The 115,343-nt window shown below is 61.2% G+C and carries 105 protein-coding genes (2 of these 105 cut by a window edge); 22 read left to right on the forward strand and 83 right to left on the reverse strand.

From position 1 onward, the window contains the following. From HMPREF2656_RS08055 to dxr, 4 genes are all read right to left on the reverse strand, one after another. Window positions 1-945, reverse strand: the 5' portion of a protein-coding gene (locus HMPREF2656_RS08055; protein WP_070816296.1) for a penicillin-binding transpeptidase domain-containing protein. The gene continues 861 nt to the left of window position 1, outside the view; the window shows 945 of its 1,806 coding nt (coding positions 1-945); the start codon lies at window positions 943-945; its stop codon lies beyond the left edge, outside the window. Between the two features lies 1 nt (window position 946). Beyond that, window positions 947-2,110, reverse strand: a complete 1,164-nt coding sequence (ispG, locus tag HMPREF2656_RS08060) for a flavodoxin-dependent (E)-4-hydroxy-3-methylbut-2-enyl-diphosphate synthase (protein ID WP_070422393.1) — start codon at window positions 2,108-2,110, stop codon at window positions 947-949. A gap of 20 nt (window positions 2,111-2,130) precedes the next feature. Continuing rightward, window positions 2,131-3,339, reverse strand: coding sequence for a M50 family metallopeptidase (locus tag HMPREF2656_RS08065; RefSeq protein WP_070483891.1), 1,209 nt, complete (start codon window positions 3,337-3,339; stop codon window positions 2,131-2,133). A gap of 63 nt (window positions 3,340-3,402) precedes the next feature. Further along, window positions 3,403-4,563: a 1-deoxy-D-xylulose-5-phosphate reductoisomerase gene (dxr, locus tag HMPREF2656_RS08070; RefSeq protein WP_070483892.1), complete on the reverse strand. Its 1,161-nt coding sequence runs from the start codon at window positions 4,561-4,563 to the stop codon at window positions 3,403-3,405. 196 nt (window positions 4,564-4,759) lie between these two features. Here dxr and HMPREF2656_RS08075 point away from each other — a divergent pair, with 196 nt between their 5' ends. After that, window positions 4,760-5,248: a DUF2631 domain-containing protein gene (locus HMPREF2656_RS08075; protein ID WP_083292009.1), complete on the forward strand. Its 489-nt coding sequence runs from the start codon at window positions 4,760-4,762 to the stop codon at window positions 5,246-5,248. 75 nt (window positions 5,249-5,323) lie between these two features. Here the strand turns inward: HMPREF2656_RS08075 and rlmN are convergent, their stop codons facing one another. The 3 genes from rlmN to frr are packed head-to-tail and all read right to left on the reverse strand — an operon-like array spanning window position 5,324 to window position 7,950. Beyond that, entirely contained in the window at window positions 5,324-6,427 is a 1,104-nt protein-coding gene (rlmN, locus tag HMPREF2656_RS08080; protein ID WP_070816297.1) for a dual-specificity RNA methyltransferase RlmN, read from the reverse strand. A gap of 55 nt (window positions 6,428-6,482) precedes the next feature. Next, the gene (locus HMPREF2656_RS08085) at window positions 6,483-7,391 is read right to left on the reverse strand and encodes a phosphatidate cytidylyltransferase (protein WP_070422267.1); all 909 of its coding nucleotides are present in this window, start codon (window positions 7,389-7,391) and stop codon (window positions 6,483-6,485) included. Between the two features lies 1 nt (window position 7,392). Beyond that, complete coding sequence (gene frr, locus HMPREF2656_RS08090; protein ID WP_070422266.1) at window positions 7,393-7,950, reverse strand: ribosome recycling factor; 558 nt, start codon at window positions 7,948-7,950, stop codon at window positions 7,393-7,395. A 74-nt stretch (window positions 7,951-8,024) separates the two neighbouring features. Between frr and HMPREF2656_RS08095 the strand changes: the two genes are divergently transcribed. Then, the gene (locus HMPREF2656_RS08095; RefSeq protein WP_141743378.1) at window positions 8,025-9,104 is read left to right on the forward strand and encodes an amidase family protein; all 1,080 of its coding nucleotides are present in this window, start codon (window positions 8,025-8,027) and stop codon (window positions 9,102-9,104) included. Here the strand turns inward: HMPREF2656_RS08095 and pyrH are convergent. The 3 genes from pyrH to rpsB form a co-directional block, all read right to left on the reverse strand. Next, window positions 9,093-9,776 (reverse strand): UMP kinase, encoded by a 684-nt coding sequence (gene pyrH / locus HMPREF2656_RS08100; RefSeq protein WP_070422390.1) that lies wholly within the window; start codon window positions 9,774-9,776, stop codon window positions 9,093-9,095. The two genes, HMPREF2656_RS08095 and pyrH, sit on opposite strands and share 12 nt — an antisense overlap. 225 nt (window positions 9,777-10,001) lie before the next feature. Further along, complete coding sequence (tsf, locus tag HMPREF2656_RS08105) at window positions 10,002-10,820, reverse strand: translation elongation factor Ts (RefSeq protein WP_070422265.1); 819 nt, start codon at window positions 10,818-10,820, stop codon at window positions 10,002-10,004. 231 nt (window positions 10,821-11,051) lie between these two features. Beyond that, window positions 11,052-11,969 carry a 30S ribosomal protein S2 gene (gene rpsB, locus HMPREF2656_RS08110; protein ID WP_070422264.1) on the reverse strand — a complete coding sequence of 306 codons (918 nt, stop codon included), beginning with the start codon at window positions 11,967-11,969 and terminating at the stop codon, window positions 11,052-11,054. A gap of 330 nt (window positions 11,970-12,299) precedes the next feature. Here rpsB and HMPREF2656_RS08115 point away from each other — a divergent pair, with 330 nt between their 5' ends. Then, window positions 12,300-12,830 (forward strand): M23 family metallopeptidase, encoded by a 531-nt coding sequence (locus HMPREF2656_RS08115; protein ID WP_083319485.1) that lies wholly within the window; start codon window positions 12,300-12,302, stop codon window positions 12,828-12,830. On the opposite strand, the gene HMPREF2656_RS08120 is transcribed toward HMPREF2656_RS08115, so the two are convergent. From HMPREF2656_RS08120 to rpsP, 14 genes are all read right to left on the reverse strand, one after another. Beyond that, window positions 12,793-13,692, reverse strand: a complete 900-nt coding sequence (locus tag HMPREF2656_RS08120) for a tyrosine recombinase XerC (RefSeq protein WP_070483897.1) — start codon at window positions 13,690-13,692, stop codon at window positions 12,793-12,795. The two genes, HMPREF2656_RS08115 and HMPREF2656_RS08120, sit on opposite strands and share 38 nt — an antisense overlap. Before the next feature lie 41 nt (window positions 13,693-13,733). After that, the gene (gene dprA, locus HMPREF2656_RS08125) at window positions 13,734-14,909 is read right to left on the reverse strand and encodes a DNA-processing protein DprA (protein WP_070483899.1); all 1,176 of its coding nucleotides are present in this window, start codon (window positions 14,907-14,909) and stop codon (window positions 13,734-13,736) included. Further along, complete coding sequence (locus HMPREF2656_RS08130) at window positions 14,906-16,429, reverse strand: YifB family Mg chelatase-like AAA ATPase (RefSeq protein WP_070816298.1); 1,524 nt, start codon at window positions 16,427-16,429, stop codon at window positions 14,906-14,908. The genes dprA and HMPREF2656_RS08130 overlap by 4 nt, the downstream gene beginning before the upstream one ends. Beyond that, window positions 16,416-16,796 carry a YraN family protein gene (locus tag HMPREF2656_RS08135; RefSeq protein WP_070422259.1) on the reverse strand — a complete coding sequence of 127 codons (381 nt, stop codon included), beginning with the start codon at window positions 16,794-16,796 and terminating at the stop codon, window positions 16,416-16,418. Before HMPREF2656_RS08135 ends, HMPREF2656_RS08130 begins: the two co-directional genes overlap by 14 nt. A 74-nt stretch (window positions 16,797-16,870) precedes the next feature. After that, window positions 16,871-17,176, reverse strand: coding sequence for a DUF2469 domain-containing protein (locus HMPREF2656_RS08140; RefSeq protein ID WP_070422258.1), 306 nt, complete (start codon window positions 17,174-17,176; stop codon window positions 16,871-16,873). Then, complete coding sequence (locus tag HMPREF2656_RS08145; RefSeq protein WP_070450984.1) at window positions 17,173-17,823, reverse strand: ribonuclease HII; 651 nt, start codon at window positions 17,821-17,823, stop codon at window positions 17,173-17,175. Before HMPREF2656_RS08145 ends, HMPREF2656_RS08140 begins: the two co-directional genes overlap by 4 nt. A gap of 4 nt (window positions 17,824-17,827) precedes the next feature. Next, window positions 17,828-18,658 carry a signal peptidase I gene (gene lepB / locus HMPREF2656_RS08150; protein WP_371326413.1) on the reverse strand — a complete coding sequence of 277 codons (831 nt, stop codon included), beginning with the start codon at window positions 18,656-18,658 and terminating at the stop codon, window positions 17,828-17,830. Between the two features lie 105 nt (window positions 18,659-18,763). Beyond that, complete coding sequence (gene rplS, locus HMPREF2656_RS08155; protein ID WP_070422256.1) at window positions 18,764-19,111, reverse strand: 50S ribosomal protein L19; 348 nt, start codon at window positions 19,109-19,111, stop codon at window positions 18,764-18,766. Between the two features lie 114 nt (window positions 19,112-19,225). Next, window positions 19,226-21,544 carry a Tex family protein gene (locus tag HMPREF2656_RS08160; RefSeq protein ID WP_070816299.1) on the reverse strand — a complete coding sequence of 773 codons (2,319 nt, stop codon included), beginning with the start codon at window positions 21,542-21,544 and terminating at the stop codon, window positions 19,226-19,228. 36 nt (window positions 21,545-21,580) lie between these two features. Continuing rightward, a complete protein-coding gene (locus HMPREF2656_RS08165; protein ID WP_070816300.1) occupies window positions 21,581-22,966 on the reverse strand; it encodes an anaerobic C4-dicarboxylate transporter in 1,386 nt (461 codons plus the stop codon). 104 nt (window positions 22,967-23,070) lie between these two features. Further along, window positions 23,071-24,150, reverse strand: coding sequence for a tRNA (guanosine(37)-N1)-methyltransferase TrmD (gene trmD, locus HMPREF2656_RS08170; protein ID WP_070483908.1), 1,080 nt, complete (start codon window positions 24,148-24,150; stop codon window positions 23,071-23,073). Next, window positions 24,143-24,643 (reverse strand): ribosome maturation factor RimM, encoded by a 501-nt coding sequence (gene rimM, locus HMPREF2656_RS08175; protein WP_070614563.1) that lies wholly within the window; start codon window positions 24,641-24,643, stop codon window positions 24,143-24,145. Before rimM ends, trmD begins: the two co-directional genes overlap by 8 nt. A 41-nt stretch (window positions 24,644-24,684) precedes the next feature. Next, window positions 24,685-25,464, reverse strand: coding sequence for an SDR family NAD(P)-dependent oxidoreductase (locus HMPREF2656_RS08180; RefSeq protein WP_070450976.1), 780 nt, complete (start codon window positions 25,462-25,464; stop codon window positions 24,685-24,687). Window positions 25,465-25,596: 132 nt separating this feature from the next. Then, window positions 25,597-26,106, reverse strand: a complete 510-nt coding sequence (gene rpsP, locus HMPREF2656_RS08185) for a 30S ribosomal protein S16 (protein ID WP_070816301.1) — start codon at window positions 26,104-26,106, stop codon at window positions 25,597-25,599. A gap of 390 nt (window positions 26,107-26,496) precedes the next feature. On the opposite strand from rpsP, the gene HMPREF2656_RS08190 reads away from it, so the two are divergent. After that, the gene (locus tag HMPREF2656_RS08190; protein ID WP_070816302.1) at window positions 26,497-28,692 is read left to right on the forward strand and encodes an acyltransferase family protein; all 2,196 of its coding nucleotides are present in this window, start codon (window positions 26,497-26,499) and stop codon (window positions 28,690-28,692) included. A 58-nt stretch (window positions 28,693-28,750) separates the two neighbouring features. Here the strand turns inward: HMPREF2656_RS08190 and ffh are convergent, their stop codons facing one another. Further along, complete coding sequence (gene ffh / locus HMPREF2656_RS08195) at window positions 28,751-30,379, reverse strand: signal recognition particle protein (RefSeq protein ID WP_070422388.1); 1,629 nt, start codon at window positions 30,377-30,379, stop codon at window positions 28,751-28,753. A 111-nt stretch (window positions 30,380-30,490) separates the two neighbouring features. Further along, a complete protein-coding gene (gene ftsY / locus HMPREF2656_RS08200; protein ID WP_246818859.1) occupies window positions 30,491-32,128 on the reverse strand; it encodes a signal recognition particle-docking protein FtsY in 1,638 nt (545 codons plus the stop codon). Between the two features lie 190 nt (window positions 32,129-32,318). On the opposite strand from ftsY, the gene HMPREF2656_RS08205 reads away from it, so the two are divergent. Next, on the forward strand, window positions 32,319-33,809 hold the full coding sequence (locus HMPREF2656_RS08205) for an HNH endonuclease signature motif containing protein (RefSeq protein WP_070816303.1): 1,491 nt from the start codon (window positions 32,319-32,321) through the stop codon (window positions 33,807-33,809). Between the two features lie 29 nt (window positions 33,810-33,838). On the opposite strand, the gene smc is transcribed toward HMPREF2656_RS08205, so the two are convergent. From smc to gdhA, 9 genes are read right to left on the reverse strand one after another with little or no spacing between them, the layout of a single operon-like run. After that, a complete protein-coding gene (gene smc / locus HMPREF2656_RS08210) occupies window positions 33,839-37,297 on the reverse strand; it encodes a chromosome segregation protein SMC (RefSeq protein ID WP_070816304.1) in 3,459 nt (1,152 codons plus the stop codon). A gap of 31 nt (window positions 37,298-37,328) precedes the next feature. Then, on the reverse strand, window positions 37,329-37,613 hold the full coding sequence (locus HMPREF2656_RS08215) for an acylphosphatase (RefSeq protein WP_070422246.1): 285 nt from the start codon (window positions 37,611-37,613) through the stop codon (window positions 37,329-37,331). Between the two features lie 18 nt (window positions 37,614-37,631). Beyond that, window positions 37,632-39,113, reverse strand: coding sequence for an alanine/glycine:cation symporter family protein (locus HMPREF2656_RS08220; protein WP_070422245.1), 1,482 nt, complete (start codon window positions 39,111-39,113; stop codon window positions 37,632-37,634). Window positions 39,114-39,165: 52 nt separating this feature from the next. Next, window positions 39,166-39,672 carry a flavin reductase family protein gene (locus HMPREF2656_RS08225; RefSeq protein ID WP_070422244.1) on the reverse strand — a complete coding sequence of 169 codons (507 nt, stop codon included), beginning with the start codon at window positions 39,670-39,672 and terminating at the stop codon, window positions 39,166-39,168. A gap of 10 nt (window positions 39,673-39,682) precedes the next feature. Continuing rightward, window positions 39,683-40,504, reverse strand: coding sequence for a bifunctional DNA-formamidopyrimidine glycosylase/DNA-(apurinic or apyrimidinic site) lyase (gene mutM / locus HMPREF2656_RS08230; RefSeq protein ID WP_070816305.1), 822 nt, complete (start codon window positions 40,502-40,504; stop codon window positions 39,683-39,685). Beyond that, a complete protein-coding gene (gene rnc / locus HMPREF2656_RS08235; protein WP_070450962.1) occupies window positions 40,497-41,264 on the reverse strand; it encodes a ribonuclease III in 768 nt (255 codons plus the stop codon). The genes mutM and rnc overlap by 8 nt, the downstream gene beginning before the upstream one ends. Next, on the reverse strand, window positions 41,261-41,797 hold the full coding sequence (locus tag HMPREF2656_RS08240; RefSeq protein ID WP_070816306.1) for a YceD family protein: 537 nt from the start codon (window positions 41,795-41,797) through the stop codon (window positions 41,261-41,263). Before HMPREF2656_RS08240 ends, rnc begins: the two co-directional genes overlap by 4 nt. A gap of 34 nt (window positions 41,798-41,831) precedes the next feature. Beyond that, a complete protein-coding gene (locus HMPREF2656_RS08245; protein WP_070422240.1) occupies window positions 41,832-42,566 on the reverse strand; it encodes a DivIVA domain-containing protein in 735 nt (244 codons plus the stop codon). Window positions 42,567-42,592: 26 nt separating this feature from the next. After that, window positions 42,593-43,939, reverse strand: a complete 1,347-nt coding sequence (gene gdhA / locus HMPREF2656_RS08250; RefSeq protein WP_070816307.1) for an NADP-specific glutamate dehydrogenase — start codon at window positions 43,937-43,939, stop codon at window positions 42,593-42,595. A 111-nt stretch (window positions 43,940-44,050) separates the two neighbouring features. Between gdhA and HMPREF2656_RS08255 the strand changes: the two genes are divergently transcribed. After that, window positions 44,051-45,178, forward strand: a complete 1,128-nt coding sequence (locus HMPREF2656_RS08255; RefSeq protein WP_070816308.1) for a glycerate kinase — start codon at window positions 44,051-44,053, stop codon at window positions 45,176-45,178. Here HMPREF2656_RS08255 and HMPREF2656_RS08260 read toward each other — a convergent pair. Next, entirely contained in the window at window positions 45,148-45,537 is a 390-nt protein-coding gene (locus HMPREF2656_RS08260; RefSeq protein ID WP_070422386.1) for a hypothetical protein, read from the reverse strand. The two genes, HMPREF2656_RS08255 and HMPREF2656_RS08260, sit on opposite strands and share 31 nt — an antisense overlap. Window positions 45,538-45,577: 40 nt before the next feature. Between HMPREF2656_RS08260 and HMPREF2656_RS08265 the strand changes: the two genes are divergently transcribed. From HMPREF2656_RS08265 to HMPREF2656_RS08275, 3 genes are read left to right on the forward strand one after another with little or no spacing between them, the layout of a single operon-like run. Beyond that, window positions 45,578-46,930: a DUF4921 family protein gene (locus tag HMPREF2656_RS08265; protein WP_224213725.1), complete on the forward strand. Its 1,353-nt coding sequence runs from the start codon at window positions 45,578-45,580 to the stop codon at window positions 46,928-46,930. Between the two features lie 7 nt (window positions 46,931-46,937). After that, window positions 46,938-48,191: an amidohydrolase gene (locus HMPREF2656_RS08270; protein WP_070422237.1), complete on the forward strand. Its 1,254-nt coding sequence runs from the start codon at window positions 46,938-46,940 to the stop codon at window positions 48,189-48,191. A 21-nt stretch (window positions 48,192-48,212) separates the two neighbouring features. After that, window positions 48,213-50,603, forward strand: coding sequence for a glycogen/starch/alpha-glucan phosphorylase (locus HMPREF2656_RS08275; RefSeq protein WP_070816309.1), 2,391 nt, complete (start codon window positions 48,213-48,215; stop codon window positions 50,601-50,603). Here the strand turns inward: HMPREF2656_RS08275 and HMPREF2656_RS08280 are convergent. Then, window positions 50,600-51,058 (reverse strand): GNAT family N-acetyltransferase, encoded by a 459-nt coding sequence (locus HMPREF2656_RS08280; RefSeq protein ID WP_070450949.1) that lies wholly within the window; start codon window positions 51,056-51,058, stop codon window positions 50,600-50,602. The two genes, HMPREF2656_RS08275 and HMPREF2656_RS08280, sit on opposite strands and share 4 nt — an antisense overlap. Window positions 51,059-51,087: 29 nt before the next feature. Between HMPREF2656_RS08280 and HMPREF2656_RS08285 the strand changes: the two genes are divergently transcribed. After that, window positions 51,088-52,932 (forward strand): chorismate-binding protein, encoded by a 1,845-nt coding sequence (locus tag HMPREF2656_RS08285; RefSeq protein WP_070450947.1) that lies wholly within the window; start codon window positions 51,088-51,090, stop codon window positions 52,930-52,932. Continuing rightward, a complete protein-coding gene (locus HMPREF2656_RS08290) occupies window positions 52,925-53,668 on the forward strand; it encodes an aminotransferase class IV (protein WP_070816310.1) in 744 nt (247 codons plus the stop codon). The genes HMPREF2656_RS08285 and HMPREF2656_RS08290 overlap by 8 nt, the downstream gene beginning before the upstream one ends. A gap of 118 nt (window positions 53,669-53,786) precedes the next feature. Here HMPREF2656_RS08290 and HMPREF2656_RS08295 read toward each other — a convergent pair whose 3' ends face one another. From HMPREF2656_RS08295 to HMPREF2656_RS08345, 11 genes are all read right to left on the reverse strand, one after another. Continuing rightward, on the reverse strand, window positions 53,787-56,204 hold the full coding sequence (locus HMPREF2656_RS08295; RefSeq protein WP_070816403.1) for an excinuclease ABC subunit UvrA: 2,418 nt from the start codon (window positions 56,202-56,204) through the stop codon (window positions 53,787-53,789). 18 nt (window positions 56,205-56,222) lie between these two features. Then, window positions 56,223-57,647 (reverse strand): pyruvate kinase, encoded by a 1,425-nt coding sequence (gene pyk, locus HMPREF2656_RS08300; protein ID WP_070483934.1) that lies wholly within the window; start codon window positions 57,645-57,647, stop codon window positions 56,223-56,225. Further along, complete coding sequence (gene lgt, locus HMPREF2656_RS08305) at window positions 57,640-58,599, reverse strand: prolipoprotein diacylglyceryl transferase (RefSeq protein WP_070816405.1); 960 nt, start codon at window positions 58,597-58,599, stop codon at window positions 57,640-57,642. Before lgt ends, pyk begins: the two co-directional genes overlap by 8 nt. A gap of 18 nt (window positions 58,600-58,617) precedes the next feature. Next, entirely contained in the window at window positions 58,618-59,436 is an 819-nt protein-coding gene (locus HMPREF2656_RS08310) for an indole-3-glycerol phosphate synthase TrpC (RefSeq protein ID WP_070422231.1), read from the reverse strand. 39 nt (window positions 59,437-59,475) lie between these two features. Then, on the reverse strand, window positions 59,476-60,141 hold the full coding sequence (locus HMPREF2656_RS08315; RefSeq protein WP_070450939.1) for a TIGR02234 family membrane protein: 666 nt from the start codon (window positions 60,139-60,141) through the stop codon (window positions 59,476-59,478). A 16-nt stretch (window positions 60,142-60,157) separates the two neighbouring features. Then, window positions 60,158-60,946 (reverse strand): inositol monophosphatase family protein, encoded by a 789-nt coding sequence (locus HMPREF2656_RS08320; protein ID WP_070816311.1) that lies wholly within the window; start codon window positions 60,944-60,946, stop codon window positions 60,158-60,160. Continuing rightward, entirely contained in the window at window positions 60,939-61,595 is a 657-nt protein-coding gene (locus HMPREF2656_RS08325; RefSeq protein WP_070816312.1) for a type 1 glutamine amidotransferase family protein, read from the reverse strand. The genes HMPREF2656_RS08320 and HMPREF2656_RS08325 overlap by 8 nt, the downstream gene beginning before the upstream one ends. Window positions 61,596-61,622: 27 nt before the next feature. Beyond that, window positions 61,623-62,936 carry an MFS transporter gene (locus HMPREF2656_RS08330; protein ID WP_070816313.1) on the reverse strand — a complete coding sequence of 438 codons (1,314 nt, stop codon included), beginning with the start codon at window positions 62,934-62,936 and terminating at the stop codon, window positions 61,623-61,625. A 1-nt stretch (window position 62,937) separates the two neighbouring features. After that, window positions 62,938-63,117 carry a hypothetical protein gene (locus HMPREF2656_RS08335; protein ID WP_070483940.1) on the reverse strand — a complete coding sequence of 60 codons (180 nt, stop codon included), beginning with the start codon at window positions 63,115-63,117 and terminating at the stop codon, window positions 62,938-62,940. An 86-nt stretch (window positions 63,118-63,203) separates the two neighbouring features. Continuing rightward, window positions 63,204-63,749, reverse strand: coding sequence for a hypothetical protein (locus HMPREF2656_RS08340; protein ID WP_141761043.1), 546 nt, complete (start codon window positions 63,747-63,749; stop codon window positions 63,204-63,206). Then, complete coding sequence (locus HMPREF2656_RS08345; RefSeq protein ID WP_070422224.1) at window positions 63,749-64,459, reverse strand: hypothetical protein; 711 nt, start codon at window positions 64,457-64,459, stop codon at window positions 63,749-63,751. The genes HMPREF2656_RS08340 and HMPREF2656_RS08345 overlap by 1 nt, the downstream gene beginning before the upstream one ends. A gap of 210 nt (window positions 64,460-64,669) precedes the next feature. Here HMPREF2656_RS08345 and HMPREF2656_RS08350 point away from each other — a divergent pair, with 210 nt between their 5' ends. The 5 genes from HMPREF2656_RS08350 (at window position 64,670) to HMPREF2656_RS08370 (ending at window position 70,519) form a co-directional block, all read left to right on the forward strand. Next, window positions 64,670-65,227, forward strand: coding sequence for a TetR/AcrR family transcriptional regulator (locus HMPREF2656_RS08350; RefSeq protein WP_070816315.1), 558 nt, complete (start codon window positions 64,670-64,672; stop codon window positions 65,225-65,227). Between the two features lie 39 nt (window positions 65,228-65,266). Next, window positions 65,267-67,456, forward strand: a complete 2,190-nt coding sequence (glgX, locus tag HMPREF2656_RS08355; RefSeq protein WP_070422222.1) for a glycogen debranching protein GlgX — start codon at window positions 65,267-65,269, stop codon at window positions 67,454-67,456. Next, complete coding sequence (locus HMPREF2656_RS08360) at window positions 67,457-68,818, forward strand: exonuclease domain-containing protein (RefSeq protein ID WP_070816316.1); 1,362 nt, start codon at window positions 67,457-67,459, stop codon at window positions 68,816-68,818. It abuts the gene before it with no gap. Window positions 68,819-68,921: 103 nt separating this feature from the next. Further along, the gene (locus HMPREF2656_RS08365) at window positions 68,922-69,473 is read left to right on the forward strand and encodes a hypothetical protein (RefSeq protein ID WP_141761044.1); all 552 of its coding nucleotides are present in this window, start codon (window positions 68,922-68,924) and stop codon (window positions 69,471-69,473) included. A 14-nt stretch (window positions 69,474-69,487) separates the two neighbouring features. Further along, complete coding sequence (locus HMPREF2656_RS08370; protein ID WP_070771478.1) at window positions 69,488-70,519, forward strand: GTP pyrophosphokinase; 1,032 nt, start codon at window positions 69,488-69,490, stop codon at window positions 70,517-70,519. A 6-nt stretch (window positions 70,520-70,525) separates the two neighbouring features. On the opposite strand, the gene HMPREF2656_RS08375 is transcribed toward HMPREF2656_RS08370, so the two are convergent. The 4 genes from HMPREF2656_RS08375 to ilvA are packed head-to-tail and all read right to left on the reverse strand — an operon-like array spanning window position 70,526 to window position 73,093. Continuing rightward, window positions 70,526-70,909 carry an RNA-binding S4 domain-containing protein gene (locus HMPREF2656_RS08375; protein ID WP_070570058.1) on the reverse strand — a complete coding sequence of 128 codons (384 nt, stop codon included), beginning with the start codon at window positions 70,907-70,909 and terminating at the stop codon, window positions 70,526-70,528. A gap of 4 nt (window positions 70,910-70,913) precedes the next feature. Then, window positions 70,914-71,147 (reverse strand): hypothetical protein, encoded by a 234-nt coding sequence (locus tag HMPREF2656_RS08380; protein WP_070816318.1) that lies wholly within the window; start codon window positions 71,145-71,147, stop codon window positions 70,914-70,916. 11 nt (window positions 71,148-71,158) lie between these two features. Further along, window positions 71,159-71,809, reverse strand: coding sequence for a YigZ family protein (locus HMPREF2656_RS08385; protein ID WP_070450919.1), 651 nt, complete (start codon window positions 71,807-71,809; stop codon window positions 71,159-71,161). Next, window positions 71,810-73,093: a threonine ammonia-lyase IlvA gene (gene ilvA / locus HMPREF2656_RS08390; protein WP_070816319.1), complete on the reverse strand. Its 1,284-nt coding sequence runs from the start codon at window positions 73,091-73,093 to the stop codon at window positions 71,810-71,812. It lies immediately after the preceding gene. A 277-nt stretch (window positions 73,094-73,370) separates the two neighbouring features. Here ilvA and HMPREF2656_RS08395 point away from each other — a divergent pair, with 277 nt between their 5' ends. Continuing rightward, window positions 73,371-73,832: a hypothetical protein gene (locus HMPREF2656_RS08395; RefSeq protein WP_070816320.1), complete on the forward strand. Its 462-nt coding sequence runs from the start codon at window positions 73,371-73,373 to the stop codon at window positions 73,830-73,832. Window positions 73,833-73,861: 29 nt separating this feature from the next. Further along, window positions 73,862-74,356: a hypothetical protein gene (locus HMPREF2656_RS08400; protein WP_070450913.1), complete on the forward strand. Its 495-nt coding sequence runs from the start codon at window positions 73,862-73,864 to the stop codon at window positions 74,354-74,356. Between the two features lie 233 nt (window positions 74,357-74,589). On the opposite strand, the gene dnaE is transcribed toward HMPREF2656_RS08400, so the two are convergent. The 7 genes from dnaE to lspA form a co-directional block, all read right to left on the reverse strand. Further along, window positions 74,590-78,150 (reverse strand): DNA polymerase III subunit alpha, encoded by a 3,561-nt coding sequence (dnaE, locus tag HMPREF2656_RS08405; protein WP_070422212.1) that lies wholly within the window; start codon window positions 78,148-78,150, stop codon window positions 74,590-74,592. Between the two features lie 33 nt (window positions 78,151-78,183). Then, a complete protein-coding gene (locus HMPREF2656_RS08410; protein WP_070450908.1) occupies window positions 78,184-79,452 on the reverse strand; it encodes an ABC transporter permease in 1,269 nt (422 codons plus the stop codon). Further along, window positions 79,453-80,163 carry an ABC transporter ATP-binding protein gene (locus tag HMPREF2656_RS08415; RefSeq protein WP_070422382.1) on the reverse strand — a complete coding sequence of 237 codons (711 nt, stop codon included), beginning with the start codon at window positions 80,161-80,163 and terminating at the stop codon, window positions 79,453-79,455. It abuts the gene before it with no gap. 162 nt (window positions 80,164-80,325) lie between these two features. After that, window positions 80,326-81,915 carry an efflux RND transporter periplasmic adaptor subunit gene (locus HMPREF2656_RS08420; RefSeq protein ID WP_070816321.1) on the reverse strand — a complete coding sequence of 530 codons (1,590 nt, stop codon included), beginning with the start codon at window positions 81,913-81,915 and terminating at the stop codon, window positions 80,326-80,328. A gap of 38 nt (window positions 81,916-81,953) precedes the next feature. Further along, a complete protein-coding gene (locus tag HMPREF2656_RS08425) occupies window positions 81,954-82,472 on the reverse strand; it encodes a hypothetical protein (protein WP_070816407.1) in 519 nt (172 codons plus the stop codon). Next, a complete protein-coding gene (locus HMPREF2656_RS08430; RefSeq protein ID WP_070422209.1) occupies window positions 82,453-83,379 on the reverse strand; it encodes an RluA family pseudouridine synthase in 927 nt (308 codons plus the stop codon). The genes HMPREF2656_RS08425 and HMPREF2656_RS08430 overlap by 20 nt, the downstream gene beginning before the upstream one ends. Then, the gene (lspA, locus tag HMPREF2656_RS08435; RefSeq protein ID WP_070422208.1) at window positions 83,372-83,878 is read right to left on the reverse strand and encodes a signal peptidase II; all 507 of its coding nucleotides are present in this window, start codon (window positions 83,876-83,878) and stop codon (window positions 83,372-83,374) included. Before lspA ends, HMPREF2656_RS08430 begins: the two co-directional genes overlap by 8 nt. Window positions 83,879-83,941: 63 nt before the next feature. Between lspA and HMPREF2656_RS08440 the strand changes: the two genes are divergently transcribed. Then, window positions 83,942-84,862: an oxidoreductase gene (locus HMPREF2656_RS08440; RefSeq protein ID WP_141761046.1), complete on the forward strand. Its 921-nt coding sequence runs from the start codon at window positions 83,942-83,944 to the stop codon at window positions 84,860-84,862. Window position 84,863: 1 nt separating this feature from the next. On the opposite strand, the gene HMPREF2656_RS08445 is transcribed toward HMPREF2656_RS08440, so the two are convergent. Further along, on the reverse strand, window positions 84,864-85,460 hold the full coding sequence (locus HMPREF2656_RS08445) for a WKL family lipoprotein (RefSeq protein ID WP_070570073.1): 597 nt from the start codon (window positions 85,458-85,460) through the stop codon (window positions 84,864-84,866). 75 nt (window positions 85,461-85,535) lie between these two features. Here HMPREF2656_RS08445 and HMPREF2656_RS08450 point away from each other — a divergent pair, with 75 nt between their 5' ends. Next, window positions 85,536-86,429 carry an asparaginase gene (locus HMPREF2656_RS08450; RefSeq protein ID WP_070816410.1) on the forward strand — a complete coding sequence of 298 codons (894 nt, stop codon included), beginning with the start codon at window positions 85,536-85,538 and terminating at the stop codon, window positions 86,427-86,429. Here the strand turns inward: HMPREF2656_RS08450 and HMPREF2656_RS08455 are convergent. After that, window positions 86,418-87,800 carry a DNA polymerase IV gene (locus HMPREF2656_RS08455; protein WP_070816322.1) on the reverse strand — a complete coding sequence of 461 codons (1,383 nt, stop codon included), beginning with the start codon at window positions 87,798-87,800 and terminating at the stop codon, window positions 86,418-86,420. The genes HMPREF2656_RS08450 and HMPREF2656_RS08455 overlap by 12 nt on opposite strands. A 42-nt stretch (window positions 87,801-87,842) precedes the next feature. Beyond that, window positions 87,843-89,141, reverse strand: coding sequence for an HNH endonuclease signature motif containing protein (locus tag HMPREF2656_RS08460; protein ID WP_070816323.1), 1,299 nt, complete (start codon window positions 89,139-89,141; stop codon window positions 87,843-87,845). Window positions 89,142-89,358: 217 nt separating this feature from the next. Here HMPREF2656_RS08460 and HMPREF2656_RS08465 point away from each other — a divergent pair, with 217 nt between their 5' ends. After that, entirely contained in the window at window positions 89,359-90,522 is a 1,164-nt protein-coding gene (locus HMPREF2656_RS08465) for a S1 family peptidase (RefSeq protein ID WP_070816324.1), read from the forward strand. 74 nt (window positions 90,523-90,596) lie between these two features. On the opposite strand, the gene ileS is transcribed toward HMPREF2656_RS08465, so the two are convergent. The 21 genes from ileS to HMPREF2656_RS08570 form a co-directional block, all read right to left on the reverse strand. Next, window positions 90,597-93,761: an isoleucine--tRNA ligase gene (ileS, locus tag HMPREF2656_RS08470; RefSeq protein WP_070816325.1), complete on the reverse strand. Its 3,165-nt coding sequence runs from the start codon at window positions 93,759-93,761 to the stop codon at window positions 90,597-90,599. Window positions 93,762-93,979: 218 nt separating this feature from the next. Next, window positions 93,980-94,939, reverse strand: a complete 960-nt coding sequence (locus HMPREF2656_RS08475) for a DivIVA domain-containing protein (protein ID WP_070570081.1) — start codon at window positions 94,937-94,939, stop codon at window positions 93,980-93,982. A gap of 131 nt (window positions 94,940-95,070) precedes the next feature. After that, on the reverse strand, window positions 95,071-95,379 hold the full coding sequence (locus tag HMPREF2656_RS08480) for a YggT family protein (protein WP_070422201.1): 309 nt from the start codon (window positions 95,377-95,379) through the stop codon (window positions 95,071-95,073). A gap of 22 nt (window positions 95,380-95,401) precedes the next feature. Continuing rightward, window positions 95,402-95,884, reverse strand: a complete 483-nt coding sequence (locus tag HMPREF2656_RS08485) for a cell division protein SepF (RefSeq protein WP_070422200.1) — start codon at window positions 95,882-95,884, stop codon at window positions 95,402-95,404. 35 nt (window positions 95,885-95,919) lie between these two features. Beyond that, window positions 95,920-96,606: a YggS family pyridoxal phosphate-dependent enzyme gene (locus tag HMPREF2656_RS08490; RefSeq protein ID WP_070614584.1), complete on the reverse strand. Its 687-nt coding sequence runs from the start codon at window positions 96,604-96,606 to the stop codon at window positions 95,920-95,922. Next, a complete protein-coding gene (gene pgeF / locus HMPREF2656_RS08495; protein WP_070614585.1) occupies window positions 96,599-97,324 on the reverse strand; it encodes a peptidoglycan editing factor PgeF in 726 nt (241 codons plus the stop codon). Before pgeF ends, HMPREF2656_RS08490 begins: the two co-directional genes overlap by 8 nt. A 14-nt stretch (window positions 97,325-97,338) precedes the next feature. Beyond that, entirely contained in the window at window positions 97,339-98,553 is a 1,215-nt protein-coding gene (gene ftsZ, locus HMPREF2656_RS08500; protein WP_070570089.1) for a cell division protein FtsZ, read from the reverse strand. 132 nt (window positions 98,554-98,685) lie between these two features. Continuing rightward, complete coding sequence (locus tag HMPREF2656_RS08505; RefSeq protein ID WP_070422196.1) at window positions 98,686-99,363, reverse strand: cell division protein FtsQ/DivIB; 678 nt, start codon at window positions 99,361-99,363, stop codon at window positions 98,686-98,688. Between the two features lie 17 nt (window positions 99,364-99,380). Next, window positions 99,381-100,802 (reverse strand): UDP-N-acetylmuramate--L-alanine ligase, encoded by a 1,422-nt coding sequence (gene murC, locus HMPREF2656_RS08510; RefSeq protein WP_070614586.1) that lies wholly within the window; start codon window positions 100,800-100,802, stop codon window positions 99,381-99,383. Further along, window positions 100,802-101,878, reverse strand: coding sequence for a UDP-N-acetylglucosamine--N-acetylmuramyl-(pentapeptide) pyrophosphoryl-undecaprenol N-acetylglucosamine transferase (locus HMPREF2656_RS08515; RefSeq protein ID WP_070816326.1), 1,077 nt, complete (start codon window positions 101,876-101,878; stop codon window positions 100,802-100,804). Before HMPREF2656_RS08515 ends, murC begins: the two co-directional genes overlap by 1 nt. Window positions 101,879-101,890: 12 nt before the next feature. Next, on the reverse strand, window positions 101,891-103,285 hold the full coding sequence (locus tag HMPREF2656_RS08520; RefSeq protein WP_070422193.1) for an FtsW/RodA/SpoVE family cell cycle protein: 1,395 nt from the start codon (window positions 103,283-103,285) through the stop codon (window positions 101,891-101,893). Window positions 103,286-103,328: 43 nt separating this feature from the next. Next, complete coding sequence (gene murD / locus HMPREF2656_RS08525) at window positions 103,329-104,723, reverse strand: UDP-N-acetylmuramoyl-L-alanine--D-glutamate ligase (RefSeq protein WP_246825138.1); 1,395 nt, start codon at window positions 104,721-104,723, stop codon at window positions 103,329-103,331. After that, window positions 104,720-105,826 (reverse strand): phospho-N-acetylmuramoyl-pentapeptide-transferase, encoded by a 1,107-nt coding sequence (gene mraY / locus HMPREF2656_RS08530; RefSeq protein ID WP_070816328.1) that lies wholly within the window; start codon window positions 105,824-105,826, stop codon window positions 104,720-104,722. The genes murD and mraY overlap by 4 nt, the downstream gene beginning before the upstream one ends. A 39-nt stretch (window positions 105,827-105,865) precedes the next feature. Further along, on the reverse strand, window positions 105,866-107,386 hold the full coding sequence (gene murF, locus HMPREF2656_RS08535) for a UDP-N-acetylmuramoyl-tripeptide--D-alanyl-D-alanine ligase (protein WP_070816329.1): 1,521 nt from the start codon (window positions 107,384-107,386) through the stop codon (window positions 105,866-105,868). Next, window positions 107,383-108,888 (reverse strand): UDP-N-acetylmuramoyl-L-alanyl-D-glutamate--2,6-diaminopimelate ligase, encoded by a 1,506-nt coding sequence (locus HMPREF2656_RS08540; protein ID WP_070816330.1) that lies wholly within the window; start codon window positions 108,886-108,888, stop codon window positions 107,383-107,385. The genes murF and HMPREF2656_RS08540 overlap by 4 nt, the downstream gene beginning before the upstream one ends. Before the next feature lie 24 nt (window positions 108,889-108,912). Further along, a complete protein-coding gene (locus HMPREF2656_RS08545; RefSeq protein ID WP_083279395.1) occupies window positions 108,913-110,865 on the reverse strand; it encodes a peptidoglycan D,D-transpeptidase FtsI family protein in 1,953 nt (650 codons plus the stop codon). Window positions 110,866-110,974: 109 nt separating this feature from the next. After that, a complete protein-coding gene (locus HMPREF2656_RS08550) occupies window positions 110,975-111,682 on the reverse strand; it encodes a cell division protein FtsL (protein WP_141761047.1) in 708 nt (235 codons plus the stop codon). 47 nt (window positions 111,683-111,729) lie between these two features. After that, window positions 111,730-112,743 carry a 16S rRNA (cytosine(1402)-N(4))-methyltransferase RsmH gene (rsmH, locus tag HMPREF2656_RS08555; protein WP_070483991.1) on the reverse strand — a complete coding sequence of 338 codons (1,014 nt, stop codon included), beginning with the start codon at window positions 112,741-112,743 and terminating at the stop codon, window positions 111,730-111,732. A 175-nt stretch (window positions 112,744-112,918) separates the two neighbouring features. Next, window positions 112,919-113,353 carry a division/cell wall cluster transcriptional repressor MraZ gene (gene mraZ / locus HMPREF2656_RS08560; RefSeq protein WP_070422186.1) on the reverse strand — a complete coding sequence of 145 codons (435 nt, stop codon included), beginning with the start codon at window positions 113,351-113,353 and terminating at the stop codon, window positions 112,919-112,921. Window positions 113,354-113,780: 427 nt separating this feature from the next. Beyond that, window positions 113,781-114,173: a DUF3040 domain-containing protein gene (locus HMPREF2656_RS08565; protein ID WP_070422185.1), complete on the reverse strand. Its 393-nt coding sequence runs from the start codon at window positions 114,171-114,173 to the stop codon at window positions 113,781-113,783. An 81-nt stretch (window positions 114,174-114,254) separates the two neighbouring features. Then, complete coding sequence (locus HMPREF2656_RS08570) at window positions 114,255-114,689, reverse strand: SAV_6107 family HEPN domain-containing protein (RefSeq protein WP_070816332.1); 435 nt, start codon at window positions 114,687-114,689, stop codon at window positions 114,255-114,257. 167 nt (window positions 114,690-114,856) lie between these two features. Between HMPREF2656_RS08570 and HMPREF2656_RS08575 the strand changes: the two genes are divergently transcribed. Next, window positions 114,857-115,343, forward strand: partial view of a GNAT family N-acetyltransferase gene (locus HMPREF2656_RS08575; protein WP_092102753.1) — the 5' portion only. 101 nt of this gene lie beyond the right edge of the window; only the first 487 of its 588 coding nucleotides appear in the window; the start codon lies at window positions 114,857-114,859; its stop codon lies beyond the right edge, outside the window.

The raw sequence follows: 115,343 nt of genomic DNA on the forward strand, positions 1-115,343 counted from the left end.
GAGCGCACGCTCAGCGGCTTCCTGGACGCGGTGATCCAAGCTGATGTGCACCGCCGGCGCCGGTGCGGGATCCTGACGGGTGATCTCCTCGTACGACGCACCATTTTCGTTGACAATGTCGACGCTCCAGCCGGAATCACCAACCAGATCATCGCGCACCAACTCGCCCACGCGCGCCATGATGTCGGGCGCGAAACCCGGCTTTGCGTTGACCATGGCGGCTTCTTCGTTGAGCCGGACACCGGGTTCGTCGCTAAGCGCTGCTTCAACAGCATCTCGCGCTGCTGCCGGCACCACCGCCACCGAATACACACCGGAGGCGCGCTCGAGCTCGCCCTTCAACGTGTCTGCATCGCGCAGTGGCACGCCACGGTCCTGCTCGTGCGCCCGGGCGAGAGCGCCGCTGATCGCAGACGCCGCAGCACCGGCCGTGCGCATCTCGTTGGTATCCACCAACACCCGATACGCGATGCCGGGCTTTAACAACTCCACCCCATCAGAGGACACGACACTCGCCTGTGCGGGAGCGATCGCGCGCAGCTCCAAATGCTGGTGTGCCCCCAGACGCGGGTGCAACACCGACGGCTGCCAGCGCACAGTCCACTTCTCGCCAGACTGTGTCAGCGTCATCTGCGCGTCGTACTTCAACTCGCGATCGCGCGGCAATTGCCACGCCAACTCGTACGTCGCGGTGGCCAGGTTCTCCTCCTGGCGCACATCTTTCAGCGTCGCCGTGACGTCTTCTGCCTGCAAACCATCCCAGGTAGCGTTCGTGGAATCAGCCGCGGACGTCGGATTGTCAATCGCAGACGACCCGACGTCGCGACGCTCCAGCGCCTCCAAAAACGCACTCGCTGCTGGCTCAGCATCGTTGGGGCGCGGGGTGCATGCGCTTATCGACGACGCAAGCGCCACCCCGGCAACAACTGCGACGACGCGACGCATACTAGCGGGTGACCTTGACCTCAGCCTTGGCGCCAGCGACCTCCTCGAGGCCCTGCTCCTCAGCAATACGCAGCGCGTGAGCAATCAGCGTTTCCACAATCTTCGACTCCGGCACGGTCTCCACAACCTCGCCCTTGACAAAGATCTGGCCCTTACCGTTACCGGAAGCTACACCAAGGTCAGCGTCGCGCGCCTCGCCCGGACCGTTGACAACACAGCCCATGACGGCCACACGCAGCGGGAACTCCATACCATCCAGGCCAGCGGTGACCTCTTCGGCCAACTTGTACACGTCCACCTGGGCGCGACCACAGGACGGGCAGGAAACGATCTCTAACTTGCGCGGACGCAAGTTCATCGACTGCAGAATCTGGTCACCGACCTTGATCTCTTCCACCGGATCAGCGGAAAGAGACACACGAATCGTGTCGCCGATACCCTGCGACAACAGGGCACCGAAGGCGACGGACGACTTAATCGTGCCCATGAACTTCGGACCAGCTTCCGTCACACCGAGGTGCAACGGGTAATCCGTCTTCTCTGCCAACTGGCGGTACGCCTCGACCATCAGCACCGGGTCCGAGTGCTTTACGGAAATCGCAATATCGCCGTAGCCGTACTCTTCGAACAAGCCAGCCTCGTAGATCGCGGACTCCACCAGCGCTTCTGGCGTGGCCTTGCCGTACTTCTCCAGCAGGCGCTTATCCAGCGAGCCACCGTTGACGCCGATACGGATCGGGATGCCTGCGTCACCGGCTGCCTTTGCAACCTCCTTGACGCGGCCGTCGAACTCCTTGATGTTGCCCGGGTTCACACGCACAGCTGCGCAACCGGCGTCGATCGCAGCGAAGATGTACTTCGGCTGGAAGTGAATATCGGCGATCACCGGGATCGGCGACTTTGCAGCAATTGCTGGCAACGCTTCCGCATCGACCGTCTTCGGGCACGCGACACGCACAATGTCGCAGCCAGCCGTGGTCAACTGCGCAATCTGCTGCAAGGTGGCGTTGATGTCGTGCGTCTTCGTCGTGGTCATCGACTGCACCGTGATCGGGTGATCGGAGCCAACACCGACACCTCCAACCATCAGTTGGCGGGTCTTACGACGTGGGGCCAGGGTGGGTGCCGGACCTTCAGGGATGCCTAATCCGATGGGGGTACTCATGGTGGATAACTCTAGCACCGTCACCCAAAAAGATTGACGGGGTTGACCACGTCTGCCGCCATCACCAACACACCGACAACAAGCAGCAGCGCCGCCATGAAATAGGTCAGTGGCATCAGCTTCTCGTAGTTTGCCGGGCCGACTGGTGGCAGGCCACGGAGTCGTCGCAGAGCATTGCGAATCTTCTCGTAAATAACCACCGCAATATGGCCACCATCAAGCGGTGGAAGCGGCACGAGATTAAACAACGCCAGGAAGAAGTTCAGGCTGGCCAGCATCATCCAAAACGCCGGCCACTGGTCGCGTTCCACCAGCTCGCCGCCGGTGCGCGAGGCCCCAATCACACTGATGGGGCCCTCAATGTCGCGCTCCCCGCCGAAGATCGATGCGACAACCCCCGGGATCTTGCCCGGAAACGCCATCAACCCGTCAACGGACGCACGAAGCATCTGACCGGTAAACTTGGCCGTCGCCGGCACCGCCTCGACAGGCCCGAATTGCTTCACCGCATCCTTGACCGGAGCTGCGGCGATGCCCACCGCGCCGACGTCGATACGCTCGCCCGTCGAAGGATCGATGCGCTCGACCCGCGCCACGGGGACATCAATGCTTTGCGACGACCCACCGCGCTCCACCTCAAGCGCGACCATCTCCCCCGGACGCTGCGCAACATAAGTACGCAGATCCGCGAATGTCTCGATTGGTTCGTCGTCGACCGCAACCAACGTGTCGCCCACCTGTACACCCGCTTGGCCCGCAGGACCAGGTCCGCTGCACTCCGCCAGAGTTTTCTCATCCACCTGGTCGGCAACACAGACGACCTGGCCCACCTTCGGGGTGAAATCCGCGTACGGGTTCCGGATACCTGATGAGACAGCAACCCCAAAAATGATCACGACGCCGATCAAGATGTTCATCACGATCCCGCCGGAGAGCACCGCAATACGCTGCCACGCAGGCTTTTTCACCATCGCGTGCGGCGCTTCCTCCTCGGTGACCGGATCCATCGCCGTCATCCCCGCAATGTCACAGAACCCACCGAACGGCAGCGCAGCAATCCCATACTCTGTTCCGCCCCGTTTCACCGACCACAACGTTGGCCCGAAACCGACAAAAAACCGGCGCACTCGCATGCCAAACGCACGCGCAGTGAACATGTGGCCTGCTTCGTGCAGCGCAATCGAAGCAGTGATTGCAAGCGCGAAAAGCACAATCCCCAACACACTCATCGCGCTTCACCCCACAGCACACACAGCGAAGAGGTGCGGGCACACCGCCCGCACCTCAAGGGTCTAACGCTCAATGCGCGCAATCGCCGCGGCGACTCGCTCACGCGTACGGGACTCAACCCGCATCACATCAAACACATCGCTCGGGACTGCGGCGAACTCGTCGGCCTCGTCCAGGACCTCCCCGATAATGTCCACGATCTCCGGGAACTTAATGCGACCCGCGAAGAACGCCTCTACCGCTGCTTCGTTAGCAGCGTTGTAAATAGCCGGGTACGGATCACCCTTCTTGGCCACCTCACGGGCCAGACACACAGCAGGGAACACCTCGTTGTCCAGCGGCTCAAACTCCCACGAGAATGCCTGCGAGAAATCCAACGGCTCCTGCACATCCGGCACACGGTTCGGCCAATCCAGCGCGTGCGCGATAGGCAGCTTCATCGACGGCGGCGAAGCCTGTGCAAGCGTTGCACCGTCCGTAAACGTGACCAACGAGTGAATCACGGACTGCGGGTGAATCGTGACGTCGATCTTGTCCGGATCCATGTCGAACAACATGGCCGCCTCAATCAGCTCAAGGCCCTTGTTCACCAGAGTCGAAGAGTTAATGGTGTTCATCGTTCCCATCGACCAGGTCGGGTGTACCACGGCTTCTTCCGTGGTCACCTCCATGAGACCCTCGCGCTCCCAGCCACGGAACGGACCACCCGATGCGGTAAGAACAAGGCGAGCGATTTCGCTACGGCGAGTGCCGCGCATGCACTGCGCCATTGCCGAGTGCTCCGAATCAACCGGAACAATCTGACCCGGCTTTGCAGCGTCGAGCACGATACGGCCACCCGCTACAAGCGATTCTTTGTTAGCCAACGCAAGTGTCGCATCCGAGCGCAGCGCAGCCATGGTTGCCGGCAGGCCCGAGGCACCAACGAGTGCGTTGAGCACCACGTCAGCTTCCTGCGATTCAACGAGCGCAGCAGCGGAGTTCTCGCCAGTGATCACGTAACCGCCAAGCGCACGGGAGACTTCCTTCGCACCCTCAATATTGCGCACGGCAATCTGGTCGGCGCTCAGGCCAAACTCCTGCGCCTGCTCAATAGCAGCCTTAGGATTGGCGCCACCAATGGCAATCCCGACAATGTTGAACTTGTCGCGGTTTTCGCGGATCACCTCCACAGCCTGTGAGCCAATGGAACCGGTCGAACCTAAAATTACAACGTTTCGCACGCAACCATTGTGACACGTTTTGATTCATTTCGGCACTTGAACTGGATTAAACCCCCGAGGTGGTGCGAAAGTTTGAACACATTGGGGGCTATTGTCACCTTTTTCGCGCTCTGTGTGCGATGATGGGCAGCGATAGTTTCATCATTTCCAGGTGATCGTGTTTGCGATCGATCCCGTGTTAACAAGGAGCGTTGCAGTGGCCCACGCAAAGGAAAGCGCACCCCAGGTGTACAACGGTGTATCCGAGGCTGACGTCCCGTCCGCCAAATTTGGTTGGAGTGCGCTGAGCGACCGCGCCATCCAGCTGGCAGGTTGGATTTCCGTCGCGTTCCTCGTCGCCTACAACTTTGGCAACCACCAGGGCCACGTTGAGACCATCTGGCTCATCGCACTGGCCGTCCTCATTGCTCTCGCACTGATCCTTCTGGCTACCAAGCCGAAGCTCAACCAGGTGCGCACCGTGACGTCGCACAACAAGCCGGTCGGCTACGTGGAGCGTGACTGGACCTACGACCAGGCCACCCTCTCCGGCGACGTCTACGAGTCGCTGACCGATAGCCAGCTGCGCGCCCTCAACATCGAGCCGAGCCGTGTTGCACACCTGCGCAACACTGCACCGGCGCAGGCACGCGAAAACGTAGAGGTCATCGAGGTCGAATCCAAGACCGGCAAGCACGCCCTCTAAAATCTTTTCGACGAAATACCGCCGCACCTTCCAACGAAGGTGCGGCGGTATTTTCATGCCGTCTGCCTGAGCGGACTAGCCAGTTTTTTCGTCGGCTGCCAACTGCCCGCAGGCAGCCGCGATCTCCTGGCCCTTGGTGTCGCGCACCGTGCAAGGCACGCCTTGGGCGATCACACGGCGGACGAACTCGTCCTGCCGATCCTTCGGCGACGCATCCCACTTCGATCCCGGTGTCGGGTTGAGCGGAATGAGATTGACGTGCACCAGCGAACCCAACGCGCCGTGAAGCTTCTTGCCCAACATGTCAGCGCGGAAGTTCTGATCGTTCATGTCGCGAATCAAGGCGTACTCAATGGAGACACGTCGCCCCGTCTGGTCCGCGTAGTAGCGGGCCGCATCAAGCACTTCGGCTACCTCGAAGCGGTTGTTGATCGGGACCAACTCGTCGCGCAATTCATCGTCCGGTGTGTGCAGACTCACTGCGAGTGTGCAGGACAGCCCTTCATCCGCGAGCATACGAATCTGCGGTGCAAGTCCGACAGTGGATACCGTCACGTTGCGCTGGGAGATGCCGAAGCCAGCAGGCGACGGCTGCGTAATCTGGCGAACAGCAGAGACCACACGCTTGTAGTTAGCCAGTGGCTCCCCCATCCCCATAAACACAATGTTGGATAGGCGGGAGCCTTCTGCCTCCATCATTGCGGCCGCAGCGCGCACCTGGTCCACGATCTCCGCGGTGGACAGGTTACGGTCCAGGCCACCCTGACCGGTCGCACAGAACGGGCATGCCATGCCGCAGCCCGCTTGCGAGGAGATGCACAACGTCGCGCGACCTGGGTAACGCATCAGCACCGATTCCAACAAGATGCCATCGTGCAGGCGCCACAGCGTCTTCGTGGTATCACCGTTGTCAGTCTCCACGGTGCGCACGGGAGTCAACAACGTGGGAAAAAGTGCGTCCTTGACAAGCTGACGCTGGTTCTCGGGCAGATCCGTCATCGTTAGCGGATCCGCCTCAAACTTGCCGTAATAGTGACGCGCGATCTGATCAGCACGGAACTTCGGCAGCCCGAGTTCCTTCAACGCGTCGATTCGCTCCTGTGCCGACAAATCAGCGAAGTGCTTCGGCGGCATGCCACGCTTTGGGGCGAGCAGTTTGATCTCGGGAAAATCACTCATAGTGCGCCCCATCTTTGCATGTCGCACGAATGTTTTCGAATTACTAGGTCTGTGCTTAGGCGCTCATAAGCGTGATGGTCGTGAGCAGGATGTAGGTCGCCGCTGCTGCGGGAAGCATCCCGTCAAGTCGATCCATGATGCCACCATGCCCTGGCAGCAGGTTGGACATGTCTTTGATGCCCAGTTCACGCTTGAACTGGCTTTCCACCAAATCGCCCATCGTTGCGCAAATCACCAAAGCGATGCCGAGCACTACGCCCATCCACCACGGGCCGTGAATGAGCAGCGTGACCACCAAGATGCCGGTAATACTTCCGGCAACGATCGACCCAGCGAAGCCTTCCCAGGACTTGTTCGGGCTAATTGCCGGCGCCATCGGGTGCGAGCCAAACATCACGCCTGCAGCAAAACCACCCACATCGCTGGCAACAACGCACAGCATGAACGCCACAATGTAGGCGGAACCATCCACCCCACCTTGGCTAATCAAGGAAATCATTGCGGCGAACGTGCCAAACAGCGGAATCCACGCAAGCACGAACAGACTCACTGCCGTGTCGCGCAGGTAGTTCTCTGGTCGCTTGTTCCTGCCCTGGTGGAACATCCCCCAGAACATGACAACGAGAACGGTGAAGGCAAAACCCGCCACGAGCCCTGTAGTGCCATACGGCACGGAGGACCACAGCATGAGTTGGGCCATGATGATCAGCAGTGTGCGCGGCTGCTGGTAACCAGCTTCCCGCAGCCGGGTCATCACCTCCCACATCGCTCCTGCTACAGCGACAGCGACAAGTGGGTACCAGGCTTTGGGCCCCACCCATACGGCGGCAATGACAATCGCGCCGAGCACAACACCGGTCGTAATGGCGGTCGGCAGATCACGCCCCGGGTTGTTCTTCGGCTTCGGCGCATGCACCGGCCAGCGGCTCGGCGTGGCGCGCTCCTCCTGATCAGCAGCAGGCACGCTAGACCTCCAGCAGTTCGGCTTCCTTACGCTGAACGATCTCATCGACCTGAGCAACGTAGGACTGGGTGGTCTTGTCCAGCGCCTTCTCGGCGGTTACGACCTCATCCTCACCAGCGTCGCCGTCTTTCTGAATCTTCTTCAGCGCTTCCATGCCCTGGCGACGGATATTACGGATGGCAATCTTGCCGTCCTCGCCCTTCTGCTTCGCCTGCTTGACCAGGTCACGGCGGCGTTCCTCGGTGAGCTGCGGGATAGACACACGGATGACCTGGCCGTCATCCGTCGGGTTCACACCGAGATCAGAGTTACGGATTGCGTTCTCGATCTCACCCATGGTGGACATGTCGTACGGCTTGATCAGCAGCATGCGCGGCTCCGGCACGGAAATCGTCGCCATCTGGTTAATCGGCGTCGGTGCACCGTAGAAGTCAGCCATCACACCGTTGAACATCGCCGGGTTCGCACGTCCGGTACGAATCGTGGCCAACTCGTCACGAGCGTGCTCAACAGAGGCGGTCATGCGCTCTTCGGCATCCAGCAATACGTCATCAATCATGGGGAAAACCCTACCTTTTCTCTATTCGGCGTCCCTACTAACCTACCAGCGCGACTGGCACCTACACTGGCGCCATGCTGCATCCCGCGTTCACGTTGCCCCCAAGCACACACACGCGGCCGCGCCCAAACGTTGGACGTCTGGCTGGTTGGCAGATTCCGGTCAAAGACGGCACCGACGTTGCTGGCATGACCACTACCCACGGCAGCCCTGCACGCGCCTACACCGCAACAGCAACCGATCCGTTTATCTCCAATCTTTTGGCGCACGGCGTCGCCATCCACGGCAAGACGCTGACCTCAGAGCTGGGCGCGACCTGCTACGCAGAGCGCCCTGACGTTCCCGTGCTCGAGTCGCCGGCCTACCCCGGCTGTACCCCAGGTGGATCTTCTACTGGCGCCGCAGTTGTGGTGGCCGACGGCACCGTTCGCGCCGCACACGGCACCGATGCCGGCGGATCCATACGCGTGCCAGCTGCAGCGTGCGAGATCGTCGGCTTCAAACCCGCAAGCAAAGGTATCGCCGCACATGGGTTTCTCACCCAAGACGTCGCGGATCAATTCACGTTGTGGGGTTGGCACCGCCGCATCAAAGGCAAGCGGCTCCGAATCGGTGTGCTTACCGACGGTATCTTCGCGCGGCCGGATGTGGAGGATCGGCGAGGTGCGCTCGTCGAAAAGCTTGCGAGTGCTCTCGACTTTGAAGTGGTGCAGCTCAAGCCGTATCGCGAATCGCTGGAAACCTACGCCCACTTCACGACCACAATCACCGCGAGTTTCAACCTGACGGATCCGCTCGACAGCGGATACATCGGCTGGCTCGTCGAGCAATCCCACAAGCTGACCAACAGCGACCTTGACGCCGCCGAGCAACACCGCCGGGATTTGCCTCACCTCATCGCCTCCCAATGGGACGTCGATGTAGTGCTCTCCCCCACGCTCGCATTCGCACCACCCCGGATCGGCTATTTCCCCTCTCTCACGCCAGAAGCGAGCTTCCACGCGCAAACCGAATGGTCACCGTGGTGCTCGCTGTACAACATGCTCGGCACCCCTGCGATTGCACTCGGCGGGGTGCACCTTGGCAGCCTTACGCTCACCGGGCCGGAACTGCTCACGGTGGCGCAGCATTTTGAGACGCTGTTAGGCGACTAGCGTACCTACCTGCTCGCCGCCAACCGCGCGGGCGATGTTTCCTTCCTTGAGCAGGTTAAACACCAGGATCGGCATGTTGTTGTCCATACAGAGACTAAATGCGGTGGCATCCGCAACCTTGAGGCCAAGTTCAATGACCTCGCGAGGGGAAATCTCTGAGTAGAGCTTCGCATCGGGGTTCTCGCGCGGGTCGGAGTCGTAGACACCGTCCACACCCTTAGCCATGAGCAGCACCTCGCAGCCGATCTCCAGCGCACGCTGCGCGGCCGTGGTGTCCGTGGAGAAGTACGGCATACCCATACCCGCACCGAAGATGACCACGCGGCCCTTCTCCAGGTGGCGTGCTGCACGCAGTGGCAGGTACGGCTCTGCAATCTGCGCCATGTTGATCGAAGTTTGGACGCGGCAATCGATGCCCATCTGCTGTAAGAAGTCCTGCAGCGCAAGGCAGTTCATGACAGTGCCGAGCATGCCCATGTAGTCCGAGCGCGCACGGTCCATGCCGCGCTGCTGCAGCTGAGCGCCGCGGAAGAAGTTGCCGCCACCGATCACGACAGCGACCTCGGTGCCGGAGCGCGCGACATCTGCGATCTGGCGGGCGACGGACTCGACTACGTCGGGGTCGATGCCAACCTTGCCGCCGCCGAACATCTCACCCCCCAGCTTCAGCATGACTCGCTTGAAACCTGTGCGGTTGGGGTTGAGGTCAGTCACCGAAAACGCTCCTTTGCGCGGATCAGCCAATTGCAAAATGTTCGGAACCGATCTTAGCCACGCAACGCGTTGAGTTCAGAACTGCTTGCTTAACGACGACAACCCCGCACCACCCGTCCCCCTAATCGGGACAGACAGTACGGGGTTGCACCGCGTGTGAGGCTATGAAACCTCTCGCCTGGCTTATGCCTGGCCGACCTCGAAGCGGACGAAGTCGGTGATCTCGATGCCGTTCTCGTCAGCGAACTGCTTCACGGTCTTCTTGGAGTCAGCCAGCGACGGCTGGTCGAGCAGGACAACGTCCTTGAAGAAGCCACCCATGCGGCCCTCGACAATCTTCTCGATGGCAGCTTCCGGCTTGCCCTCGTTGCGGGTGATCTCTTCCTGAACCGCACGCTCCTTCTCAACAACGTCGGCCGGGACAGCCTCCTTGTTGAGGTAACGAGCCTTCATAGCAGCGATCTGCAGAGCCACCTGGTGTGCAGCCTCAGCGTTGTCACCGTTGTAGGCAACGAGTACGCCAACTGCCGGCGGAAGGTCAGCAGCCTTCTGGTGCAGGTACTTGGCAATGTTGTCGCCTTCGATGGTGGCAGCGCGGCGCAGTTCGAGCTTCTCGCCGATCTTTGCGGAGAGGCGCTCCAGCACCTCGTGTGCGGTCTCACCGTTGACGTCGGCCTTTGCCAGCTCCTCCTGGGAGTTCGCCTTCACTGCAGCAGCAGCCTCAGCGATCTGGTTGGCGATGTCCTTGAACTCCTGGTTCTTCGCCACGAAGTCGGTCTCGGAGTTGATCTCCACGATGGTGTTGCCGGAAACAGCAACGAGGCCCTCGAGGGCGTTGCGCTCAGCGCGCTTGCCCACGTCCTTCGCACCCTTGATGCGGAGGTTCTCAACGGCCTTGTCGAAGTCGCCGTCGGTTTCCTCGAGTGCCTTCTTGCAGTCGAGCATGCCGGAGCCGGTGATCTCGCGGAGCTTCTTGACGTCAGCAGCAGTGTAGTTCGCCATATTGGGCGATCCTCCTCGTGAAAGTTTTACGTAAAGGTATTCAACCGTTTCAAGCGTAGCCGACGATCTGGCCGGCGGCATGACTTGCCACGTGTGGAAAATACGAACACCCCGGTCCGCCGCGTCCCGGCCGGTAATCGGCGGACGTGAGCGGAACGCGGGGTGTGCGTGAATCCTGGCCGAAGCCAGGCGGCTTACGCCTGGGTTGCGGACTTGCAGTGTCCTTGAGACTTAGGCGTCCTTGCCCTCAGCCTGCTCAGCAGCGCGGACGGCTGCCGGCTGCTCGACCTCTGCAACTTCCTGCGGAGCAGCGGTCTCTGCAGCAACAGCGGCCTTAGCAGCATCGGCTGCGGAAACCTCGTCGGAAGCAGCGGCCTGTGCAGCAGCCTCGGCTGCCTCAGCCTGACGCTTCGCGTCGGTGTCGCCTGCAGCGTCACGTGCAGCTGCGAGCTGACGCTCTTCGCGCTGCTGCTTACCAGCGATGACAGCCTCGCCCACGACGTGGGTGAGCAGCTTGACAGCGCCGATGGCGTCGTCGTTGCCCGGGATCGGGAAATCGACAACATCCGGGTCGCAGTTCGTGTCCAGAACAGCGACGACCGGGATGCGGAGCTTCTGCGCCTCGTTGACGGCGATGTGCTCCTTGTTGGTGTCCACGATCCAGAGAGCGGACGGAGCCTTGGTCATCTCGGAGATGCCACCCAGGACACGCTCGAGCTTCACGCGTTCGCGGGTCAGCATGAGGATTTCCTTCTTGCCGCGACCTGCGTAGCCGTCCTCGGCTGCGTCCATCGCCTGAAGTTCCTTCATGCGACCGATACGCTTGGATACGGTCTGGAAGTTGGTGAGCATGCCACCCAGCCAGCGGTGCGTGACGTACGGCATGCCGACGCGCTGCGCCTCTTCCTGGATCGGCTCCTGTGCCTGCTTCTTGGTGCCGACGAACAGGATGGTGCCGCCGTGTGCGACGGTTTCCTTGACAAACTCGTATGCCTCATCGATGTAGGTCAGCGTCTGCTGCAGGTCGATGATGTAGATGCCGTTGCGCTCCGTGAAGATGAAGCGACGCATCTTCGGGTTCCAGCGACGCGTCTGGTGACCAAAGTGGACACCTGCGTCGAGGAGTTCACGCATGGTTACAACTGCCATGGGAATGTCTCCTTCGGAGAAAGTAGTTCGGTTACTTGTAAGTCTCACGTGCGGGTTTTTATCCCTCACCCTGGCACCGTGCCTGCCCCGCACCCCTGTGAGAGGGACCGTTGCTGAGCAGCCATTGTTCGGCGCGCGTAGTCAATTTATGCAGCGCTCTACGGTGCTGCACAAACTGCCCCGGCAACCTTACCCGCATGAGCCCTAAAAACCTAAACTCATCTGCGACGTTGTGGATAACTTCCCCTAGAGTCACACTAACCACTCCCGTTATCCACAGCTTTTGCGAAGACCCTGTTCTTTTCCGCGCCGCAATGGTCCTTTGAGAGCATGCATTGCCTATCGACGACGCCACGCACCACCACAGCCACCATCCTGCTCGGAGTCCTACTGTGGTACTCCCCCGCCACCGCCCTTGCCTGGGTCGATCCCGCGGCAGGCACACCGTATCCCCGCGCGGTATCCCGTCCTGCGTCAATCCCGGAGGAAAATTGGAAGCCCGGCCACCGTGGCGTGGATCTGCCGTTGAAGCTCAACGCGCCTGTGCTCGCCGCGGGCGACGGGGTTGTGGCGTTCGTCGGCACTGTCGCGGGCACTCCTGTGATCTCGATTGACCACCCAGGGGGCATTCGCACGACCTACCAGCCAGTGCGCTCAGACCTCAAGGCTGGCGACAACGTTACGGAAGGCCACATCATTGGCAGACTTGCGCGCGCCACAAGCCACTTTGCTGGCGAACACGACGGACTGCACTGGGGTGCGCTTACAGGACCTGACAAGTACATCGATCCGCTCACACTGCTGGAGCCACCGAGAATACGACTTAAGCCCGTGGATGCGCCTGGTCGTAGACGTTTTTGAGCCGCTGCGCCGAGACGTGCGTGTAGATTTGCGTGGTTTGCAGGCTTGAGTGCCCAAGCATTTCCTGCACAACACGCAGATCCGCTCCGCCTTCGAGCATGTGCGTCGCGGCCGTGTGGCGAAGGGTGTGCGGACTGATGTCGCTGACACCGGCACGTTGCCCGGCGCGCTCGACAACACGGCGCACTTGGCGTTGGCCGATGCGCCCGCCACGGGATCCGACGAATACCGCATCCTCTGCTTTGCCATTGGCCAGTTCGGAGCGCCCGAACTCGAGCCACTCGTTGAGCGCCAGTGTTGCTTCGCGCCCGAATGGGACCACGCGTTGTTTGTTGCCTTTGCCGGTCACGCGGGCAAGCCCGCGAGCCAAGTCAATGTCGGCGAGGTTGAGACCGGTGAGTTCGCCAACACGCATGCCGGTGGCGTAGAGCAGCTCGAGCATGGCTCGGTCACGGAGGTGTTCGGCGGGGTGGGCGTCGTCGGCGGTATCCGCCTCGACGAGTTCTGTGGCACGCTCCCCGCGTACGACGTTGGGCAGCGCGCGATTCACTTTTGGTGCTTTGAGGCGGGCTGCTGCGTCGTGGTCGATGTAGCCCTGGCGGTACGCCCAGGTAGAGAATGCGCGCGCGGCTGCGGTACGGCGCGCAAGGGTGGCTCGGCTGCGCCCGGCGGTCAGTGCGTCGGCCAGCCAGGTGCGAAGCGCCTCCAGGGTGAACGCGTCGAAGGTGTCTGCGTACCCGGCGAGTGTCGCCAGGTCGGAGACATACCCCTTCACTGTGTTTGGGGAGCGCCCGAGCACAAGCGAGGCGTAGTCGGCGAAATCGCCGACGCCCGCTTGCACTTGCCCTACGCTTTCACTCATGTCGCAGGAGTTTACTCGCTAACCAATATTCACTTGGTTATTCACTCGGTGCGGGACCATTCCTTCCGCTCGCGCTGCACCACTCCCCGCTTGGCCAGGTCCATCAGAATGTGCACCGTCAGTCCGATGGAAAGGCCAGCGTCTGCCGCGATCTCTTCAGCCGTTCGCGATCCTTCGCCTGCTCGTGGCAGTGCGTCGTAAATGCGCAGTTCGTTGTGGCTGAGTTGCTGCGTCAATGTCGGCGGGTACTTCATTTCCATCTGCTCGCCCGCATCGAAATCCCCCGTATGCACGATGTGCTCGTGAATCTGGTCGGCGTTGAGCACCATCGCCGCCTGCTTGTTCTGAATGGCGAGGTTCGTGCCGAGCGACTCCGTTGCAGTTATGGGGCCCGGCACTGCCATCGTTTGTTTATTCATTGCATTGGCCCACTTCAGCGTGTTTAACGCACCTGAGCGAAACGCCGCTTCCACCAGCAGGGTGCCCTGGGTCAGCCCTGCTACGAGACGGTTACGGGTGAGGAACCTGTGCCGGTCCGGGGTCGTGCCGGGTGGGTACTCGGTGACAATGGCTCCCCCGGCGCGCACAACCCGATCGAAGAGTGGCTCGTTGCTCAGCGGGTAGACGTACCCCGGCCCGCAGGCAGCGACCACGATGGTGGGTGCGCCGCAGTCGAGGGCCGCCTGGTGTGCGATCGTGTCGATGCCCAGTGCACCACCGGAGACGATCGTGTACTGGTGTTTTGCCAAACCCCGCACAAGGTCATCGGTAGCGTGACGTCCATACTGCGTTGCTGTTCGTGTACCGACAACGCCGACCGACTGTGCAAGTAGCTTCGCAAGGTCTGCTTCACCTTTTACCCACAGCGCGTGTGGTGCAACCGCTTCTTCGTTCAGGGAAAGTTTTCGATCATCGTCCGGATACTCACAGTGGAACGTGGGCTTGATGTTCTCTCCAGGCCAGCCTGGCGAGTCTGGAGTCAGCAACGTATACCCAGCGGCCTGGGCACGAGCGAGATCCTGCGCAGGTTGGTCCCAGGTATAGCGGTTTTGCGTCTGCGGTCCTAGGGCCCCGATCCAGCTTGCACGCGTGCGCACACCGTGGGCAATCTCGTCCGCGCTTCGCCCGTTGGTAATGAACTCCTGAATGTGGATCGAGGGTCCCTCGACAACACGGCTGAGATACGCCCAGGATTCTGGCGAACTTACATTCCTCATGCCGCCACCTCCTCTGGTGCGGTGCGCATATCGACGGCGCGAGCCACATGGTCGATATCCGGTTGCGCCACGCCTTCCAGATCCGCAAGCGTCCACGCCACCTTCAGGCTCCGATCCACGCCACGCTGCGTGATACTTCCGGTGCGCAGCAGCGAGGACAGGTAGGCCATCGCTGCTTCGTCCGCGGGAAATTGCTTGCGGATCAAAGTTGGGGCAACGCGAGCGTTGACGGACTCGTCGATACCAGCCTGCGACCAGCGCTCTTGGGCACGCTCGCGCGCCTGCATGACACGCTCGGCGATGACTGCCGACGACTCCGCGTCACCCGGGGTAACCACCGTGGAATCCGCTGAGGTCTGGATGAACACATCCAGCCGGTCGAGCAACGGGCCGGAAACGTTGGATAAGTGCCGGGCCCGCTCAGCCACCCGACACGTGCAATTGCCGTTGACCCGCTGGCACGCACACGGGTTCGCAGCCAGAACGATTTGCGTATCAGCCGGGTAGACAACTTCCCGGCGCGAGCGCGTCAGGCGCACCTCACGCTTTTCTAGCGGGATCCGAAGCGCGTCGAGAACGTGCGCAGAAATCTCCGAGGCTTCGTCGAGGAACAGCACCCCATGGTGGGCCTGGCTGACCACCCCGGGGCGAGGCACTCCTGAACCGCCGCCGATGAGCGCCGCCCTGGTCAACGACGGATGTGGGGCGATAAACGGCCGGTTGGACACAATGCCGCCACTGGAAATTCCCGCAGCCGAGTGCAGCGCCGTGACTTCCACCATCTCCTCGATGTTCAGCGGCGGCAAGATAGAAGGCAGCCGCTCTGCCAGCATCGACTTGCCGGAGCCAGGCGGGCCGATCATCATCACGTGGTGCCCACCGGCTGCGGCGACCTCGAGGGCCTCGCGCTCCACAGTCATTCCGGCGATGTCACTGAAGTCCGCGACCGCTGCAGCGTGTTGGACCTCCGGCTCGCCGACGGTATCCAGCGTTGTCTCCCCGATGAGCCACTGCCACACCTGCGCCAGCGAATCTGCCACAAGGATGTTCTTCATGCCGAGCAGTGAGGCTTCTGCGGCGTTCTCTCGTGGAACGACGACGATGTCGGGTCCGGTGGTGGAGTCGTCGTGAAGCATTGCAATCAGCATCGGCAACACGCCGTCCGCTCGGCGCAACGAACCATCCAACGCCAGCTCTCCGAGCAGCATTGTGCTCTCTAGTCTGCGCTGCACCCGCGGATCCAAACTGCCCAAGACGGCAGCTGCAATCGGTAAGTCGAAGTGCGAGCCCGTCTTCGGCAAATGCGCCGGCGACAACGACACCATGATCTTCGTACGTGGCCAAGGAAGCTGCGAGTTGGAGATCGCAGTGCGAATCCGGTCGCGCGACTCTTTCACCGCAGCATCGCCCAACCCCACCATGTGGATCCCCGGAAGTCCCGGGCCGACGTTGGCCTCCACAGTGACAAGCCGAGCCGTGATGCCCTCAACTGTTGCGCTGATCGTGCTAGCAAGCGGCATCTTCCACCCCCAAGTAACGACGAAGGACGAAATCATCGCCATCGGTGACGCACTCCACGACGTCGAAACGGATAGCGCGAACCCCCAACGCAGGATGCTCTCGCATCCACTGCGCAGCGCAACGACGCATCGTGCGCAACTTCTTCGCAGTGACCGCCTCCGCAGCACCGAACGCGCCACCCCTGCGCGACTTCACCTCGACGAACACAATCGTGCCGTCTTCGTCTTCAACGACTGCGTCAATCTCCCCCGCAGCAACGCGTTCTCGCTGACCAAGGACGGTATACCCTTGCTCCGCGTACCAGCGAGCCGCAGCACGTTCCCCCAATACGCCCAACTCCTGTTGGGCCGCATACCTGGCGTGCATACATTCCCCCTTATTGTCTTTTAGGACCAAAACATCTGGTGCCTATTAGACGGGCAAATGCACGCCCCGGTTCCCTACTCCGGGAATGTCAGCTCAGGTTTATCCAACTCTTCAATGTTGACGTCCTTGTAGGTGATCACACGCACGTAACGCACAAAGCGCACCGCACGGTACATGTCCCACACCCACGCATCCGACATGAGGACCTCGTAGTAGACGTCGCCACCCTCCGTGTGCGGAATCAGCTTCACCGCATTAGCCAGGTAGAAGCGGCGGTCCGTCTCCACAACGTAGGAGAACTGGCTCGCCACGTCGCGGTACTCGCGGTACAGGGACAGCTCAACTTCTGCCTCGTAGTTGTCAAGATCCTCGGCGCTCATACATGACCCCTTAGCTCAGTGTGAAACCTGTCAGCGTCCCTGACGTTCGCATAACTATAACGATGTTCCGGGCTCGCCCCGTGGCGGCGCACCGCGTCCATATGCACCTTTGTTGAATAGCCCTTGTGGCCCTCCAACCCGTACTGCGGATAGTCCCGAGCCATCTCCACAACGAGCCTGTCGCGGCTCACCTTTGCCAGCACACTCGCCGCAGCGATACAACGCGCGGTGTAGTCACCGCCGACAACTGGCAGTTGCGGTGCGCGAAGCCCCGGCACACGAAACGCGTCCACGAGCACGTAACCCGGATCGACATCCAAGCCTGCGACGGCGCGCCGGGCCCCATCCAGGTTGGCGTGTTGGATCCCGCGCCGATCAATCTCTGCCGCAGGGATATGAATGACGTGGTAGGAAACGGCGGCGTTGCGGATTTCGTCGAAAAGCAACTCGCGCTTTTTCGCCGAGAGTTTCTTCGAATCCGTCAACCCCTCAAGCGCAGCAATCGGCTTGATGGGCAAGACGCACGCAGCGATGGTTACAGGGCCGAAGCACGCACCCCGGCCAGCCTCATCAACCCCCGCCACCGGCCCCAGCCCGGCCTTGTCCAACGCGACCTCGTAGGTGCGTAACTGCTTAAGACGGCGCACTACCCTACTGCTGAATGTCCGGGTCCGACACACCCTGAAGGCGGTTCAGCGGGAAAACAACCGCCTGCACCTTGCCGCGGATATTCTCCTCCGGAATAGTTCCCTGGAACTGATCCCCCAAGTGGTAGCGAGAGTCCAGCGAGTTGGTGCGGTTATCGCCCATCATGAAGTAGTGGCCTTCCGGCACCGTCACCGGGCCGAAGTACGGACCACCACACGCATCCGAACCGGTCTCCTCATCCACCGGGTAGAAGTTCGGCTGCAAGATGTACGACTGATCGATCGGCTTACCATCAACCATGACCGCCGGGTCGCCCGCCTGACACGAGACAGTCTGTCCGCCGGTAGCGATGATGCGCTTGACCAACGTGTTTTCATCCTTGGGCACCAAACCAACCCAGGAACCCACCTCCTGCAACCCACGAATCGCAGGGTTCGAAGAACGGTTGGAGGAAAAACCCGTGTTCCACGAATCCGTACCGGCGAACACGATGACATCACCCGGCTCAGGGTCCGAGAAGTAATAGCTGACCTTCTCCACAAAAATGCGGTCGCCCGAACCGTCCTCGCCGTGCAGCGTTGGCTCCATCGACGCCGACGGAATGACATACAGCCGGCCGATAAACGTTTGCAGCACGAACATGATCACCAACGTGAGCACAACTACCACCGGGATCTCGACGTACCAGGGAAGGTTCTGCTTCTCGTCGCTGCTGTCAGCGCCATTTGCAGCGCCGTTTGTAGGGCGGTCTGCAGCGTTCACCTCATACGATGCATCCTCGGCAGCGTACGGGTTGTGCGGCTTAGGGGTCTGGGGCTGCCCGTTGGCGGGCACATTCGCGTTGGTCACGCCGGATAGGTTAGCACCGCACCCCGACACCCTGAGAACGCAACGTGCCCCGCCCGAGAAACTCGGACGGGGCACGTGGTGCGGCTAAAACTAGCGACGCTCCTTAATACGAGCAGCCTTACCGCGCAGATCGCGCATGTAGTACAGCTTCGCACGACGGACGTCACCCTTGCGAACGACCTCAATCTTCTCCAGGTTCGGGGAGTGCACCGGGAAGGTACGCTCAACGCCGATACCGAAGGAAACCTTGCGGACGGTGAAGGTCTCGCGGATACCGCTGCCCTGGCGACGCACAACGAAGCCAGTGAACACCTGAGTACGGGTCACAGAACCCTCGATAACCTTAACGTGAACGTCGAGGGTATCGCCCGGGCGGAAGTCCGGGATATCGTCACGGAGCTGGCCTGCGTCAACCAGATCAATAATGCCGTTGCTCATGAAAGCAATCCTTTTCGTTTTCGGACAGAGGACCCTGGCGGCACTTCCCTAATCAGGGCGCTCGGCCGGTTCGTGTCGATTACAACAACCTGCAGCATTCTACATACTGCCCGGTCACTTCCCAAATCCGGCACGCTTGAGCGCGTCCGCCATCGAGCCAGATGCTTGACGACGATCACCGCCCCGGTTCTGGTTTCGCCCCTGGCGCTGCTTCTGACCGCCACGGTTCTGGCCACGGTTCTGGCCACTGCGCTGTTTCTGGCTGTTGGGCTGGCCGGGCTGGCCGGGCTCGTCGTCAAGCCGCAGGCTCAACCCGATGCGGTTGCGAGCGACATCCACATCCATCACCTTGACCTTGACTACTTCGCCGGAGCGCACCACCTCGTGAGGGTCGGAAACAAACTTGTGGCTCATCGCGGAGACGTGAACCAGACCATCCTGGTGCACACCCACATCCACGAACGCGCCGAAAGCGGCAACATTGGTCACGGTTCCCTCGAGGATCATGCCGGGCTTGAGATCCTTGACCTCGTTGACGCCTTCCTTGAACTCCGCAGTTTTAAACTCAGGGCGCGGGTCGCGCCCCGGCTTGTCCAGCTCGGCGAGAATGTCGGTCACGGTAGGCACACCGAAAGTGTCGTCAGCGAAATCCGCCGGCTTGAGTTTGGTGAGTACCGCCGTGTTGCCGATGAGTTGCTCGGTGTTCAGGCCCGTCGCCTGGGCGACGCGCTCCACCACCGGGTAAGCCTCCGGGTGTACCGCTGAGCCATCGAGCGGGTTCGTCCCGCCCTGGATACGCAGGAAGCCAGCGGCCTGCTCGAAAGCCTTCGGCCCCAGACGCGGAACCTTGCCCAACTCCTTGCGGGTAGCAAAACTGCCGTGCTCGTCGCGGTACGCCACGATGTTCTTCGCCACCGTGCCGGACAGACCAGCGACACGCTCAAGCAGCGGTGCCGAAGCGGTATTGACGTCCACGCCAACTGAGTTCACCGCATCCTCCACCACAGCGTCCAACGTCTGTGCGAGCGCCGTTTGATTCACGTCGTGCTGGTACTGGCCTACGCCGATCGACTTCGGGTCAACCTTGACCAGTTCCGCCAAAGGGTCCTGCAGGCGGCGCGCAATGGACACTGCGGAGCGCAGCGAGACATCCATGTCTGGGAACTCTTCGGCTGCGATTGGGCTTGCCGAATAGACCGACGCGCCTGATTCGGACACAACCACCGGAGTCGGGCGCTTGCCGCCAGCCTGTGCGATGAGGTCCGCTACCTCGCCGGCGAGCTTCTCCGATTCGCGCGAAGCGGTGCCGTTGCCAATAGCGATGAGCTCGACTCCGTGCTGGGCAGCCAGCGACGCTAACTCGGCGCGCGACGCGTCCCAACGGTTCTGCGGCTGGTGCGGGTAGACGATTGTCGTGGCCAGCACCTTGCCGGTGCCGTCCACAACCGCGCACTTCACGCCGTTGCGATAGCCCGGGTCAAGCGCGAGCGTTACGCGCTGACCTGCGGGGGCGGCGAGCAGCACGTCGCGCAGGTTGGTCTTGAACACCTGCAGCGCGCCCTCCTCGGCCTTTTCCTTCAGACGCATGCGGGTATCTAGGTTGGCCGACACCTGCAGTTTCGTGCGCCAACCCCACTGCACCGCCTTGGCCAGCCAGGCGGAGTCTTTCACCGGAAGATCGAAACGATCCGCAATCATGCCCTCAAAAACAGACTCGTCGCCCGGGTCAAGGTTGAGCGTGAGTACACCTTCGTTCTCCCCGCGAAGCAGCGCCAAAATGCGGTGGCTGGGCAGTTTGTCGAACGGCTCCGAGAAATCGAAGTAGTCCGCGAACTTCGCACCTTCCTGTTCTTTGCCCTCAACGACCGAGGAGCGCATGGTGCCCTGCTCGTACACGCGGTCACGCACCGCACCGACCAGGTCGGCGTCAGTGGCGAACCGGTCCACCAGAATCGCGCGGGCACCGTCGAGTGCAGCCTTCGTGTCCGGGAATCCTTCGGAGAGGAACCTCTCGGCGAGGGTTTCGGGGGTGGCGGTGGGGTCGTCGATAAGCAACTGCGTCAAATCCTCAAGACCTGCCTCGCGGGCGATATCCGCCTTAGTTTTGCGACGCTTCTTGTAGGGCAAGTACAGGTCCTCAACACGCGCCTTCGTATCGGCTGCGAGAATCTCGCGTTTGAGATCGTCGGTAAGTTTGCCCTGCTCCTCAATACTTTCGAGCACCGCGGTCTTGCGCTCAGCGAGCTCGACGAGGTAGATGTTGCGCTCCTCAATGTGGCGCAACTGCCCGTCGTCGAGCCCACCGGTGGCTTCCTTGCGGTAGCGGGAAATGAACGGCACGGTGTTGCCCTCGGCGAGCAGTTTCAGCGCCTGCTCGACCTGAGATTCCCGAATGTTGAGTTCGTTCGCGATGGTGACTGCGATTGATGTCATTCGGGCGATCTTAGTCGCGCCGTTGTTGTGCCAGCTTTACAGCAGCACCTGCGCCAGAATCGAGCCCACCACGCACGAAGTGAACACCGAGATCGCACCCGGAATCAGGAACGAGTGGTTGATCACGAACTTGCCAATTCGGGTGGTGCCAGTGCGGTCAAAACCGATGCAAGCCAGGTCGGACGGGTAGGTGGGCAGGATCCAGTAGCCATACGCCGCGCCGTAGAAGCCGACAATGACCTTCGGGTCGATGCCCAAGGCAAGCCCGATCGGGGCGATGGCGACCAGCGCCGCAGCCTGGGAGTTCACCAACTTGGACACAATCAGCAACACGATGGCGTACGCCCACGGGGCAGTCTCCACAATGGAACCGAGGCTGGATTCGAGCTGGTCGATGTGCGCCGCGAAGAACGTATCCGCCATCCAGGCCACGCCAAACACGGAGAACACCGCGGTCATGCCTGCCTTGAACACCGGTGTCGAGGCGATCTTCTTGTGATCTACCTTGCAGAACAGCAAGATGATCGCACCGGCAAAGAGCATCACCATCTGGATGGCGAGGTTCATGGACAGCGGTTTCATGCCACCGTCGCCGTCGTCGAACGCGGGACGTAGGCCCTCAAACGCACCGAGAACAACCACGAACGCGATCGCACCGAGGAAGATCCACACCGCGTTGCGGGCGGACTTTGGAAAGACCTCACCCAAAAGCGAGTGGCTGGACTGCTTGATGGACTCCGCAAACGCCGGATCTTGCATACGCTCCTGGAACACCGGGTCCTTGTCCAGGTCCTTGCCGCGACGCAGCGACCACAGCGCGGCCAGGATGACACCGGAAAGCGAAGCCGGAATGGCAACCATAAGAATCTGCGGGATCGAATACGCCTTATCGATCACTCCGGCGTTCTCCGCCAAAATCGACGCGAGCGACACGGTGGCAACCGACACCGGCGAGGCAGTAATACCCATCTGCGCCGAAGTAGAAGCAACCGCCATGGGACGCTCCGGGCGAATTCCCTTCTTCACCGCGATGTCTTCGATAATCGGGAACATGGTGTAGACCACGTGGCCGGTACCGCACAGCACAGTGAGGAACCATGTGGTCACCGGAGCCAGCAAGGTGATGCGTTCCGGGTGGGCGCGAAGGAGCTTCTCGGCTTGCTGCATCATCACCTCCAATCCGCGCGATTGTTGGAGGGTCGCCGCACAGCCGATGACTGCGATGATGGTGAGCATAACGCCCACCGGTGGTTCGCCCGGCTCCAGACCGAAGACGAAGACCATGAGCATAAGGCCGATGCCAGAGATCAGACCAAGCCCAAGGCCCCCGTAACGCGTACCGAGCAGAAGAGCACCAAGAATGATGGCGATTTGAAGGACAATTGCGAGCCCCGAAGCGGGGTCGAGCACTGACGCGAGCATGGGTGTCCTTTCGTTTTGCAACGCGTGTAACACACCCAACTCTAAGCGAACAATGATCTGACCTTTAAATTATTGTGGGGTGATTTTCACCACCTCAGCAGGCATTACCCTGCCGTGTACCCGCTCCACTGCGTGCCCTTCGGCAACGCATCCGCAACCGCTTGCGTCGCATCCTCCAGCGACAGCGCGGTTCGCCCTTTTACCGTAAGCGTCGTTTCGTTCCGCTCGATCGTCTCCGCGCGGTAGCCTGCCTGTTTCAGCGCCCGTCGCAGTTGCTTTGCGACGACCCGCTGTCCGCCCACCTCGAACACCGACACAACCTCACGCGAATCCAGCATGAACCGGTCCTCTTCACTGAGCTCCACCTGTTCGAGCAATTCGGGCCTGACGGCACGGGTGCGTTTCAGCGACTGCTCACGGCGCCACGCTTCAACCTTCTTGTGGTCGCCAGAGGTAAGCACCTCCGGAGCCTCGATCCCCCGCCATACTCGTGGTTTTGTGTAACTCGGCCCCTCAAGCAACCCATCCGAGAAGCTGTCCTCCTCGTGGCTTTCAGTGTTGCCAAGCACTCCGGGGATCAACCGGGTGACTGCCTCCGCGATGACTAGCACGGCGACCTCGCCACCAATGAGTACATAGTCACCAATGGACACCTCACGCACCCGGTAGCGCTGCTTCGCATCCTCGAAGACACGCTGGTCGATTCCCTCGTAGCGCCCGCAAGCGAACACAATGTGTTCCTCGCGCGACCAGGCACGGGCATCCGCCTGCGTAAATGGCTTTCCGGCCGGTGTGGGAACGAGCAACAGCGGCTTTGAGGCGTCATCGCCTGCCACTGGGGATTCGTAAGGGCGTGGTGCAACGTTTGCGACATCGTCGTGACGCAACTTGTCATTCCGGTGCTTGGCCGCCGAGTCCAGCTCCGTGCCTGTGCGTCCCGCAGCGATATCGTCGAGCGCCGGCCCCCACACTTCCGGCTTCATCACCATGCCAGGACCACCGCCCAGAGGGGGTGCGTCTACCGACTTGTGGTTACCCGTCGCCCAATCACGCAGGTCATGCACTCCGACAGACAGGATGCCCTGCTCAATCGCCTTGCCCAGCAGCGCGTGGCGCAACGGGTCCAAGTACTCCGGGAAAATGGTGACGACATCGAGGCGAAGCACCGGCTTCGGGTTAGACATCAAGCAGTCCCTCCGGCGGCGTAATCACCAGGTAGCCATCAGCGAGGTCAATATCCGGCACAAACTCCATAACGAAGGGCACGAGGACTTCCTTGCCGCGATAGTCGATCTCCAGAATCTTGCGATTCGGCGCATCCATCACGCCAGTAACCTCGCCAACTTCATCGCCGTCATGGCGGACCTTCAACCCGATGAGTTCGTGGTTGTAGTACTCGTCGGAATCCTCGTCGCGCTCCAGAGGTTCTGCAAAAAACTTCATGCCACGCAGACTGTCCGCGGCAGTGCGGTCTGGCACCTCCTCAAAACTGACGAGGAGGCGCTTCTGATGAGGCCGAACCGTCTTCACAGTCAAGTGCTGTTCCTTGCCAGCCTGGCGGCCAGTGAGCACCTCGCCGACAACAATGTGGTCTTCAGACTCGTCGGCGAGTAGCTCGACTGCTACCTCACCCTTCACGCCATGCGACTTCACGACGCGGCCAATGTTGAGCTCCATAATCGGCTACGGTAGCAGCCCCACAAATTGCCCTTGTCGGCCTACCAGACCTTGTCGCCACGAACTGTGGCGTCGAAGCCGCCGTCGATAAAGACAACCTGGCCGCACAGGTGGGTATTCTCCTCACTGGTCAGCCATGCAATGAAGCTGGCCGCAGCCTCTGCCGGCATCCAACCGTTCAGCGGCATCGGCACCTGTGCCAACTGCGCACGACCTTCGTCGGTGTTGCGCAGCTCTTCAGTCATCGGGGAAATCACAACGGCCGGCGCAATAGCGTTCAGCGCAATGCCCTTGCCAGCCCACTCCTCGGAGATCGCGTTCTTGCGCACCCAACGAGCAATGGCCTGCTTAGAGGACGAGTAGTTAAGGTATGCAACCTCGGGGCCCTGGTCAGCAAGTTCCTGACCGCGCTTGACAGTGGCTTCCTCATCACCAGCAAGCATCGCCTCAATGAGCTGATCGTCAGCCGGCTGCAGTGATGCGATCGACGCCGTCACCACAGCGCGCGGCGCATCCGACTTCTCCAAAAGCGGACGAAGCCCCTCAAGCGTTGCCACCGCGCCGAAGTAGTTCACCTGCGCGGTCTTCGGCGTCGGCGCCTGCATACCTGCATTCGCAATGACGCCGTCGAGCTTTCCTTCGGAAAGCTTGGTTGCCTCATCGACGAGTGCCTGTCGGCCCTCAACAGTTGTGAGATCCGCATTGATATCCGCATTCGCAATATCGGCAGTAATCACCTTGTGGCCGCGAGAAGTAAGCAACTCCGCAGTCGCCTTGCCAATGCCGCCCGCGCCACCAGTCACCAAAAACGTACGAGCCATGATCCGCTCCCCTTTCGATTAGGAAATGTCTACATGCCCAACCGTACGCAAGTTTTGCAAAGCTGCAGCACGAAAAACCCCGCACCGGCACGAAAAGTGTGCGGTGCGGGGTGTCGTCGATAAGCGAAAGGCTTATGCCTCCTCGGCCGGAGCCTCCTCGGACTCAGCCTCAGCAGCCTCGCCCTCGGCCTCTGCAGCCTCGGTCTCTGCGGCAGCTGCAGCCTCAGCAGCTGCCTTAGCCTCAGCGTCTTCCTTAGCCTTCTTGCGCTTCTCGGTGATCGCCTCAGCGGTCGGGCCGTTCTTAGCCTCTTCCAGAGCCTGGTTGAACAGGTCGAGCTTGGACGGCTTCTCCTCAGCAACCTTGAGGGTGCCCTCAGCACCGTCGAGGCCCTTGTGCTTCTGCCAGTCGCCGGTCACCTTCAGCAGCGCGAGCACCGGCTCGGTCGGCTGTGCGCCGACACCCAGCCAGTACTGAGCGCGCTCGGAATCGATGCGGATGAGCGACGGCTCTTCCTTCGGGTGGTAGATGCCGATGTTCTCGATGACAGCACCGTCACGACGGGTGCGAGCATCAGCGATGACGACACGGTACTGAGCGTTGCGGATCTTGCCAACGCGCTGCAGCTTGATCTTGACAGCCATGGTGTACTTCCTTTAGGTCACTGGGCAGTGCAGACACCCGCCGCTTCTCGACGAGCCGGTTCAACCCTTCTTATTTACCCTGCGCGTGCCTGGCCGGTCGACCATCCCCTCCCAGGCAACCTGGGAAGGATCCAGACGGATCCGGCGCGTACGCAGTTATAGACTTGTCGTGCCAAACGCCAACAATGACGTCAGACAACCTTTGACACCTTACGGGCTAAACCCCAAGACACCAAACTCCCGCACGGCAATGCCTTGCAATGCCCCGGTGTGGCTGGTTCGGTCATGCAAAGTTCAGACTGTATGGTCTTTACCGATTGCGACGCGCATTGCCAGCTGCAATACACGTCGCCTGTAACGAAATAGAAGTAGTTGACAAGGTTGGACACGATGGCAGGACAATCGGCACAGTCGACAAAAGGCTCGACCGCATACCGCGTCGACCTCGATGGGCTGCGTGGATACGCCATCGCACTCGTCGTCCTGTTCCACGTCTTCGTCGGACGTGTCTCTGGTGGCGTCGACGTCTTCCTGCTGCTGTCCGGTTACTTTTTCCTTGGCGGGCAACTGCGATACGCCCTGCGTCCGAACCCAAACCTGAACCCGTGGTGGCCCCTGTGGCGCACCATCCGCCGACTCGTACCGGCGCTCGCACTTGTCATCGTTAGCGTTGTCCTTCTCGTTCTCGCGTTTACGCCAGAACTGATGAGCCAGCAGCTCGCGAGCCAAGTCACAGCGTCGATGCTGTACTACCAAAACTGGGAACTCATCGCCCAAAATGCCGACTACGCTGCAGCAAGCCAGGAAACATCCCCGCTACAGCACTTGTGGTCAATGTCGGTCCAGGGCCAGTTCTACATCTTCGGCATCCTCATGGGCACCCTGCTGGCCTTTGCGGTATCGAAGCTCAAAGCCAACCCTGTCTGGGCACGGCGCGTAGCTATCGGGGTGCTGGCGCTCATCACTATCGCCTCCTTCGCCTGGGCCTCCCGCTTCGGTTTCGTCGGCACCGGCGCCAACTACTACTCCACGTTCTCTCGCGCATGGGAACTCTCCCTCGGCGCACTGCTCGCCTTCGTACCAGCCGAGCGATTCTTCCCACAGCGTTTCGCCTGGTTCACTGCGCTACTCGGCGTCGCAATGATCACCATCACCGGCATCGTTATCCCAACGTCGCTCGCATTCCCCGGCCCCCTCACACTGCTGCCACTGACCGGTGCCGCACTGGTCATCCTGTCAGGCAACAGCAACGCTGTCTCCGGCGTGCTGGCATCTGCACCCATGACCTGGCTGGGCAAGATCGCTTACTCGCTCTACCTTTGGCACTGGCCGCTTTTGATCATCGTCACCGCCCTCGGCGGATACGCCGTTCCCCCAGCATGGCTCGGCGCATGTGTCATCGCCGTGTCCCTCGCCCTCGCACACATCACCCACATGCTGGTGGAAGATCCACTACGCCAGCATCGTGCGCGCCCGCGTGCCATGGATACGCCGGTGCGCGACGCGGGGTCGTCGCTACGCACGTGGCCCGGAAAATTCCGCGCAACGGGTGGTGTGCTCACCGCCGCTTTGTTTGCCGCAGCACTTGCCATCCAGCCAATCTGGAACGATCGTATCGACGACGCCGACAAACCCCTCGACCCCGCCATCTACCCAGGCGCACTCGCACTCGCCGGCGCCGAAGTCCCCGACGTCGAAGCCCGACCAGACCCGAACCTGGTTGCAGGCATCTACCCACCAATCGGACTGGACAACTGCATGGTCTTCCTCCCCGAAGGCCCAGACATCATGCCGGGACCTCACTGCGTATACGGTGACCTGGAAGCCGACACCACCATCGCACTGGTCGGCGGCTCCCACATCGAACCATTCGGCATCCCACTGGACATCCTTGGCAAACGCCACGGCTTCAAAGTTGCAACATTCGTGCGCCAAGAATGCCCACTCGTCGTCGGAGGCCCCTGGGACCCCGCCAACGCCGACATTGTCTCGCCAGAATGCGCAGAATGGGGCGAGAACGCGTTCGCAGAACTCGTCGAACTCAACCCTGCCATGGTGATCTCCACCTCCACACGCCCCGCAGGTCACGCAGGCGGTGGCATCGCCTTTCAGGACTACGTGCCTGACGCATACGCAAACTTCTGGCAACGCCTCGCTGAATACGGCATCCCATTCGTCGGCCTGCGCGACAACCCATGGATGTTCAACCCCGACGGCGACCCAATGGACCCCAACCTGTGCCTCGTAGCCGGATACTCCGAAGCCGACTGCTCCATGGACGCACACGTGGTCTACTCCCCTGAAGACCCTGCGAAGTACTTCCTCGACGGCGGCTACAACCAGTGGGAAATCGACACCGCCAGCTGGTACTGCATCGACGGCATCTGCCCGCCGCAGATCGGCAACATTTACATCTACCGCGACCAGAATCACATCTCCAACGCGTACGCCGAATCGCTCGCCCCATTGATGTGGGAAGAGCTCACCCCGATCTTCAACAAGCTTGGGCTTATCGACGACACCACGCTGGCCCCCGAAACCGCCACCGACTCTGCCCAAGATGGCGAAGAGGCCAACACCCTCTAAAGTGCTGGCCTCTCCCCCCTTTGATCTGTGAAGCGTTCGCGCTGCGGCGCGCTGCGCGCTAGAAGAACTTCCCCTTCTGCATACGCTTCATCGCCTCGTTGAAATCGAGGTTGTTGAGATCCATGCCCTGCATGCCCGCAGGAAGCTGGCTCTGCAACTTTTCCAAATCCTTCATATCCGGCATACCGCCACCCATGCCCGGCATTCCTGGCATTCCTGGCATCCCTGGCATCTTCGGCATGCCCTGATTTCCACCGCGCTTCACCGGCTTGCGCTTGCCGTTCTTGCCCCGGCGCCCCTTCGGCTTCTTCTTGGTAGCGCTTCGGCCCATGCCAGGCATACCCGGCAAGCCGAACTGGCTGGCCATCTGCCCCATCATCTTCTTCGCCTCGAAGAAGCGCTCCACCAACTGGTTCACATCCGAGACCTTCACACCGGAACCGTTAGCGATGCGCTTGCGGCGCGATGCGTTCAAAATCTTCGGATCCTGGCGCTCCTGAGGAGTCATACCGCGAATGATGGCCTGGATACGGTCGAGCTGCTTCTCGTCGACCATGTCCGCCATCTGGTTCATCTGCTTGCCGCCAGGCATCATCTTGAGCAGGTTGCCAATCGGCCCCATGCGACGAATCATGAGCAACTGGTCGAGGAAGTCCTCCAGTGTGAGTTCGCCGGAAGCCAACTTGGTTGCGGCTGCCTCAGCGTCCTGCTCGTTATAAGTCTGCTCAGCCTGCTCAATCAGCGACAGCAGATCACCCATGCCGAGAATACGGCTGGACATGCGGTCCGGGTGGAACACGTCGAAGTCGTCGAGCTTCTCGCCAGACGACGCAAACAGAATCGGCTTGCCCGTGACCTCACGGATGGACAGCGCGGCACCGCCACGGGCGTCGCCATCAAGTTTGGTCAGTGCAACACCAGTGAAGTCGACGCCAGCAGCGAACGCCTCGGCGGTAGACACCGCATCCTGACCGATCATCGCATCAATAACGAAAATGACCTCATCCGGATTCACTGCATCACGGATGTTGCGGGCCTGAGTCATCAGGGTCTCATCGATACCGAGGCGGCCCGCAGTATCGATGATGACCACATCGTTTTTGTTCTGCTTGGCGTGCTCAATACCCTGCTGCGCCACCGCAACCGGATCACCGTGCGAGGTGCCCATCTCGTGCTCATACGAGTCGATGGACGTACCCGGATCCGGGGCAAACGTCGGCACACCAGCGCGCTCACCAACAATCTGAAGCTGCTGCACCGCACCCGGACGCTGCAAGTCACACGCCACCAACATCGGGGTGTGGCCCTGCTTAGCCAAGTGCTTAGCCAACTTACCTGCCAGGGTGGTCTTACCAGCACCTTGCAGACCGGCGAGCATAATCACGGTCGGCGGGTTCTTCGCCAAATTCAACCGGCGAGTCTCACCGCCGAGAATGTTTGTCAGTTCCTCATCAACAATCTTGATGACCTGCTGCGCCGGATTCAGCGCTGCCGAAACATCGGCACCGAGGGCACGCTCCTTGACGCGCTTAATAAACGCACGCACAACCGGAAGCGACACGTCCGCCTCCAGCAACGCGATACGAATCTCGCGAGCCGTGGCGTTAATATCCTCCTCGGTGAGCTTGCCCTTGCCTCGCAGACCACCCAGGGCTGATTGGAGGCGGTCGGACAGTGACTCGAACACGGTGTGCACGCTCCCTTTTGCTTCTAGCGGAAAAGAATCCCCACAAGACTAGCGCGCGCCCCGGGTGATGGGCACATCACCGGGGGCGCGGGGTCGTCGACAAGCAAGCGCTTAGCCGAGAAGAGCGTCGACGAAACTCTCAACCTCAAACGGCGCAAGATCGTCCGCGCCCTCACCAAGACCAACCAGCTTTACCGGCACACCAAGTTCCTCCTGAACCTGGAAAACGATACCGCCCTTGGCGGTGCCGTCGAGCTTGGTCAGCACCACACCCGTGATGTCAACAACCTCACGGAAGACACGCGCCTGCGCAATGCCGTTCTGCCCCACCGTCGCGTCGAGCACCAGCAACACCTCATCGACGTTGCTCTTCTTCTCCACGACGCGCTTGACCTTGCCCAGCTGATCCATCAGACCCGTGGAGGTGTGCAGGCGGCCCGCCGTATCGACGAGCACCACATCAGCACCCTCGTCAACACCAGTTGCCACAGCATCGAAGGCCACCGAAGCCGGGTCCGCACCCTCCTTGCCACGAACCGTGGAAGCGCCGACGCGCTTGCCCCAGGTCTCCAACTGGTCCGCAGCCGCCGCGCGGAACGTATCCGCAGCACCAAGCACCACCGAGTGCCCCATAGACACGAGCACACGAGCAAGCTTGCCGGTAGTCGTCGTCTTACCGGTGCCGTTGACACCGACAACCAAGATCACGGCCGGTTTGCCGTCATTCGGCATCGCCTTAATCGAACGGTCGAGCTCCGGACGGGCAGCCTCAATCAGAGTTTCGCGCAGCATCGCACGAGCCTGCGCTTCGTTTTCCACACCACGCTCAGCGATCTTCTCGCGCAGGTTGTCCGTGATCTTCATCGTCAGACCCGCACCGATATCGGCCAAGATCAGCGTGTCTTCAATCTCCTCCCACGCGTCCTCGTCCAGATCGCCAGCGGAAAGAATGCCAAGCAGACCCTGGCCGATGGCGTTCTGAGAACGGGAAAGGCGGCCACGAAGCTTGCCCATGCGACCTGCTGCTGGAGCGATGTCATCGATCGGTTCGCTCGCGGGGGCCTCAACAACGACAGCCTCATCGGAAACCTCAGCGCCATCCTGGAGCGCCTCTTCAGCACCCTCTTGAGCCACTACAGCAGCCGCAGCAGCCTCCTCTGCCTCCGCCGTGTCTGGTGTGTCTGGCGCATCGGGCGTTTCCGATTCGGCCTCAGGGGTTTCTGCCTCATCGACAGCAGGTTCCGGCTCCGGTTCTGGAGCTGGCTTCGGCTCTGCTACCGGCTCAGGTTCTGGTGCCGGCTCCGGTTCTGGCACGGCACATTCTTCAACGACAGGCTCCTCCACAGGCCGCTCGGACGGCTCTGGCTGATCTACCTCCGTGCTGGTGGTGTCGTCGACAAGCAATGGCTCTTCATCAGGCGCAACTGCTTTCTCGATAACAGTCTTCGGCTCCTGCTCGGCCTTTTCAGGCTCGACTACCGGCAGAACCGGCTGGTCACGACGAATCGGCTCCGGCTGCTTCGGCTGAGCATCCGCCGGTGCGAAATTGAAACCGCCCTTCGCCTGATAATTGCCGGATTTCTCCTGCTGAGTGAGCTCCTTCGGCTCCTCCGGCTTCTCAAACGAAACGGTCTTCGACTCCTTGCGCTTCTTCCCCGCAACGACGATGCCCACGATGATCAGCACGGCAACGACGACCGCAACCGCCACCCAAAGGGCCGGGGAGTTCATCAACTCAGTGGTATTCATGCGTTCTAGTGTGCCAGCCGCCACGACACAAGGTGGAACAGCAATAGACACATTGCTTATCGACGAATCAACGCTGCAGGTCAGGCCCATCCATACGAACGGGTGTTCGAATGCGTGGCGATCGTGTCGGCCTGGTCTGTAGCTTCATTTTCAACTCAGTTAGCAGCACACGTAGCCGAGAGGGGGACCCATGACAACCATCATCGACCAACACGTCAACCAGATCACCGCTGGACTAGAAGCGCTGTCCAACCTCATGATGGAACCCGACTCCCTCCACCTCCTCGGCACCCACCAAGCAATAGAGCGGCTACACGGCTCATTGCCACTGCTCGGAAACGTCAACGCCGCCTTCGCACATCTCTGCACAAGGGACAATGCCGGATCCCTGGTCGGCGCCAACCATCCCGTGGAATACCTCACGCAACGCCTCGGCCTCTCCCGTGCCCAGGCGTTCGACCTCCTCAACCACGGCAAGCGCCTCTTCGGCGAGCCCGACATCCCAGTCCCACCAACTAACCCGGAACAAACCGAAGAGGAAAAGCGAGCCGCAGAAGAAGAAGCACAACGACGCAAAGAACAAGAAAAGAAAGCCCAGGAACGCGCCCGCAAGGCTGCACGAGAAAAGAAAGCCTCCGAAGAAAAGAAGCGCATTATCTCCAACGCGCTCAAGGACCTCAACGAACACGCCAACCCGGGCTACCTCGAGTGCTACTCCCAAGCCATGGAAGCCGCAGCACGCATGACCCCCGAAGAGCTCCGGAAGTTCGTCACCGACCTCGTCCGCAAAGCCAACCGCGCGGGGCTGGACTACGAAAAGAAAAAGGACCCCCTAGCTGCGTTTAAAAAACGAGGCATCTCCTTCGGACCCACTGATGCAGACGGCGGCTCCTACGCCCGGCTCTACCTTGACGCCGCATCACGCGCAAAATTCGAAGCAGCCCTCGCCGCCGGAGAAGCCCCCGGCTCTCACCTACCCGACGGCTCCAAAGACACCCGCACGAAACAACAACGCCGCTTCGACCAACTCATGCACATCCTGGATAACTACTCCCAGGCACGTATCACGCGCGACCGCGGCATCGGAACCGTTGTGGTGACACTGACCCTGGAAGATCTGGTCGGTGCTGATTGGCAAACACGCTTTTCCACCAATACCAGTGTGGATCTCACTGCCCTCGACATTCTTCACCTGGGCTTAGCAGGAGACACTTTTGCTCTCCAACTCGACTCTGCAACCGGTGTGCCACTATCACTCGGACGCGCCCGCCTCGCGTCGATTGAACAGCGCCTCGTCCTACTCGCTACCCAAGGTGTCTGCGCCTGGAACGGGTGCACCAAACCTGGCGTCGAACTCGAAGCCCACCACCTGCAGTCCTACCTCCACGGAGGTGTCACTGACCTCAATAACCTGATACTGCTATGTCGCGAACACCACAGATGCAACAACGACAACAGAGACGGAGCCGGTGGTAAGGGTCACTTCGAAAAAGACCCCGACACTTGGGACATCACCCACCATCCAGCCGACGGCGGGCCACCGACCACGACCAGCACATGGCAGTTCGAACAGTCACCCGGTCAGCGGCATAAACGAAAAATTCGGGACAAACACCCAAGTTTCGACGACCAAGAACTACCGGGAACAGATCCACCCCTGTTCGCACCGGACACCGGGTAGCCATCTTGCGCTGTGCTACGCCCCAGGTGCTACACCCCAGGCGCTGCACCGGCAGGTTGCATGCGTTGAGACAGCACTCGAGTGACGCCATCGCCACGCATAGTCACGCCATAAAGCACGTTCGCAACATCCATCGTTGGCTTCTGGTGCGTGATCACAATGAGCTGCGAATCCTGACGGAGTTCCTCCAGAAGGGCAATGAGCCGGCGCAGGTTGACGTCGTCGAGCGCCGCCTCAACTTCGTCGAGCACATAAAACGGACTTGGACGCGCACGGAAGATAGCGACAAGAAACGCCAAGGCTGTCAGCGATTTTTCACCACCGGAAAGCAGCGAAAGCCGCTTGACACGCTTCCCCGGTGGCCGGGCCTCAATTTCAATGCCGGTGGCCAACATGTCGTCTGGCTCGGTGAGCACCAAGCGCGCCTCACCACCCGGGAAGAGCGTCTGGAACACTCGCGGGAACTCGGCCTCCACATCCGTCCAGGCATCGGTGAACAACTGCAAGATCTGTGCGTCAACGTCCTCGATCACACCAGTGAGGTCTTTGCGTGCCTGAATAACATCATCAAGCTGCGTAGAAAGAAACGAATACCGCTCCTCCAACGCCTTGTATTCCTCCAATGCCAGCGGGTTGACCTTACCCAGCGCGCGCAGATCCTTTTCTGCCCGCTTGAGACGTTTCTCTTCTGCTTCGCGGTCAAAGTCCTCACCTGGGGTGTACCCATCAAGCAGATCGGCTACGGCGATGCCCAGGGTGGAGGTGATGTTGGCTTCGGCTTCGTCGATACGCACCTGTGCTTGCGAGCGGGCAATATCGGATGCGTGTGCGTTGTCGGTCAATCGAGACAATTGTTGGCGCGTGGCATTGACCTGCTGACGAGCTTGCTGCAACTGTCCCTGCAGGCTCGCCGTCTGGGCGGAGAGCTCATCGCGTTGCGCCGTCGCGCGTGCCAACGCGTCCTCGATTCGGGCGGCAAGGTCGCGCGCGTGCTTCTCGACGACCCCCGCTAGCTCTGCCTCTGCTCGACGCCTTGCCATCGCAGCGTCATGGCGGGCTTTCGCCTGACGTTCTTGCTCGGCTTGGCGGCGTAGCGCGTCTCCCTTGCCCACTTCCGCCTCTGCCCGCTGTTGTGCAGTACGCGCGGCGAGAACGGCCTCCATTTCCATGGATTTGATGTGGTTTAGCGCGTTTCGGGCAGCGTCGCGTTCGGCAGATGACGGCTCCTCGGGTGAGGCGGATACGTCCGTGTCCACTCGGGTGAGGCGGTCGCGAGTTTCTTCCAGTTCGGTGCGGCGTTGCGCAAGCCGTGCGTCAGCTTCGTTGGCGCGCTGCGCAGCTCGTTCGTGCTCCGACTTGTTCGCTTCAGCTTGCTTGACCAAGCGGGTGCGATCGCGTCGCCAGGCTTCGAGTTCGGTGTCGTGCTCTCGAAGAGACGCACGCGCCGACGCGGCGTTGACTCGGGCTTCTTCCGCCGCAACCTTCGCACCTTCAAACGTGCCTGCGAGTTCGCTGAGTTGTTGGCGGGCCGTTTCAAGTTCCACGCGAGCAGCCTCGATGCGGGCGGAGACTTCAACCGTGGTTGCTTGCCCGGAGCCGGCTGCGATCCAGCCTTCGCCGACAAGTACGCCGTCGTGTGTGACGGCTCGTAATCTCGGGTCTTGTTCGACGACGGCACGAGCCAGCTCAACATTTTTTGCGACCACAGTGTCAGCGAGCAAACGTGTCACCGGACCAGCCACTGCATCGTCCAGCGTAACGTGGTCGAGCAGCCAGTCCACCTCAACGTCGGTCTCCAGGCGCCATGTCGAGCCGCCTCGTGTATCGACGACCACCGTACGACTCGCATTCCCCAACCGCGACACGGTCTCGTCGGACACATCACCTGCGAGCGCTTCGGCATAGTCGCCGAGGGCCGCCGCAAGCGCCGTTTCCAAACCTGCCTCTGTAGTCAGCAAACCCGCTAGCGGTGAGAAACCGTCGAGCAATTCGGCGGCATCCATTTTCGGCGTCTGCTCAGACAGCGTTGCAATGCGCGATTCAAGCGTTGCTACGTTGCGTTCGTGTTCGCGCTGCTCAGCACGAAGTTGCTCTAGGCGCTTCTCTGCAGCGTCAGATTCGGTGTGGGCGCGGGCGAATGCGGCGTCGAGTGGAGCGCGTTCCGCCTGAAACGCCGCGATGCGTTCCTCAACGGACACAACCTCAGCGTCAGCTTGGCGTGCACGTTCACGGGTTTCTTGAAGCGTCTCGTCGAAACGCCGAATCTCCTCCTCAGCAGCTTCAACCGCTTGCGCCTGCGATTCTTCTTGAGCAAGCAGTCGCACTACGCCTTCGCGACGGTCCGCGATCGCACGCACCTGCGCCATGTGTTCGCGCTCAGCTTCATCGAAAGCTTCCTGTCGTTCCGCGGCTTCTTCTCGTACCGTTTCCAGCTGTTCTGCTGCTTCTTCGGCTGCTTCGACGGCTTCCGCGTAGCGTTCGTCGGCAATCCGTGCCCGTGCTTCGAGGTCTTCCGGGTCTTGCCCGGCATAGGCAACATCGGCGTTGTGGCTCCGAGCACGCTCCGATGCGATGCGTTCCGTAGCACTCGCCCGTTCCGCCAGCGTCGATAGCGCAAACCACACCTGCTGTGCTTCTTGTGCTTTGGGCTGTACTTCCTGCTGCTGTGCTTCGATGCTCTCCTGCGCTTCGGTGTATTGCTCGAGTTGCGCGGTAACGGTTTCTACCTGTTCTTCGAGGAGTTCGGCGGCGCGGGCGGCGTCGGAAAGCTTCGCTCGCAAACGCACGACTTGGTCACCTGCGAGTTTGAGTTTGGCGTCGCGCAGTTCGGCCTGCACCGCCGCCCCACGCTTCGCGGCTTCTGCCTGCCGCGCCAACGGTTTGAGTTGCTTGCCCAGTTCGTCGGTGAGGTCGGTGAGGCGATCCAGGTTCGCCTGCATGCCGACAAGTTTGCGCTGTGCCTTCTCTTTACGACGACGGTGCTTCAGTACACCAGCGGCTTCTTCGATAAACGCGCGACGTTCTTCAGGGCGCGAATCAAGGATTTCGGAGAGTTTGCCCTGGCCGACAATGATGTGCATTTCGCGGCCGATACCGGAGTCGGACAGCAGCTCCTGAATGTCCATGAGACGTGCTTTGGAGCCGTTGATTTCGTATTCGGACGCACCGTCGCGGAACATGCGGCGAGTGATTGCTACATCGGTGTAGTCGATGGGCAATCGTTTGTCGGTGTTGTCGAAAGTAAGCGTGACTTCGGCACGTCCGAGTGGTTTGCGCCCGCCGGCACCGGCGAAGATGACGTCTTCCATCTTCCCGCCACGCAGGTTTTTCGCACCTTGCTCGCCCATCACCCACGCGAGTGCATCGACGACGTTGGATTTTCCCGAGCCGTTCGGCCCGACGACGGCGCAAATGCCCGGTTCGAATTTCATGGTTGTCGCGGACGCGAAAGACTTAAATCCTTTGAGCGTCAGCGATTTCAGGTGCATTCGCGCAATATTACCCGCTCGGGCGCGGCTTTTAGCGTTCGTCGAACCCTACCGCACCCTTCGGTGCGCTGTACTGGGCTTGCACATGGTTCACGCGCCCAGGGCGCCCCGAACCAGAGGGTGTTTCCCGCAAGAGCTTTTCAAGCTTTTCGACGCCACCCTGCTCCCCCTCCGCAACCACTTCAACGCGGCCATCTGCAAGGTTCTTGGCGTATCCCGCAAGCCCAAGTTCGAGGGCGCGGGAGCGTGTCCACCAGCGAAACCCAACCCCCTGGACTTCGCCGTGGACGTGGGCGGTCATGCGTTTCTCAGCCATACCGCCCGAGAATACAACTTAGATGCGGTCGTCTGCGCTGCGTCGGGTGACGGGGTCGGAGCCGTCCCAGAACTCAACGTTCTTGACTTCCGGCAGCATGTCGCGGTGGAAGACAGGGTCTTCTCCTCGGCGACGCTGTTCGTTGTAGTTCTTCAGCAGCTTCAGCGCTACCCCGCCGAGCGGAACGATTGCGATGATGTTGAAAAGCGCCAGAAGACCGGCCATCGTGTCGCCGAGGGCCCAAACGAGCGGCACAGATCCGAACGCACCGAAGATGACGAAGCCGAGAACAACAATGCGGAACGTGGTCAACGCGGACTTGGAGTCGGTGAGGTACTGCAAATTAGCTTGCGCCAAGTAGTAGTTACCGATCACGGAAGAAAACGCCAGGAAGAACAGGATGCATGTGATGGCGTGTGCGCCCCAGGCGCCGACAGAATCGGCGAGTGCAGACTGCGTCAGCGAGGCACCCTGGATGTCATCGCGGCCATAGGTGATTGCGGGGCCGAGCAGTACAACAAACGCGGTGATGGAGCACACGAGCAGGGTGTCAAAGTACACGCCGAGGGCCTGCACAAGTCCCTGCTTAACGGGGTGAGACACGGTCGCAGTCGCGGCAGCATTTGGTGCCGAACCCATGCCTGCCTCGTTGGAGAACAAACCACGACGCATACCGTGTGCGAAGGCTGCGCCAACGGTCGCGCCCGCAACCTGCTTGAGGCCGAGAGCGTGGCCAACGATGAGTTCGAACATGCCTGGGATCTCGCGCCAATTGATCACCAGCACTGCGAGGCCAATCAAGATGTAGGCACCGGCCATGAACGGAACGATCACCTGGGTCCAAGATGCAATGCGGGTAACGCCACCGAAGATGATGAGCGCGGTGAGTGCGGCGACGACACCAGCCACGATGGTTTTCACAGCGACAGAGTCGTTGCCCAACGAGCCGGAAACCGCTTCAGCGATGGAGTTGGTTTGGATGGCGTTGTACACAAAGCCGTAAGTGATGGCGAGGAAGGCAGAGAACAGCACCGCGAGTGGCTTCCATCCAAGGCCGCGGGTCATGTAGTAGGCCGGACCGCCGTGGTAGTTGCCGTCGCTGTCCTTGGTTTTCCACAGCTGGGCCAGCGTGGATTCGACGAATGCGGTCGCACCACCGAGCAAGGCGAGCATCCACATCCAGAACACCGCACCCGGGCCACCGATGGAGATTGCCAGTGCGACACCGGCGATGTTGCCGGTGCCGACACGAGAGGCGGCAGAGATGGTGAAAGCCTTGAAGGCCGACAAGCCACCGTACTCTTCATCGAGGTCTCGACCTTCGCGGTCTTTGCCCTTCGGGGTTTCTGCAACGGCTTTGAGCATGTCCGGGAACATGCGGATTTGAACGAATAATGTGCGCAAGCCGAAGTAGATGCCGGCAGCAACGAGGAACCACGGTACGAGGCTCCAAATCACGCCATTGAGCGATCCCTCGACAAATGAGGTAGCTGAATCCATGGCGGGCAGCTTATCCCTGGGTTGTCTCAATTACCCAACGTGATCGAGCGCACTACCCCTCTATGGATTTGGTCTGTACCTCTCCGGGTTGGATTGGCCCGTGGGTGCCAAACTCGCGTTGCCAGTACAGCAGCGGGCAGTTTGCGGTAACTTCGGTGGCAGTGACGTCAACCAAGACGAGGAAGTGGTCCCCTGCTTCGATGATGCGGCTAACGTTGCCGGCGATCCAGGTGTGGTCGCCGGCAAGTTTCGGTGCGCCGTCGGCAATGCGCCAATCCACCCCCGCGAAACGATCCTCGAGCTTGTCAGCGAACCTGCGCGCCAACTCGTTCTGTTCGGTGGACAGCACGTTGATACCGATCGGTGAGCCGATCTCCAACCTTGCGAGCAGCGATGACTTCTGGTCTAGCGAGACCAGCACCATCGGTGGTTCGAGAGAAAGTGACATGAATGCGCTGACCGTTGTGCCGTGTGCCGATGCTTGCGTCCCTGTCGTCACAATGGCAACTGCAGCGGCAACCTGGGACATCGCGACTTTGAACGTCTGCTGATCAACCATGTCTTCTAACCTAGAGCACTTGGCAAACCGGGCAGTAATAACTGGAACGGCCGTTGATCACGGTGCGGGCGATCTCCGTTCCGCATCGCGCACAGGGTTTTCCGGCTTGACCGTATGCATTGAGAGAGCGTGCGAAGTATCCGGAGGCTCCGTTGACGTTGACATAGAGGGCATCGAAGCTCGTTCCGCCTTGCTCGAGCGCCCGGGCCATTACGTCACGCGATGCCTCAAGCACTGCTTCGGCGTCGCGTTGTCGCATGGTGCGCGCTTTACGCCAGGGTTTGAGGTTTGCAGACCACATTGCTTCATCGGCGTAGATCGAGCCGATTCCACTGACGATTTCTTGGTTGAGCAGCACCGTTTTCAGAGCCGAATTTTTTCGGCGCATCGCGCGCGCTGTCTCTCGCACATCAAATGCATCCTCGAAAGGGTCCGGCGCAATATGGCCCGCAGGACGAGGCACCCCGTCGACGAGGTCGGTGTATTGCCAGAATCCGAACGTGCGCTGGTCGACGAAACACAGCTCACATGTGCCCATGTCTGCGCGAATTCGCAAATGCGGCGATGTCACTTCGCCATGCTTTGCGACGAGCATCTGTCCACTCATCCTCAAATGCACCAGCACCGCTGCCCCATTGTCCAGCAGTAGCCACAAGTACTTGCCCTGTCGGCCCGTATCCACGACGGTACGTCCCGGCAGCACACGCTCAAGATCAACTTCGTTGCCACGCGATGCACGTGGGTGAAGCACTTCGACGCGGCCGAACGTGAGGCCGACTATGTGTTGTTGGAGCCCCCGGCGGACCACCTCAACTTCTGGCAGTTCAGGCATGTCCCAGGGTGGCCTCGGCAGCGTGGTCGCGCAGGTATACCAGTGCTTGTTGGGCCGCTTCCTGCTCCGCGAGTTTCTTGTTCGGCCCCACGCCCTTACCTCGCACGACACCGTTGATCAGCGTTTCGGCGTGGAAGGTTTGCTCGTGGTCCGGACCGGTCGCCTCAGAGCGATACTCTGCAACAGGGAGCTTCAGTTCTGCCACACGAACTTGCAGTGCGGTCTTCCAGTCCTTGTTCTTTTTGCTTACCGTGGCGTGACGCAGTTTCTCGTCAAAAAGCCGCAGGATCACGTCGCGGGCAGTCGCGAATCCATGCTCGAGATATATCGCGCCGAGCACAGCCTCTGTTGTGTCGGCAAGAATCGACTCTTTATCGCGCCCACCAGTCAGTTCTTCACCTTTGCCAATGAGAACGTGCTGGCCGAGGTTGATCTCACGGGCGATGTCGGACAAGCCGTAACGCGACACAATCGCTGCGCGCATTGGAGAAAGATCGGACTCGGGACGCGACGGGTAAAGCTCAAAGAGCTTAGTTGCCACGGTCAGACCTAAGATGGCGTCGCCGACGAACTCGAGTCGCTCGTTGTTGGGCAGTTGGTTGTGTTCGTTGGCGAACGAGCGGTGAGTCAGCGCAAGTTTGAGATTGTCGCGCTCGATGTTGACGCCCAGTTTTTCCAGCAGTGGCGCATGGTCTACTGCCCCATAGGCGTCTTCCCATGCCTGTTCGGCGTTGGCGGGTTTCCTGCGTGAACGGCTCACAGGAACTTCTCCAGATCTGCCCAACGTGGGTCGACGAGGTTGTTTTCTTCGCCCGATACACCGTCCGGCACGGGAACGTCGGTATCGCCGGCGCATTCTGGCTGGCAGGTCGGGTTGAACGGCAGGTTAAGCCCAGCTTCGTTCACAAACGCTTGCTCTAGGTCGACAGTATCGCCTTCGACACGGGCAATTTCGTCCCCCGAGCCACGGTCTTCTTCTTCCTCTGCGTCTCCGGTGATGAAATCATCTGAAGTGGAAAACACTTCGGAGATCTGCAGCGTTTCGGTGGGGGTCAGTTCTTTAAGGCAGCGCACACACTCACCTAAGAACTCAGCAGTCAGGGTCGCATCGACCATGATGCCGGAGCCAAGTGGGGTCAGGGTGGCTTCTATCTTGACCTCTCGGCCTTCAGGAATAGCGATCATTTCCGGGCCGATACGCGACGGGGATGGCCCCGTCTGCGTCAGGGTTTCCGGCAGTCCGTCGCCTTTGAGGACGCCGGAAACATCAAATACGAAAGGATTGTTAGCCATAGCCCTTTCAGACTACAACGAATCGCTTCCCTTGCTAGTACTCGTCGGCTTCACCCTGGCCACGGCGAGCGCGGTCTGCACCGGAGACGCCCGCCCCACGACGCAGCGCGGAGCGGTCGGTGGAGACAGTGCGCAGCACGGTGTTGAGGGTCTCCTCGAACTCTGCGAGCTTGGAGTCGACATAGTCGTCGCACTCTGCGCGCAGGCGGGAGGATTCAGCGTGTGCGTCTTCGACGAGGCGGTGCGCCTCTTCGTCTGCGCGACGCATGACCTCAGACTCGGAGATCAAGCGCTTCTGCTCCTTCAGGCCCTGGTCGACGGAGCGCTGGTATTCCTCGTTGCCGGTTTCCACAAGGTGATCGGCTTCGCGCTGAGCACTGTTGATGGTGGTTTCTGCAATGTCGCGAGCGCGGGTGATCATCATGTTCGACTCTTCCTCGGCGCCCGAGACGAGTCGAGTTGCGTGGTCCTGGGCGTCCGACAGCACCGTCTCCGATTCGGCTTGGGCGTCGGAAACGATGCGACGGGCGTCCTCTTCGGCGTCGCCAACGAGAACGTCGGCGCGTTCCTGGGCCCCGCGCAGGATTTCGTCCTGCTTGTCCAGAACATCCTGAGCATCGTCTAGATCGCCAGGCAGGGCGTTGCGGAGGTCGTCGAGAAGAGCGAGCATCTCATTACGGGGCACCATGCAGTTGGAGGTCATCGGCACGCCGTAGGCCTGCTCCATCGTCTGCACTAACTCATCGAGGGCTTCAAAAACGCGGTACATAGTTGCACAGCGTACTGGATGAAGCTCTAAATCACGCCTTGCGCCAGAATCGCGTCGGCAACCTTTTTAAACCCAGCGATATTTGCGCCCACAACATAGTCGCCCGCGCGGTCATATTGCTCTGCGGTTCGTGCCGCGGTCTTGAAGATGTTGGACATGATGCGCTGCAGACGGTCGTCGGTGTATTCGAAGGACCAGGAGTCACGGGAAGCGTTTTGCTGCATCTCCAGGGCAGAGGTAGCAACACCACCGGCATTAGCCGCTTTACCTGGGCCGAAAGAGACCTTATTAGCCCGGAAGACCTCGGTCGCTTCGTGCGTGGACGGCATATTGGCGCCCTCCGCGACGTACTTCACACCGTTGTCGACGAGGCGTTGGGCATGCTCGCCGTTGAGCTCATTTTGGGTTGCGCACGGCAACGCCACGTCAGCTTCGAGGTCCCAAATGGAGCCGTCGGTGTGGTAGGTCGCCCCGGTGGCTTCTGCGACATAGTCGGAAACGCGTCCGCGACGGTTTTCCTTGATGTCGATCAGGAGCTCAGTATCAACCCCATTCGGGGTCTCCACCCAACCGGAGGAGTCGGAGAAGCCAACGACAGTTGCACCAAGCGCCTGCGCCTTCTTGATCGCATAGGTGGCAACGTTGCCGGAGCCGGAGACAATCACGCGTGCACCGTCAATGGATTCGCCGTTGGTACGCATCATTTCGTCGGTGAAGTACACAGCGCCGTAGCCCGTGGCTTCCTTGCGCACGAGGGAGCCACCCCATGTCAGCCCCTTACCGGTGAGCACGCCCGACTCGTGCTGGTCCACCAGGCGGCGGTACTGGCCAAACAGGAAGCCGATTTCGCGCCCACCCACGCCGATGTCACCCGCGGGGACGTCGCGGTATTCGCCGATGTGGCGCCACAGTTCAGTCATGAAGGATTGGCAGAAGCGCATGATTTCGGCGTCGGACTTGCCCTTCGGGTCGAAGTCGGACCCGCCTTTGCCGCCGCCGATGGGCAGACCGGTGAGCGAGTTTTTGAAGATCTGTTCAAAGCCAAGGAATTTGATGATGCCCAGGTTCACGCTCGGGTGGAATCGCAGACCGCCCTTGTAGGGGCCAAGTGCGGAGTTGAACTGGACACGGAAGCCACGGTTGACGCGCACGTTGTTGTCATCGTCGATCCACGGGACGCGGAAGATGATCTGACGCTCCGGCTCGCAGAGGCGCTCGATGAGGCCGTAGTCGGCGTAGTGCGGGTCTTTTTCCAGGACGATCTTCAGCGAGTCGAGCACCTCGGCAACTGCTTGGTGGAACTCGGGTTCTCCCGCGTTTCGCTCGAGCACCCTGTCGTAAAAACTCGCAACTTCCTGGTCGATTGCACTCATGTGACCCCGCCTCCAATTTCTATAGGCTTGCAGAATTGTTTACCGGAAAGATGCTACAACACATCTCGCCCGCCCGCGGAATTTTGCGGTCTTCCGGTTAAACTTGCCCGCATGTCTTCCTCTTTCGACCCGGCTCCGTCGCCGAAAATCGTCATCGCCCCGGATTCGTTTAAGTCCACTGCTACTGCGCAGGAGGCTGCTGAATGGCTGGCAGAGGGTGTGACAAGCGTGATCCGCGATGCCCAAATCATCCTTGCCCCGATGGCCGACGGTGGCGAGGGCACGTCCGCGTTGTTTGAGGGGGAACGCATTTGCTTACCGACGACCACAGCAGACGGTCGCCTTACCGAAGCCGAATACACATTCCACGCCCCCTCCTCCACCGCCTATATCGATGTGTCTGCTGCTTCTGGGTTGCCCGCTGTGGAAAAGCCGGCCCCGCTGACCGGCGACACTTACGGCACCGGTGTGCTCATCGCTGATGCGGAGACCCGCGGCGCGAAACGTATCGTGCTTGGTCTCGGTGGCACCGCAACGGTCGATGGCGGTACCGGCATTCTGGTGGCGCTCGGTGTCAACCCCCTCGACGCTGCTGGCTATCAGCTAAAACCTGGCGGTGGCGCGTTGGAAAACCTTGCAGATTTCGACACTGCCAAAGTCAATGTCCCTGCTGGCGCTATGGAGTGGGTGCTGCTCACTGACACGTCTGCACCAGCAACAGGCCCGAACGGTGCAGCTCACGTGTTCGGCCCACAAAAGGGCGCGACCACCGACGATGTTGAACTCTTGGATCGTGGCCTTGCTCGACTGTGCGAGGTCGCAGAGATCGACCCCACAACCCCGGGGCTTGGTGCGGCGGGCGGCGTGGGCATCGGCCTGACATGGCTTTCCACCATGCTGCACGGGACCGATTCCCACGTGCTTATCGTGCCCGGCGCGCGCGTTGTCGCAGATTCCAACGGGCTGACTGAGCAGATCGATGGCGCTGCGTTGGTGATCACCGGCGAAGGTCGCTTCGATGGACAGACAGGCACCGGCAAGGTGGCGTCTGTGGTCGGCGAGCTTGCTGCGGAAGCAGGTGCGGTATTCGCGATTGCTGCAGGGCGTTTCGACGAGCAGCCCGCCGACGGAACTCTCGCAGTGACGCTGCCCGAGATTGACGACGTCCGCGAGCAGCTCGTTCGCGCCGGTGCGGAGATTGCGGTCGCTTACCTCAACACTTCAACTGTCCAGGGATAAATCGACGGGGCCTCGAACTTGTCCTGGTCCTCGAGCGCCACGGGGTCGCGTGGCAGGTCGCGCTTGGGGGTCAGGATGCGTGAGAGCCCCATAGCGAGGCGGTTAATACTGTCCGCGCCTTCGGACTCGATGCGGTAGCGGTGGATTTCAGCGTCGTCTGCTGGCTCGCCGCGGTCGTGTTCATAGGTTTCGGCGAGCTGGGCGTGCACGGTGTCGTCGATACGCACTTGCTCCATAGTCACGCTGCCGGAGGTGAGCATCTCGCGGCGCACCAGGATGTCGAGGGCGCGCTGGAATGCGTCGCGTACCTCTGGAGCTGCCGCGGGTGGGACGAGGACGTCGAATTGAATGACAGACATGGGCATAAGGCTAGACGCTCGGGGCGGTAGGGTGTCGTTCATGTCTCACGCTGCTGTCAACCCGACGCCCGCGCAGCACACAGCGCTGCAACGTATGAAGGACGGCACGTTAAAGCAGGTCAATCCGTTCACCGGAACCCATGTGTGGACGGTGCCTGGCCGTGGCAACCGTCCGCTTCACCCCCAGCCGAACGAACCTGCAGCACTTGGCCCCGGCGCGCACACCGATACGTGTAATTTCTGCGCGGACCGCATGCTGCATACTCCCCCGGAGCGTTCGCGACTGGTGACTACCAGCACGGGTTTCGACATTCTGCGCAATGTCATGCCGGATGAACTCGATGCGACACAGGCCGACTTTCGGCGCGTGCCCAACCTGTTCGAGATCGTTTCTTACGACTACTGGCGCGAAAACTATGGTGCGGAAATGTCAAAAGATTGGCAGGAGCACATGGAGCGCTACCTGTCGGACCCGTCTGGCCGACACCACGTGTTGGATATTGTGCGCACGCGCTTGTCTGCGTCGGGTCAGGATCCGGATCTGCCGGACGAGCAACTGCTCAGCATCGCGCCTGCTTATTTTGGTGGTGGGCACGACGTCATCATTGCAAGGCGGCACTTTATCGACGACGCCCGCGACACCTCCGACCTCGCAGGCTCAGGCTCGCTCACTGCGGATGAGCATTACCAGTTCATCGCCTTCACCGTCGATTCGTTGCACGACCTCATCACTCACCACCGTCACGCCCGCTATGTTGTGGTGTTTCAAAACTGGCTCGCCGCAGCCGGCGCGTCCTTTGAACACCTGCATAAGCAGTTGGTTGCTATCGACGAGCATGGCGTCAACGCTGAGTCCGAAATCGCCAAGTTGCAGCAGCACCCGAACATGTACAACGACTGGGGTGTGAACCCCGCTTTCGACAACAACCTGGTCATCGCGGAGAACGACCACGCCGTCCTAGTTGCCGGTGTGGGGCACCGCTACCCCACGATGACGGTGTATTCGAAGTCGGAAGCATGCGAGCCATGGCTGCACACTGACGACGAGGTCCGTGCCATGTCGGACCTGCTCCACGCCGCACACGCCGCGACCGGTACCCGTGTGGCCACGAACGAAGAGTGGCACTACAAACCACACGATGTCGAGGTGCCAATGCCGTGGCGTATCAATGTGAAGTGGCGCATCTCTACTGTTGCGGGTTTTGAGGGCGGCACGCAGATCTTCGTCAATACGCTTTCGCCCTTTGATGTCCACGACCGCGTCACCACGGAACTGGAGCGCTTGCGTGCCGTGGGAACGGTCGCGCCTAGTATCCGTATAGGCCAAGAATGCACGCCTAGGCCGAACGTGCTGCGCTATACCCAAGGTTTGGCCCCGAACGTAGAGAGGTAACGAGACTATGAGCAACATCGCCGACATCTTGGATACGTACCAGGTTGATGCAGCCTGGCAGCGCCGACTCTACGAGGAACTGCACGCTAACCCGGAGCTCTCCATGCACGAGGAGGAGACCTACCAGCGAATCCTGCATGAGTTGAAGCCGCTTGATTGCGAGGTTGTTGCCCCGATTGGCAAGTACGGCATCTGCGCAGTCTTTCGCAACGGCGAAGGCCCGACAGCGCTCTACCGAGCCGACTTTGATGGCCTTCCGGTCACGGAGCGCACCGGCGTACCGTTTGCTTCCCGCAAGGTGGTCACCACTGCGGATGGGCACACGACCGGCACGATGCACGCTTGCGGCCACGACATCCACACCACGGCTCTGCTGAGCTTGTGCCACGTCATGGACAACACGCGCGACCACTGGTCGGGCACGTTTATCGCATTGTTCCAGCCTGGCGAGGAGCTGGCTGCGGGCGCCCAAGACATGGCCGATGGCGGCCTGGCTGAGAAGGTGCCCACCCCGGACGTGGTGTTGGGCCTGCACGTGATGCCTGGTCGCGCTGGCGAGGTCATGTCCAAGCCCGGCCCGCAGTTCGCTGCTTGTGATTCGATCAGGGTGCACATTCCCGGCCGTTCGGCCCACGGTTCGATGCCGCACAACTCGGTGGATCCCACGTTTACTGCCGCGATGATTATCGCTCGTCTGCAGGCGATTGTGGGGCGTGAGGTCAATCCGGCGGATTTCGCGGTGGTCACCGTCGGCAGCATGAGTGCTGGGCGCGCGATCAATATCATTCCAGGGTCGGCGGAGTTGGTGCTCAACTGCCGTTTCTACGACGACAAGGTCAAGGCACGCGTGTATGCCGCCATCGAGCGTGTTGTCCATGCCGAGGTAGCTGCCTCGGGCGCGGAGGGCACGGCTGGCATCGAGTACTTTGCTCACGGCGAACTGTTGGACAACGACGAGGCGGTCTTTTCCGCAGTGCGCGCGAACTTCGATGCGGTGTTCGGTGAGGACTCGGTCACGTCGGATCCGAAGACGGTTTCCGAGGACTTCCCGATCATCGGTCAAACGTTTGGGGCGCCGTACCTCTTCTGGCTCATCGGATGCACCCCGCGCGACGTGTGGGATCGTGCTGTCGCGGAGGATAGGGTTGCCGAGGATGTTCCGGTCAACCATATGCCGAACTTCCTGCCGGATTATGAGCCCACGATTTCTGCTGCCACACGCTCGGCCGCAGTTGCTGTCTTGACCTACCTAGCTGGCTAACTGGCGGTACGCTTGGGCGCCATGACGTTCTCCAAGCAGTCACCCGCATTTGAGCAGACGATCGCAGGCCATGTCCGTGGCTTTGCCGGCAAGTCGCCGCAAGCCGCAACCGTAAAGAAGTTTTGGACCGGCTTGTCGGCCGCTGTCGTTGAGCAGATCGCCGACGATTGGGATGAAACTCGCAATACCTACCGCAAGACTCGTCGCGCTGCGTATTTCTCGGCGGAGTTTTTGCAGGGCCGTGCGCTGCTGAACAATCTGACGAACCTTGGGCTCGTCGATAAGGCTGAGGCTGTGGCCCGCGAGTTGGGCCACGAGCTCTCCGACGTGTTGGAGGCAGAACACGACGCGGCACTGGGCAATGGCGGGCTCGGCCGCCTCGCCGCCTGCTTCTTGGATTCGGCAGCGACGCAGGACTATCCGCTGACCGGCTATGGCCTGCTGTACCGCTACGGGTTGTTCCGCCAGGAGTTCGAGGACGGCTTCCAGCGCGAGCACCCGGACCGTTGGAAGGAATCGTTCTACCCGTTTATCGTGCGTCGTGGCTCTGAGCAGCGCATTGTTCATTTCGACGACATGGATGTGCGCGCAATTCCGTACGACATGCCGATCACGGGTTACGGCACGAACAATGTGGGCACACTGCGTCTGTGGGACGCTTCCCCGATCGATGAGTTCGACTATGACGCGTTCAATTCTCAGCGCTTTGCCGACGCGATCCTTGAGCGCGAGGCTGTCCACGACATCACGCGTGTGCTCTACCCGAACGACACCACGTACGCCGGCAAGTTGCTGCGCGTGCGTCAGCAATACTTCTTCGTGTCTGCATCATTGCAGGAACTTATCGACGACTACCGCGCCGCCCACGGCGACGACCTGCGCAACTTCCACAAGTACAACTCGATCCAGCTCAACGACACACACCCGGTGCTCGGCATTCCTGAGCTGATGCGTTTGCTTATGGACGAGCACGGACTCGGCTGGGATGACGCCTGGGAAGTCACCACCAACACGTTTGCCTACACCAACCATACGGTGCTGCAGGAGGCGCTGGAGACCTGGGAGGAGTCCATCTTCAAGCAGCTCTTCTGGCGCATCTGGGAGATTGTGGAAGAGATTGACCGCCGTTACCGCCTTGATATGGAGGCCCGCGGGGTGGATCCAGAAACGGCGCACCACCACTCCCCGATCCACGACGGTCGCGTCCACATGGCATGGATCGCCTGCTACGCCTCCTATTCGGTCAATGGTGTGGCTGCGCTTCACACGGAGATCATCAAACGCGACACGCTCGGCTTCTGGCACGGGCTGTATCCGGAACGCTTTAACAACAAAACCAACGGTGTGACCCCGCGCCGTTGGCTACGGATGTGCAACCCGCGTTTGTCTGAGTTGCTGGACCGTCTCGCGGGATCGGACGAGTGGGTCACCGACCTGTCCAAGCTGCAGGAACTGCGCCGCTTCGCGGACGACCCGGATATCATGCGCGAGCTGCGCGAGATCAAGGCAGCGAACAAGCGAGACTTCGCCGGATGGATCAACGCCCGCCAGGGTGCGGTGATCGACCCAGACTCGATCTTTGACACCCAGATCAAGCGTCTGCACGAGTACAAGCGCCAGTTGATGAACGCCCTGTACATCCTGGATCTGTACTTCCGGATCACCAAGGATGGCGAGCACAACATTCCGAAGCGCACGTTCATCTTTGGTGCGAAGGCGGCCCCGGGGTACGTCACGGCGAAGGGCATCATCAAGCTCATCAACACCATCGCTGAGCTGGTGAATAATGACCCCGTGGCGTCTCAGTACATCCACGTGGTGTTCGTGGAGAACTACAACGTCTCCCCCGCCGAGCAGATCATCCCGGCAACGGATGTTTCCGAGCAGATTTCCACCGCTGGCAAAGAGGCGTCGGGAACCTCGAATATGAAGTTCATGATGAATGGCGCTCTCACCTTGGGCACGATGGATGGCGCGAATGTGGAGATTGTCGATGCCGTCGGCGAGGACAATGCTTACATTTTCGGCGCCCGCGAGGAGGACCTGCCGGAGTTGAAGGCGCACTACAACCCGCGCCAGGTTGCGGAGCAGACCCCAGGGCTCATGCGCGCACTCGATGCGCTTGTCGACGGCACCTTGGATGACCGTGGCACCGGAGCCTTCCACGACATTCGCGCATCACTTCTCGACGACAACGGCTACGGCGAGCGCGACGTCTTCTACGTCTTAGGCGACTTCGCTGATTTCCGTGCGACTCGCGACCGTATGGCCGCTGACTACTACGCCGACCAGGACGAGTGGGCGCGGAAGTGCTGGATCAACATTTGCGAGTCTGGCCGATTCTCCTCCGACCGCACCATCCGCGACTACGCCGACGAGGTCTGGAAGATCAGCCCAACCCCGATCAACTAATCGCGCACCATGCGTTTGGTGGTGATCTTGTCCCGCTCATGGGTTTTCGACTCACCATCAAACGCAAAGCCTTGCTTGGTGTAGAAGGCCTGGGCGCGGTCGTTGAAGTCTGCCACCCAGAGAAATGCTGGTTCGCCGGGGTGGATGACGGCGTCGAGAAGCTTCGGCGCCACTCCGGTCCCTGCTGCGTCCTCGAGCAGGTACAGGTTGCGAAGTTCGGTGCGCTCGCCTGGGATGCCGTACGCCAACCCGATGATCTTTCCGTCAAACTCCGCGATTGCGACGCGGCCGTTCGGGTTGCGGAAGTACTCGACCCACTGTTGTTCGAGTGCTGCGTGATCGTCGAGGACGTCGTCGTCAATATGCCCCCGGAATGCTTGGGCACGGGAGCGGTAGTGCATGTCGGCAATGGCGATGGCGTCTTGTGCGCTTGCTTGTCGGATGCTGGCGTCCATGCGCGTCAACGCTATACGATTCCGAATCGATGATCCTGCTCATTGACAATTACGATTCATACACGTTCAACCTCGCCCACCTCATCGCCGAGGCTGCCGGCCGCGAACCACTCGTTGTGCCTGCTGGCGAGGGTGCTGACCTTCCACAGCGTGTGCGCGCCGGCGAGTTCAGCCACGTTGTGATCTCCCCCGGGCCAGGTACCCCCGAACGCGAGGAAGACTTTGGTACGTCCCGGCGCGTGATTGAGGCTGCCGCCGATTCCGGGGTCCCGCTGCTGGGCGTGTGTCTGGGACACCAGGGTCTGGCGATGCTCGCAGGGGCCTCCGTCACTCGTGCTCCGGAGCCTCGCCACGGGTTCGTTTCCACAATTACCCATTCCGGTGAGGGCATTTTCGCTGGTATTCCGCAGGGTTTTCAGGTGGTGCGCTACCACTCTCTGCACGTCGAGGAAATCCCCGGCGTCACCGTGCACGCTCGCAGCGAAGACGGCGTCATCCAGGCGCTCAAGGTCGATGGCGCTCCGCATTGGGGTGTGCAGTTCCACCCCGAATCGGTGCTGACTGAGCACGGCGCCGCGATCATGCGTAACTTCCTCGGCGGCTGGCGGTTGCTGCACCGCGAGGTGCCCGGCGCACTCGACTGCCAGCGCGTCTTCAACGCGATCAAGCGCGACGGCAACGATGCGTTTTTCCTCGATTCCGCCGACCCCCGCGGGCGTTTCTCCATCCTCGGAGACACCGCGGGCGCCCTGTCGCGCTCGTTTCGCTATTCGCTTGGTAGCGACCCCGATATCCTCCACACCCTCCAACACGAACTATCCGCCCCTCTCCACGACGCGCCTGACCTGCCCTTTACCGGCGGTGTCATTGGGTACCTCGGCTACGAGTGCGCGGAGCTTACCCTTCCGATCACGCTGCGCCACCGCTCCCCATACCCGGACGCTTACTTTGTGCGCCCGCAATCGTTCATCGTTTACGACCACGAGGCCGAAATCGCCCACTTGTGTGCACTCGCCGGCGACGGCACGGATGCACTCCTTGACCGCCTCGAGAAGGCCTTGGATGGGGCGGACGGTGCGCGGGGGTCGTCGATTAGCAATGGTTCCTGGAGCAACCCCGACTACCTCGACTGCATCGAGAAAGCACAGGACCTGCTGCGCGCCGGTGAGAGTTACGAGGTCTGCCTGACCGACACCTACACCGCCGAAGCAACCGGCGAGATCTATGCGCCGCTGCGTGAGCACAACCCCGCGCCATATGCCGCGCACCTCATCTTCGACGGTGTGGAAGTCGCCAGCGCCTCGCCCGAACGTTTCCTCACCGTGCGAGGCCGCGAGGTGGAGGCCAAGCCGATCAAGGGCACCATCGCCGCTGATCAGGACCCCGCATTGCTTCACGACGACAAAACCCGCGCCGAAAACCTCATGATCGTCGACCTGCTGCGCAACGATCTTTCCCGCGTCTGCGAACCCGGCAGCGTACAGGTCCCGGGTCTGATGCAGGTGGAGTCGTATGCCACCGTGCACCAACTGGTTTCCACCATCACCGGGCAGCTACGCGAGGGAGCCACTGCCGTCGACGCCATCCGTGCCACCTTCCCGCCCGGTTCCATGACCGGCGCACCGAAACTACGGACGTGCGAAATCATCGACCGGCTGGAAACCTCCCCGCGCGGCGTCTACTCGGGCGCGCTCGGCTACATCGGGTTCGACGGCCAAGCCGACCTGTCGGTGGTCATCCGCACCGCAGTACGCGCTGGCTCCACTGTGACAGTCGGTGCAGGTGGCGCGATCGTACTCGCCTCCGACCCTTCCGCTGAGCTCGCCGAGCGCAACCTGAAGGCCCAGTCCGTTTTAGGAGCGTGGGATGCGTAAGTACGCCGGGCACGGCGCGTTTGTTCCACGTGACTTCCTTGACGGCCCCATCGACGTCGCAGATTCTTGGCGCCACTCCTCCGGCAGCACCAACGGCCTCAGCCTGCACATCGAGCGCTTCACTCGCACCGCCGGTCCGCTCCCCGCCGGGTTTGTCGACGCGATGCTGCCGCTGCTCAGCGAAGGCGAACTCTTCCCCCGCATCGCGCTCTCCTCAGGGCTTTTGCTTCTCGACGTCCGCCCCGCCCCATCCCCTCGCCCCACCACCTCACTGACCTACACGCAAGCCCCAGACCCGCGCACCCAGCCCGAGGTGAAGGGGCCCGACTTCGGCTCTCTGCGGACCTATCGCGACCGGTATCAGGTGGCGGGAACGGACGACACGGTGGTCGTCGATAAGCATGGCGCCATGCTGGAAACAACCACCGGCGCGCTGGTGATGTGGGACGGCGACACGCTGTGCATCCCCGACGGCGTGTGGCTGCCGAGTGTCACACTGCACCAGGTTGTCGCGCGCGCCGAGAAGTTAGATATGCGGGTGGAGCGCCGTCAGCTCAAACCCGAACTCGCCGCCAAGCACCCGTTGTGGTTCCTCAACTCGCTCCACGGCATTAGCCCCGTCAGCGAACTGCATGTAGGCGACGATGTGATCACTCCGCCGGTCCACCCAAGTTTCAACGAGTGGCGCGACTGGTGGTGGGGCAGTTTTACGACCGAATGGCACATCGAGGCATAGCGAAACACCGTGGGTCCCCAGGACTATGCCGCTGCATAGTCTCTACAACCGCCAACACACTATGCCGCTGCATAGCGTCGCACCACCGCCGGGTCCGAAACCCAGCGAGCCCCCGGGACTATGCCGACCGCTCGGCGAGCACGCGCCCTGTTGCGGTGTCGCACTTTGCGAGCTCTGACGGGGTGCCCGAAGCCACAACTTGTCCGCCGTCTGCGCCAGCGCCGGGGCCCATCTCGATGACACGGTCCGCCTGCGCGATCACGGAGACGTCATGCTCGACCACGATCACGGTTTGGCCCGCTTCGACGAGGCTGTTGAGTTCCTTGACTAGCAGTGAGATGTCGGCGGGATGCAGGCCGGTGGTGGGCTCGTCGAGGAGGTACACGGTGTGGCCCCGGCGCGAGTTGCGGGAGCGCTGCAACTCGGTGGCGAGTTTGATGCGCTGTGCCTCGCCACCGGACAGTTCGGGCGCGCCCTGGCCGAGGCGCAGGTACCCCAGCCCCACGGCTTGCAGAGTTTCGACGGCGCGCAGGATCTTCGGTTCGTCGGCGAATACGTCCGCGGCTTCGTCGACGGTCAACTCCAGCACGTCCGTAACGCTGAGTCCTTCCCAGGTCACTTCGAGGGTTTCGTCGTTGTAGCGTGCACCGCCGCAGTCGGGGCAGGTGGTGTACGAGCCGGGCAGGAACACGAGCTCGACTTCGATCTTGCCGGCGCCGCCGCAGGTCGGGCACTGCCCTTGCTTGACGTTGTAGGAAAAGCGCGACACGCTCCATTTGCGCCGCTTTGCTTCGTCGGTTGCGGCGAAGAGTTTGCGCACGCCGTCGAAGAGTCCGGTGTAGGTGGCCAGGGTTGACCGCGGGGTGCGCCCGATCGGCTTTTGGGTAATTTGCACGACGCGGGTGACAGCGTCAAAGCCATCATGCTTATCGACGCCCCACTCGCCCTCCTGTCCCACCTCATCGTCTTCATCAACAACGGTAGAGGCGGCGTCGCGAAGGACACCGGCGAGAACGGTGCTGACCAGCGTCGACTTGCCTGAACCAGACACACCAGCCACGGCGGTGAACTGCCCCATCCCAAACGACACATCCAGGCCGTCGATGGAGCGGGCCGAGACACCGGACAGGGAAAGTTCGCCGGTTGCGGCGCGGGGGTCGTCGTTAAGCGAGAGCTTGCGGTTGGCAAGCGCGCGGGCAGTTGGCGCATCGCCGGAGTATTCGCTGGTGGGGCCGGAATAGACCACTTCGCCGCCGCGCTCACCCGCGAGCGGCCCGACGTCGACGAGCCAGTCAGTCTGGGCAACGAGTTCCATGTCGTGTTCCACCAAGAGAACGGAATTGCCTGCGTCGATGAATCGGCGGCAAATATCCAGCACCGCACCACGCTCGGACGGGTGTAGGCCCGCTGACGGCTCGTCGAGCACATACGCCACACCGAACAGGCCTGAGCGCAGCTGCGAGGACAAACGGATGCGCTGCAACTCACCCGCGGACAACGTGGGCGCGGGCCGATCCAGGCTCAAGTGCGCAAGGCCCAAGTCGAGTGCGGACTGCACCGCGGGCAAAATCTGTTTGAGCAGCAAGTCTTCGGCGGAGCCCTCCGAGGGCTTCTGTGCCGCGAGTACCTCATAGACACGGTCGAGAGGCAAGGCGCCGAGCTCGTCGATGGGCATGCCAGCATAGGTAACCTTGAGTGCTTCCGGGTTGAGGCGACGGCCGTGGCAGGTCTCGCAGACGCGTGACTCCATGTAGGACAGCACGCGTTTGCGCAGGGTATCGGACTGTGTTTCGGCGAGTGTACTGGTCAGATACGACGCCACAGATCGCCAGGTGCCTTTGTAGTTTCGCTGGATCTGGTCCGCGCCGCGCAGCGGTTTCACGGTCACCACGGGGCGCTCGTCGGTGAACAGGATCCAGTCACGGTCCTTCTTCGGCAGATCCTGCCAGGGTGAATCGAGGTCGTAGCCCAGCGTCTGCAAAATGTCGTGGAAGTTCTTACCTGCCCACGCGCCAGGCCAGGCTTTAATCGCGCCCTCCTCGATGGATAGCGTCGGGTCCGGCACCATCGACTCTTCGGTTGGCTCGTGCACGACACCTGTGCCCTGGCACGTCGGGCACATGCCTTCCGGCGTGTTGGGCGAAAACGAGTCGGAGTACAGCCCCTTCGGGTTATCGCCAGCGCGCGAGTACAGCAGACGAATGCTGTTGGACAGCGCCGAGACCGTCCCCACCGTCGAGCGCGCCCCGCCCCCGGAGGTGGACTGTTCGAGCGCCACGGTCGGCGGCAGTCCCTCAACCGCGCCGACCTGCGGGTCTACTGCAGAACCAATCAGGCGACGCGCAAACGGCGCCACCGACTCCAGGTAGCGCCGTTGCCCCTCCCCGTGGATGGTGCCGAACGCCAGCGACGACTTACCGGAGCCTGACACCCCTGTCACCGCAACGAGAGTGCCGCGTGGGATATCCACGTCCACGTTGCGCAGGTTGTGTAGGTGGGCATCGCGTACTTGGATTCCAGCATGTGTTTCAGGCATGCCCACCAGGGTAACGCGTTAGGGGTTTCGCGTGTCCTCGCCGAGTTGGTGCACGAGGATCGTGTTGGTAGTGCCCGCAACTCCTGGCGGGGTGCCCGCGACGACCACCATGGTGTCGCCTTCGTGGTACTGGTCCATGGCTAGCAATTGCTTGTCCACAACTTTGACCATCTCGTCGGTGCTGTTGACCTCATCGCACAGGAACGTCTCCGCACCCCAGGTCATGGCCAATTGCGAACGCACCTGCTGCACCGGTGTGAACACGAGCAGTGGCAGGTCCGGGTGCAGACGCGCCACGCGGCGTGCAGTATCGCCGGAGGTCGTAAACGTGACAATGGCACGCGCGTTGAGTCGCCGCGCAATGTCGTTCGCCGAGTAGGACACCACGCCACGCTTGGTGCGCGGAATGTGGTTCAGCGGCGGGACGTTGCCCATCGTTTCCGCAGAACGCACGATGCGGCTCATGGTGCGTACCACGTTGTGTGGATCCACGCCGACGGATGTCTCGCCGGACAGCATCACGGCATCCGCGCCGTCGAGCACCGCGTTGGCTACGTCGGAGGCCTCCGCACGGGTGGGGCGGGAGTTCTCAATCATCGAATCGAGCATCTGCGTTGCGACGATCACCGGCTTCGCATTCTCACGCGCGATCTGAATCACACGCTTCTGCACAGCCGGCACCTGCTCGAGCGGGATCTCCACGCCCAGGTCACCACGAGCGACCATCACCGCGTCGAATGCAAGGATGATGGACTCCAACGCGTCGACAGCCTCGGGCTTTTCCAGCTTTGCGACGACCGGCACGCGCCGGCCGACCTCATCCATGATCTCGTGCACGAGGTCGACATCAGACGGCGAACGGACGAACGACAACGCAATAATGTCCACGCCGAGCTTCAGCGCGAACCGCAGATCTTCCTTGTCCTTCTCGCTCAGCGCAGGCACGGAGATGTCCATACCGGGAAGCGACACGCCCTTGTTGTTCGACACCGGGCCGCCTTCGGTGACGCGGCAGACCACGTCGTTGCCGTCGATGTCGGTGCAGACGAGGCCGACCTTGCCGTCGTCGACAAGCAAACGATCCCCCGGCTTCGCATCCTTGGCCAGCTGCTTGTACGTCGTAGACACACGGTCGTGCGTACCTACAACATCGTCGACGGTGATGCGGACGGTTTCGCCCGTCTCCCAGTAGGTTTTGCCGTCGCCTTCAAAGCGGCCAAGGCGAATCTTCGGGCCCTGCAAGTCCGCCAAAATGCCGACCGCATGGCCGGTCTCATCAGTGGCTTCGCGCACCCAACGGTAATTCTGCTCGTGATCCGGGTAATCGCCGTGCGAAAAGTTCAGGCGCGCGACATCCATGCCGTCGCGCACGAGTCCTAAGATCGCATCCTTGCTGGCCACAGCGGGACCGAGCGTACAAACGATCTTCGTTTTCCTATCCACGTTTTCCAACCTCACCTTCGTAGGCTTCTCGCGTGTCTTCCACCGCAACACGGTACTCCGGATTGTCCTCTTCTGCCGTGGACGGTGCGTTGTAATCCGGATCGACCTCTTCCGGGGTCTCGCGCCCCTTCGGTGTGCGCATGAACATCACCACCGCGATGATGAACAAGATTGCGGTCATCCAGGTGTTGACGCGCAGGCCGAGGATGAGCGTGGCTTCGTCGCTACGCATCTGCTCGATGAAGAACCGGCCAAGGGTATAACCCGCGACATAGAGCCAAAACACGCTGCCATGGCCAAGGCGCCGGCGGCGGTCAATCCAGATGAGCAGGAAGAACACCGCAACGTTCCAGATCAGCTCGTAGAGGAACGTCGGGTGCACGCTCGCGATCACCTCACCGGTGGACCGGCCGGTCAGCGGCGCGAACTCCCCCGCCTCGTTGACGCGGTAGTAAATATCCAGCGCCCACGGCACATTGGTTTCGGCCCCATAGAGCTCCTGGTTGAAGTAATTGCCCAACCGGCCGATGCCTTGGGCGAGAATCACCGTCGGCGCAACTGCATCCGCAAGTGGCGCGAACGGAAGGCCCTTGCGGCGCATCATCACCCACACGCACAGGGTTCCCAGCGCGACTGCGCCGATGATGCCCAACCCACCCGAGGTGATGTCGAAGGCCTTCCACGGGTTCTTGCCCTCACCGAAGTACTTATCGTAATCCGTGATCACGTGGTAAAGGCGCCCGCCGATAATGCCGGTCGGGATAATCACGATCGCTGCATCCCAGATCGTCTCCGGATTACCACCGCGGGCCTTGTAGCGACGCAGGGAAATCAACAGCGCGACAACAATGCCCGCCATGATGCACAGCGCATAGGCACGAATCGGAATCGGTCCGAGCTGCCACACCCCCTGCGGCGGGGAAGGAATGTTTGCCAGAAGTGTTGTTTGCACGCCCAACAGTGTGCCAGTTTAATTCCGCGATGGACAGGCTGGGTGCTGTCCCGCGGCCGCCAAAGAGCGGGTTGCCTCGTACACATCGCCAGACGCCATCACAGCCTCCGCTGCCAACACGGCATCCGCACCACACGCGGCGGCGTCCATCAAGTCACGCGGAGTGGTCACACCACCCAGGCTGATCTTGATCACTTCGGTGGGAAGCCCCGGCGCGATATCCGCAAAGGCGTTGCGGTTGAGGTCGTTGGTGTCAAAGGTCCAGGAGTTCACCGCGATCACACTCACGCCGGCCTTAAGGGCCCGATCCGCCTCCGCTGGCGTGCGCACCTCGGCCACACCGACCATGCCCAGCGATTCCACTCGGTCCAGCAGTGCCTCCAGGCGCGGCTGTTCGAGGATGCCTACCTGCAGCGGGAGCATGTCGGCGCCGTAGCAACGGGCCTCGTGGATCTGGTACGGGTCGACGATGACATCGCGACACACCATCGGCAGGCTTACGGCTGCGCGGGCGTTGGCCAGATCTGCCAGGGAGCCGTCGAAACGCAGCCGCTCTGTCTGGCAAGCGATGAGGTGGGCGCCACCGCGCTCGATGTCTTGGGCAACCGACTCGATCGAGCGTCTGCCTACCGCGGTTGGGCCAAAAACTGGCGAGTTGCGTTTGATCTCCACGATGACCCCGCAGCCGTGGCGCAAAAGTGCTGCTTTAGCATCGCGGGTTGGGGGCATGTCGCGCGAGCGGGCCTTGATTTCCTGGAAAGGCACGACCGCTTCGCGTTTTTCGACATCACGGAGCACACCAGCGACAACGTTTGATACTGCGCTCGGTGCCGACATGCGCCTACCTCCAGGTGATACGGCCTATAGCGCTATAGGTTAGCGGTTGCCCTGCGTAGGACGAAAATCCTCGTCACCAGTTTCGGTCGGGTCGATATCCGCGTCGAGCGCATCCCACATCACGCGTCCGGAATCCGGCTCCTCTTTCAGGTCGTGACGGATGGTTTCTTTGCGCACAGCTTCCTTCTCGTATTTGTGTTGCTTCGGCGCATCCTCGCCAGGCTTGACGACGAGCATCGCACCGCCAATCACCCCCAGCACACATCCCACGATCGTGAGTACTGGGCCTACCACAGCAACGTCGGCGGCGGTGATCTCCGCCCAGTTCGCAATAGCAGCGGAGGACGTATCCGTGGCTGCCTGTTCCGCCCCTGCCGTCAAGATGGCGTGGATACGCTCATGGTCAGCACCACGCGCCAGAAGCGCTGCTGCTGGGATGACAGCAGCAGCGGCGGCGAGCGCGCAAATTCCGCCAACGACACGACGACCGACCTTGCGCAACGCAAACGCGGCAATCGCACCGGCGAGCAGCAGCACCGCCACTGCGGTGATCTCGGTGGACCACTCCGCGCCGGTGATGGTTGCTACACCTTCGCCGGAGAGGTCGTCGTTGTACTTCGCGGTCACCCAGTCCATGCGGGAAAAGCCCCACATCACCGCACCCGCCACACCGAGCAGCAGTGCACCGGTTTTGTTCTTCTTCATCTGAAGCGTCCTTCCGCTACTTTGCAACCATCTGGATCGCATCGAGCACAGTACGATGCGCATGCGGTGTACCGATAACCACACCGGCGGTGGTCGGAGTCCATTCCGAACCATCAAACGCGCTTGCGTTCGCCCCTGCACTGCGCGCCAACAACACACCAGCTGCGTTATCCCAGATGTGCGGGGAAAAACTGACCGCAGCCTGGTAGATCCCCTGCGCGACGAAGGCCAGGTCAACGCCGACCGATCCGCTGATGCGCGGCCGCAGGTGCGAATCCGTGAGTGCGCCTGCCAAGTCGAGACGGAACGATGCTGGGTATCGCTGCCTATCCGCCGAGGCCAACGAGCCAATCCCCACCTGCTCCGCAGCGGAAGTCAGCGCACCAACCGGTGGCAAGGCGTTGCCGTTGAGGTGCACGGGCTCGCCATCGACCGCGGTGAGGCGCATGTTCAGCAGCGGCGCATCGGTAATCGCTGCGACCGGTTTTCCACCAAGCAGCAGCGTGCACAGGATGGCGCAGTTCGGATTGCCGGACGAGTAGTTCGACGTACCGTCGATCGGGTCAACAACCCAGCACGCCTCCAGATCAAACGACCCGCCTTGTTCCTCGCCGTACACCGCAATGCCAGTCGTGTCCGTCAGACGCTTGCGCAACAGCTTCTCAATGATCAGATCAGCCTCTGTGGCAAAGTCGCCGGCCCCCTTGCGCAGTGCAGGAGCAGCCCCCACTTTGTCGACGAATACCTCACGCGCCTCATCAACCGCGCACAATGCAGCATCAAGCAGCTCCGCCGGCTTATGCATGAGACACCTCCGGCTGCAGCTGCTGCACCCAGTTGCCCAGCACGCTCACACCAACCTCACCGGACATGGCTGGGTCGAACGCCATCGCCCACAATGGCCCATTTTCTACAGCGGCAAGGATGCGCTCGCCGTTGATGTCTGCCCAAGACAGTTTCGGGTAGGCGATGAAGTCATCCTCTGCCAACGGGAACGACTTCACGGCTTGTGGCGCGTCGAAGAACACGTCTCCAACAATTCCGGCCAGCAGCTTCGAACCATCTGCCGCCACGACGGGGTACTCCCCCGCTTCAAATGCTGCCTCCACAACTTGGCCCGGCCACTCCCCAAGGCCTGGTGTGGTGCGGCTGCCGGTCACGGCGTCGTCGAAAAGCACGTGCATTCCAGTGCCGACCGCAAGCAGTGCCCTACCCCCTGCCAGACGCTGGCCTACGATGCGATCCCCTTTGATGCGCTTGATCGCCGCAGCAGCGTCTGCAAACGATGCCCCACCAGGCAGGACAAGACCGCCTGCCTGCACAGCCTTGTCGGGGTCAGTGGTGGCAAAAGCATCAGCACCTGCATTCACCAAAGCACTGACAAGGCTGGTGGTGGTCTCACTGCCGAGGTAATCAAGTACCGCGACTGTCGGGCTTGCCGGGGTGTTCGTCATGGTTGCGTAGTGTATCCGCTCCCCCGATTACTGGTTCTTCGGCTGCTTCTTATTCTTCGACGGATAACGACGCGGCGCCTGCACAGCCTTCAAACGAGCCGACAGATTGTTAACTTCCACCACACGGTGACGGCCCAACTGACGGTCAAGCAACGTGACAATCAGCCCAATCGCGATGACACCGGAGGCGATGCCAAACATCGGCGCGAACGCCATCGTGGCAATGAGCATGCCGTAGAAGGTAGAACCCAGGCCCGTCCCGCCGTCGAAAGCAATGTTCCAGATAGCAGAAGCTTCCGAGGTCTTCGAGCGCGGCAGGCGGTAGAACATCATGGTCAGTGCCTCGTTTTGCACCGCGCCGAAGCCTGCGCCGTAACACAGGGCGGCCAGCAGCATGGTCCACACCGGTAGCTCAAGCGCCAAGATGGCAGCCATGAGCAACACGCCGAGTGCACAAAGGACCTGGCATGGGATGAGCACGGTGCCGGGCTGCCCACGACGGTCCATGATCTTGCCTGCCGTGTAGCGCGAGATCATCGACGCAAAGTTCATCACGCCGAGCATTACGCCACCCATCGCGGCACCCGTGGCCGGGTCGAGATCACGCATGGAGACCGGCAAGAAGTTCGTGATCGCACCGTAAGCAGTGGTCACAAACATCAACGCGAGTGCCGGCACGAGCACCAGATGCCACATGGGCACATGGACCATGTTTGTGGTCTCTGGCTCGGAATCCGGTGGTGGAATAGCAGGGATCGCCGCACAGGCAATGAGCGAGATGCCACCGATCGATGCCGCGATCATGTACACGGCGTCGTAGCCAATCCTGTCCACCAGGGCCAAGCCCGATGGCAGCGCAATCATCTGAGCAAGGCCGACAACACCACCGAAAATTCCCGTGGCACTGCCGAGCAGGCGCAGCGGTACCAGCTCCGCGATAATCGCCGCTTCAGCCACGGACAATGCACCGAAGCCGATGCCACGAATCGCACTAACCGTCAGCAGCGGCGCTGCATCCATGCCGATGATGTACCCCAACGCCGGGATACCCAGAAGCATTGAGGCCACTGCCATGATGATGCTGTAGCCGAACCTCCGCAGAGCCCACGGTGTACAAACCTGCGTGAGCACTGTTGCCAGCATGAACACACCAGTGGACAGCCCGGCAAGGGATGCAGACTGTCCGGCATCGATGACGGCTGTGGGCACTACCGGCAACAGAAGCGACCAGGCGGCGAAGGCGGATGCAACGGCGACGAGCACCGGGATCAAACCACGGGCCCGCCACACATTGGTTAGCGAATCAACCTCGTCGCGGGTAAGGGGCCGAACTCCGAACATCTCACATCACCTCCACCAACATCAGCACACCACCTAGGGCTGCCATAACTGCAAGAAGCGCGAGGACGGCAGTCACCGCTCTTGAGGAGCCGTTCTGATACGACGACCACACTCCACCGACGAGGATGCCTGCAAGGAGGAACAGCAAAAGAATGAAGAATGTGTTTCCGGCACCTGCCACTGGGCGAACCTCCTGCGTTATTGGCGCGTTCAAGCTGTGTACGCCGTCAGTGTAACGACGCAGTCCGATTCCGGCCGTTCGGGGCCTTACAGACGGCTGTCGTCATCCCCGCGTGGTTCACGCGCATAGGCGCGCAGGTTGCCGATCCAAAACACCAGACCAGCTGTCAGCGGCGCAACAGCCCACCCGACCCCCGGCGAAACCGGCGGGACAAGCGTGAAGCTCGATCCGGTTTCCAAGACATCGTGGGTAGGCCTGGGGTGCAGTTTGAGGCTCAACCAGTCACCAAACAAGTAGATCGAGATCGCGCCGAGTACGGCAACGGTCATGATCCACAGCATCCACCACACAGAACCGCCGACCCTGCCGCGGCGCACGCTGCGCCACCCCACGGCGCCAAGCACCACCCCGAGCAGGAGTGCCAGCAGCACAAACCACGCAAACCCTGTGAACTGTACATTCGCAAACCCTGTGAACTGTACATTCACAGGGCTTGCCACTTCGTCGACCCCGATACCGCCGCTTTCTGTGATCACGCCGACGTATGCGGGACGAAGACCACCCCAGGCGAAACCTCCAGCGATACCGAGGAGCAGGGCTAGCGCGAGCAGCCCTGCACCAGATCCCATCACTAGTTGCAGAACTTCCAGCGGCCGTCTTCCTTCTCGAAGATCATGACCTGGGTTTCTTCACCGTTTGCGTTCTTTGCAGTCAGGTTGGCAGACGCACGGTTACCGTCCACACGAACGTCGGAAATGCTGACCTCGGACTTCGGCAGCTCGAGCGCCTGGCCCTGCTGCTCAGCAAGGCGGCCCGCCTCTTCAACCTGCTCAAGGGTCAGACCCTGACGCTCCAGTTCCTCCATCATCGGGTCAGCGACTGCCTTACAGGAATTGTCCAAGATGGTGCGGGTCCAGTCAGCGAAAGAACCCGGGTTCAGCACAGCACGTGCAGTGTCTTCCATCTGCTTGCGGTCTTCGTCGGTGCCTTCCTGCGCGCCCTCGAGCGGCTGGTTGGTGTTTTCCGGCATGCCGTTCTCAAACGGGTTGGCAAGGGTCGGCGCCTCGCCCTGGTTACCGCCCTCTTCCTTCGACTCCTTCTTCTTCGAAGTCGTGGCGGTTGCCTTCTTCTCGTCCTTCTTTGCGTCGTCCTTCTTTCCTTCGCTCTTATCGGCATTCTCGGACACCGTGGACTCGACAGCCGTATCGGCCGGAGCAGCCTCAGCAGCGGTGGACAGCCCTCCGGACTTGCCTTCGTCGGAGGATCCGCATGCCGAAAGCGGAAGTACGAGCATTGCTGCAGCTACGCATGCTGCCATGCCGGACGTAGTGTTCATTTTCATCTTTGACTACCTTCCTAGTTTCACCCCATCCGTTCGCTGGACGCGGGCAACCGTCTTGGGCGTGGATTGGCGCCACGACGGGACGTTCGTCCCAAAGAGTACCAACGCAACGCTTACCTGACGGTTGAACGTCCGTACTATTGTTCTGAATGGTTCCTGTGAAGTCACGTAAACCCATGTTTCGGCCACTTCGGTCTAGGGTGGTGTGTCATGCAATTGTCTCGCGAGCGCATCACGCAGGCGGCGCTTGAGCTGCTGTCTGGGTACGGTTTGGCTGATGTTTCCATGCGGCGTGTGGCGTCGTCGCTGGGCGTCGCCCCCGGCGCGTTGTACTGGCATATCGCCAACAAGCAGGAGTTGCTCGCGTCGTTGGCGGAGCATATTGTGCGCCCTCTCATGAGCGATCCAGTTGCCGACCCAGCTGAGCTAAGTCGCGCGCTGCGGGAAGCGGTGCTCGGCATCCGCGATGGCGCAGAGGTGCTTGTGGCTGCAGTGAGTCAGCCGGACGCTGAGGTTCGCGCCCAGTTGTCGGAATTGTTTATTGCGTCGGTGCGTGAGTATTCGGGTGAGGGGTCGTCGTCAAGCGAGATGCGTGCTGTGGCTCTCGGCCTGTTGCATTTGACGCTTGGGGATGCCGCCGTGCACCAAGCAAGCACACAACTTGCGGAAGCGACCGGCAGTGTTTCGGACACGTACGAAGACGATTCTGCGCAGATGCATGCTGCGGCCGTGAAGTTTTTGCTGGACGGTTTGGCGCAGCATTCGTAGCCCGGGCAGTGTCGAGCGGGTGCACTATGCTCGGGCAGCATGACTGAGACGACGCATCCGGATCTGCAGCAGCAAGTCTGGCCTGGCTCCGCACATCCGCTGGGCTCGACGTTTGATGGGGCGGGGACGAACTTTGCACTGTTTTCGGGGGTTGCTGATGCAGTTGAGCTTTGTCTTATCGACGACACCGGCGCCGAAACGCGTATCGCCCTCGACGAGGTGGATAACCATGTCTGGCACGCTTACCTGCCCGGTGTTGGCCCAGGTCAGCGTTATGGCTACCGCGTGCACGGGCCGTGGGACCCGGCCGACGGCAAGCGTTGCGATCCCAGCAAGCTGCTCGTGGACCCGTACGCGCGCGCCTTTGATGGGGAGTTTGATCAGCATTCCTCGCTGTTTTCCTACGACGTCAACGCAGAAGAACCTGGTACCGGTCGCAATGAAGAAGACTCGCTCGGCCACACGATGTTGTCGGTGGTGATCAACCCGTTCTTCGACTGGGGCGACGACCGCGCGCCGAAGATCCCTGATGAGGAGATGGTGATCTACGAGTGCCATGTCAAGGGCATGACACAGACCCACCCGGGCATTCCTGAGCAGTTGCGCGGCACCTATGCGGGTATGGCGCACCCGGTAATGGTGGATTACCTCACCGACCTTGGTGTGACCTCGATTGAGTTGCTGCCGGTGCACCAATTTTTGCAAGACGACCGCCTACTCAAACTCGGGTTGCGCAACTACTGGGGCTACAACACGTTCGGTTTCTTCGCCCCGGAGCACAGCTACGCCTCCTCCTCTGCCCCTGGCGATGCCGTGGCCGAGTTCAAACAGATGGTGCGCGCCTACCACGAGGCCGGCATCGAGGTGATCCTGGATGTGGTATACAACCACACCGCGGAGGGCAACCACATGGGCCCGACAATTGCGTTTCGTGGCATTGATAACGAGGCGTATTACAGGCTTGTCGACGACAACCGGTTCCTCTATATGGACTACACCGGCACCGGAAACTCACTGAACGTGCGCTACCCGCACTCCCTGCAGTTGATTATGGATTCGCTGCGCTACTGGGTCACCGAGATGCACGTCGACGGGTTCCGCTTCGACCTCGCCTCGACCCTCGCGCGCGAGTTTTCAGACGTGGACCGTCTGGCCACCTTCTTCGACTTGGTTCAACAGGACCCGGTGGTGAGCCAGGTCAAACTCATCGCCGAGCCGTGGGATGTGGGCGAAGGCGGCTACCAGGTCGGTAACTTCCCTGCCCTGTGGAGCGAGTGGAACGGCAAGTACCGCGACACCATGCGTGACTTTTGGCGCGGCGAGGACTCCACCCTCGGCGAGTTCGCCTCGCGCCTCACCGGCTCGTCGGACCTGTACCAGCACAACGGGCGTCGCCCCACCGCGTCGATCAACTTCATTACCGCCCACGACGGGTTCACCCTGAATGACCTGGTGTCCTACAACGACAAACACAATGAAGCCAACGGCGAAGATAGCCGCGACGGCGAGAACCACAACAGGTCCTGGAACTGCGGTGTGGAGGGCCACACGGACGACCCTGTGGTGCTCGACCTGCGAGCACGGCAACGCCGCAACTTCCTGACCACACTCTTGCTATCTCAGGGCACCCCGATGCTCGCTCACGGCGACGAGATCGCACGCACCCAGGGCGGTAACAACAACGTGTACTGCCAGGACAACGAGACGGCTTGGATGGACTGGTCCAACCTTGAAAGCGCAGCAGACCTGCACGAATTCACGCGTCGGCTCATCGCTTTGCGCCGAGATCATCCGGTGTTTCGCCGCCGCAGGTTCCTCGAGGGCGGTGCGCTTGGCGACGACGAACACGGCCGAGAGATCGCTTGGCTCACCCCCGACTGCCGTCTCATGACACAAGACGATTGGAACGCCGCCTTCGGCCGTGCACTTATGGTTCACCTCGATGGCGAAGCGATCGCGGAACCCGATAGCCGCGGCCAGCGCATCGTGGACGATTCATTCCTTCTCATGTTCAACGCCCATTATGAGGACATTGACTTCACTGTTCCCGGCGCGAGGTTTGGTGACGAGTGGGAGATCGTCGTCGATACGACTGGCCCCCTCGGCTACCGTGAAGGCGCACAGCCCATCGGTCCGGATTCGACTGTCACCGTCGGCCAGCGCTCGACCGTGGTGCTGCGCCGTACGCAACCGCCCGCTGGAGCGGGCCGAAAGGAAGGCAACGCCTAAATGATTTCCGCTCATGGTGCAACGTTGACTGTGACCAACGACGCCCTCACCGTGACCCCAACTGCCCTCCTCGCCTCGCTGCGCGGCGACTCCTCGGACCGCACCGTCAGTATTGCGGATATCACCGGCGTGGATATCACCGAAGGTGACGCATGGTCGCCGACCAAAGTGGATGTTGCCACCACCGGTGCTCCGCTGACCGTCTGGTTCGCACCGGGAGACGTCGATGGCGCAAAGAAGTTGCGCACGCTTCTCGACGACGCCAAGCACGGCAAGGCCCCCACCACCGCTACCGCCGACGGCGGAGCAGGCATTCCTGGCTTCTCCTTCGTCGGTTTCGATGTGGAAACCGCGAACCGTCGCTGGGGCTCGATCTGTCAGATCGGGTTGGTCAAGATTGTCGACGGCGAAGAGGTCGAGCGAAAGTCTTGGTTATGTAAGCCGCCTGCCGGTTTAGACGAGTTCGAATCCGGCAACGTTGCTATCCACGGCATTTCTGCTGAGGATGTCACTGATGCCCCAGACGTGCGCGACTGTATCGCGGAAATGACCACCTTTGTCGGGGATTTACCCCTTGTCGCGCACAACGCACAGTTCGATGCCGCCGCACTTCGCGATGCTTGCTTGGCCTCCTCCATCGCCGTCCCGAAGATGCTGTTCGCGTGCACGTTGGCACAGGCCCGCGCTACCAAGCTGGATGTGGCAAACCACAAGCTTCCAACCCTTGCGCAGCACTTCGGCGTTTCCTTGGACAACCACCACGATGCCTGCGAAGATGCCGCTGCGTGCGCCGGTGTGATGGTTGGTCTCGCCCGGGAGGCCGGCCACACCGGCAGCCTGATGAGCTTCATCCACGACACCGGGTTCACGCTCGGATCGATCGACGACGCCCGCGTCACCCCTGTCCTCCGCGACCGCTCCGGTGCCGGCCGCGCGGTGCAGGCGAAGCAGGTCGCCGAAGGTGGTGTCGCTGCTGCCGTTGCCGCCACCGCCGAGCCACGTGGTTCCAACCAGGCCGGCCCGGTGAAGAAGGAGCGCAAACCCGCTCCGTGGCAGTCGGTGGCCACCCCGGACACCGTGCCGGAGCCAGATGCTCAAGCCGACCCGAACGCTCCTCTGTACGGCGAGCACGTCACCTTAACCGGTGAGTTCGAACCGCACGATAAGGGCGAGTTGTGGGACGCGATTGCGAAGCAGGGCGCGCAGGTGGGCAAGAACGTCACCAAGAAAACGACCATCCTGGTTGTCGGCGAATGGTCGAGTGTGACCTCGAAGGAGAAACGAGCCCGCGAACTGCAGGAAAAGGGCCAGGACATTCAGATTTGGCAGGCCCCGAAACTCCTCAAGGTACTCGGTCTGTAAAAAGTTTTGGTTCGGATGGAACCGGGGCGGTGTTGGCTACGTCTAACTGAGTATGTACGTAGTAGAAACTCTTCCCCGCCCTGTCCACCAAGATGCTATTGAATTGCGGCTGGCGCGCCGCGACGACGTCGCGCCATCGTCGTCGTCACGTTCCTGGCTCACGCCTGGCTTTTCGGCCTCGACCGCGTTTATCAACCTTGCACCGCGCCTGGTGTGTGTCTTTACCGTCGACGACGGTCCGGCGCTGACCCACCAACAAATCGGTGAGCTCACGCCGAGCATGAACCAGCTCTGGAATGGTGCCGCTGACCGGTTGGCGAAGCGGGCGCTCGTCGACACGGGCGTCGAGTTTTTGGTGCGCAATCCCGCTGCCGCGCTGGAGCAGACCGGCCTTCCGCCCGGTTTAGAGGTAGGTGGACACGGTGTGCCACCCACCGCGTGGCTCGCTCACCCGAAAACGTTTACGGTGATGCACCGCCATTTCCAGACGGTGCTCGACCCCCGCCACGAGCTGGTCTACGCCACCCGCGACGACCAGGAACTGTTTATCTTCGACGCACCGCTGCATCACGTCCGCGACATCCTGGGGCGCGGCGCGCTGATGACATACTCGGTCGGCTTCCCGCTAATGCACGATCCGCCAGTTTCCGGGTAAGCTCACCCGCCGACATGAGCACTTCAAAACAACCGGCCAAGCGAAACAAGGAAGCTGACGACACAATCGCACGTCTTGGCTCCACCTACTTCGCTTGGGTAAACGCACACGAGGACGTGGCGATGACCTTCCGCCACGCCCTCCATGAACTCATGCGCGATGCCGGCGTGAATTTCGACCGCGTAGATGCACGAGTAAAGTCCTGGACCTCGTTGAAGGAAAAAGCCCGCAAAACTCGCGACGGTGAGTTGCTCTACCCCGACCCGTGGCACGACATCAAAGACATCATCGGCGCCCGAATCACCGTGCTGCACTCGACCGAGATCCCTGCAGTGCAGCGCCTGCTCGCCGACGAGTTTGAGGTGTTGCGCAGCGTGGACAAAGCCGAAGAAACCCGAGTCGCCGGCAACTTCGGCTACGGCTCGCACCACCTTGTCGTCCGTGTTGAGGAGCAATCCGAGGGCCTTGAGGAGTTCGTCGGCCAAGTCTTCGAGGTGCAGATTCGTACAGTGCTGCAGCATGCGTGGGCGGAGTTTGAGCACGACATCAGGTACAAACGCTCAGCGGAAAAACTCGACCCGCAGGTGGACCGCGCGTTCACCCTCGCCGCAGGGCTTATCGAGCTAGCCGATCAGCAGTTTGACCAAATTTCAACCTTGGCAGACCCGCAGGAAAAGGTGCACACCGACGTGGACACCGAAATCTCGCCTGAGACACTGCCGGGCATTCTGACCGTGTTGCTTGGCAGCCAGTTTCCGCTCTCACGCGCGGGCGACTACCGCTTCCTCACCGAGTTGCTGCGTGCCCACGGCATTGAGCTTGTCTCGGACGTTGCGGACCTGACCAACCCGGCAGACATCGAGGCTGTGTCCAACTCGATGAACTACTCATTCGTCCCGGGGCAAGTGCGCATTATCGACGATCTGCTGCTCAACCGGTTCGGCACCGAACACATCGAGAAAACCTGGGATTCGGGAAACCGCCCAGAGGTGCGCCGCAAGCGTCTGAACGGCCGTCTAGCCCGGCTGCGCGGCAGCATCGATTAGCTGCGTTTAGTTCCGCCGCCCCATCAGGCGATCAATCTCGCGGCGTTCCTTCTTCGTGGGGCGCCCGGTCCCGCGATCGCGCACAGGAGGTGCCGCGAAAAGTTCACGTGGCGGTGGCGGCGGACTGTGGTCGATGTAGCAGGTGCGCGCCACCGGTGCGCCAACGCGCTTCGACACCGTCGCTGTAACCTCGAGAATGTACTCGTGGTGGTTCTTCCATACCCGCACCGTGTCTCCCGGCACGACCTGGACGGCAGGTTTGACTGCCTTGCCACCGATCTTGACGTGCCCAGCACGAACGGCTTCGGCGGCCTGGCTGCGTGTTTTGAAGATCCGCACGGCCCACAGCCAGGCGTCGATACGGACGGCTTTGCCTGACGGTTCGATCAAGGCGCTAGTAACGGTCCTGGTGGTTGACGATCTTTTGGACTTTTTTCCAATTCACAAAACCACCCGCAACTCCGATGACGAGCCCAAGCACCAGGATCGTCCAGGACTGCATCAGCAGACCGAACGCGATGCCGCCGGCGAGGCCGCCACCGGCCCACACCAGCGCGTCGCGCGAGTATTTGCGCACGGCGGCTTTTCGTTGGTCGATCGGGTTGTTTGGGCGCGGCTGCATAGTCATGGCATGCAATTCTAGCGCGAAGTAGACAACTCGACCCACCGTGGTCCGAGCGTTTTGCTTTCTGCTTGGCCTTGGGTGGCGGCGGCGAGGAGGTCGTCGATACGCTCACGCTCCCCCGGTTCGAACGCGAGCGTGTACGTGGCGGCAGCTCCGTATTCGACGTCTACGACTTCCACCCCAGCGTTGCGTAGTTCTGCTTCGATTCGGCCGGCTTCAGCATGCGGAAGGTCCACGGCAACTTGCTCACGCATGGCGCGTGTGGTGGTGACAACGCTCGGCAGTGTTTCAGACACCGCGTTCGTGTACGCACTCACGAGCCCACCCGTGCCAAGCTTGATGCCACCGAAGTAGCGAATAACCACGGCGACAATGTCGGACATGCCTGATCCTTTGAGCACCTCAAGCATCGGCTTTCCTGCCGTGCCGGAGGGCTCGCCGTCGTCGGAGGAACGCTCGATTGGCTGTGCGTCGTCGACATGAACGATGAACGCCGAACAATGGTGGCGCGCATCCGGGTACGCCTCACGCGCAGCATGGATGACCTCGCGCGCTTCCTCCTCAGTGGTGGCGCGCGTCACCCAGGTAATAAACCGCGAACGCTTGATCTCAAGTTCGTGGATGGCTGTCTCCCCAGCCTTGGGTCGGACGTAGGAAGTAACCATTTAACCTGCAACGATGAAGTCGTACTCCGGCGTGCCGGGCTCCAAACGTCGGCAGCCGATCGGCGATCCGTCCATGCGCTCCAGAAGCGGGGCAAGGTCGTCCGCATGCGCCAATTCAATACCGACGAGCGCGGCACCGGTTTCGCGGTTGTTCTTCTTCAGGTACTCAAACAAGACGATGTCGTCTTCCTCACCCAGGATCTCCCGCAGGAACATGCGAAGCTGTCCTGGCTCTTGGGGGAAGTTGACCAGGAAGTAGTGACGCAGCCCGCGGTGGACCAAGGAGCGCTCCATGACCTCCGCGTAGCGCAGCACATCGTTGTTGCCCCCAGAGATGATGCAGACGACGGTCGAGCCTGGCTTAATCGTCGTTTGTGCAAGGCCCGCAACCGACAGCGCACCCGCGGGCTCAGCGATGATGCCTTCGTTTTGATACAGCGAGAGCATCTCCGTGCACACTGCCCCTTCGTCGCAAGAAAACACCTCAGCACGATCTTTGTGTGCTTGGAACACCTGCCAGGGAGTGTCACCGATCCGCTTCACCGCCGCACCGTCTACGAATGGGTCGATAGATTCCAGCGTCACCGGCTCGCCCGCCTCAATCGCAGCGCGTAACGACGACGCCCCCACCGGCTCAACACCAACCACCCTCGTCGACGGCGACATGTCCGCCACATACGACATCACGCCTGCCATCAGGCCACCGCCACCGACCGGCACAAGAACAGTGTCGAGCTGCTTGCCCATACTGGACAACTGCGCGACGATCTCGGCCGCGACGGTGCCTTGCCCGACCACGGTATTGCGCGAGTCGAACGGCTCAATCACCGTCGCTCCCCGTGCCGCAGCATCTTCGCGCGCAGCCTGGGCAGCCTCGTCAAACGTGTTGCCCGTAACGACGAGCTCAATCGCATCACCGCCGTGCACCAAAATGCGGTCACGCTTCTGCTTCGGGGTTGGCTTCGGGACAAAGATCTTGCCCTGAATACCAAGCGCACGGCACGCGTACGCCACGCCTTGGGCGTGATTGCCTGCCGACGCCGCCACTACGCCAGCCTCCCGCTCCTCCGGGGTCAGCTGCGAAATACCAAAGTAAGCCCCGCGAATCTTGTACGAACGCACATCCTGCAGGTCTTCACGCTTGAGATAAATCTCAGCACCGTACTGCTGAGACAGCCGCGGGCAGTACTGCAGCGGCGACGGAGTAATGACAGAAGAAATCCTTCCCTGCGCGAACTGGATATCGGCGGCATGGACCTCTCGGAATGTGTCGGATGGGCGCATGGTCGATCAGTGTACGCGCGACGAGTTTTCAGTTTGTTCAAACCTCGATTTACCCCGCTTCCACAGGACTTAGACATATAGATGATTTGGGGTACACTGCTCGCCGTGACCAAACCCCTGACTTCCAGGTGTTGGCCAATCCGATGCGGGGATCACTGAAAACATTGCCTATATCACTATGTTTTCTTCTGGGAACCTGCTAGGTTCTTCCGAGTGATCTGTCGAGCGCACGGTCGACAGCGACAAACCCCCTAAATTTCCATAGGAGTTTTTCATAATGAAGCGCATTTCTTCTGCAATGGTCGCTGCCGCGACCGCGCTGACCCTGGCTGTTACCCCGGCTTACGCTGAGGACGCCGAAAACACCGGCAACGGGGCCACCGACACCAACACCACCGCTCCGGTTGACCAACCTGAGGACAACAAGGGCGAAACCGACAAGCCGGGCGAGGGCGAAACCGACAAGCCGGGCGAGACCGAGCAGCCGGGCAAGGGCGAGGACAACAAGGACGAGACCAACAACCCGCCGGCTCCCCAGAAGCAGACTTCCGGTTCCTCCCAGGGCCACATCATCGGCGCTGTGTCTGGCACCCTCGCTGCGGTTCTGACCACCGGTCTGATCGTGTTCTCTGACCCGCGTGGCATCAACAAGATCATCGACGCACTGAACCGCGAGTTCCACCTGGGCATCCCGCACGTCCACGTGCCGCAGGTCCAGCTCCCGAAGCTCCCGTTCTAAACCTCCACCCCAGCTAGGAATATTCAAGCATGAAGCTCCGCACTCTGTTGGTTTCCGCAGCCGGTGCCGCCGTCGCCGCTGGCGCTCTTGGCACTTCAGCTCTCGCTGCAGAGACCACCACATCCGAACCCACTTCGGCAACTACCACCGCCACCTCGGAACCGGCACCGACGACGACCACTGAGGCGCCGGCGGAACCGACACCTTCCGAGGGCACGGAGGAAACCACCACCTCGACGACGACTACTGAGACGTCGGAGGAAACTACCACCAACCAGTCGACCGAAACCACGACGAAGGAAACCACGACCGCTCCTACGCCGACGAAGGTGACCGCTGAGCCTTCGGCAACGCTGGCTCCGCACGGAAGCATCGGCCCTGCCGATAATGAGGAAGAAATCCTGAAAGCAATCACGACTATCAGCGTGATTGTTACGACGCTTGGTGCTGCAATCGGCAGCCTGGTTGTCTTCATCAACTCGATCCCTGGTGGTCGCGAGGCGCTGCGTAAGTTCTTCAAGTAAGACACGCGCTTCATCTCCTCATGCCCGCTGTGCAATATGCCAGCGGGCATTTAGCTGCGCCGACTATGCAGCGGCATAGTTTCCCCTAACCCAACATCCCGGTTCCCAAGGCGTCACCCGACAAGCTCGCGGCGCGGTACGCCCGCAGAGAATCACCGAAGCCGACTATGCAGCGGCATAGTCACCACCGCACGAGCCCCAAACGCGCACACTATGCAGCGGCATAGTTTCCCCTAGCCCAAGATCCCCGCACCCAGGGTTGCCTTGAGATCACCCATCAGGCTCGCAGAACGGTGCACTCGCAGATGGTCGCCGAGGATCATCAGTTGACTGTGTTCGCCGTTGACCAGGTTGAGATAGACGTCTGAGTCGCCTGGGTTGTTCGACAGCACTCCCTTGAGTTTCGAAATGTTGTCGATGGTGCACTGGTCCGTCCGCAGCGTTAGACGGAGCGGCAGGCCAGCACCGTTGCCGGGGCCAAGTTCGGGGACTTTGACGTCGTCGCCAAACAAGCTCATACGCTCGTCGCGAATTGAGACATGTGCTCTGACCAAAATGATGTTGTCCTCCACAATTTGCGGAGCGACGAGCGCGTACACCTTGTTGAAGAGCAGCACATCCACCTGCGCGCCGTGGTGATCCTCGATGGTCACAATCGCCCAGGGGGAACCGTCCTTCTTAGAGAAGCGTCGGTCCACATTCGAAATCAACCCACCGATGGTGACCTCTGCGCCGTTACGCAGTTCACCGGACAGGATGGTGGTGAGCTGCGTATCGGTCTGTGCATCGATGGCTTCCTCGTACCCATCAAGCGGGTGCCCGGACACGTATAGGCCAAGCATTTCGCGCTCGAGGGCGAGTTTGTGCTTACGGTCCCATTCGTCTTCAGGTACTTCAATGGCAAACGCAGAGTTCGCGGAACCGTCCTCGCCGCCAAGGCCCGCGAAGAGGTCGAATTGGCCCTTGTCAGCGGCCTTCTTCGTCGCCAAGACTGAGTCCACCGCGTCTTCCTGGATCAGCATCAAGCCTTTACGCGGGTGACCCAAAGAATCGAACGCGCCTGCCTTGATCAGCGATTCCGTGATGCGCTTGTTGCACGGAAGGAGATCGATCTTGTCCAGGTAGTCAGAGAAGCTGGTGAAGTGCCCCTTGGACTTGCGGGTCTCTTTGATGGACTCCACCACTTCCGCACCGACGTTTCGCACAGCCGCAAGTCCGTAACGGATGTCTTTGCCGACAGCCATGAAGTTCTCTTCAGACTCGTTAATATCTGGCTGCAACACGCTAATGCCCAAGTGGCGGCAATCCGCCAGGTAAATCGCGGACTTGTCCTTCTTATCACCAACAGAGGTCAGCAGCGCGGCCATGTACTCAGCGGCGTAATTCGCCTTCATGTAGGCAGTCCAGTACGACACCAACGCATAGCCTGCGGCGTGCGACTTGTTAAACGCGTACGACGCGAACGGCTCAATCGTTCCCCACAGTGCATCGACGGCTTCCTTGGAGTAGCCGTTTTCAAACATGCCGGCAGAAAACGTCTCGTACTCCTTCGCCAGCACCTCCGGCTTCTTCTTACCCATGGCTTTACGGAAGCCGTCTGCCTGACCAGCCGTGTAGTTGGCTACCTTCTGCGAGATGTTCATGATCTGCTCTTGGTAGACGATCAGGCCGTAGGTTTCGTCGAGAATCTCGCGCAGCGGCTCCTCAAGCTCCGGGTGAATCGGAGTGATCGGCTTGCGCCCATTCTTGCGGTCGGCGTAGTCCCAGTGAGCGTTCACACCCATCGGGCCCGGACGGTACAGAGCGAGCGAGGCGACAATATCGTTAAAGCCCGTCGGCTTCATGCGCTTGAGCAACTCTTGCATACCTCCGGAGTCGAGCTGGAACACACCAAGGGTGTCGCCACGAGACAGCAACTCGTACACTGCCTCGTCGTCGGTGTCCAAGGCTTCAAGGTCGATGGTCTCGCCGCGGTTCTTCTCCACGTTCTCCAGCGCGTCGCCAAGCACTGTCAGGTTGCGTAGGCCGAGGAAGTCCATCTTCAGCAGGCCAATGGCCTCGCACGCCGGATAGTCCCAACCGGTAATGATCGCACCGTCGGCAGGACGCTTCCACATCGGAATGTGGTCCATCAGCGGCACCGACGCCATAATCACCGCACATGCGTGCACACCTGCTTGGCGCACAACGCCTTCAAGTCCACGGGCGGTTTCATAGATCTTGGCCACATCCGGATCTGTCTCGATCAGCGAGCGAACCTCAGCCGCTTCCGCGTAGCGCTCGTGCTCCGGGTCCGTGATGCCGGACAGCGGAATATCCTTCGCCATAATTGCTGGTGGCAGGGCACCGTTGATGCGGTCGGCCATCTGGAAGCCCGGCTGGCCGAAGTTCACCTTCGCCGAGTCCTTAATGGCCTGCTTTGTCTTCACCGTGCCAAAGGTGATCACCTGGGCGATCTTGTCCTCGCCCCAACGCTCGGCGGCGTAGGTGATCATTTCTCCGCGGCGGCGATCGTCGAAGTCGATATCGATATCCGGTGCGGACGGACGCTCCGGGTTGAGGAATCGCTCGAAGAGCAGGCCGTGCTCCATCGGGTCAATATTTGTAATGGTCAACGCATACGCAACCAACGAACCAGCGGCGGAACCACGACCGGGACCAACGCGAATGCCGATCTCGCGGGCGTGCTTAATCAGCTCCGCAACGATCAGGAAGTAGGAGGGGTAGCCCTTCATGTCGATGACGTCGATCTCGTAGTTCGCACGCTCGGTGTATTCCTGCGGAACCTCTCCCCCGTTGAAACGCTCCGACAGTCCGCGGCGAACCTCCTCACGCAGCCACGTCGTCGGGGTGTGTCCCTCCGGAACGTCCGCGATCGGCATGCGATCGTGCGGGTGTTCCTCCCACAACTCGCTGTAGTCGCCGACACGCTCCGCGATCCACAGGGTGTTGTCGCACCCGTCAGGCACGGTGGAGTCCCACAACTCACGCATCTGTTCGGCAGTCTTGATGTAGTAGCCGGAGCCATCAAACTTGAAGCGGTCCGGATCCAGCAGCGTCTTGCCTGTCTGGACACACAGCATTGCCTCGTGCGCGGGCGCCTGGGATTCGAGGACGTAGTGGCAGTCGTTGGTCACCAGCGGCGGCAGTTCAAGCATCTCTCCGATGCGCAACAGGTCGTCGCGCACGCGGCGTTCGATGTGCAACCCGTGGTCCATCAGTTCAAGGAAGTAGTTGTCCTTGCCGTAGATGTCCTGCCACATCGCCGCAGCCTCCAACGCGGCGTCAAACTGGCCTAGACGCAGGCGAGTTTGCACGTCACCGGACGGGCAGCCAGTGGTCGCGATAATGCCGTCAGCATGCTCGGCGATAAGTTCCGCATCCATGCGAGGCCACTTGCCCAACTGTCCCTCGTACGACGCAAGGGAGCTCAGCTTGAACAGGTTGCGCAGACCCGTCGCGTTCTCGGCGAGCATGGTCTGGTGGAGGTATGCGCCGGACGCGGAGACATCGTCACGCTTTTGATCCGGCGTACCCCACAGCACACGCTTCTTATTAAAACGAGAGTCCGGTGCCATGTAAGACTCAATGCCGATGATCGGCTTCACACCAGCATCGACCATGCGACGGTAAAACGCATTGGAGCCGAACATGTTGCCGTGGTCGGTCATGCCGACTGCTGGCATGCCCTGGCGGGACACCTCCTCAGCCAGCAAGTCCACCTTTGCCATGCCGTCCAACATGGAGAACTCGGTGTGGTTATGAAGATGAACGAAGGAGGATTTTTTGGCCATGCGGCTCATCTTAGACGGCTACGCAAGTCCGAATTATTCGTAGCGCAGCGCGTCGATGGGCTGCATCTTCGCGGCCTTCGACGCAGGGTATGCGCCGAAGAACACACCGGTCGCCAGCGAGAACAGCAGCGCGAACACCACGGCTCCGATCGGCGGCCATGTCATTTCCAAAAGCGCCGAGCTGGCGATCATGCCGACAGCGCCACCCAGGATGACGCCAATGACGCCGCCGATGAGGCACACCAGCATCGCCTCGACGATGAACTGGACACGAATATCATTGTGGGTTGCGCCGAGCGCTTTACGCACGCCGATTTCGCGGGTGCGTTCAGTAACCGTGATCAGCATGATGTTCATCACGCCGATACCGCCGACGAGGAGCGAGATGCCGCCGATTGCGGAGAGCACGGTCGACAGGGTGCGGAAGATCGTCGTCAAGCCTTCGAGGCTCGCTGAGATATCGAACACCTCGGCCTCGTAGTTGTCGTTACCGGCGTACATGCGATCCAGGTACGTTTGCAGGTCTGCGCGGAACACTTCCGGGTCCTCATCCACAGCAGCACGCACGCTAAACGACGACACCCAGTCCGCCTCCAAGCCAACCCTGCCCGCGGCCGTGACCGGAATGTAGGCGTCCGCAAACGCGGTTTCCCCGAACATGGGCTGGCTCTCCGATTTTTCCAGCACACCGATGATGGTGAACACCGCCGGCTTGCCATCGATGATGAGGTCGAAGCGGGAGCCGAGCGCCTTGCTCGGATCGTTGTCGAACAACGCCTCGACCAGCTCTGGCGACACAACGGCAACGGGGCGACGACTATCAATGATGTCTTGATCCAACCCGCGACCGTACTGAACCTTCAGGCCACGCATGTCGAGCGAACTCGCAAGCGACGGGTAGATCGACACACTTGAAGTGTTGTCCCCGACCTGTGCGTCACCACCGCCGGAAAGCTCCAGATCGATGCCTTGCACGCGGTCGCCGAACGACGCTTGCAGCTCGTTGAGCTGATCAAACGTGACAGCATCGTTCTCGTTTGTCGGCGGGGCAAGATCAAACGCCGCAAACGGGTCCTCGGATTTCTCGCCTTCTTCCGCGCGTTCGTGCACCATCACCGGGTACGTGGTCGTGCCGGCGTCTTCCAGACCACCCATCACATCGTTCTCGAGGGCACGGCCCAACGTCATGATGATGATCACGGCCATGATGCCGATGATGATGCCCAAAAGCGTCAGCAGCGAGCGCAACTTGTTGGTATTCAGGCTGGACAGCGCCAACCGTAGCGATTCGCGAATATTCACCTAGTTCACCCCACCCGGCTGGCGCACACGAGCGATTTTTCCGTCCATCATTTCCACGATCCGGCCGGTTTCTTCAGCCAACTCCGGGTTGTGGGTAATAAACACGATGGCTTTGCCCAGTTCCTGGTTGAGTTCGTGGAACAGATCCATGACCATGCGTCCGGTTTTGGAATCCAGGGCGCCCGTGGGCTCGTCGGCAAGCAGCAGCCCTGGGTCATTGGCCAGGCTGCGTGCGATTGCCACACGCTGCTTCTGGCCACCCGAAAGTTCGTTGGGGTTGTGGTGCAACCGATCCCCCATGCCCATGCGATCCAGCAGTTCGGCGGCGCGCTCCTCGCGCTCGCGCTTCGGCACACCGGCGTACATCATCGGCATGGCCACGTTCTGCAGCGCGTCGATGCGGCCAACGAGGTTGAAGTTCTGAAAAATGAATCCGATGTTTTGGCTGCGGTAATGCGCCAGTTCCTTGTCCTGCTTCGCGTACACAGGTTCGCCGTTGAAGGCATACGCACCTTCCGTGGGGCGATCAAGCATGCCGATTAGGTTCATCAACGTCGATTTACCGCAGCCCGAAGGACCCACGATAGAAACAAATTCGCCCTGTTCAGCGTAGAAATCCACGCCGTGCAGTACGGTCAGTTCGCTCGGCTCGCCAACGTTGTACGTCTTCACGATCCGGCGCATGTCGATCAACCTGCCGGTGTTCTCCATGCGCGGCTGCGTATCGACGACTTCCTCCACCGGGACAGTTTCAACTACCGGTTCGTCTTCATCGGCTGGGTCTTCTTCGCCGTCGAGGAAGAACGGGTCGTGGGTGTCTGTCGTGTCGGTCAGGGTGTCGTCGTCAAGCGGACGCTTTTTCCTGCGAAACACTTACGGCTGCTCCTTCTCGCCGTCCTGCTTCTTCTTGCCTTCGCGAGCCTCGCGGACCTTCTCCGGGTCGAAGTTCGGGTCGTTGATCTCAACGGTCTCCCCGATACGCTCGCGGTACTCGTCCGGCCAGTTCACGACAATATCGCCAGCCTTGAGGTCGCCGCCCGTAATGGCAATGTCGACGTCGTTGGACGCACCGGTTTTCACGATGCGTTCCTCGACCTTGCCAGAGGTCGCATCTTCGCCCTCGGTTGCCATGACGAGAACCTTCTTCTTGCCGTCCTCCTCATACACGGCGTCGAGCGGGACGTTGAGCGCGTCCTTCGCCTCAGCGGTAATGATCTCCGCACGCGCGGTACCACCCAGCAGCAGACCTTCCTTGTCGCCGGTGATTTCGATCTCGACCGGGAACGTCACCTCGCTCGAATTTTGCGATCCGCCGCCGCCCATCGCCATGCCAGGAACCTCAGCAGAACCAGAACCGCTCGCGGCCGGCGCAATGCGCGTGACCTTGCCCTTGAACTGCTTCTTGCCAGTTGCGGTCGACGTGAAATCAACCCGGTCCCCGACAGAGATGTTTGGCACGTCCGACTCACGGACGTCTGCCCGGATGACCAGGGAGGAATCGTCGGCAATACTGAGCAATTTGCCTTGCGGGATGTCGCCTTCGTGCACGGAAACCTCGGTCACCAATCCCGCGATCGGGGCGTACACGGTGCCTTCACGGACTTGGTATTCGAGGGTGCCGTCGCCCTCGCCAAGCTGCGCCGACTCGGCCTGACGGGTAGCGGAGCTCACCTGCGCCTGCAACTGGTCACGTTCCTGCGCCGCCTGCGCACGTGCGGACTCAAGTTCCGCCTGAGCCTGCTGCAGCGCCGCCTGAGCCTCCTGCTTGCTCAACGAACCACCAGCGAGCTGCGCCGGAGCTTGCGGTGCCGGTTGTGCCGGCTGTGCCGGTGGTGCTGGAACACCCGGCTTTGCCGTCGCATTGCCAAGCGAGGAGATCTGACCCGCCATCTGCTCCACAGCCGCCATGCCGCGGTTGATCAAGCGCGGGCCGCCCTCTGCAGCAACAGCTGCGTTATAAGCCGCCTGCGCCTGGTCGACCTGCGCTTGAGCAGCAGCAATCGCCGGGTGCGTCCCGTTATTGATGCTTGCCTGATACGCGTTCAACTGCTGCTGCGCCTGCTGCACGTTGGCCTGCGCATCAGCCTGCGCGTTCGCCTGCTGCTTTTGCTGGACCGCCAACTGGCGCTCCAGCTCCTCGGTATTCATGGCAACGAGGAACTGCTGCGCCTGGACCCTGTCACCAGCCTTCACTGCAACATTCTTTACCTCAGACTGCACCGCCGAGGTGATGTTGACAGTGCGCACCGGCTCAATCTTGCCGGAGACGACAACACTGGCAGAGACGCCTTCCTGGGACACGACGGTGTAATCGCCGGGCTGCAGCCCGTCACCTTCGCCTTCGCCGTTGTCACCGCCACCGAATCCGCACGCGCCGAGCAGCAGTGCGGACGACGTGACAATTGCCAGGCTCACGCGTGTCAGCCGGCGACGTGCGGTCGAGTGATTGGTCTCGGAAGCCAAGGGGTCTCCTCCCGGTAGCAGGCATATAACTCCGCAAACTATACACGGCCCCCAGAGACGTTTCGGGTCAATGCAAACGCTCCCCACACAGCATCAGAAGGCAATACTTCCACGGCGAAAACAGCTGGCTGTTCGGCAACCGCGCGGAGTTCATCGCCTGAACCGTAAACGATCACTGCGTCAATTGGCTGCGTGGTTGCTTGCTGGAAGATTTCGTCACGTAGCTGCCCCGCAGGCGGTTCACCAACCGCGATAGGCGCTCCGCCGTTCGCGACCAGAGCACTCGCCCGGCGCGCCGGCGCAACCGTCACCGCAGCATCGTGAACAGATAATGCTGTATCGAACGTCACAAGCGCGAACGCGGGGGCGTCGGCGGCACGCAAGGTGTCGTCGGCGCGTTGCTTGTAGTTCTCTTCCCCGTCTTCGGGCCCGAGGGTGTCGCCTTGCAGCACAGATGGCAGTGGTGGCGTCGCAACGCCAATCGCCCACAACGCTGAGAGCGCAACAACAGCTGCAAGCAGCGTTGCGACGACCCGCCTACCCGTTACGGACCGCATCAAGCGCCACACGAAGGTCCTCCGGATACTCGGAGGTGACCTCCATATATTCACCGGTACGCGGGTGGACGAACCCAAGGCTGGTGGCATGCAGCCACTGGCGCTTCAACCCGAGTTGCTTCGACAGTGTCGGGTCCGACCCATACATCGGATCTCCCACGCAGGGATGGCCCACCGAGGACATATGCACTCTGATCTGGTGGGTCCGGCCCGTTTCTAGGTGCACCTCGATGAGACTCGCCCGGCGGAACGCTTCAATTACCTCGTAGTGGGTCACGCTCGGCCGGCCGTCCTGCGTGACGGCAAACTTCCACCCAGCGGAAGGGTGGCGTCCGATCGGTGCATCAATTGTGCCGACTGTCGGGTCCGGCAGCCCCTGCACCAACGCGTTATAGGTCTTGTCCACGGTGCGTTCTTTAAAGGCGCGTTTCAACGCGGAGTAAGCGGGCACGCTTGCGGCAACGATCATGACGCCGGATGTGCCGACGTCGAGACGCTGCACGATGCCCTTGCGCTCCGGCGGGCCGGCATCGGGAAGCGTGAATCCCATGGCTTGCAACCCACCGACCACATCGGGGCCTTCCCAGCCCAAGGTCGGGTGCGCCGCCACGCCCACAGGCTTATCCACCGCGATGACGTCGGCATCCTTGTACAGGATCTCCAGACCTTCAACGAGTTCGGTGACCGGCTGCGGCGCCCGCTTCGGCTCCGGCAGAGTGACCTCCAGCATGGCGCCTGTGTGGACTCGTTCCGATTTCTGTGCAGCAGTGCCGTTGACAAGCACGTCACCGTTCGCGGCAATTTCTGCGGCGACGGCACGGGAGACACCGAACAGCTTCGACATCGCAGCATCGACACGCATCCCGTCCAGCCCTTCCGGCACTGGAAGCGCCCGGAACTTACCCATCGTTGTCCCCCTTCCGCTCTGCAACAAAGGTGGCCACGACAAACACCACCACACCGACCGTAATAGCAGCATCGGCCAGGTTAAACACCGCGAAACTGCCTACGGAGATGTAGTCCACCACATGTCCGAACCAGAATCCAGGCTCACGGAACAACCTGTCGCACAGGTTGCCCAGTGCGCCACCTGCGACCAGCGCTAGACCAAACGCCTCCCAACGTGTGGACATGCGAGGACCAAACCACAGCGCACCAATGACAAACGCAAGTTGGAGGGTGGTGAATAACCACGTCGAATTCTGCCCCATTGAAAATGCGGCGCCCGGGTTAAACAGCAGGTAGAAGCGGAACCAATCTCCGATCACTGGGTGGGGCACTCCGGGTTCCAGCCATGCGACCATGATGATTTTCAGGAGCTGGTCCAGCGCCGCCACGATGAGCATCACAGCGATCACGACACCAAGGTAGCGGGGTGTCGAGCGGGGTTTCGTTGCCTGTTCCATCGCCGTCCCACCTTAGCGCCTCGGACGCTACCCCTGCGTATGCCGTGCGGTACGTTCTTAAAGATGTCTCGTTTAACTGCCGCCGTTGCCGCCGTTGCTTTGTCACTGTCCCTCACCGCATGCGCGGGCGAGGAAGACCTGATCGAGGGTGTGCCCGCGTTCCCTGTGGACGATCCGGGTGTCACTGTCGTCGATACGGGCGAACATGCTCGCGTGTTGTCGTACACCGAGAACGCCGAGCCCTGGTCCACCACGGTTGCGGTCTCGTCCGGTGTCGCGCAGACAGTGGGCGATCAGGTCCGGGGCGGCGATGTGGCGATCACGACGTTGCCGCTGGACATCTCGGTTGGTGACGCACCTGAACCCGGCGAGGGAGAAGCAGCTGCTTCTCGACGAATCGACTTCACCGTCGGCTCCGGCAAACACTCCAACCTGGACATCGGCCAGGACGTCGCCGCCACTGAAGGCTTCCGCATGAGCTGGCGTGGCGACGACTCCGGGAAGATCTCCACCATCAAACTGCTCGCCCCACCGGAAGCACCGGAGCGCGGCCTGCAACATGTGGAGCCCGCCCTGCTGGCGCTGATCACCCAAAACGTCGTGTTCCCCACCGAACCAATCGGTGAGGGTGGCGTGTGGAAGGTGGAAAACCGAGTCGCCGGCGACAACACGATGTTGCGCACCACCACCTACACTGTCGAGTCGCTTACCGATTCCACCGTTGACCTCGCCGTCGACATCGAGGAACGCCCCTCGGAAAAGGACATGACGATCGACGCCGATGCCGCCGGGGACCTCAACGGCCAGCACATCGAGGTGGAGTCCTCTTCCACCACGTCGAAGGGGCACATCACCGTCGATTTCTCCCGCCCGTTGCCAGTGTCAGGCGAGGTGGAAGCGACAACCCACCTGGTGTACTCCGGCGGGGAGCAAACAACCCGCGTGGTCCAAGACATCACGCGGGCTGTGCGGTACGGCGCTTAACTTACAGGCCAGGAGCTGCCGGAGGCGCCTGCTCGGCTGGGGCTTCGGCCGGGGCCTCAGCCGGTGCGGCCGGTGCGGCCGGTGCGCCGGTGTTGCACATGTCCGGCACCTGCTCCGGCGGCAAGGTGTTGCTGACCAGGAAGCACGCCCAGCTTTGCGAGATCTTCCAGTGGCCCTCCTCGTACACAAACTCCACATCCTCAGCCAGCTGCGATTCCGCGTCCGGTCGGGTGAAGTTCACCGTCGCCAACACCGAGTTGGTGGTGTAGCCCGGCAACACCGGGTTGACCACCTGGAAGTTCGCGCCTGATTCCTGCTGAGACTGGGTCATCAGATCGAACAGTTCCGGCGTGGTTTCGCCACCCTGGACGGTGTTCGCGCGTTCTGCGATGGGCAGGTTCGGGTCGGCAGCGCGCTGCAGGACTGCGTTGAGCTCTTCTGCGGTGGGCATTTCTGCCACGGGCGCTGCGTCGGATGCGCTTGCCTGTTCGGCTGCGGTGGTGGTGTTCTCCGTGTTGTCGGACTCGCCCGAGCAGGCGGTCAGACCCAGCGCGAGGCTGGCCGCTGCAAGTGCCGCAGCAAATCGCTGTGCTTTCACGTGTTCTCCTTGCATACCTTGATTGACTTGCTCAACGTTACTGCACTGAAGCCCATTTCTGGCACTCTGGTGCACATGACCGTCTACGTTGTCTCCACCGGAGGCACCATCGCCTCCACCGCCGATGTGTCCGGGGCGCTTGTGCCGACCTTGTCCGCCGATGAACTTGTCGCCCGTAGCGAAACCACCCGTGACGTGCAAACTCGCGAGATCGCGAGTCTGGATTCGTCGTCAATGGGGCTCGCCGACATCGACCGCCTTCGTGCGCTCACTAGCGCATTGCTTAACGACGACACCCTCACCGGCCTCGTCATCACCCACGGCACCGACTCCTTGGCAGAAACCGCCCTCGCGTTAGAACTCGTCCACCGCGATGAACGTCCCGTCGTGTTGACCGGTGCGATGCGCTCCGCCGATCATCCCCACCCTGACGGGCCCGCGAACCTGCGTGGCGCGATCGAGGTGGCCGCCACCCAGCGCGGCGGTGGCGCCTTCGTTCACTTCGGTGGCGCAACCTTGCCTGCACGCGGCCTACGCAAGCGGCACACTACCGATCTGGACGCCTTCGACGTCCCCGTTTCACTGCGCCGACCTATGCCTGTCCCCGCTGCGCCATTGGACGGCTTGTTCGTGCCGATCCTGCGTGCATGGCCAGGTGACGACGGCACCGTTGCACATCTTGTCGCCTCGAAGTCCCCCGACGGCGTCATTGTCGAGGCCCTCGGTGCCGGCAACGTCTCCGACGGCACCGGCGAAGCACTTCGCGACATGCTGCGCCGCGGCATCCCCGTAGTGATTGCCACTTCTGCCCCCTACGGTGCAGTGACCTTCGCCTACGGCGGCGCAGGTGGCGGCTCTACCCTCGGCGACCTCGGCGCGCTGCCCGCCGGCCATCTCTCCCCCGGCCAAGCTCGTATCGCACTGCTCACCGCCCTGGCCACCGGTGTGAATCCCAGCTCACTGCTCTGACAGCCAGTCCTCCCACGCCAACGAATCGACGGGGTCGGCCGGGACGAGCGCGGGGTCGTCGCTACGCAAGCTCTTGACCCTGCCAGGCCCCGTCGCGCGCGTTTCAAACCGCACCGTGACCCATCCCTTGCCGGCCCCTTGCACCCAACCGTGCCCAAACTCAGGGTGAAATACATCTTGTGTAGCGCGCCACTGCCCTGGCGTGTCTCCCATCTCTGAGACCACCTCGAGTCCAGCCGGTGCGGCATGATCACTCACCCCAGTTTCGTAGTCCTCCGCCACCGGCGCCGGCTTCACAATCTCCTGATCCAACTCCGGAAACAACACATCCTGCAGCGCATCCTCCAGGCCCGAATACGACACCCCCACAAGCCTGATTGGCCCGACTTCGTCCGGGTAACGCACCAGTCGAAACGCCGTTGCGAGCAGGGTTTCCGCATCGTCGGTTGCATACGGCAGGGTCGCCGAGCGGGACTCGATACGAAAGTCCGCCATCCGCAGCTTCACCGTCACTGTGCGAGCCCCTCGCCCGTCTTTCAGCAACCGGCGATGCGAGTCCGCTGCCGCACGTTCAAGAGCCGCGTCGACTTCTGGTGGCTGCGTCAGATCGTTCGGGTAGGTGTGCTCCGACGAAATCTGCTTAGCCACCGCCCGTGGCGCCACCGGACGCTCGTCCACACCACGCGCAAGCCACCACAGCTGCTTGCCCACCGCACCACCAATTGCGATGTCGAGTTCTTTTTCGCTCAGCGCCGCCAAATCCCCAATCGTCTCGATACCTGCCGACGCTAACTTCGCCTCCGTCACCGGCCCCACACCCCACAACTCATTGACCGGCATCGGATGCAGGATCTCTAACTGTTCTTCATGCGGGATGGCAAACACTCCGTCCGGTTTCGCGCGGCCCGAACCAATCTTGGCGTATTGCTTGCCCGACCCAGCTCCGATCGAGCTCGGCAAGCCAGTCTCCTCCTTGATCTCCGCGCGCAACTGGTTCGCCCACTCACGCACCTCGTCAGGGGTAGCACCAATGAGCTCAGCTGGCTCCATGAAGGCTTCATCGATGGACAGTTGCTCCACCACATCAACGTGCTTGCTAATCACCTCGAACACTCGCCTCGACGCGGTCGTGTACACCGCCCGCCGGGGTGCCACAAGAACTGCTTTTGGCCCCACCAGGCGTGCCGCCCGGTGTGTTGGCATGGCGGAGCGCGCCCCGTACTTTCTTGCCTCGTAACTGGCGCCCGCCACGACCCCGCGGCCGGTCACACCCGCAACGAGCACTGGCCGCCCTTTCAGCGTGGGTCGGGTGAGCTGCTCACATGACGCGTAGAACGCGTCCATGTCGATATGCAGCACCCAGCGAGTCATGCCACCACTGTGCACCACCGCTACCGCCGAGTTCCAATTTCGTCATTCATCGAATGAGGTACCCGTGATGAAATCCAGGCGACGCGGCAACCCTCGCCCGCGGGAAACAAACCGCGCGCCATCGTTAAACGTGAAGAACAAGTCGGTTCCCCTGCTTTCAATTGTGATCGTCCCGTGGCTAACCTGCGAGTGACAACTCGAGCACAGTGGAATGAGGTTATCCATGTTGGTCGAGCCACCATGCTCCCATTCTCGGATGTGGTGGATCTCAATAAACCGGCGATGCGAGCACCCAGGCATGGCACATTGATATCCCCATGTTGCGAGCAACGCCTGCACCTGGCCGTCAGTGGCGAACCGCTGTGCACGGCCGACGTTGATGGTCAGCCCATGTTTGTCAATCAAGTGCAACCGCACCACCGCGTTGGCAAGGTAGCTTCGCACATCCTCTGACCGTGCGGCACGGTTTTCGGGCATCCAACAGCCCCCGCCCTGATTCACCATGAGATTGACCTGCACACCGGGGCTACGAAGCGGACTAATCGGGTGAGCCCGCACCATATCCACCATGGCCAGCAACGCTGCGTAAACGTCCTGTTTCTCCGGAGGCCCGTAGCGCGAAACCGTCTTCGCGATGTCTTCGGCGGTGATCTTTGTCCGTTTCCGTGGTTCGCGATCCTGCTCAGAGGCGACAGCATCCTTGGCGTTGGTGGCGTCGTCGATAAGCAGTTGCACCTTTTCAGGATCGTTGAGATCCTCCGGATCGACGTCCTCCAGACCAAAACTGGCCAACTGCGCCATTTTCAGCGCGGTCAGAAGTTTCTGCCCAGCCACGGCGGGAAGACGGGCCTCGAACGCAAGCATGCCATCGTCGCACTCTCTGGCCCGGGCGAAAGGTTCGGTCGGCTCATCGCCTTTCGGCCCGGCACCGGCGAGCACAAGTTTCAGGTCCGAAAACGCCAGAGACAACGCAAGAGCGACAAGCTCCTCTTCGTTTTGCTCGTCTAGAAACTGCAGGAGAAAACGAACCGTCGAATACGGCATCACCCCAGACTCAAACGCCTCGAATAACCGGCGATACCTGCGCAGGCCCCGGGCAACCCTCACATACTCAAAGGCCGTCGGTTCGGGCAGGTTGAGTTCCCTACGCAACCACGTCGCGGTCGACTTCTCCCCATACTGCGACGCGAGATCCTGCTCATCGAACTGCCCGACTGCTTCAAGCATCCGCGCACGATGGTGATTGGCCGAAAGGTGGTTGACCTTAATCCGGTCTTCGAGCACCTCTGCCGACAAATCATTCGTTCGATCAGCCACCCACTGGCTCACTGCAACTGTCATGTTCACACCCCTTGTTTACAAACATTGACACCTTTATATATCGAATAGGTGTGCGATTCAATAGTTTTCCTCAAATCTACCCAAAGAGGCCATTCCCCCACCTTGGCTGCGCAGCTTTTTCACTATGCCGCTGCATAGTTTGGAGCAGACGGCGGTTCTTTGTTCGAAAAACTATGCCGCTGCATAGTCGACACATTCGTCGCCACGATGTGTCACCATGACATCTGTGAAGATCATCCAAACGTTAATCTCGGTAGCGCTCGCATCCGCGACCACGCTCACTGCGCTCACTGCCTGTTCCGGTGCAGAAGATATCGCCGCCGATGCTCCCGAGACCAAACTGACACCGACTGAGGTCGCCGAATTATGTCAGAACGCCGCCAGAAACGCGTCCACCGCCGACGGCGTTGCCTACGACGCCCTAACGGTCTATGCACACGAAGCGCCCACTGACGCAATCACAGGACAGACGTTCGACAGCGAGATCTCCGGTTTTCTCAGCAATGACGAATACATCGGTGAATTCACATTCCGTTGCACGATCGACGGCTCCGACGCCCAAGTGAGCAATTTTTATTTCCCTCCCGAGAACTTTCTCGCCCCGCAATCGGAATCCAGCCCCACAAGGCAAGCACAGCGACAGCACGCACAGCCGCAGCAACCACAGGCACAGGCCGTGGACCCGCAACGCATCGACCCACGAAACAACGGCGCGGGAGTAACCGGCAGGGACGACAACCTGGGCATTTACTATCACAACAAACAAGACTGGCTGTTTCTCGAGGCTCCGGGCAAGGTTGTACCTGGCGCGAAGATTTACAACGTGAACAAAAGCTACTGCTCTACTGGTTTTATCGCGTCGCGGGAAAACCGCACATTCATCGTTACTGCCGGGCACTGCGGCGATGTGGGTGACCAGTTCTACGTCAATGACCAATACGGCGGGTCACTGGTTGTGGGCGAGATGGTCGAATCCTTCTACGAGCGCGACAACACGGGCTTTATCGGCACCGACATCGGACTGATTGAGATTTACGACGATGCCAAGCCGTACGTGGATTCCGCACTGCCCGTAAATTCCCGATTGAAGGGCTGGATCACCCCAGCACAAGCGGGGCAAGGCAACATGACCATTTGCCGTCTCGGTGCCACCACTGGCTACTCCTGCGGCAAATTCGTCGAGGTAGATAGGGCCGGCCAATTCGTGTTTCGCAACATCGCTGACAGAGGCGATTCCGGAGGCGCGATCTTCGCGTTCGACGGCACGGACGCATGGGCACTAGGGGTGACGTCGAACGGCAGCGACTACAACAAGACGCTCACCAGCGGCATGGAAATCGCCGGCGCAATGCAGCACTGGGGCCTCACGCTTCACGGCTAGCCCCTAAAAACACTATGCCGCTGCATAGTGGTCCGGGTCAGGATCCACTATGCAGCGGCATAGTCCGTCAGCGCCTAATTCTTGCGAACGGTGGCGGTCACACCGTCGACAACATCATGGCCTTCGACTGGTTCGGTGACCACATCGAAGGAGGTTGCCAACGTTTCAGCGGCGATGTGCTCTGCGTGACGACGAGCCCACTCCTCCTTCTCAGCCGGCACCGCAAGCACAACCGCAATGCGATCGGAGACCTCAAGGCCCTCACGCTTGCGCGCATCCTGCAGGCCACGGATGACATCGGCGGCCCAGCCTTCAGCCTCGAGTTCCTCAGTGACGTTGGTGTCCAGGACGACGAGGCCGACGGCGGCGTCGGCGTCGACACGCGCAGTGCTCTCCGGGTTCTCGGCGACGAGACGCTCGGTGTAGAGCTCCGGAGTCAGCACGATGTCTCCGTCGACCACCACGTCGTCGCCACGACGCTCATAGTTGCCAGCCTTGACGTTCTTGATCGCGCGCTGGACATCCTTGCCCAGCTTCGGACCAGCAACCTTCGCATTAACGACGACCTCGAACGAACCAGCCGAGTCCACATCCGCGGTGAGCTCAACGTCCTTGACGTTCACCTCGTCGCGGATGGTGGAGCGGAACGGCTCAAGTAGATCAGCCTCTGGCAGAGCAACAGTGAGCTTCGGCAGTGGCAGACGGTTACGCAGCTTGTTCGCCTTGCGTACCGACGACGCCGCCGAGCACACCGCACGTGTCGCATCCATCGCAGCAACCAGATCAGCATCCGCCGGCAGATTATCCGCCTTCGGGAAGTCCGTCAGGTGCACCGAACGGCCACCAGTCAGCCCACGCCAGATCACCTCAGAGATGTACGGCAGCAACGGCGCGACGGTACGGGTCACTACTTCGAGCACCGTGTAAAGCGTGTTGAACGCCTCCGGGTGCGCCTCCTGGCCCTCCCAGAAACGATCACGGGAGCGACGCACGTACCAGTTGGTCAGGGTGTCCGCGAAGCGACGCACCTCATCGCAAGCATCGGCGATGCGCGTGTCGTCGAGAGCCTCGCCCACGGCCTCCACCAAGTCGTGGGTCTTGGCCAGGATGTAACGGTCGAGCACGTTGTCGGAATCCACCGACCACTGAGCGTCCTCAGAGGAGTACAGCTGCAGGAAGGTGTACGCGTTCCAGATCGGCAGCAGCGCCTGGCGCACGCCCTCGCGGATGCCCTGCTCAGTGACGATCAGGTTGCCACCACGCAGGATCGGCGAAGACATCAGGAACCAACGCATCGCGTCGGAACCGTCGCGGTCGAAAACCTCGTTGACGTTCGGGTAGTTGCCCTTGGACTTGGACATCTTCTGGCCGTCGGAACCAAGCACGATGCCGTGGGCGACGACCTTCTTGTACGCCACACGGTCGAACAGCGCGGTGGACAGGACGTGCTGGACGTAGAACCAGCCACGGGTCTGGCCCGAGTACTCGACGATGAAGTCAGCCGGCTGGCGAGCGTCGTGCTCCTCGCGGTTCTCAAACGGGTAGTGGTACTGCGCAAACGGCATAGAGCCGGATTCGAACCAGCAGTCGAGCACGTCCGGCACGCGGCGCATCATGGACTTACCGGTCGGGTCGTCCGGGTTCGGACGCACCAGTTCATCAATGTGCGGACGGTGCAGCGACTTGGGGCGCTCACCGAAGTCACGCTCGAGCTCATCGAGGGAACCGTAGACATCCACGCGCGGGTACTCCGGGTTATCGGATACCCACGCCGGCACCGGGGAGCCCCAGTAGCGGGTACGCGAAATGTTCCAATCGCGAGCGCCTTCGAGCCACTTGCCAAACTGGCCATCGCGGATGTGCGACGGGATCCAGTCGATCTCCTGGTTGAGCTCGACCATGCGGTCGCGGATGTCCGTGACCTTCACAAACCAAGCCGGCAGCGCCATGTAGATCAGTGGCTCGCCGGAGCGCCAGGAGTGCGGGTAAGAGTGGACGATGGTCTGGTCACGCACGACACGGCCCTTGGCGCGCAGGTCGCGGATGATGTCGCGGTTCGCGTCGAAGACCAACTTGCCTTCGTAGTCCGGAACCAGCGAGGTGAACTTGCCGTCGGCGTCGACGGGGATGACCAAATCGATGCCGTAGTCCTGGCAGGTGAACATATCGTCTTCACCGAAGGCGGGCGCCTGGTGGACGACACCGGTGCCGTCCTCGGTGGTGACGTAGTCCGCGTTAAGCACCATGAACGCGTTCTCGTGGTCGCGGAAGTAGTCAAAGACCGGCTCGTACTCCAGGCCCTCGAGCTGGGCGCCGGTGAACGTGGAGATGACCTCGTACTCGCCGAGTTCCTTCGCGTATGCGCCGAGCAGGTTCGTCGCCAAGAGCAATGGCGTATCGACGACACCCTCATCCCCCGGCTTCACCAACGAGTACTCAACCTCCGGGTGAACCGCCAACGCCAAGTTCGACGGCAGCGTCCACGGCGTAGTGGTCCAGGCGATCGCAGCCGCATCGTGCAGTTCAGGGTGCTCAGCCCACGTCTTCTCCGCAGCGTAGCCGGCGCGGCCGCCGGTGAACGGCATGGTGACGGTGACGGTAGGGTCCTGGCGGTCGCGGTAGGAATCGTCGAGACGCGTCTCCTGGTTGGACAACGGCGTGTGCTCTGCCCAGGAGTACGGCAGCACACGGAAGCCCTGGTAGATCAAGCCCTTGTCGTAGAGCTCCTTGAACGCCCACATGACAGATTCCATGTACTCCGGGTCCATGGTCTTGTAGCCGTTCTCAAAATCGACCCAACGAGCCTGGCGGGTGACGTACTCTTCCCACTCGCCGGCATAGTGCATGACGGACTTGGCGCAGTACTCGTTGAATTTCTCCAGACCCATGTCATGGATCTGGGCTTTGTCAGTGATGCCGAGCTGCTTTTCTGCCTCAAGCTCCGCAGGCAGACCGTGGCAGTCCCAGCCGAACACACGCGGCACATGGAAGCCGGTCATCGTGCGGTAGCGCGGAACGATGTCCTTGACGTAGCCCGTCAGCAGGTGGCCGTAGTGCGGCAGACCGTTAGCAAACGGCGGGCCGTCATTGAACACGTATTCTTCGCAACCTTCACGCTGCTCAAGCGATGCCTGGAACGTTTCATCCTTGTTCCAGTAGTCGAGCACAGCGCGTTCCATCTCGGGAAACTTGTCGCTGCCTCCGGTCATATCGACCTTAGGGTAGACGTTGCCAACCATGACACTCCTCCACACACAATCTGCAGGGACGCATGTGCTGCGCGGTACCACCCTGCTTGGGGCGAAAGCCCCCACTTCATTTGTGGTGAAGGAAGTGACGTCTTCCCATTTAACGTCCGGTTCTAATAAGCGTAATGCCGTTCTTCCGGAATGCTCCCCGGTGATAGCCGGATCAAAGCGTTACGCCCGGAAGTGTAGCACTCCCGGGCGTTGAGGTTTTACTTCTCGTTCGGCGCCGTAGTTGAGCGGGCCTCGAGTTCCTCGAGCTGGGACTCAAGCAGCGTCTTCAGGCGAGTACGGTACTCGCGCTCGAAGGTGCGCAGCTCCGCAATGCGATTCTCCAGCGCAGTCTGCTGCTGCTTCACCGTGTTCATAATCTCGGTGTGCTTGCGCTCTGCATCTGCCTTGAGCTTGTTGGCCTTCTCCTCCGCTTGGCGGATCTGGGCCTCGGCGCGGGAAGCGGCCTCGCCAGTGGTCTCCTCGGCCTTCTTCTGGGCCTCGGCGACGAGCTGCTTGGCGCGAGTCTCCGCCTCCTGCAGCTGAGACTGGGAGCGGGTCTGAGCGTCCTGCAGTTGCTTCTTGGACTTCGCCTCAGCCTCGGCCACCTCACGCTCTGCAGCGCTGCGTGCGTCTGCCAGCATGGAGGTTGCCTCTGCCTGGGCATCGCTGGTCAGACGGTCTGCCATCTCCTGTGCAAGGCCGAGCACCTTGGCAGCCTGGATGTGCGAATCCTGCGAAGGCTCTGCCTTCTGCGGGGCGGTGTTGACCGCCTTGGACACGCCTTCAGCCGGACGCTTCGCAGCCTGTGCGCGAGCTTCCTCAGCCTGCTTGCGGGCTGCTGCCGCATCTTCCTTGGCAGCCTTAGCCTCAGCCTCAGCCTTGTCCTTGGCTTCCTTCGCGGAACGCAGCTGCGCCTCGTAGTCAGCGCGGATCTTCTGCTCCACCTCGCGGCGGATTGCAGCCTCGTCTGCGGAAGAACCGGCTGCTGCCGGTGCCGCTACGCCAGCGCCACCCTCTTCGAGTCGTGCGCGGAGCTCTTCGTTTTCATCCTGGAGCTGTGCAAGCGCGTCTTCAACCAGGTCGAGGAACTGATCAACTTCGTCCTCGTTGTAGCCCCGCTTGCCAATCGGGGGCTTGCTGAAAGCGACATTGTGCACGTCAGCTGGCGTCAACGGCATTTGCGTTCCCTTCATGTTCTTGTAACGGACCCGCGTCTGCGGGTCGCGAATGCGCCCCACGTTACGGGAACGTACTTAATTTGTCTGCTGAATTGTAACTGTTTCGTCTACACAACGCACATGACAGCGCGCTAATGCAGTGCCGGAACGATCATCGTCGCCCGGATAACCATCTGGAGCAGGGAAAGTGCCAGGAAAAGCACGATCACGCTCACATCGAGCCCTACTCCCCCGTTCAACCTCAACGGGGGGATGAGCTTGCGTAATGCAAACACTGGAGGGTCGGTAATTTTGAACAGTGGTTCCGCCACCATGATGAACCAGTGGGGCGGGTCGAAGTGCTTCGAAAATGCCTGAATCATCTCAATGATGATGCGCACGACGACAATCAGCGAGTAGATGCCGATGACGGCGTAAAGAATTGCTCCGATAAGTGCCACGCGTTCACACCCTACAGGTTGTCTAGCGCAGGCCCGCGGAGCGCTTCAGCGCTTCCTTGTCCACATTGCCGTGCTCCGGGACGATCGCGAACAGACGCTTGCGGGTCTCCTCGCCACGGGACAGGTTGTGCATGCTGCCACGCAAGCCAAAGCATAGGCCGGCGGCGAAGTCGACGATGCGCTTTGCATCGGCGGTGTCCAGATCGGTGAGGTCCATCACCACGGCGTCGCCATCGCGGAACGGCTCGCCGATCTCCTTGGCATCGTTGTAATTACGCGGAGACACGTTGACGATGCGCGGGGTCGGACGGTAGCTGGCGCGTGTCGACGACACCTCGCGGTGGTCACGCTCATAACGCGACGGACGCTCAGCACGGTCGTACGCGCCAGCGCCAGCAGTCGAGGAAGTTTCGGAGTAGCGCGAATCCTCAAAGTAGGCGTCGTCCTCGTTGTTCTCGATCGGACCGAGGCCGAAGAATTCTTTTGCGCTGCCAAAGAAGGACATAGTGGGGCTCCTTGGGGGTGGTTTTGCGATGAAGGTCAGCCTACGGGGCGGGGTCCAAGCAGCGCTGTTCCGACACGCACGAGATCGGATCCGCACGCGATTGCTGTCTCAAAGTCCCCGCTCATACCGGCCGACAAGATGAGGTCGCGGCCGAGGTGGGCGGAGGTGTCGTCGACAAGCGCACGTGCCCTGCGGAACACCGTCTCGGGGTCGGAGTTCAACGGGGGCACGACCATGAACCCGTCGAGGCGAAGATGCTCGGAATTTTCGACCGCCTCGATGATTTCCGGCACGTCGTCGTAGGAGGCGCCGCCACGGGCGGTATCGCCGTCGTCGGAAAGCTGGATCAGGCACGGCAGGGTGTCCGTGGTGCGGTCGCCGCGCTCGAGGGCAAGCGCCATGCCACGGTCAAGGCCGTGGGCGAGTTTGACCGAGTCGAGCGAGTGGACCTGAGCCGCCCAACGCGCGACGGCGTTAGCTTTCTTGGACTGGATCTGGCCGATCATGGCGATCTGACACCGCCCATCCAGAGCTTCAGCCTTCGCGCGAGCCTCCTGCTCGCGGTTCTCACCGACGAGGGTGATGCCTGCCTCGGCGAGTTCAATAATGCGCTCAACGGGGTGGAATTTGGTCACGGGCAAGAGTTGCACGCTGCCTTCCGGGCGGCCGGCGGCGCGCTCGGCGTCGTGAATCTGCTGGGTTACTTTTTCGAGGTTATGCATCTGGCATCCAAATCACGCCGGCCTGACGTCCGGTGACGCCCTCGCGGCGATGAGAGAAGAAATCGGTATCGGTGATGGTATCGCGCGGATCTGCGTCGATGTGGGTCACGCCCATGCTCATCAGTTGGCGCACAAGCCCGGCACGGACGTCGATGCCCGCGGTCCCCTGCTTGGTGGTTGTGCGCGAGCCGGGCAAATGCTTTTCGACGTCCGCAGCCATCTCGGCAGGCACCTCATAGGACTCACCTGCCGCCGCCGGCCCGAGCAGCACCTGGATACGCTCCGGGGCTGCGCCAAGCGCCACCATCTCCTCGACGGTGCGGCGCACAATGCCGTTGCGAGCTCCCATACGGCCCGCGTGGGCTGCGGCGATCACACCTGCGCTGTGGTCGGACAGCAGCACGGGGGTGCAGTCCGCAACCAGCACGCACAGCGCGAGGTTTTTCTTGCGAGTCACGATCGCGTCAGTGGTCGCAACCGGCTCATCCGCAGGCCCGTCGACCACGGTGACGGTGTTGGTGTGGAGTTGTTCCATCCACACGAAACGCTCGGCGGGAAGGCCCAAGATGTCGGCGAGACGCTGACGGTTCGCGGCGACGTCGGCTGGGTCGTCGCCAACATGCGTTCCCAGGTTGAACGCATCGTACGGAGAACGCGAAACCCCGCCAGCACGGGAAGTAAACACCATGCGGACGGGGCGGTTGGAAAGATCTGGCATGCCAGCCAGTCTAACTAGCGCATGAAATCAGGCACATCCAAATCGTCGAAGCCGCCGCCGAACTCCTCGTCGCGGCGCGGACGGGAGTCCTCACGGTCCGTAAACAGGCCACGGTTTGGCTCGTAGCGGTGACGAGCCTGGTAGCTCTCCGACGGCTGCTCGGCGCGGGTCTCGGTCCGGGTCTCAGTGCGTGGCTCGGCCGGCTTCTCCGGCTGGGACTCGAGCTCCTCGGCTGGAGCGATGACGCTTGCCTGCGGGGCGTCCTCGGCAGGACGAGCGTTGGCCTTCTCGTCGAAGCCAGTGGCGATGATGGTCACGCGGACCTCGTCGCCCAGGTTGTCGTCGATAATCGTGCCGAAGATGATGTTGGCATCGTCGTCGGCCTTCTCCTCCACGATGGAAGCAGCGTTGTTAACTTCCATCAGGCCGAGGTCGGAGCCACCGGCGACGGAGATGAGCACGCCCTTGGCACCCTCCATGGTGGTCTCCAGCAGCGGGGAGTTGATGGCCTGCTCAGTTGCGGTCATCACACGGTTCTCGCCGCGCGCAGAGCCGACGCCCATGAGCGCGGAGCCAGCGTCAGCCATAACGGAGCGCACGTCCGCAAAGTCGACGTTGATCATGCCCGGGATGGTGATCAGATTGGTAATACCCTGAACACCGTTGTAGAGCACCTCGTCAGCCGCGCGGAACGCTTCCATCATGGAGAGCTCCGCGTCTCCCAGCTGCAGGAGGCGGTCGTTCGGGATCACGATGACGGTGTCGCAAACTTCCTTCAGGTTCTCAATGCCAGCCAGCGCCTGGCGGGTACGGCGCTTGCCCTCGAAGGTGAACGGGCGGGTCACAACACCAATGGTCAGTGCGCCCATCTTCTTTGCAATACCTGCGACGACCGGGGCCGCACCAGTACCGGTGCCGCCGCCTTCGCCTGCGGTAACGAAGACCATGTCGGAGCCCTTCAGGGACTCCTCAATCTCCTGCTTGTGGTCCTCGGCGGAAGTGCGGCCAACCTCGGGGTTCGCGCCTGCACCCAGCCCACGGGTGGCTTCTCGACCAATGTCGAGCTTGGTGTCGGCATCGGTAAACAGCAGCGCCTGCGAGTCAGTGTTGATGGCGACGAATTCGACGCCCTTCAACCCCTCCTCAATCATTCGGTTCACAGCGTTGACGCCGCCCCCGCCGACACCGACGACGCGGATCATGGCGAGGTAGTTGGCGGGAGAAGTCATAGCGTAAGTCTCGCCTTTCAAAACTCGGGTGTTCAGTTGCGTCCCATCATGTTTGAAAGCGAAGCATTTTTTGTGTTCTCCCCCGGCGTGTCACAACCCTAAACCTGTACTTTAGGGTTGTGACCTGGGGTTTTAGCGCGAGGTCACCAACTCGGGGTTAGAAATATTGAACTCGTGGCCTTCCAACTGGAGCACGGTTTCGAGCGCCAGCGCCTTATTCGCATTGTCGGTTGCAGCTCCCCACTGGACTACGCGGTCGTCGTCAAGCACGAGCGTGTAGGTGTAGTCACCGTTGGCTTTGAGCGCGCGGACGCGAGGCCGGGCAACATCACTAATCGACGACGCCACCTCCACCGCCTGCGCAAACCGCTCCTGGGCCACCCCCTGGATCTCCACAGCGCCTGCGGGCGGCGCCGCAACGATGAAATCGCGGCCCTCCCGGTCGATCAGGTGCGGCTGGCCATCAATGTCCACCCACGCCACCGGATCATGCTCTGTGATCTCCACACTGACACCGTTCGGCCACGCGCGCGACACTGTTGCGGAATCCACCCAGGGGTTTGCGGCAACATTCTCGGCGGCTCGGCGCGGCTTCACCTTGCCTATCGGCGTGCCGTAATCAATCCCGGTGAGGTTGCGTACTTCCTCCTCGGGCAGGTTCACGGACCCCTCGACGGCAATATCGTTCACGCTCATCAGCGGCGTGAACGGCACGGCCGCGCACACAGCCACAACAATGGCCACCGTTGCTGCGATCGCACCGTACGGGATCTTCCGGTGCTTCGGCTGCTCCTCGGTTGAGTCAGGCATGGGAACTTTTGTGGACATTACTTACCCGCCAACGCATCCAGGATCTCGTCTGCCAGCATGGTCACACTGCCCGCCCCCATCGTGAGCACCAAGTCACCCGGCTCGGTCACGGACGCAACGGTTGCAGGAGCAGCAGAGAAGTCCGGTTCAAGGTGCACCGGGATGGTCATTTCGTCGCTAATAATGCGCGAGGTCACACCCTCAACCGGGGTTTCACGGGCACCGTAGATATCTAACAGCACGCACTCGTCTGCCAGCGACAATGCCTTAGCAAACTCGCTGGAGAACTCCTGGGTGCGCGAGTACAGGTGTGGCTGGAAGCACACGACCACACGCGCACCGTTGCCTTCTGCTTCCACCTTGTCGCGGGCCGCGGTAAGCACCGCCTCCACCTCGGTCGGGTGGTGGGCGTAGTCGTCGTACACGCGAGTCTCGCCGACGCTGCCTTTGTACTCGAAACGACGGCGCACGCCCGTGAACTCGCTGAGCCCCTGGGCGAGCTTCTCCGGATTCGCGCCGACGAGTACCCCACCGAGCAGCGCTGCTGCCGAGTTGAGCACCATGTGGCGGCCCGGGATAGCCATGCTGTAGGTGACCTCGCCGGAGACATCAGGCGTGCGCAAACGCACACCGACTGCGGTGTGCTCGCCTTCCTGGCGCTCTTCGGTAATCACCGCCGCTGCCGGCACGCTCGGGTGGCGCTTTGCGGCTTCTTCAGTGCCGTATCCGTAAACCGTCAGACCACGCTCGATTGCGCGCTCACCGCAAGCTGCGGCGTGTTCGTCATCTAGGCACACCACGATGTTCTTCGCAATGTCCGCAAAATCATCGAACACCTTGAAATACGCCTCACGCGTGCCGTAGAAGTCCAGGTGATCCGGCTCAATGTTCGTAATCACGGCGACATCTGGGGAGTAACGCAACAGCGACGCGTCCGACTCGTCGGCCTCCGCGACAAAAACCTCGCCCTGGCCGTGATGAGCGTTCGTGCCAGCACGGTTGAGTTGCCCGCCGATCGCGAACGACGGGTCTTTCCCTGCTGCTTGCAACGCCACGACCGCCATCGACGTCGTCGAAGTCTTGCCGTGCGTGCCAGCGAGCAACAGCTGAGTACGGCCCTCCATCAACTCGGCCAGCAGGTCCGAGCGGCGCAGCAGCGGAACACCCTCCCGCTTGGCGCGGACGAGTTCGGGGTTGTCCTGCGGGATAGCAGCAAAGCTCGTCACCACCGCGGTGGGCAGCTCGCCTGAGAGCTGCAGGTTGGCCTCGTCGTGGCCAAGCGCCACCTTCGCGCCCTTGGCCTTCAGCGCCCGAACCGGACGGGAGTCCTTCGCGTCAGAGCCAGTCACGGTTGCGCCTCGGTCCAACAAGATATGCGCCACGCCCGACATGCCGGCACCGCCGATGCCAATGAGGTGCACACGTGAGAGATCCGTCATCAGTTTTCCTTTCCAGCCGCATCAGCAATGCGGCGCGCGAGGTCCTCGGCAACATTGCCGGCACCGGATTGAGCAATTGCGCGACGCATCTCGGCACGCGCATCGTCGTTATTGAGCAAAGGCAGCAGCTTCTCGACGAGTACGTCGCCGTTGAGCTCGGCGTCGTCGATACGCAATGCCGCCCCTGTGGCAACCAAATGTGCCGAGTTCAACCCCTGCTCGCCATTGCCATGCGGCAACGGGATGTAGATCGCCGGCACACCAGCCGCAGAGTTCTCCGCAACCGTCATCGCCCCCGAGCGGCACACCACCACATCTGCGACCGCATAGGCCGCCTCCATGTCGTCGATGTACGGCACTGCCGCATAACCCTCGTGGGGTGCAGGGGCATCATTTTTGCGCCCATAGGCGTGCAACACCTGGTGTCCCGCGGCGGTAATGCGCTCAACCGCATCGGCGAGCGCCGTGTTGATGCTCACCGCCCCCTGCGAACCACCGGTAACCAGGACGGTCGTCTTCTCCGGATCAAGGCCCCACGTGCGTAGGCCACGCTCACGCTTTGCCCCATCCGGGTCGACCCCGACACCGGGACGCACCGGAATGCCGACGACGTCGCCGGCCATCCCCGAGTTCGCCACCGCATTCAGGCCAACGCCGCCGAGCTTGACCCCAAGCTTGTTTGCCATCCCCGCAAGCGCGTTTGTTTCCAGCGCGAAAAACGGCAGCCGCAGCGACTTCGCCGCCAAGTATGCCGGCGCCGACACATACCCGCCGGTACCGAGCACCACCTGAGCACCCGAAGATCTCATCGCTTGTTTCGCCTGATTGACCGAACGCAGCAGCTTCGCCGGCACCGCAGCCAACTTCCACGGCTTCTTGCGCGGAATGGGCACCGGATCAATCAACGCCAACTGAAAACCGCGGGCGGGAACAATCGTGGTTTCCAAACCACGCTCCGTGCCCAACGCGACAACATTGGCACCGAACTGATCACGCAACACCTCCCCCACGGCGAGCGCCGGCTCAATATGGCCTGCGGTGCCGCCGCCTGCCAAGACGACGTTGAGTTCACTCATGTAATCCTCCTGCTATCTACGCACGCGGCGCGGCCCACCAGTGGCTTGACGCACCGGCGCCGTCGGGCGGTGATTGCGCTGTACCTGCTCACGTGGGTGCTCGCGAGGCTGGCGTTGCTGTGTGATCGGACGGGGCTCCTGGACGCCAAGCATGCGGTCGAACACTGGGCGGCCGTAGTTCTGCATCGCGGAAATCGCATCCGGCTCGTGGCGAGCCACGTTTGCCAACACACCCATCGCACCCAGGGTGATCACCGCCGAGGTACCGCCGGCAGAGAGCATCGGCAGCTGAATGCCGGTTACCGGCAGCAGACCGATGACGTAGCCGATGTTGACAAACGCCTGCGAAACAACCGCTGCCGTCAGCGCCGCCGCCATCAGCGTCTGGTACTGCGACTGCGCACGCCGAGCGGTACGGAAACCGAAAAAGCCGAGCAAGGCGAACAGGGAAATAACCAAGGTGCCGCCCCACAGGCCGAGCTCTTCGCCGATGATCGCGAAAATAAAGTCGTTGCGTGCCTCAGGCAGGTAGAACCACTTCGCGCGGGACTGGCCAAGACCGACACCGAAAATGTGACCGTCTGCGAGCGACAAAAAGCCTTGGTGGGACTGGAACGCAATACCTTGCGTGTCATCGAAGTGGCCGCGCAGTGCGTCGAAGTACACGTGGAAACGCGCGGAGCGGAAACCTCCGGACAAGAACGCCACAATCAGTGAGAACGCGCCACCAATTCCCAGGTAAACGATTGCCTTCTTTGGCACACCCGCGAAGATCAGGATGAAGGCGACCACAACCGCGAACGACAAAGCCATACCCATGTCGCCCTGTGCGGCAATCAACGCGACACAGATTGCAGCCACGATAAAGAACGCGAGGAAACCGTTGTTGGCCTGGAACAAACGTTGCGGATTTCTGTGTTCGAGCACCTTCGCGCCCCACATCGCGATAGCCACACGGGCCACCTCCGATGGCTGCAGGCGCAGCGGGCCCAGCACAATCCACGACTGGGAACCTACCTCTTCGCGGCCGGTGCCCAAGGGCGTGAGCACCAAGATCAGCAAAATAACGGAAGCGGCCATCAGGACAGCGGAGAAGCTGCGCAGCCGCTCAGGCGGCGTTTTCAGCGCCACCCAAAACGCGATCAGGCCACCGATGACCATGACGGTTTGACGGATGGCCACGCCCCAGACGCTCTCGGAATCTGCGAACGACGTCGCCATTGACGACGACATCACCATCACCACACCAAGACCTGCAAGCACCAGGACAATGCTGCGGATCATGGTGTAGTCGATGAGCGGCCGGGAATCCAGAAACTCCTCGAATTTGCGCACCTTAAGTGCCAATTTTGAGGTTGGCTCGGTCGATCGCGGGGCACGCCGCGTTGTCCCCTGTTGCACCGCCATGCAGCTGCCCTTTCATTCGAGAAGTCTCAACGTGAAGTTGAGCTTACTTGTTATCCGGGCTCCAGTGTCGCATCGCTGCCGCTGCGAAGGCGTCGCCACGCGCTGACATGCCCGAAAACATATCCAAGCTCGCAGCCGCCGGCGCCAACAGCACCGTATCGCCCGGCTGCGCCTGGGTCGCCGCCCACGCAACAACCTCATCCATGGCTTGTTCCGAATCCGTGGAGTCGGAGACAAACACCGGAACGTCCGGGGCGGCCGCGTTGACCGACGCGCGGATGAGCTCACGATCCACACCGAGCAGAGCAACGGCGCGGAACTGATCAGCGTGTGCTTTGACGACACCGTCGACGGCAGCGCCTTTGAGCTGTCCTCCCGCGACCCACACCACCGTGCCCGCACCGGTGAGCGCAGAATCCGCCGCGTGCGGGTTCGTGGCCTTGGAGTTATCCACCCAATCCACACCGCCGCCGGAGTGCACCACCGCCCCACGGTGACCGGCCACGCGGTACTTCTCCAGTGCCCGCTGGATGTGATGCGGCTTGGCCCCCTGGGTCAACGCCACCGCAGCGGCCGCGAGTGCGTCAAGCAGACCGGCGGCTCCGGCGGGCTCGATGCCGTCGGCACTTGCAACGTCGATAGTTTCGCCGCCGAGTTTGGCCACGATCCTGCCGCCCGAAACACCGACCTGGTTGTCGCCAGGCTCTTGAAGTGTGAACCCGATGATGTCGTCGCGACCAGTCTGCTCAGCTAAACGCTGCACCTCCGTATCGTCGATACCTGCAACCGCATGCGTTGCTTGCAATACCTTCGCCTTCGACGCGGCGTATTCCGCAAACGAGCCGTGCCAGTCAATGTGGTCTTCAGCCAGGTTCAGCAGCACGCCAGCATCCGGCACGAGCTCGGAGGACCAGTGCAGCTGGAAGCTGGACAGTTCGGCAACGAGGACATCGACGTGTTCGTCGAGAAGCAGCACCTCTCCGACCGCGGTGCCGATGTTGCCGCAGGCACGTGCGATACGGCCGGAGTCGGCGCCGACTTCGGTCATCATCGCCGCCAGCATGCCCGTAGTCGTGGTTTTGCCGTTGGTGCCCGTGACGACGAGCCACGTCCTCGGTGCGCCAAACACGCCGGCGCGGTCAAGGCGGAAGCACAGTTCAACATCGCCGATGACGTCGATGCCGGCGGCGGTGGCGTCGACAAGCAATGGCGTATCAGGTCGCCACCCGGGCGAGGTGACCACAAGGCCAGTGTCAGCGAAGCGCTCGCGCGCTTCAGCGCTGGAACACACCGCGAAGCCTTTTGCGGTAGCGGCTGCGCGCCCATCCGGGTTGTCGTCGACAACCGTGAAATTCGCACCCGCCTTCGTCAGCAAGTGCGCTGCGCCGAGGCCAGAAACACCAGCACCGGCGACTAAAACATGATCTGGCAGCGTCACAGGCCCGCTCCGTTCAACGAGAGCCACTCACCATAAAACGCGGCGAGGCCAAGCATGACCGACATCCCGGAGATGATCCAGAAACGCACCACTACGGCAGTCTCTGGCCAGCCGCCGTTTTCAAAGTGGTGGTGGAACGGCGCCATGCGGAACACTCGCTTGCCGGTGGTCTTGAAGGACGCAACCTGAATCACCACGGAGGCGGCCTCCAGGACGAACAACGCGCCGATGACAACCATCAGCAACTCGGTGCGCGAAGCAACCGACAGGCCCGCAACAAGGCCACCGAGTGCCAGCGAGCCAGTATCCCCCATAAAGATCTTCGCGGGTGCGGCGTTCCACCACAGGAAACCCACGCAGGCACCAAAACCGGCCGCCGCGAGGATAGCCAGGTCCAACGGGTCGCGCACCGAGTAACAGCCAGCGGTCGCGACAGCGTCACAAGAGTTACGGAACTGCCAGAACGTAATGCCCGAGTAGGCAGCCATCACAAGTGCCGTCGTACCAGCGGCCAACCCGTCGAGACCGTCAGTCAGGTTCACTGCATTCGACCACGCGGCGAGCAGGATGTAGATGAACACCAGGAAGATGATGGTGCCCACCACACCCCCGCCGATGGCGAGGTTGATCGTGTCGATGTCGCGCACGAACGACAAGAACGTCGAGCCAGGTGTCAGACCGTTCTCGTCCGGGAACTGCAAGATAAGCAGCCCGAAGGCGATCGAAATGGCAAACTGCGCCACAAGCTTCGCCGTCTTATTGAGGCCAAGGTTGCGGTGCATGAACAACTTAATGCCATCATCGGCAAAACCTACGAGGCCGAGCGACAGCGTAAGCCCCAGCACGATCAGGCCCGAGGCAGTAAACGCCGTGTGGCCCGTAGCCAACGCTGAGAGACTGCCGCCGACGTAGCCAAGCGCGATTGCTAACAAAATAGCGATGCCGCCCATTGTTGGCGTGCCACGCTTGCGGGCGTGCGACTTCGGGCCGTCCTCGCGGATCTCCTGCCCCATCTCGCGGCGATGGAAATATCTAATGAGCAGCGGGGTCACAAAAATCGAGACCAGGAAACTAAGAATCCCGGCGCAAATGACTTGAACCATGAAGTGTTACCTCGCTGCTGTTTCGTTATTCATGTTGAACTATCTAAGCGTATGCCCTTGCAGTAGCGCCTCGGCCACTGCCCACAGTCGCGCAACGTTTGATGCTTTTACCAGCACGACATCGCGGTCGGTGCGCGACTGCCAGTCGTCGATACCCGCTGGCGGCATAGCCAACAGTTCGCGCACTACCTCGCTGGCTTCGGCAGCATCGGCGACGCTGCTGGTGCGGATGCCGAATTGCTCAGCACGCTCGGCCAGCGCTTCCATCGACGCATTATTCCCGACAGTGATGAGGTCGGTGACGCTGTAGCGCGCCAACTCATCGGCAAGCGCCGCGTGCTCGTGTTCCGCACCGGCGCCAAGTTCGCCCATCTCCCCCAGCACCGCAACGGAGCGCACACCTGGGCGCGCCGCGGCGGTGTAACCCAACGCGGCAATGGCAGCCCGCATCGATTCAGGGTTGGCGTTGTAGGCATCGTTGATCACGGTCACGCCATCGGCGCGGGTGTTGACGTCCATGCGGTTGACCGACACGGAATGTGCATCAGACAACGCCTGCGCGACAGTTGCGGCATCCATGCCCGATTCAATGCCGACTGCAGCTGCAGCCAGCGCATTGCCCACCTGGTGCGCACCGAACACGTTGAGGGTTACGCGCTGCGGATCGCTCTTCGGGGTGTGCATGATAAACGACGCACGCGCCACCGCATCCAGTTCCACATCGGTGGCGTAGTAATCCGCTGCCGTATTGCCGTTGGCGGAAAAGCGCACCACGTGTGCCTTCGTCCGCGGAGCCATCGCGTTGACCAGGTCGTCGTCGGCGTTGAGCACCGCGATGCCATCGGCAGGCAGCGCCTCAACGAGTTCGCCCTTGGCCTGCGCGATGTTCTCGCGGGAGCCGAACTCCCCCAGGTGCGCCGAGCCCACGTTAAGCACCACACCGATCTGCGGTGGTGCAATCGTGGCCAAGTGCGCAATGTGGCCGATACCGCGCGCCGACATCTCCGCGACGAGGAACTTCGTCTCCTCCGTGCAGCGCAGCACCGTGTACGGGTGGCCGATCTCGTTATTAAACGACCCCGGAGGCGCCACCGTCTCGCCCGCGCGCTGCAGCACCGCCGCGATCAGGTCCTTCGTCGAGGTCTTGCCGGCAGAACCAGTCACGCCGATGATCTGCAACCCGTGGTTCTCCGTCAGTTCGCGGGCCACATAGGTGGCCAACTTTGACATCCCATCCACAACGCCTGCTGCGGAGCCAGTTGGATCGTTGACCGCCAGGTCCGAGTTGTCGTCGGCACTGGGCGGTCGCTTCTCGACGACCACAGCCGGCCGACCGACCTCCCTCGTGGTCAACGACGCCGTGGCACCCGCCGCAGCCGCCTTACCCACAAAATCGTGGCCATCCACGTTCGCACCCGGGAACGCAACGAATAGCCCGCCGGGGCCAATCTTGCGGGAATCAAACTCCACAAACCCGGTCACCGAGTTGTCCGGATCAGCCTCCGGGCTCAAGTGTCCTCCGGTGATCTCCGCGATCTGGCGAAGCGTCAGTGCAATCATGCGTTCCTCTTCTCTCGGCGGGCGCGAAGTGCGCGCCGCATCTCTTCGCGGTCATCAAAATGGTGCTTGGTGTCGCCGATGATCTGTCCAACCTCGTGGCCTTTACCCACGACAATGATGGCATCGCCGGGCTTTGCCCACTCGACGAGCGCGTCGATCGCCCTCGCGCGGGAGCCTGCCTCGATGATATCGTATGCCGTTTTTGCGTCGCGTGCGCCTTGCAGCACCGCTGCGCGGATCGCTGCCGGGTCTTCGGTGCGCGGGTTGTCATCAGTCACCACAACAAAGTCTGCGCCCTTCGCTGCTTCCGCTCCCATGAGCGGGCGTTTCGAGGAATCTCTGTCACCACCAGCGCCGATCGCCACACCAATCCGGCCATCGACCTGTCCACGCAGCGTCTGAAGCACTGCTGCGACAGCGGCCGGCTTGTGGGCGTAATCCACAACAGCGACAAAATCCTGGCCTTCATCAATTCGCTCCATGCGCCCCGGCACCGCCGCCTGCTCTAGGCCTGCGACAAACGCTGCTACATCGACACCAACCTGTGCCGCGAGCGTGGTGGCAAGGGCGGCATTGGCGACGTTAAACGCACCCGGCATCGGCAGAGCAAACTCCACCTGACGCTCTGGAGTGTGAAGTCGAATGTGCTGGGTTCCGGTGTCGTCGATACGCAATAGCTCCGCAGTGACATCTGCATGCTCACCGCGGGTTGCCACCGTCACCGGGTGCTCCGCGCGCGCGGCCATCTTCTGACCCCAAGAATCGTCGACACAGATCACGCTGCGCTTCGCGTGGAGGTCGCTCGACGGGTCAAAGAACAAGGCTTTCGCCTCGAAGTAGTCCTCCATCGTCGGGTGGAAATCAAGGTGATCCTGCGACAGATTGGTAAAACCAGCGACGTCGAACTGGGCACCCGTCACGCGCCCAAGCATGAGCGCGTGGGAGGAAACCTCCATCACCACATGCGTAACGCCCTCGTCGCGCATACGGGCAAACAGTGCCTGCAACGTCGGCGCCTCAGGCGTAGTCAACTCGGTGGCCACATCGCGGCCCATGATCTTCGTGCCCGTCGTACCAATCAGGCCGACCTTGCAACCAGCCTGTGTCAGTCCACGCTCCAGCATGTACGTCGTGGTGGTCTTGCCCGACGTCCCAGTCACGCCCAGCAGCGTGAAGTCCTTCGACGGATGCCCGTACACCTCCGCGGCAACATGGCCAAGAATCGCGCGCACATTATCGACGACCAACACCGGCCGGCGATCCGACGTCTGCTGGATGATCGCAAGACCTTCTTCGTCAGTCAGAACCGCACCTGCGGCCGAATCGAACGCGTACGACGCGCCATGCACCCGCGTGCCAGGCAGCGCAGCAAACAAGCCACCGGGCTCCACGTTTTGGGAATCAAGACCAATAAACGACACCTCAAACGGTGCCTGCGGCGCATTGACGATGCGTGCCCCCGCAATCTCAGCGAGGGATGTCAGCGTGGGCGCTGAGGACATGATAATTCCTTCCTTTCAGGGCCGTTACTGGGCTTGCAGAACAAACGGTTCCGCGGGCGGGCTCGGCGGGATATTTTCCTTATCCAACATCCAGCTCGCAATCTGGCGGAACACCGGCGCCGCAGACTGGCCACCGGCACCGCCGTCGAGTACACCGCGCTGCGGCTCGTCCAGCATGACCGCCACAACAAATCTCGGATCGTTCGCCGGGGCAATACCCGCAAACGTAATCCAATACTGGCTCTGTGAGTATGCGCCCGTTTCCGGGTTCACCTTCTGTGCAGTACCTGTCTTGCCAGAGAACTGGTAGCCCTCTAGCGCATTTCCTTGTGCAGTACCCGACTGGTTGCCGGTCGGGTCTTCTTGGAATGCGGCACGGAACATATCCACCGTTGTACGCGCCGCCTCCTTGCTCACCACTTGGTTGCGCTGCGGCTCATCCTGCGGGATATCTTGCCCGTCCGGTCCGACGATGCGCTCGATGATGCGTGGCTGGATGCGCTCGCCGTCGTTGGCCAACGCCTGGTACACACTCGCCATCTGCAGCGCAGTCCAGCTCATGCCCTGACCGATTGGCAAGTTGGCAAAGGTACCGCCCGACCACTGTTCAAGCACCGGCAGCAGACCCGGCGACTCATTGGGCAATTCAATGCCGGTCGGAGCACCGATACCGAAACGGTTGAGGTAATCCCAGTAGCGCTCCTCGCCGAGGCGCTGCGCCAACTGCAATGTGCCCACGTTGGAGGACTTACCGAAGATGCCTGCGGTGGTGTACGGCAGAACATCGTGCTGCCAGGCGTCGCTCACTGTCACACCGGCCATGTCGATCGAGCCCGGCACCTGGTGCACCTCGAACGGGTCAGTCACCCCCTGATCGATTGAAGCCGCTGCAGCGATGACCTTTGCCACCGAGCCTGGCTCGAACGGGTGCGAGATCGCTGGGTTCTCAAAATCCTTACCCTGCTTGATCTGCTTTTCAATATCCCCGTTCGGGTTGATGGTGTCCGTATTGGCCATCGCCAACACCTCACCCGTGTGAGCGTCAAGGACGACAGCCTCAGCCGACTTTGCCAAAGAGTTTGCCTTTGCCTGCTCAAGCACTTGCTGCACATACGTCTGCAGGTCGAGGTCCACCGTGAGCTCAATGCGCGCACCAGGTACCGCTGGCACCACATCGCGCAGGGAGCCCGGAATGGACTGCCCACCTCCCGAGACGTCCTCGGTCGAGCGGCCGTCGATACCGGTAAGCACCGCATCGCTAGAGGCCTCAAGGCCGAACTGACCGTGCCCGTCCATGGAAACCTTGCCAATGATGTTCTCCCCCACAGCACCGTTCGGGTACTGGCGGATGTCCTGCTGGTCAGCAGCCACACCGTGGAACTTCGCCGCCACCTTCGCAGCGACATCGGGGTCAACGTTGCGCACTAAAACTTCGTACGACGTGTCGGCGTGGAGCTTGTCCAAAATCTCCTTGGCACTGACACTGCCCACAGTGCGCAACTGCTCTGTGTCTGTACCCGTAGGCTGTGGATCAGTTTCGCCACCGATCATGCCGGGGATCTCATTCGCCATTGTGCGCAGCACGTCTTCAACGCGGGCGTCGAGCTGCGCGTCGATATCTGCCTTGGGGACGCCGTCGATACGCATCTGCAGCTCTTGCTGCTGTCGCAGTTCCTCACGCAACTGCTTCGGCGAGACCGTCAACGACCTTGCCTGCATCGTGTACGCCAACTGCTTGCCGTCACGGTCCACGATCTCACCGCGACGCGCTGGCTCAACATACTCGCGCTGGCGTTGCACCTTGGCAACTTCACGCAACTCGCCGCCGATGATCACTTGGACCCAAAACAGGCGTGCGATCAGCAAGGCTGCAACGCTGAGGAACACAAGCGTCAAAAGGAATACACGGTGGTTGGTGATGTGACGCTGACTCTTCCGTGGCGCCGGACGCTTCCGGGGTGTGCCCGTGGATGTCACGTGCCCTCCTCACCTACCAAATCTGCTCATTGACTCGTTTATCATGCCCCGCACAAATGCGAAACGAGGTTGCGCCACACGCCTGCGGCACAACCCCCACCGTTAACGTCTATTCGCCGGCGGGCACATTTGCCTGATACGGCGCCACGTTGGCAACCTGCGGTGCTTGCTGCGGACGAGGCGGAGCTTGATTGCCACCTGGAACCTGAGTCAGCGCATCCGCCAGCTCGCGGGTTGCACGGCCATCACTGCTTGCACGGCCCTGCCGCAACGCTTCGCCGTTAACGTCGACAATCTTGGCAACCTTTTCTGGGTTGAAAGGCCGGCGCTCTTCAGCACGACCATCTTCCATGACCTCCACTAGGCCAGGTTCTCCAGCGACCACCATGCCTGCGCCTGCAGCGCGCTGTGCGATCTCCGCAGCAGAACGACGATCCTCTAAGTCACGGTTGAGCGACTCGACCTCGTTGGCAAGTTCACGCTCCTTCGACTGCAGCTGCTGGATGGTGAAGGTTTGTGTCGTGGCCACGCCGGACAGCAGCATCGCTATAGCAATACCGATCACCAGCAGAGGCACCGCAAGTGCGGACACTGCGGAAAAACGCGACGGCGCCGCGACCGTGCCAACCCGACGCCCACGCACAGACACAACCTGCTGCGAGCCGAGGCGCCCCCGCCCTCGGGAGTGCGGCACATGCGGCTTCACACCCGGCATCGTGCGACGACGTGCCGGAGCGCTTGTACGGCTGGTGCGGGCACTGCCATCGCGCGTCAGCGTCATCGCGCGGGAGCCACCTCGTGTGTCTCGTGCTGCCATGGTGTCCGTCCTCAGATGGTTGTGTGTTGTACGTGGTTTGTTGTGGGTTATGTGGTTGTCGTTGAGTGCTTAAGCTTCTCGACGCCGCGCACCCTCACCGGTGCTGCACGCGAGTTGCGCTCAATCTCTTCCTGCGGAGCCTTTTCCGCCCCGCGGGTGATGAGTTTGAACGTTGGCTCGGTGCCCGGCAGATCCATCGGAAGTCCCGCCGGCGTCTTTGAAGCTGTCAGTTCAGCGAAGGCAGATTTGACGATCTTGTCCTCGAGCGACTGGTAACTCATGAACACTGCTCGCCCGCCGACGCCGAGCAAATCCGTAATCACCGGAACCACTCGCTCGACAGCCTCAAGCTCGCGGTTGACCTCAATCCGCAGCGCCTGGAAGGTGCGCTTCGCCGGGTGACCGCCAGTACGTCGCGTGGCGGCCGGGATGGTGCTGTACAGCAGTTCCACGAGCCGGTCCGCACGGTCAAACGGCGCACGCTCGCGCTCCTTCAGCACAGCCGACGCAATCTTGCCTGCGAAACGTTCATCGCCGTAGGACTTCAGAATCCTCGCCAGGTCTCCGTGCGAGTACGTGTTAAGTACCTCGGCCGCAGTGATGCCGGTGGTCGGATCCATGCGCATATCCAGCGGTGCGTCACCGCGGTAGGAAAAGCCACGCTCCTCCTGATCCAACTGCATCGATGAAACACCGAGGTCGAACAGCGCACCAGCCACACCGTGCTGCCTCACAAGGTCGAAGGTCTCGCCCTCCCCCGATGCGATCTCGTCGCCGATGTAGTCGAACCGGCATTGCACCGGAGTGAAACGCTCACCGAACTGAGCCAGGCGCTCAGTCGCCTGCTGCAGCGCATTCGGGTCGCGATCCACACCGATCACGCGCGCTTGCGGGAATACGTTGAGAAAGTGTTCGGTGTGGCCACCGGCACCAAGGGTTCCATCGACAATGACGGCGTTGGCGCCGAACGCCTCTACAGCTGGGGCCAGGAGTTCGGCCATGCGGTCGCGCATGACCGGCACATGCCCATGAGGGTCTGCAGCGTGTGTGCGGTACACCATCCGGGCTCACCCCTCGCGGTCAGTTAGTCGTCGGCTCCTTCTAAGCCGGGGAGTATGTAGAGCCCTGTCCGGGGCGGCTGTTCTGATGTCGGGGAAGTACACCAGAATGCTTCACGCCCCGGACAGAGTCCGTACACACTCTCCGAATTGGTTGCCCGCTGTTGGGTAGTCAGTCCTACAGCAGACCGGAGAGAATGTCGTCGTCATCCGCCGCGGAGAACGCGGCTTCAGTCTCTTCTTGATACTTATTCCAGGATTCAAGATCCCAGATCTCGAGAAAATCCACAGAACCGATAACTACGCACTCCTTGGAAAGGCCTGCGTACTCACGGTGTGCCGGCGACAGGGTGATACGTCCGGACCCATCGAGCGTTTGCTCATCCGCACTGGCAGCCAGATTGCGGATAAACGCGCGCGCCTTCGGGTTCGTCCTTGATGCTGCAGCGGCCTTGCGGGCGCGTGCAGCAAACTCGTCCCGCGGGTACACCGCGAGGGAGTGGTCCTGTCCTTTGGTCACCATCAGGCCGTCTGCCAAGTCCTCACGGAACTTCGCAGGCAGCGTCAGGCGCCCTTTGTCGTCGAGCTTGGGAGTGTAGGTTCCCAGAAACATCCGGCGACCTACCTTCCTTCACCTTCAGAGATTGGCATTTGCAGTTTTCTCGGCTTCGCTCCGCATTACGCACGTAGTCAAGATGCGCACCACGGTGCTCCGCTGTGCCCCACTTTAACCCACTTCCCCCCACAAACGCCACACTCTGAGCAACTTAGTTCCCACAACAAGAAGAATACGCAGGTCAACGGCCACAATCCCCGTGGGGCAATTACCCGCCAATGTCCCCCACTTACCGCCACATCCCCCACTACAACCCCATCAATCACCTATAGGCACACGAGACGCAACCCGCTCCGAACGTCCTTTAACAGGCAAAATGGCCGGATCAAACCAACGGGTGGGGCAAAGTGGGGAATGTGGGGCGAAGTGGGGATAAAAAATTGCCCTCCCGAAGAGACCGGGAGGGCGAAGGGAAAGCTAAAAGCTACTGACGATCCTCAAACCGTCGACGGAAGCTCTCCTCCAGGCTAACACTGCGCGGCGAGCGCGACTTGGACTGAGCCTGCGCTCGCTGCAGCGAAACACCAGCGGCAGCCGGGGTACGGAGCGCCATGATCCCCCCATAGAACATCACACCGAAGCCGACGATGCTCAACACCACAGTCCACAGACTCCACGACGCCAGCGCCACTCCCCCAAGAAGAAGGACAAGGCCCAGCACAATGAGGGCGAGGCTACGCATAGTCAGCCGGCCCGACGGGTGCGAAGCACCATACCCAGAGGACGGAGCGACCGAGGAACCGAACTTCGGGTCGTCTGCAAGGAGCGACTGCTCGATCTCGCGCAGTGCGCGCATTTCCTGCTCAGAAAGAGACACTACTTTCTCTCCAGATCCCAGCTATGAATGAACAATGTATGGATACAACGAACATCGTACCCACATTGTTCCCGCGCCTTATTACGCCGCCATCGGCGCATCACCCCCAGTGGCGTCCAGGAGAAAGTCCTCAGCCGAACCGATAAGGCTTGAGACCACGACCGGCGACGGGTTGTCGTCGATCCCAGACGCCACCCTCGCCCGGCGCGCCGAGTATGCAGAAAATACCGTCGCCCAGTGCTGGCCACTTTCCCCGGTGAGCGCGAGCTTGTCCCACGCATTAGTTGGCAGCCGCTTCCGCTTCCGGAGCACAATGCTGCGAGCGTTGCATGCGCCAGCGATGCGCAGTGCAGCCCGGTATGCGTTTTCCATTGCAAGGTCGTAGCGCCTTGCCGCAAAGTCGGTGTGTGCCTGTGCAAGCAGTGCCTCCGCAGAGAAGATGAACGAGTCAAACTTTCGCGGCGCCCCCATATCCCCGTACGCCCTGCCCGTTGTGGCTGAAACTACGCTTCCCATGACACTTTCCCCTTTCGCTGTTACCAGTGCATGTCGCCTTTTGATTGCCCATGACCCTAGAAGTCACCCACGACACCACAACCAAAAATTAGCACGTGTGTTCGACTGTTCGAACGAGGATGTGTGGTCAAGCCCCGCAACAGGCACATAAGTGGTTCGATAGTGGGGTGCACATTGAGATCCAAAGGCTGACCAAGGCGGAGTTTTCTTTCCTCGTGCCACGGTTGGTGGACATCTACATGGAAGCTATGGGGTACCCCCAAACCATGCGCGCGCAGCGTTTACGCGTGTGGCGTGGAGAGGTCACCTGGCCAGGCTTTTCCGCCGTGGCCGCAATCTCGGACAACAGCGTCATCGGAGTGGCCTACGGTTTTCTCGGCGCGCGGGAGCGCTGGTGGGACCAACAACTCGTCAAAGCACTCACTCAGCAACGTCTAGACGGCATGCTTTCTGACGACGACCGTGCGCTACTGGCCAACTACTTCGAAATCGCCGAAGTGCATGTGGATCCGAGGCACCAGGGCCGCGGCATTGGTGCGGCGATGCTCAGGGAACTGCTCGCATCGACATCAGCTCGTTGGGCTGTCCTATCTACTCCCGAGGTAGACGGCGAAGCTAATAACGCATTTGGGCTTTACCGCAAGTTTGGGTTCC

The sequence above is a fragment of the Corynebacterium sp. HMSC034B08 genome, assembly GCF_001835805.1.
GTDB lineage: Bacteria > Actinomycetota > Actinomycetes > Mycobacteriales > Mycobacteriaceae > Corynebacterium > Corynebacterium coyleae.

Bases quoted from the DNA above. Each gene is read 5' to 3' on its own strand.
- HMPREF2656_RS08290 (WP_070816310.1), top strand. From the start codon at position 52,925: ATGCGTAAGTACGCCGGGCACGGCGCGTTTGTTCCACGTGACTTCCTT.
- HMPREF2656_RS08270 (WP_070422237.1), top strand. From the start codon at position 46,938: ATGAGCAACATCGCCGACATCTTGGATACGTACCAGGTTGATGCAGCC.
- dprA (WP_070483899.1), bottom strand. From the start codon at position 14,909: ATGAGGAATGTAAGTTCGCCAGAATCCTGGGCGTATCTCAGCCGTGTT.
- HMPREF2656_RS08120 (WP_070483897.1), bottom strand. From the start codon at position 13,692: ATGAGTGAAAGCGTAGGGCAAGTGCAAGCGGGCGTCGGCGATTTCGCC.
- rplS (WP_070422256.1), bottom strand. From the start codon at position 19,111: ATGAGCAACGGCATTATTGATCTGGTTGACGCAGGCCAGCTCCGTGAC.
- HMPREF2656_RS08455 (WP_070816322.1), bottom strand. From the start codon at position 87,800: ATGACTCGCTGGGTGCTGCATATCGACATGGACGCGTTCTACGCGTCA.
- frr (WP_070422266.1), bottom strand. From the start codon at position 7,950: ATGATTGATGACGTATTGCTGGATGCCGAAGAGCGCATGACCGCCTCT.
- HMPREF2656_RS08475 (WP_070570081.1), bottom strand. From the start codon at position 94,939: ATGCCGTTGACGCCAGCTGACGTGCACAATGTCGCTTTCAGCAAGCCC.
- HMPREF2656_RS08415 (WP_070422382.1), bottom strand. From the start codon at position 80,163: ATGGAGAACACCGGCAGGTTGATCGACATGCGCCGGATCGTGAAGACG.
- lspA (WP_070422208.1), bottom strand. From the start codon at position 83,878: ATGGAACAGGCAACGAAACCCCGCTCGACACCCCGCTACCTTGGTGTC.
- murF (WP_070816329.1), bottom strand. From the start codon at position 107,386: ATGATTGCACTGACGCTTCGCCAGATCGCGGAGATCACCGGAGGACAC.
- rpsB (WP_070422264.1), bottom strand. From the start codon at position 11,969: ATGGCAGTTGTAACCATGCGTGAACTCCTCGACGCAGGTGTCCACTTT.
- rimM (WP_070614563.1), bottom strand. From the start codon at position 24,643: ATGGAGCTCAACATTGGCCGCGTCGTGAAGTCGCATGGCGTGAAGGGT.
- HMPREF2656_RS08130 (WP_070816298.1), bottom strand. From the start codon at position 16,429: ATGCCGCTTGCTAGCACGATCAGCGCAACAGTTGAGGGCATCACGGCT.
- HMPREF2656_RS08165 (WP_070816300.1), bottom strand. From the start codon at position 22,966: ATGCTCGCGTCAGTGCTCGACCCCGCTTCGGGGCTCGCAATTGTCCTT.
- HMPREF2656_RS08485 (WP_070422200.1), bottom strand. From the start codon at position 95,884: ATGTCCTTCTTTGGCAGCGCAAAAGAATTCTTCGGCCTCGGTCCGATC.
- HMPREF2656_RS08065 (WP_070483891.1), bottom strand. From the start codon at position 3,339: ATGAGTGTGTTGGGGATTGTGCTTTTCGCGCTTGCAATCACTGCTTCG.
- ispG (WP_070422393.1), bottom strand. From the start codon at position 2,110: ATGAGTACCCCCATCGGATTAGGCATCCCTGAAGGTCCGGCACCCACC.
- trmD (WP_070483908.1), bottom strand. From the start codon at position 24,150: ATGTCTAACCCGAAGCCGGTGCTTCGCCTCGATGTCGTCACCATTTTC.
- HMPREF2656_RS08380 (WP_070816318.1), bottom strand. From the start codon at position 71,147: ATGACTATGCAGCCGCGCCCAAACAACCCGATCGACCAACGAAAAGCC.
- HMPREF2656_RS08295 (WP_070816403.1), bottom strand. From the start codon at position 56,204: ATGCCTGAAACACATGCTGGAATCCAAGTACGCGATGCCCACCTACAC.
- HMPREF2656_RS08205 (WP_070816303.1), top strand. From the start codon at position 32,319: ATGACAACCATCATCGACCAACACGTCAACCAGATCACCGCTGGACTA.
- HMPREF2656_RS08425 (WP_070816407.1), bottom strand. From the start codon at position 82,472: ATGCGGTCCGTAACGGGTAGGCGGGTCGTCGCAACGCTGCTTGCAGCT.
- rsmH (WP_070483991.1), bottom strand. From the start codon at position 112,743: ATGGTGTACCGCACACACGCTGCAGACCCTCATGGGCATGTGCCGGTC.
- ilvA (WP_070816319.1), bottom strand. From the start codon at position 73,093: ATGCGCCCATCCGACACATTCCGAGAGGTCCATGCCGCCGATATCCAG.
- HMPREF2656_RS08450 (WP_070816410.1), top strand. From the start codon at position 85,536: ATGACCGTCTACGTTGTCTCCACCGGAGGCACCATCGCCTCCACCGCC.
- glgX (WP_070422222.1), top strand. From the start codon at position 65,267: ATGACTGAGACGACGCATCCGGATCTGCAGCAGCAAGTCTGGCCTGGC.
- HMPREF2656_RS08325 (WP_070816312.1), bottom strand. From the start codon at position 61,595: ATGACGAACACCCCGGCAAGCCCGACAGTCGCGGTACTTGATTACCTC.
- HMPREF2656_RS08550 (WP_141761047.1), bottom strand. From the start codon at position 111,682: ATGGCAGCACGAGACACACGAGGTGGCTCCCGCGCGATGACGCTGACG.
- HMPREF2656_RS08395 (WP_070816320.1), top strand. From the start codon at position 73,371: ATGAAGCGCATTTCTTCTGCAATGGTCGCTGCCGCGACCGCGCTGACC.
- pgeF (WP_070614585.1), bottom strand. From the start codon at position 97,324: ATGCCAGATCTTTCCAACCGCCCCGTCCGCATGGTGTTTACTTCCCGT.
- ftsY (WP_246818859.1), bottom strand. From the start codon at position 32,128: ATGAATACCACTGAGTTGATGAACTCCCCGGCCCTTTGGGTGGCGGTT.
- HMPREF2656_RS08260 (WP_070422386.1), bottom strand. From the start codon at position 45,537: ATGTCTGTCATTCAATTCGACGTCCTCGTCCCACCCGCGGCAGCTCCA.
- HMPREF2656_RS08225 (WP_070422244.1), bottom strand. From the start codon at position 39,672: ATGGTTGATCAGCAGACGTTCAAAGTCGCGATGTCCCAGGTTGCCGCT.
- HMPREF2656_RS08190 (WP_070816302.1), top strand. From the start codon at position 26,497: ATGGCAGGACAATCGGCACAGTCGACAAAAGGCTCGACCGCATACCGC.
- ftsZ (WP_070570089.1), bottom strand. From the start codon at position 98,553: ATGACTTCTCCCGCCAACTACCTCGCCATGATCCGCGTCGTCGGTGTC.
- HMPREF2656_RS08285 (WP_070450947.1), top strand. From the start codon at position 51,088: ATGATCCTGCTCATTGACAATTACGATTCATACACGTTCAACCTCGCC.
- HMPREF2656_RS08330 (WP_070816313.1), bottom strand. From the start codon at position 62,936: ATGTTCGGAGTTCGGCCCCTTACCCGCGACGAGGTTGATTCGCTAACC.
- HMPREF2656_RS08385 (WP_070450919.1), bottom strand. From the start codon at position 71,809: ATGGTTACTTCCTACGTCCGACCCAAGGCTGGGGAGACAGCCATCCAC.
- mutM (WP_070816305.1), bottom strand. From the start codon at position 40,504: ATGCCTGAACTGCCAGAAGTTGAGGTGGTCCGCCGGGGGCTCCAACAA.
- HMPREF2656_RS08570 (WP_070816332.1), bottom strand. From the start codon at position 114,689: ATGGGAAGCGTAGTTTCAGCCACAACGGGCAGGGCGTACGGGGATATG.
- HMPREF2656_RS08440 (WP_141761046.1), top strand. From the start codon at position 83,942: ATGTCTCGTTTAACTGCCGCCGTTGCCGCCGTTGCTTTGTCACTGTCC.
- HMPREF2656_RS08315 (WP_070450939.1), bottom strand. From the start codon at position 60,141: ATGAAGAAGAACAAAACCGGTGCACTGCTGCTCGGTGTGGCGGGTGCG.
- HMPREF2656_RS08160 (WP_070816299.1), bottom strand. From the start codon at position 21,544: ATGACATCAATCGCAGTCACCATCGCGAACGAACTCAACATTCGGGAA.
- HMPREF2656_RS08540 (WP_070816330.1), bottom strand. From the start codon at position 108,888: ATGTCCTCAGCGCCCACGCTGACATCCCTCGCTGAGATTGCGGGGGCA.
- HMPREF2656_RS08240 (WP_070816306.1), bottom strand. From the start codon at position 41,797: ATGGCTAACAATCCTTTCGTATTTGATGTTTCCGGCGTCCTCAAAGGC.
- HMPREF2656_RS08280 (WP_070450949.1), bottom strand. From the start codon at position 51,058: ATGGACGCCAGCATCCGACAAGCAAGCGCACAAGACGCCATCGCCATT.
- HMPREF2656_RS08095 (WP_141743378.1), top strand. From the start codon at position 8,025: ATGCTGCATCCCGCGTTCACGTTGCCCCCAAGCACACACACGCGGCCG.
- HMPREF2656_RS08515 (WP_070816326.1), bottom strand. From the start codon at position 101,878: ATGAGTGAACTCAACGTCGTCTTGGCAGGCGGCGGCACCGCAGGCCAT.
- HMPREF2656_RS08430 (WP_070422209.1), bottom strand. From the start codon at position 83,379: ATGGGTAAGTTCCGGGCGCTTCCAGTGCCGGAAGGGCTGGACGGGATG.
- HMPREF2656_RS08370 (WP_070771478.1), top strand. From the start codon at position 69,488: ATGAGCACTTCAAAACAACCGGCCAAGCGAAACAAGGAAGCTGACGAC.
- HMPREF2656_RS08275 (WP_070816309.1), top strand. From the start codon at position 48,213: ATGACGTTCTCCAAGCAGTCACCCGCATTTGAGCAGACGATCGCAGGC.
- smc (WP_070816304.1), bottom strand. From the start codon at position 37,297: ATGCACCTGAAATCGCTGACGCTCAAAGGATTTAAGTCTTTCGCGTCC.
- rlmN (WP_070816297.1), bottom strand. From the start codon at position 6,427: ATGAGTGATTTTCCCGAGATCAAACTGCTCGCCCCAAAGCGTGGCATG.
- gdhA (WP_070816307.1), bottom strand. From the start codon at position 43,939: ATGAGTGCAATCGACCAGGAAGTTGCGAGTTTTTACGACAGGGTGCTC.
- HMPREF2656_RS08360 (WP_070816316.1), top strand. From the start codon at position 67,457: ATGATTTCCGCTCATGGTGCAACGTTGACTGTGACCAACGACGCCCTC.
- HMPREF2656_RS08465 (WP_070816324.1), top strand. From the start codon at position 89,359: ATGACATCTGTGAAGATCATCCAAACGTTAATCTCGGTAGCGCTCGCA.
- HMPREF2656_RS08115 (WP_083319485.1), top strand. From the start codon at position 12,300: ATGCATTGCCTATCGACGACGCCACGCACCACCACAGCCACCATCCTG.
- HMPREF2656_RS08320 (WP_070816311.1), bottom strand. From the start codon at position 60,946: ATGCATAAGCCGGCGGAGCTGCTTGATGCTGCATTGTGCGCGGTTGAT.
- murC (WP_070614586.1), bottom strand. From the start codon at position 100,802: ATGACGGATCTCTCACGTGTGCACCTCATTGGCATCGGCGGTGCCGGC.
- HMPREF2656_RS08520 (WP_070422193.1), bottom strand. From the start codon at position 103,285: ATGGCGGTGCAACAGGGGACAACGCGGCGTGCCCCGCGATCGACCGAG.
- HMPREF2656_RS08265 (WP_224213725.1), top strand. From the start codon at position 45,578: ATGTCTCACGCTGCTGTCAACCCGACGCCCGCGCAGCACACAGCGCTG.
- HMPREF2656_RS08350 (WP_070816315.1), top strand. From the start codon at position 64,670: ATGCAATTGTCTCGCGAGCGCATCACGCAGGCGGCGCTTGAGCTGCTG.
- HMPREF2656_RS08400 (WP_070450913.1), top strand. From the start codon at position 73,862: ATGAAGCTCCGCACTCTGTTGGTTTCCGCAGCCGGTGCCGCCGTCGCC.
- ileS (WP_070816325.1), bottom strand. From the start codon at position 93,761: ATGGTTGGCAACGTCTACCCTAAGGTCGATATGACCGGAGGCAGCGAC.
- HMPREF2656_RS08180 (WP_070450976.1), bottom strand. From the start codon at position 25,464: ATGGCTCGTACGTTTTTGGTGACTGGTGGCGCGGGCGGCATTGGCAAG.
- HMPREF2656_RS08460 (WP_070816323.1), bottom strand. From the start codon at position 89,141: ATGACAGTTGCAGTGAGCCAGTGGGTGGCTGATCGAACGAATGATTTG.
- dnaE (WP_070422212.1), bottom strand. From the start codon at position 78,150: ATGGCCAAAAAATCCTCCTTCGTTCATCTTCATAACCACACCGAGTTC.
- HMPREF2656_RS08220 (WP_070422245.1), bottom strand. From the start codon at position 39,113: ATGGATTCAGCTACCTCATTTGTCGAGGGATCGCTCAATGGCGTGATT.
- HMPREF2656_RS08135 (WP_070422259.1), bottom strand. From the start codon at position 16,796: ATGCACGCCAGGTATGCGGCCCAACAGGAGTTGGGCGTATTGGGGGAA.
- HMPREF2656_RS08140 (WP_070422258.1), bottom strand. From the start codon at position 17,176: ATGAGCGCCGAGGATCTTGACAACTACGAGGCAGAAGTTGAGCTGTCC.
- HMPREF2656_RS08345 (WP_070422224.1), bottom strand. From the start codon at position 64,459: ATGAAAATGAACACTACGTCCGGCATGGCAGCATGCGTAGCTGCAGCA.
- mraZ (WP_070422186.1), bottom strand. From the start codon at position 113,353: ATGTTTCTGGGAACCTACACTCCCAAGCTCGACGACAAAGGGCGCCTG.
- rpsP (WP_070816301.1), bottom strand. From the start codon at position 26,106: ATGGCTGTCAAGATCAAGCTGCAGCGCGTTGGCAAGATCCGCAACGCT.
- HMPREF2656_RS08255 (WP_070816308.1), top strand. From the start codon at position 44,051: ATGTCTTCCTCTTTCGACCCGGCTCCGTCGCCGAAAATCGTCATCGCC.
- tsf (WP_070422265.1), bottom strand. From the start codon at position 10,820: ATGGCGAACTACACTGCTGCTGACGTCAAGAAGCTCCGCGAGATCACC.
- mraY (WP_070816328.1), bottom strand. From the start codon at position 105,826: ATGGTTCAAGTCATTTGCGCCGGGATTCTTAGTTTCCTGGTCTCGATT.
- HMPREF2656_RS08245 (WP_070422240.1), bottom strand. From the start codon at position 42,566: ATGTACCGCGTTTTTGAAGCCCTCGATGAGTTAGTGCAGACGATGGAG.
- pyrH (WP_070422390.1), bottom strand. From the start codon at position 9,776: ATGCTGAAGCTGGGGGGTGAGATGTTCGGCGGCGGCAAGGTTGGCATC.
- HMPREF2656_RS08215 (WP_070422246.1), bottom strand. From the start codon at position 37,613: ATGGCTGAGAAACGCATGACCGCCCACGTCCACGGCGAAGTCCAGGGG.
- HMPREF2656_RS08490 (WP_070614584.1), bottom strand. From the start codon at position 96,606: ATGCATAACCTCGAAAAAGTAACCCAGCAGATTCACGACGCCGAGCGC.
- HMPREF2656_RS08505 (WP_070422196.1), bottom strand. From the start codon at position 99,363: ATGCCTGACTCAACCGAGGAGCAGCCGAAGCACCGGAAGATCCCGTAC.
- HMPREF2656_RS08310 (WP_070422231.1), bottom strand. From the start codon at position 59,436: ATGTCGGCACCGAGCGCAGTATCAAACGTTGTCGCTGGTGTGCTCCGT.